105 protein-coding genes, 1 pseudogene and 1 riboswitch (1 of these 107 running past the window's edge) are annotated in these 115343 nt (G+C 71.4%); of the genes and pseudogenes, 31 read left to right on the top strand and 75 right to left on the bottom strand.

Annotated elements, in window-relative coordinates:
• On the top strand, positions 1-65 hold the final stretch of the coding sequence (locus tag IEY87_RS18790; RefSeq protein WP_189139989.1) for a hypothetical protein. The gene continues 139 nt to the left of window position 1, outside the view; only the last 65 of its 204 coding nucleotides appear in the window; its start codon lies off the left edge, out of view; it ends in the stop codon at positions 63-65.
• Between the two features lie 37 nt (positions 66-102).
• Positions 103-1125, top strand: coding sequence for a non-homologous end-joining DNA ligase (ligD, locus tag IEY87_RS18785; RefSeq protein ID WP_189140306.1), 1023 nt, complete (start codon positions 103-105; stop codon positions 1123-1125).
• A 100-nt stretch (positions 1126-1225) separates the two neighbouring features.
• Here ligD and IEY87_RS18780 read toward each other — a convergent pair whose 3' ends face one another.
• Positions 1226-2386 carry an MFS transporter gene (locus IEY87_RS18780; protein WP_225277470.1) on the bottom strand — a complete coding sequence of 387 codons (1161 nt, stop codon included), beginning with the start codon at positions 2384-2386 and terminating at the stop codon, positions 1226-1228.
• Positions 2387-2441: 55 nt separating this feature from the next.
• Here IEY87_RS18780 and IEY87_RS18775 point away from each other — a divergent pair, with 55 nt between their 5' ends.
• Entirely contained in the window at positions 2442-3176 is a 735-nt protein-coding gene (locus IEY87_RS18775) for an AraC family transcriptional regulator (RefSeq protein ID WP_189139987.1), read from the top strand.
• A 20-nt stretch (positions 3177-3196) separates the two neighbouring features.
• Positions 3197-3691, top strand: coding sequence for a Cys-tRNA(Pro) deacylase (gene ybaK / locus IEY87_RS18770; protein WP_189139986.1), 495 nt, complete (start codon positions 3197-3199; stop codon positions 3689-3691).
• Between the two features lie 51 nt (positions 3692-3742).
• Here ybaK and IEY87_RS18765 read toward each other — a convergent pair whose 3' ends face one another.
• Together IEY87_RS18765 and murA are read right to left on the bottom strand one after the other, a co-directional pair.
• Entirely contained in the window at positions 3743-6142 is a 2400-nt protein-coding gene (locus tag IEY87_RS18765; protein WP_225277469.1) for a transglycosylase domain-containing protein, read from the bottom strand.
• A gap of 52 nt (positions 6143-6194) precedes the next feature.
• A complete protein-coding gene (murA, locus tag IEY87_RS18760; RefSeq protein WP_225277468.1) occupies positions 6195-7505 on the bottom strand; it encodes a UDP-N-acetylglucosamine 1-carboxyvinyltransferase in 1311 nt (436 codons plus the stop codon).
• A 63-nt stretch (positions 7506-7568) separates the two neighbouring features.
• Between murA and IEY87_RS18755 the strand changes: the two genes are divergently transcribed.
• Positions 7569-8138: a hypothetical protein gene (locus tag IEY87_RS18755; RefSeq protein ID WP_189139985.1), complete on the top strand. Its 570-nt coding sequence runs from the start codon at positions 7569-7571 to the stop codon at positions 8136-8138.
• Positions 8139-8150: 12 nt separating this feature from the next.
• Here the strand turns inward: IEY87_RS18755 and IEY87_RS18750 are convergent, their stop codons facing one another.
• Both IEY87_RS18750 and dnaE read right to left on the bottom strand, forming a co-directional pair.
• Complete coding sequence (locus tag IEY87_RS18750; RefSeq protein ID WP_189139984.1) at positions 8151-9521, bottom strand: amidase; 1371 nt, start codon at positions 9519-9521, stop codon at positions 8151-8153.
• 160 nt (positions 9522-9681) lie between these two features.
• On the bottom strand, positions 9682-13209 hold the full coding sequence (dnaE, locus tag IEY87_RS18745; RefSeq protein ID WP_189139983.1) for a DNA polymerase III subunit alpha: 3528 nt from the start codon (positions 13207-13209) through the stop codon (positions 9682-9684).
• Between the two features lie 155 nt (positions 13210-13364).
• On the opposite strand from dnaE, the gene IEY87_RS18740 reads away from it, so the two are divergent.
• Positions 13365-14747: an amino acid permease gene (locus IEY87_RS18740; protein ID WP_225277467.1), complete on the top strand. Its 1383-nt coding sequence runs from the start codon at positions 13365-13367 to the stop codon at positions 14745-14747.
• Positions 14748-14924: 177 nt separating this feature from the next.
• Here IEY87_RS18740 and IEY87_RS46990 read toward each other — a convergent pair whose 3' ends face one another.
• Positions 14925-15761 carry a chorismate mutase gene (locus tag IEY87_RS46990; protein ID WP_189139982.1) on the bottom strand — a complete coding sequence of 279 codons (837 nt, stop codon included), beginning with the start codon at positions 15759-15761 and terminating at the stop codon, positions 14925-14927.
• 284 nt (positions 15762-16045) lie between these two features.
• On the opposite strand from IEY87_RS46990, the gene IEY87_RS18730 reads away from it, so the two are divergent.
• From IEY87_RS18730 to IEY87_RS18710, 6 genes are read left to right on the top strand one after another with little or no spacing between them, the layout of a single operon-like run.
• A complete protein-coding gene (locus IEY87_RS18730; RefSeq protein ID WP_225277466.1) occupies positions 16046-17803 on the top strand; it encodes a serine/threonine-protein kinase in 1758 nt (585 codons plus the stop codon).
• A 6-nt stretch (positions 17804-17809) separates the two neighbouring features.
• On the top strand, positions 17810-19348 hold the full coding sequence (locus tag IEY87_RS45825; protein WP_225277465.1) for a serine/threonine-protein kinase: 1539 nt from the start codon (positions 17810-17812) through the stop codon (positions 19346-19348).
• Positions 19345-20175 (top strand): AraC family transcriptional regulator, encoded by an 831-nt coding sequence (locus tag IEY87_RS18725; RefSeq protein ID WP_225277464.1) that lies wholly within the window; start codon positions 19345-19347, stop codon positions 20173-20175. Before IEY87_RS45825 ends, IEY87_RS18725 begins: the two co-directional genes overlap by 4 nt.
• 28 nt (positions 20176-20203) lie before the next feature.
• Positions 20204-20866 (top strand): AzlC family ABC transporter permease, encoded by a 663-nt coding sequence (locus tag IEY87_RS18720; protein ID WP_189139979.1) that lies wholly within the window; start codon positions 20204-20206, stop codon positions 20864-20866.
• On the top strand, positions 20863-21174 hold the full coding sequence (locus IEY87_RS18715; RefSeq protein WP_189139978.1) for an AzlD domain-containing protein: 312 nt from the start codon (positions 20863-20865) through the stop codon (positions 21172-21174). Before IEY87_RS18720 ends, IEY87_RS18715 begins: the two co-directional genes overlap by 4 nt.
• A gap of 51 nt (positions 21175-21225) precedes the next feature.
• A complete protein-coding gene (locus IEY87_RS18710; protein ID WP_229699363.1) occupies positions 21226-22620 on the top strand; it encodes a serine/threonine protein kinase in 1395 nt (464 codons plus the stop codon).
• A gap of 3 nt (positions 22621-22623) precedes the next feature.
• Here the strand turns inward: IEY87_RS18710 and IEY87_RS18705 are convergent, their stop codons facing one another.
• Genes IEY87_RS18705 through IEY87_RS18695 form a run of 3 tightly spaced genes read right to left on the bottom strand, consistent with a single transcriptional unit; the run spans position 22624 to position 24477 of the window.
• The gene (locus tag IEY87_RS18705) at positions 22624-23553 is read right to left on the bottom strand and encodes an RluA family pseudouridine synthase (protein WP_189139976.1); all 930 of its coding nucleotides are present in this window, start codon (positions 23551-23553) and stop codon (positions 22624-22626) included.
• Positions 23537-24124, bottom strand: a complete 588-nt coding sequence (locus IEY87_RS18700; RefSeq protein WP_225277462.1) for a signal peptidase II — start codon at positions 24122-24124, stop codon at positions 23537-23539. Before IEY87_RS18700 ends, IEY87_RS18705 begins: the two co-directional genes overlap by 17 nt.
• Positions 24088-24477 carry a TraR/DksA family transcriptional regulator gene (locus IEY87_RS18695; RefSeq protein WP_189139975.1) on the bottom strand — a complete coding sequence of 130 codons (390 nt, stop codon included), beginning with the start codon at positions 24475-24477 and terminating at the stop codon, positions 24088-24090. The genes IEY87_RS18700 and IEY87_RS18695 overlap by 37 nt, the downstream gene beginning before the upstream one ends.
• A gap of 405 nt (positions 24478-24882) precedes the next feature.
• Between IEY87_RS18695 and ileS the strand changes: the two genes are divergently transcribed.
• The gene (gene ileS / locus IEY87_RS18690) at positions 24883-28029 is read left to right on the top strand and encodes an isoleucine--tRNA ligase (RefSeq protein ID WP_189139974.1); all 3147 of its coding nucleotides are present in this window, start codon (positions 24883-24885) and stop codon (positions 28027-28029) included.
• A 281-nt stretch (positions 28030-28310) separates the two neighbouring features.
• Here ileS and IEY87_RS18685 read toward each other — a convergent pair whose 3' ends face one another.
• The 19 genes from IEY87_RS18685 to mraZ all read right to left on the bottom strand — a co-directional run bounded on the left by IEY87_RS18685 (position 28311) and on the right by mraZ (position 51277).
• Positions 28311-28946, bottom strand: a complete 636-nt coding sequence (locus IEY87_RS18685; protein WP_189139973.1) for an MBL fold metallo-hydrolase — start codon at positions 28944-28946, stop codon at positions 28311-28313.
• Positions 28947-29163: 217 nt separating this feature from the next.
• Positions 29164-31305: a hypothetical protein gene (locus IEY87_RS18680; RefSeq protein WP_189139972.1), complete on the bottom strand. Its 2142-nt coding sequence runs from the start codon at positions 31303-31305 to the stop codon at positions 29164-29166.
• A 41-nt stretch (positions 31306-31346) separates the two neighbouring features.
• Positions 31347-32240, bottom strand: a complete 894-nt coding sequence (locus IEY87_RS18675; RefSeq protein WP_189139971.1) for a DivIVA domain-containing protein — start codon at positions 32238-32240, stop codon at positions 31347-31349.
• A 106-nt stretch (positions 32241-32346) separates the two neighbouring features.
• Complete coding sequence (locus IEY87_RS18670) at positions 32347-32640, bottom strand: YggT family protein (RefSeq protein ID WP_189139970.1); 294 nt, start codon at positions 32638-32640, stop codon at positions 32347-32349.
• Positions 32641-32720: 80 nt separating this feature from the next.
• Entirely contained in the window at positions 32721-33221 is a 501-nt protein-coding gene (locus IEY87_RS18665; protein WP_189139969.1) for a cell division protein SepF, read from the bottom strand.
• Between the two features lie 139 nt (positions 33222-33360).
• Positions 33361-34077, bottom strand: a complete 717-nt coding sequence (locus IEY87_RS18660) for a YggS family pyridoxal phosphate-dependent enzyme (protein WP_189139968.1) — start codon at positions 34075-34077, stop codon at positions 33361-33363.
• A gap of 220 nt (positions 34078-34297) precedes the next feature.
• Positions 34298-35779, bottom strand: coding sequence for a cell division protein FtsZ (gene ftsZ, locus IEY87_RS18655; protein ID WP_189139967.1), 1482 nt, complete (start codon positions 35777-35779; stop codon positions 34298-34300).
• Positions 35780-36208: 429 nt separating this feature from the next.
• Positions 36209-36847 carry a cell division protein FtsQ/DivIB gene (locus IEY87_RS18650; RefSeq protein ID WP_229699355.1) on the bottom strand — a complete coding sequence of 213 codons (639 nt, stop codon included), beginning with the start codon at positions 36845-36847 and terminating at the stop codon, positions 36209-36211.
• Between the two features lie 238 nt (positions 36848-37085).
• The gene (murC, locus tag IEY87_RS18645) at positions 37086-38495 is read right to left on the bottom strand and encodes a UDP-N-acetylmuramate--L-alanine ligase (protein WP_189139966.1); all 1410 of its coding nucleotides are present in this window, start codon (positions 38493-38495) and stop codon (positions 37086-37088) included.
• Positions 38492-39565, bottom strand: coding sequence for an undecaprenyldiphospho-muramoylpentapeptide beta-N-acetylglucosaminyltransferase (gene murG / locus IEY87_RS18640; protein WP_189139965.1), 1074 nt, complete (start codon positions 39563-39565; stop codon positions 38492-38494). The genes murC and murG overlap by 4 nt, the downstream gene beginning before the upstream one ends.
• A gap of 12 nt (positions 39566-39577) precedes the next feature.
• A complete protein-coding gene (gene ftsW / locus IEY87_RS18635; RefSeq protein ID WP_189139964.1) occupies positions 39578-40864 on the bottom strand; it encodes a putative lipid II flippase FtsW in 1287 nt (428 codons plus the stop codon).
• The gene (murD, locus tag IEY87_RS18630) at positions 40861-42225 is read right to left on the bottom strand and encodes a UDP-N-acetylmuramoyl-L-alanine--D-glutamate ligase (RefSeq protein ID WP_189139963.1); all 1365 of its coding nucleotides are present in this window, start codon (positions 42223-42225) and stop codon (positions 40861-40863) included. The genes ftsW and murD overlap by 4 nt, the downstream gene beginning before the upstream one ends.
• Positions 42222-43280, bottom strand: coding sequence for a phospho-N-acetylmuramoyl-pentapeptide-transferase (gene mraY / locus IEY87_RS18625; protein WP_189139962.1), 1059 nt, complete (start codon positions 43278-43280; stop codon positions 42222-42224). Before mraY ends, murD begins: the two co-directional genes overlap by 4 nt.
• Entirely contained in the window at positions 43277-44704 is a 1428-nt protein-coding gene (locus tag IEY87_RS18620) for a UDP-N-acetylmuramoyl-tripeptide--D-alanyl-D-alanine ligase (protein WP_189139961.1), read from the bottom strand. Before IEY87_RS18620 ends, mraY begins: the two co-directional genes overlap by 4 nt.
• On the bottom strand, positions 44701-46233 hold the full coding sequence (locus IEY87_RS18615) for a UDP-N-acetylmuramoyl-L-alanyl-D-glutamate--2,6-diaminopimelate ligase (protein ID WP_189139960.1): 1533 nt from the start codon (positions 46231-46233) through the stop codon (positions 44701-44703). The genes IEY87_RS18620 and IEY87_RS18615 overlap by 4 nt, the downstream gene beginning before the upstream one ends.
• A gap of 40 nt (positions 46234-46273) precedes the next feature.
• On the bottom strand, positions 46274-48004 hold the full coding sequence (locus tag IEY87_RS18610) for a penicillin-binding transpeptidase domain-containing protein (protein WP_504822938.1): 1731 nt from the start codon (positions 48002-48004) through the stop codon (positions 46274-46276).
• Between the two features lie 1142 nt (positions 48005-49146).
• Positions 49147-49674, bottom strand: coding sequence for a cell division protein FtsL (gene ftsL / locus IEY87_RS18605; protein WP_189139958.1), 528 nt, complete (start codon positions 49672-49674; stop codon positions 49147-49149).
• Positions 49658-50629 carry a 16S rRNA (cytosine(1402)-N(4))-methyltransferase RsmH gene (gene rsmH, locus IEY87_RS18600; protein ID WP_189139957.1) on the bottom strand — a complete coding sequence of 324 codons (972 nt, stop codon included), beginning with the start codon at positions 50627-50629 and terminating at the stop codon, positions 49658-49660. Before rsmH ends, ftsL begins: the two co-directional genes overlap by 17 nt.
• A 216-nt stretch (positions 50630-50845) precedes the next feature.
• Positions 50846-51277: a division/cell wall cluster transcriptional repressor MraZ gene (mraZ, locus tag IEY87_RS18595; protein ID WP_189139956.1), complete on the bottom strand. Its 432-nt coding sequence runs from the start codon at positions 51275-51277 to the stop codon at positions 50846-50848.
• Positions 51278-51696: 419 nt separating this feature from the next.
• On the opposite strand from mraZ, the gene IEY87_RS18590 reads away from it, so the two are divergent.
• From IEY87_RS18590 to IEY87_RS18580, 3 genes are read left to right on the top strand one after another with little or no spacing between them, the layout of a single operon-like run.
• Positions 51697-52719, top strand: coding sequence for an AAA family ATPase (locus IEY87_RS18590; protein WP_372462264.1), 1023 nt, complete (start codon positions 51697-51699; stop codon positions 52717-52719).
• A gap of 8 nt (positions 52720-52727) precedes the next feature.
• Positions 52728-53972, top strand: a complete 1245-nt coding sequence (locus IEY87_RS18585) for a DUF58 domain-containing protein (RefSeq protein WP_225277460.1) — start codon at positions 52728-52730, stop codon at positions 53970-53972.
• On the top strand, positions 53969-56386 hold the full coding sequence (locus IEY87_RS18580) for a transglutaminaseTgpA domain-containing protein (protein ID WP_189139953.1): 2418 nt from the start codon (positions 53969-53971) through the stop codon (positions 56384-56386). Before IEY87_RS18585 ends, IEY87_RS18580 begins: the two co-directional genes overlap by 4 nt.
• Before the next feature lie 75 nt (positions 56387-56461).
• Here the strand turns inward: IEY87_RS18580 and IEY87_RS18575 are convergent, their stop codons facing one another.
• The 4 genes from IEY87_RS18575 to IEY87_RS18560 all read right to left on the bottom strand — a co-directional run bounded on the left by IEY87_RS18575 (position 56462) and on the right by IEY87_RS18560 (position 60066).
• A complete protein-coding gene (locus IEY87_RS18575; RefSeq protein ID WP_189139952.1) occupies positions 56462-56860 on the bottom strand; it encodes an SCO2097 family morphological protein in 399 nt (132 codons plus the stop codon).
• Between the two features lie 202 nt (positions 56861-57062).
• The gene (gene dinB, locus IEY87_RS18570; protein ID WP_225277459.1) at positions 57063-58304 is read right to left on the bottom strand and encodes a DNA polymerase IV; all 1242 of its coding nucleotides are present in this window, start codon (positions 58302-58304) and stop codon (positions 57063-57065) included.
• 39 nt (positions 58305-58343) lie between these two features.
• The gene (locus tag IEY87_RS18565; protein WP_189139951.1) at positions 58344-59096 is read right to left on the bottom strand and encodes a methyltransferase domain-containing protein; all 753 of its coding nucleotides are present in this window, start codon (positions 59094-59096) and stop codon (positions 58344-58346) included.
• A gap of 211 nt (positions 59097-59307) precedes the next feature.
• The gene (locus IEY87_RS18560; RefSeq protein ID WP_225277458.1) at positions 59308-60066 is read right to left on the bottom strand and encodes an MBL fold metallo-hydrolase; all 759 of its coding nucleotides are present in this window, start codon (positions 60064-60066) and stop codon (positions 59308-59310) included.
• A gap of 79 nt (positions 60067-60145) precedes the next feature.
• Between IEY87_RS18560 and IEY87_RS18555 the strand changes: the two genes are divergently transcribed.
• Complete coding sequence (locus IEY87_RS18555) at positions 60146-60529, top strand: MerR family transcriptional regulator (protein ID WP_189139949.1); 384 nt, start codon at positions 60146-60148, stop codon at positions 60527-60529.
• A 39-nt stretch (positions 60530-60568) separates the two neighbouring features.
• Here the strand turns inward: IEY87_RS18555 and nusB are convergent, their stop codons facing one another.
• The 5 genes from nusB to IEY87_RS18530 form a co-directional block, all read right to left on the bottom strand.
• On the bottom strand, positions 60569-60979 hold the full coding sequence (gene nusB / locus IEY87_RS18550; RefSeq protein WP_189139948.1) for a transcription antitermination factor NusB: 411 nt from the start codon (positions 60977-60979) through the stop codon (positions 60569-60571).
• Between the two features lies 1 nt (position 60980).
• Positions 60981-61541 carry an elongation factor P gene (efp, locus tag IEY87_RS18545; RefSeq protein ID WP_189139947.1) on the bottom strand — a complete coding sequence of 187 codons (561 nt, stop codon included), beginning with the start codon at positions 61539-61541 and terminating at the stop codon, positions 60981-60983.
• 24 nt (positions 61542-61565) lie between these two features.
• Positions 61566-62603, bottom strand: a complete 1038-nt coding sequence (locus tag IEY87_RS18540; RefSeq protein WP_189139946.1) for a M24 family metallopeptidase — start codon at positions 62601-62603, stop codon at positions 61566-61568.
• 70 nt (positions 62604-62673) lie between these two features.
• Complete coding sequence (locus tag IEY87_RS46700; protein WP_189139945.1) at positions 62674-64095, bottom strand: serine/threonine-protein kinase; 1422 nt, start codon at positions 64093-64095, stop codon at positions 62674-62676.
• A 287-nt stretch (positions 64096-64382) separates the two neighbouring features.
• Positions 64383-65423: an LLM class F420-dependent oxidoreductase gene (locus IEY87_RS18530; protein WP_189139944.1), complete on the bottom strand. Its 1041-nt coding sequence runs from the start codon at positions 65421-65423 to the stop codon at positions 64383-64385.
• 93 nt (positions 65424-65516) lie between these two features.
• Here IEY87_RS18530 and IEY87_RS18525 point away from each other — a divergent pair, with 93 nt between their 5' ends.
• Positions 65517-66404 (top strand): endonuclease/exonuclease/phosphatase family protein, encoded by an 888-nt coding sequence (locus tag IEY87_RS18525; protein WP_189139943.1) that lies wholly within the window; start codon positions 65517-65519, stop codon positions 66402-66404.
• Here the strand turns inward: IEY87_RS18525 and IEY87_RS18520 are convergent.
• From IEY87_RS18520 to IEY87_RS18505, 4 genes are read right to left on the bottom strand one after another with little or no spacing between them, the layout of a single operon-like run.
• Positions 66390-66950, bottom strand: a complete 561-nt coding sequence (locus tag IEY87_RS18520) for a nucleotidyltransferase family protein (RefSeq protein ID WP_189139942.1) — start codon at positions 66948-66950, stop codon at positions 66390-66392. The two genes, IEY87_RS18525 and IEY87_RS18520, sit on opposite strands and share 15 nt — an antisense overlap.
• The gene (locus IEY87_RS18515; protein ID WP_189139941.1) at positions 66947-68038 is read right to left on the bottom strand and encodes an XdhC family protein; all 1092 of its coding nucleotides are present in this window, start codon (positions 68036-68038) and stop codon (positions 66947-66949) included. Before IEY87_RS18515 ends, IEY87_RS18520 begins: the two co-directional genes overlap by 4 nt.
• Positions 68031-69101: a vWA domain-containing protein gene (locus IEY87_RS18510; protein ID WP_225277457.1), complete on the bottom strand. Its 1071-nt coding sequence runs from the start codon at positions 69099-69101 to the stop codon at positions 68031-68033. Before IEY87_RS18510 ends, IEY87_RS18515 begins: the two co-directional genes overlap by 8 nt.
• Positions 69094-69960, bottom strand: coding sequence for an AAA family ATPase (locus tag IEY87_RS18505; RefSeq protein ID WP_189139939.1), 867 nt, complete (start codon positions 69958-69960; stop codon positions 69094-69096). The genes IEY87_RS18510 and IEY87_RS18505 overlap by 8 nt, the downstream gene beginning before the upstream one ends.
• Before the next feature lie 106 nt (positions 69961-70066).
• Here IEY87_RS18505 and IEY87_RS18500 point away from each other — a divergent pair, with 106 nt between their 5' ends.
• Both IEY87_RS18500 and IEY87_RS18495 read left to right on the top strand, forming a co-directional pair.
• Positions 70067-70291: a hypothetical protein gene (locus IEY87_RS18500; protein WP_189139938.1), complete on the top strand. Its 225-nt coding sequence runs from the start codon at positions 70067-70069 to the stop codon at positions 70289-70291.
• A 22-nt stretch (positions 70292-70313) separates the two neighbouring features.
• Positions 70314-70571 (top strand): hypothetical protein, encoded by a 258-nt coding sequence (locus IEY87_RS18495; RefSeq protein WP_189139937.1) that lies wholly within the window; start codon positions 70314-70316, stop codon positions 70569-70571.
• Between the two features lie 7 nt (positions 70572-70578).
• On the opposite strand, the gene IEY87_RS18490 is transcribed toward IEY87_RS18495, so the two are convergent.
• From IEY87_RS18490 to IEY87_RS18450, 9 genes are all read right to left on the bottom strand, one after another.
• Entirely contained in the window at positions 70579-71031 is a 453-nt protein-coding gene (locus tag IEY87_RS18490; RefSeq protein ID WP_189139936.1) for a PH domain-containing protein, read from the bottom strand.
• A gap of 20 nt (positions 71032-71051) precedes the next feature.
• Complete coding sequence (gene ribH, locus IEY87_RS18485) at positions 71052-71519, bottom strand: 6,7-dimethyl-8-ribityllumazine synthase (RefSeq protein WP_189139935.1); 468 nt, start codon at positions 71517-71519, stop codon at positions 71052-71054.
• Complete coding sequence (locus IEY87_RS18480; RefSeq protein WP_308112969.1) at positions 71516-72733, bottom strand: bifunctional 3,4-dihydroxy-2-butanone-4-phosphate synthase/GTP cyclohydrolase II; 1218 nt, start codon at positions 72731-72733, stop codon at positions 71516-71518. The genes ribH and IEY87_RS18480 overlap by 4 nt, the downstream gene beginning before the upstream one ends.
• Positions 72730-73395: a nicotinamide riboside transporter PnuC gene (gene pnuC / locus IEY87_RS18475; RefSeq protein WP_189139934.1), complete on the bottom strand. Its 666-nt coding sequence runs from the start codon at positions 73393-73395 to the stop codon at positions 72730-72732. The genes IEY87_RS18480 and pnuC overlap by 4 nt, the downstream gene beginning before the upstream one ends.
• Entirely contained in the window at positions 73392-73982 is a 591-nt protein-coding gene (locus IEY87_RS18470; RefSeq protein WP_189140299.1) for a riboflavin synthase, read from the bottom strand. The genes pnuC and IEY87_RS18470 overlap by 4 nt, the downstream gene beginning before the upstream one ends.
• A complete protein-coding gene (ribD, locus tag IEY87_RS18465; protein WP_225277456.1) occupies positions 73982-75130 on the bottom strand; it encodes a bifunctional diaminohydroxyphosphoribosylaminopyrimidine deaminase/5-amino-6-(5-phosphoribosylamino)uracil reductase RibD in 1149 nt (382 codons plus the stop codon). Before ribD ends, IEY87_RS18470 begins: the two co-directional genes overlap by 1 nt.
• A gap of 98 nt (positions 75131-75228) precedes the next feature.
• Positions 75229-75359: riboswitch (FMN riboswitch) on the bottom strand.
• 89 nt (positions 75360-75448) lie between these two features.
• Positions 75449-76258 (bottom strand): oxygenase MpaB family protein, encoded by an 810-nt coding sequence (locus IEY87_RS18460; RefSeq protein ID WP_189139933.1) that lies wholly within the window; start codon positions 76256-76258, stop codon positions 75449-75451.
• Between the two features lie 94 nt (positions 76259-76352).
• A complete protein-coding gene (rpe, locus tag IEY87_RS18455; RefSeq protein ID WP_189139932.1) occupies positions 76353-77012 on the bottom strand; it encodes a ribulose-phosphate 3-epimerase in 660 nt (219 codons plus the stop codon).
• 66 nt (positions 77013-77078) lie between these two features.
• On the bottom strand, positions 77079-77777 hold the full coding sequence (locus IEY87_RS18450; RefSeq protein WP_189139931.1) for a TetR/AcrR family transcriptional regulator: 699 nt from the start codon (positions 77775-77777) through the stop codon (positions 77079-77081).
• Between the two features lie 136 nt (positions 77778-77913).
• On the opposite strand from IEY87_RS18450, the gene IEY87_RS18445 reads away from it, so the two are divergent.
• Positions 77914-78435: a hypothetical protein gene (locus IEY87_RS18445; RefSeq protein WP_189139930.1), complete on the top strand. Its 522-nt coding sequence runs from the start codon at positions 77914-77916 to the stop codon at positions 78433-78435.
• Between the two features lie 26 nt (positions 78436-78461).
• Here IEY87_RS18445 and IEY87_RS18440 read toward each other — a convergent pair whose 3' ends face one another.
• The 20 genes from IEY87_RS18440 to pyrR form a co-directional block, all read right to left on the bottom strand.
• Complete coding sequence (locus IEY87_RS18440) at positions 78462-79970, bottom strand: RsmB/NOP family class I SAM-dependent RNA methyltransferase (protein WP_189139929.1); 1509 nt, start codon at positions 79968-79970, stop codon at positions 78462-78464.
• A 98-nt stretch (positions 79971-80068) separates the two neighbouring features.
• A complete protein-coding gene (fmt, locus tag IEY87_RS18435) occupies positions 80069-80998 on the bottom strand; it encodes a methionyl-tRNA formyltransferase (protein WP_189139928.1) in 930 nt (309 codons plus the stop codon).
• Between the two features lies 1 nt (position 80999).
• Positions 81000-81548 carry a peptide deformylase gene (gene def, locus IEY87_RS18430; protein ID WP_189139927.1) on the bottom strand — a complete coding sequence of 183 codons (549 nt, stop codon included), beginning with the start codon at positions 81546-81548 and terminating at the stop codon, positions 81000-81002.
• A 25-nt stretch (positions 81549-81573) separates the two neighbouring features.
• Positions 81574-82905 carry a hypothetical protein gene (locus tag IEY87_RS18425; RefSeq protein ID WP_189139926.1) on the bottom strand — a complete coding sequence of 444 codons (1332 nt, stop codon included), beginning with the start codon at positions 82903-82905 and terminating at the stop codon, positions 81574-81576.
• Positions 82906-82942: 37 nt separating this feature from the next.
• Positions 82943-84445 (bottom strand): hypothetical protein, encoded by a 1503-nt coding sequence (locus IEY87_RS18420; protein ID WP_189139925.1) that lies wholly within the window; start codon positions 84443-84445, stop codon positions 82943-82945.
• A 49-nt stretch (positions 84446-84494) separates the two neighbouring features.
• A complete protein-coding gene (locus IEY87_RS18415) occupies positions 84495-86978 on the bottom strand; it encodes a primosomal protein N' (RefSeq protein WP_189140296.1) in 2484 nt (827 codons plus the stop codon).
• 275 nt (positions 86979-87253) lie between these two features.
• Positions 87254-88441: a methionine adenosyltransferase gene (gene metK / locus IEY87_RS18410; RefSeq protein WP_189139924.1), complete on the bottom strand. Its 1188-nt coding sequence runs from the start codon at positions 88439-88441 to the stop codon at positions 87254-87256.
• A gap of 131 nt (positions 88442-88572) precedes the next feature.
• Positions 88573-88941, bottom strand: coding sequence for a hypothetical protein (locus IEY87_RS18405; protein WP_189139923.1), 369 nt, complete (start codon positions 88939-88941; stop codon positions 88573-88575).
• Positions 88942-89082: 141 nt separating this feature from the next.
• Positions 89083-90282: a bifunctional phosphopantothenoylcysteine decarboxylase/phosphopantothenate--cysteine ligase CoaBC gene (coaBC, locus tag IEY87_RS18400; RefSeq protein ID WP_189139922.1), complete on the bottom strand. Its 1200-nt coding sequence runs from the start codon at positions 90280-90282 to the stop codon at positions 89083-89085.
• Positions 90283-90290: 8 nt separating this feature from the next.
• Positions 90291-90560, bottom strand: a complete 270-nt coding sequence (gene rpoZ, locus IEY87_RS18395) for a DNA-directed RNA polymerase subunit omega (RefSeq protein WP_189139921.1) — start codon at positions 90558-90560, stop codon at positions 90291-90293.
• Between the two features lie 5 nt (positions 90561-90565).
• Positions 90566-91177 carry a guanylate kinase gene (gene gmk / locus IEY87_RS18390; RefSeq protein WP_189139920.1) on the bottom strand — a complete coding sequence of 204 codons (612 nt, stop codon included), beginning with the start codon at positions 91175-91177 and terminating at the stop codon, positions 90566-90568.
• Between the two features lie 100 nt (positions 91178-91277).
• A complete protein-coding gene (mihF, locus tag IEY87_RS18385; RefSeq protein WP_189139919.1) occupies positions 91278-91601 on the bottom strand; it encodes an integration host factor, actinobacterial type in 324 nt (107 codons plus the stop codon).
• A 686-nt stretch (positions 91602-92287) separates the two neighbouring features.
• Positions 92288-92983: an orotidine-5'-phosphate decarboxylase gene (pyrF, locus tag IEY87_RS18380; RefSeq protein WP_189139918.1), complete on the bottom strand. Its 696-nt coding sequence runs from the start codon at positions 92981-92983 to the stop codon at positions 92288-92290.
• Positions 92980-93957: a dihydroorotate dehydrogenase gene (locus IEY87_RS18375; protein WP_189139917.1), complete on the bottom strand. Its 978-nt coding sequence runs from the start codon at positions 93955-93957 to the stop codon at positions 92980-92982. Before IEY87_RS18375 ends, pyrF begins: the two co-directional genes overlap by 4 nt.
• Before the next feature lie 15 nt (positions 93958-93972).
• Positions 93973-94839, bottom strand: coding sequence for a dihydroorotate dehydrogenase electron transfer subunit (locus tag IEY87_RS18370; RefSeq protein ID WP_189140295.1), 867 nt, complete (start codon positions 94837-94839; stop codon positions 93973-93975).
• Positions 94840-94861: 22 nt separating this feature from the next.
• A complete protein-coding gene (gene carB, locus IEY87_RS18365) occupies positions 94862-98149 on the bottom strand; it encodes a carbamoyl-phosphate synthase large subunit (protein ID WP_189139916.1) in 3288 nt (1095 codons plus the stop codon).
• Entirely contained in the window at positions 98136-99242 is a 1107-nt protein-coding gene (gene carA / locus IEY87_RS18360) for a glutamine-hydrolyzing carbamoyl-phosphate synthase small subunit (protein WP_189139915.1), read from the bottom strand. Before carA ends, carB begins: the two co-directional genes overlap by 14 nt.
• Positions 99239-100528: a dihydroorotase gene (locus IEY87_RS18355; protein WP_189139914.1), complete on the bottom strand. Its 1290-nt coding sequence runs from the start codon at positions 100526-100528 to the stop codon at positions 99239-99241. The genes carA and IEY87_RS18355 overlap by 4 nt, the downstream gene beginning before the upstream one ends.
• Positions 100525-101442 carry an aspartate carbamoyltransferase catalytic subunit gene (locus IEY87_RS18350; RefSeq protein ID WP_189139913.1) on the bottom strand — a complete coding sequence of 306 codons (918 nt, stop codon included), beginning with the start codon at positions 101440-101442 and terminating at the stop codon, positions 100525-100527. Before IEY87_RS18350 ends, IEY87_RS18355 begins: the two co-directional genes overlap by 4 nt.
• Positions 101439-101984 carry a bifunctional pyr operon transcriptional regulator/uracil phosphoribosyltransferase PyrR gene (gene pyrR / locus IEY87_RS18345; RefSeq protein WP_189139912.1) on the bottom strand — a complete coding sequence of 182 codons (546 nt, stop codon included), beginning with the start codon at positions 101982-101984 and terminating at the stop codon, positions 101439-101441. The genes IEY87_RS18350 and pyrR overlap by 4 nt, the downstream gene beginning before the upstream one ends.
• 145 nt (positions 101985-102129) lie before the next feature.
• On the opposite strand from pyrR, the gene IEY87_RS18340 reads away from it, so the two are divergent.
• From IEY87_RS18340 to bldD, 5 genes are all read left to right on the top strand, one after another.
• The gene (locus IEY87_RS18340) at positions 102130-103374 is read left to right on the top strand and encodes an arginine deiminase (RefSeq protein ID WP_189139911.1); all 1245 of its coding nucleotides are present in this window, start codon (positions 102130-102132) and stop codon (positions 103372-103374) included.
• 14 nt (positions 103375-103388) lie between these two features.
• On the top strand, positions 103389-104324 hold the full coding sequence (gene arcC, locus IEY87_RS18335; protein ID WP_189139910.1) for a carbamate kinase: 936 nt from the start codon (positions 103389-103391) through the stop codon (positions 104322-104324).
• An 18-nt stretch (positions 104325-104342) separates the two neighbouring features.
• Entirely contained in the window at positions 104343-105767 is a 1425-nt protein-coding gene (locus IEY87_RS18330) for an amino acid permease (protein ID WP_189139909.1), read from the top strand.
• Entirely contained in the window at positions 105764-106630 is an 867-nt protein-coding gene (locus tag IEY87_RS18325) for a universal stress protein (protein WP_189139908.1), read from the top strand. The genes IEY87_RS18330 and IEY87_RS18325 overlap by 4 nt, the downstream gene beginning before the upstream one ends.
• 294 nt (positions 106631-106924) lie before the next feature.
• Positions 106925-107419: a transcriptional regulator BldD gene (gene bldD, locus IEY87_RS18320; RefSeq protein WP_189139907.1), complete on the top strand. Its 495-nt coding sequence runs from the start codon at positions 106925-106927 to the stop codon at positions 107417-107419.
• A gap of 526 nt (positions 107420-107945) precedes the next feature.
• Here bldD and IEY87_RS18315 read toward each other — a convergent pair.
• From IEY87_RS18315 to IEY87_RS18305, 3 genes are all read right to left on the bottom strand, one after another.
• On the bottom strand, positions 107946-108392 hold the full coding sequence (locus IEY87_RS18315) for an SAV_6107 family HEPN domain-containing protein (RefSeq protein WP_189139906.1): 447 nt from the start codon (positions 108390-108392) through the stop codon (positions 107946-107948).
• A 682-nt stretch (positions 108393-109074) separates the two neighbouring features.
• The gene (locus IEY87_RS18310; protein WP_189139905.1) at positions 109075-109266 is read right to left on the bottom strand and encodes a ferredoxin; all 192 of its coding nucleotides are present in this window, start codon (positions 109264-109266) and stop codon (positions 109075-109077) included.
• Positions 109267-109272: 6 nt separating this feature from the next.
• A complete protein-coding gene (locus IEY87_RS18305) occupies positions 109273-110472 on the bottom strand; it encodes a cytochrome P450 (protein WP_189139904.1) in 1200 nt (399 codons plus the stop codon).
• Positions 110473-110567: 95 nt separating this feature from the next.
• Between IEY87_RS18305 and IEY87_RS18300 the strand changes: the two genes are divergently transcribed.
• On the top strand, positions 110568-111218 hold the full coding sequence (locus tag IEY87_RS18300) for a TetR/AcrR family transcriptional regulator (protein WP_189139903.1): 651 nt from the start codon (positions 110568-110570) through the stop codon (positions 111216-111218).
• Positions 111219-111300: 82 nt separating this feature from the next.
• Here IEY87_RS18300 and IEY87_RS18295 read toward each other — a convergent pair whose 3' ends face one another.
• On the bottom strand, positions 111301-112143 hold the full coding sequence (locus IEY87_RS18295; RefSeq protein WP_225277454.1) for a peptidoglycan-binding protein: 843 nt from the start codon (positions 112141-112143) through the stop codon (positions 111301-111303).
• Positions 112144-112240: 97 nt separating this feature from the next.
• On the opposite strand from IEY87_RS18295, the gene IEY87_RS18290 reads away from it, so the two are divergent.
• A complete protein-coding gene (locus IEY87_RS18290; RefSeq protein WP_189139902.1) occupies positions 112241-112717 on the top strand; it encodes a YbaK/EbsC family protein in 477 nt (158 codons plus the stop codon).
• Positions 112718-112746: 29 nt separating this feature from the next.
• Positions 112747-113328, top strand: a complete 582-nt coding sequence (locus IEY87_RS18285) for a GNAT family N-acetyltransferase (RefSeq protein WP_225277453.1) — start codon at positions 112747-112749, stop codon at positions 113326-113328.
• 135 nt (positions 113329-113463) lie between these two features.
• Here IEY87_RS18285 and IEY87_RS46985 read toward each other — a convergent pair whose 3' ends face one another.
• Positions 113464-113706 (bottom strand): mycothiol-dependent nitroreductase Rv2466c family protein, encoded by a 243-nt coding sequence (locus IEY87_RS46985; RefSeq protein WP_189139901.1) that lies wholly within the window; start codon positions 113704-113706, stop codon positions 113464-113466.
• Between the two features lie 255 nt (positions 113707-113961).
• Here IEY87_RS46985 and IEY87_RS18275 point away from each other — a divergent pair, with 255 nt between their 5' ends.
• Positions 113962-114153 carry a hypothetical protein gene (locus tag IEY87_RS18275; RefSeq protein WP_189139900.1) on the top strand — a complete coding sequence of 64 codons (192 nt, stop codon included), beginning with the start codon at positions 113962-113964 and terminating at the stop codon, positions 114151-114153.
• A gap of 203 nt (positions 114154-114356) precedes the next feature.
• Positions 114357-115343 (top strand): annotated as a pseudogene (locus IEY87_RS18270) (zinc ribbon domain-containing protein); the annotation flags it as partial.

Below are 115343 nucleotides of genomic sequence, written 5' to 3'. Positions count from 1 at the left end.
GGCACGGCGTCGACCTGGCGCAACTCGTCGAACAGCCCGCCGGCGCCGAGCGCCTGACCGGCTAGGGAGTGTGCGCGCGCGGAGCGGGGTATGGCAGCGTGCATGGCGTCGCTGCCGACCTACGCGCCGATGCTGGCCCAGCTCGGTCCGCTGCCGTCCGCCGACCAGGACGCGTGGGCCGTCGAGATGAAATGGGACGGCATCCGGGCTCTCGCCTACCTCGCCGACGGCGCCGTACGCCTCCTGTCACGCAACGGCAAGGACATCACCGCCGCCTACCCGGAGCTGCGGCTCATGGCGGGCGCCACCGGCCGCCGGCCGGCCGTCATCGACGGCGAGATCGTGGCCTTCGACGAGGCCGGGCGGCCCAGCTTCGGCGCCCTCCAGCCGCGCATGCACCAGCGCAACCCCCTCAGCGTCGCCGAGCTGGCCAGGACCGTGCCGGTGACCTTCATGGCCTTCGACATCCTGCACCTCGACGCCGAGTCCGGCGGCGCCCCGGGAAGCACGATCGCCCTGCCCTACACCGAGCGGCGCGAGCTGCTGGAGACCACATTCGTGCCCGGGTTCCGGTGGCAGGTGCCCGTGTGGTTCCACGACCACGTCCAGGACGCCTTCGGCTTCTCCCGGCGGCTCGGGCTGGAAGGGATCGTCTGCAAGCGGCTGACCTCCCCCTACAGGCCGGGCAAGCGCACCGCCGAGTGGACCAAGGTGAAGAACGTCAAGGCCGTCGAGGTGGTCATCGGGGGCTGGCAGCCCGGCGCCGGGCGGCGCTCCGGCACCATCGGCTCGCTGCTGCTCGGCTCGTACGACGGCACCGGACGGCTGCTCTACGTGGGGCATGTCGGCACGGGATTCACCCAGGCGATGCTCCAGGACCTGCACCAGCGGCTGGCCCCGCTGCACCGCCCCGACCCGCCCTTCGACGAGCCGGTGCCGCGTGAGTTCGCCCGCGACGCGCACTGGGTGGAGCCGGTGATGGTGGGTGAGGTGCAGTTCGCCGAGGTGACCGGGGACAACAGGTTGCGCCACCCTTCCTGGCGCGGCCTCCGCCCCGACCGCCACCCCCGCGACGTACGCGCGGCCGGCGACGAGGGCCCAGGCGGCGCGTCAGCCGTCGGCTGAACGGAAGGGGCCAAGCGCTGGTCAGGCGTCGGCTGAGCGGCCGCCCGGCCGGCACCATCCCGGCCGGGCGGCCGGTGTCATCACGGGCGGGCGGCCGGTGTCATCCCGGGCGGCCCGCCGACGGCTCGACCGTGCCGGTGGGGTCCGCCTGGGCCGGCTCGGTGAGGGTGCGGGCGAGCAGCCAGGCCAGCACCGGGAACGGCACCAGGCACGCCAGCGCCGCCCGCAGCGACACCGCCTCCGCCACCGCCCCCACCAGCGGGCTGGCCAGCCCGCCCACGCTCACCGCCAGCCCCAGCGTGACGCCGCCCGCCGTGCCCACCCGCCGCGGCAGGAAGTCCTGCCCCAGCGTCACATGCAGCGAGAACGGCGCGTACAGGGTGATCGACGCCGCCGCGATGAAGACGTACGCCCCGAACCCCGGCGCCAGCACCACCCCCGCCACGGCGGGAACGGCGGCCGCGTACGCCAGGCGCATCGTGCGCACCCGGCCCCAGCGGGCGGCGAGCCTGCCGCCCAGCACCGTGCCCACGGCGCCTCCGGCGAACAGCACGAACAGCGCCACCGCCCCCGCCGCCCCACCCCCGAGGTACAGGGCCACGAACGTGCTCAGCCCGACGTACACCACCGACCGGAAGACGATCACGAGGGACAGGCGGACGAACGACGGCCAGTCGTCGCGGCCGGAGGGCGGCGCCGCGCGGCCCGCCTCGGCCGGCCCGGCCAGGGAGCGGATGACGGTGAGCGTCAGCAGCGCGCCCGCCACGGCGGGGATCACCAGGTACGGCGACGCGCCCAGCCCGCCGGCCGCCAGCAGCGGCGTGACGAGGATCGGCGCGGAGGCGAACCCCAGGGTCCCGCCGAGCGAGAACCAGCTCATCCGCACGTGACTGCCCTGGCTGGCGATCCTGGCCAGGCGGGCCGACTCCGGGTGGTAGGCGGCCACGCCGAGCCCGGACAGTGCCACGGCCAGCCAGGTCAGCGCGTACGAGCCCGCCACGCCGCTGAGCGCCACCCCGAGCCCCGCCGTGGTCATGCTGACCGGGATGAGCCAGGGCATCCGCCACCGGTCGGTCAGCACACCGAAGACGGGCTGGACGACCGACGACAGCAGCGTGGCGGCCAGCACGACGCCCGAGACCGCCACGTACCCGTAGCCGCGCCCGGCCACGAGGAACGGCACCAGCGCCGGCACCGCCCCCTGGTAGACGTCGACGCAGGCGTGCCCGGCCGCGAGGATCGTGATCCGGCTCGTCTTCACGTTCCTGATGGTGGCCCGCGCCCGCCCTGGCCCGCTTCCGATAAAATGCCAATTCATGCCGGAAATTCGCCATCTCCCGCAAGCACCCACCGGCCGGCGCCCGCTGGCGCCCGGCGGCGGCATCGACGCCCACCGGCACGACACCCACCAGATCGTGTACGCCTGCAGCGGCGTGCTGTCGGTCACCACCGACGCCGGGACGTGGGTGGCCCCGGCCAGCCGGGCGATCTGGATCCCGGCCGGCACCGTGCACGAGCACCGCGCCCACGGCAATACCGACCTGCGCCTGGTGGGCCTGACCGGCGACCCGCTCGGCCTGGCCAGGCCCGCGGTGCTCGCCGTCGAGCCGCTGCTGCGCGAGCTGATCATCGCCTACACGGCGGATCCCGGCGACGGCGCGGAGCGGGACCGGCTGCTCGGCGTCCTGCTCGACCGGCTGCGCCGCTCCCCCGAGCGGCCGTTCCACCTGCCGACCGCCCGGGATCCACGGCTGGTGGCGGTCTGCGCGATGCTGGACGACGATCCGGCCGACGGGCGCACCCTCGCCCAGCTCGCCGCCCGGGCCGGCACCAGCGACCGGACGCTCGCCCGGCTGTGCCGCGCCGAGCTCGGGATGACCTTCCCGCAGTGGCGCACGCAGCTGCGGCTCCAGCGCGCGCTGCTGCTGCTCGCCGACGGGGTGAGCGTGACGGCCGTCGCGCACCGCTGCGGCTGGGCCTCCGCCAGCGCTTTCATCGACGTGTTCCGGCGGGCGCTCGGGTACACCCCCGGCCGCGCCTTTACATTGTAGATTCGCTACACTGGGATTCTGTGAGCAAGAAGAGCAAGGGTGGCGGCACTCCCGCGACCGCGGCGCTGACCAGGGCCGCGGCGGAGTTCACCCTGCACCCCTACGAGCACGACCCCGCCGCGCAGGCCTATGGCGAGGAGGCCGCCGACGCGCTCGGCGTGCCGTACGAGCGGATCTTCAAGACGCTGGTGGCGGAGCTGGAGAGCGGGCTCGCGGTGGCCGTCGTGCCGGTGTCCGGCAAGCTCGACCTCAAGGCGCTCGCGGCGGCGCTCGGCGGCAAGCGGGCCGCCATGGCGGAGGCGGCCAAGGTGGAGCGGGTCACCGGCTACGTGGTGGGCGGGATCAGCCCGCTCGGGCAGCGTAAGCGGCTGCCGACCGTGGTGGACTCCTCGGCGCTGGAGTTCGGCACGATCTTCTTCTCGGCGGGCAAGCGCGGCCTGCAGATCGAGACCGCGCCCGCCGACCTCATCCGCCTCACCGAAGCCGTGACCGCCCCCATCGGCAAGCCCTCCTGACCGCACGCCCCACCGCCACCTTCGGCAAGCCCTCCTGACCGCACGCCTCGGTCATCGGTGGTGGCGGTCGCGTCGCACGCGGTCCGGTCTGTGCTCCCGTCGTGGGCGTGGGTGCTGATGCCTGATGTGCGGCCGCTGGCGTCGTACCCGTGGATGGTCGCGAGAGGCCCGTGGGTGGTCGGGGCGGGCCCGGCGTGGGGGCGCGCCGCGCGACTGCCCGGCGTCCGGGTGCTCGCGGCGCGCCCGCGCTTGGCCGCGACCCCGGTCCGGCCGCCCCAGCAGCCACTCGAACAGCCCGCCGGGCCGCCGGGAGTGCGCCCGGTGTCCCCCGCGGCGACCGCCCCGCGCCTCACGCTCCTCGCGTTCCTCGGCCTCTTCCAGCCCCGGCGTGTGCCCGCCGCCGAAGCGGGACATGTCCGGTCCGGGAAAACCCTTCGCCTCGGTGTCGCGCAGCGCGGCGCTCATGGAGTCCACCCAGATCGGCCCCGGCAGCGAGGCCCCCTGCACGGAGCCGTAGTACTCGTCGCCGATCTGCACCCCCGTCAGCGGATGCTTGTAGGAGCCGCGGATGTCGCCGACGCTGACCGCCGCCGCCAGGTTCGGGGTGTAACCGGCGAACCAGGCCGAGGTGTAGCCGTTGTTGGTGCCGGTCTTGCCCGCCGCCGGCCGGCCGATCCCCTGCCCCCGCATCGTCCCCTTGTCGAAGACGCCCTCCAGCACGTGGTTGACCGCGTCTGCCACCTCCCGCTCGATCACCCGGTGGCAGGCCGGTGACACGCGGGTACGCCGGCCGTCCCTGTCGGCGATCTCCAGGATCGCGAGCGGCCGGCAGTATCTGCCCCGGGCCGCGAACGTCGCGAAGGACGCCGCCACCGTCAGCGGGTCCATCTCGTTCACACCCAGCGTGAACGTGGGCACCTCGCGCAGCGGCGTGCCGTCGGCCCGCCTGATGCCGAGCGCACGGGCCGTCTTGACCACGTTGCACAGGCCGACCTTGCGCTCCAGCATCATGTAGAAGATGTTGACCGACTTCCAGGTACCGGTCTCGATGCTGTGCGGGCCGCCCTCGCCCTCGCCGCTGGCGTTGTGGATGGTCGTCCCCGGCGCGTTGACGGGCCGGCCCTTGCAGTCGCGGTAGCCGTCGCCGGGCACCAGCGCCCCCGGCGTGTCGAAGCCGTCACCGAACTTCCAGCCCTGCTTCAGCGCCGTGGCCAGGGTGAACACCTTGAACGTGGACCCGGCCTGCAGACCCTGGCCGCCGCCGTGCCGTACGTCGGCGGCGAGGTTGAAGGTCGTCCTGGGCCCGTTCTTGCTGTCGCCCGGGTTGCGGCCGAACTCCTTGCTCGCCGCCATCGCCCTGATCCAGCCCGTGCCCGGCTCCACCATCGCCTCGGCGGCCACCTCGGTGTCCATCGGCGCCACCCGGCGGCGGATCGCCCGCTCCGCCGCCTTCTGCGCCACCGGGTCCAGGCTGGTCCTGATCACCAGCCCGCCGCTGGCCAGCCGCGCCCGCCGGATCGCCGGCGTGCCGCCGAACACCTGGTTCGTCATCAGCTCGCGGTGCACGTACAGGCAGAAGTACGGATGCTCGCTCTGCGCGCAGCCGCCGGGCTCGGGGCGCAGCTTGATGGCGAGCCGGCTCCGCTTGGCGCGCGCGGCCTGCTCCTGGGTGATCAGGCTCAGCCCGGCCATCCGGTCGAGCACGAGGTCACGCCGCGTCTTCAGCTTCGCCCGGTGGGCGTCGCCGAGCGAGGGATCGGTCGAGTACGGAGTCCGTACGGCGCCCGCGAGCGTGGCCGCCTGGGTGAGCGTGAGGCCGGCGGCCGTGGTGGAGAAGAAGCGCCTGGCCGCCGCCTCGATGCCGTGCGCACCGGCACCGAAGTAGGCGATGTTCAGATATTTCTCCAGAATCTCGTCCTTGCGGTACTTCTTCTCCAGGGCCAGCGCGAGACGGAGTTCGCTGATCTTGCGGGCCATGTTGGGCGCGCGGGCGCGGTCCCGCTCGGCGTCGGTGCGCGAACTCTCCACCAGGATGTTCTTCACCAGCTGCTGGGTGAGCGAGGAGCCGCCCTGCCTGATGCCGCCCGCCTGGGTGTTGGTGAGCAGTGCCCGGAGCGTGCCGATCACGTCGAGCCCGCCGTGCTCGTAGAAGCGGGCGTCCTCGATGGCCACGATCGCCTGGCGCATCACCGGCGCCACCTTGGCCAGCGGCACCGCCGTCCGGTTCGCCTCGTAGAACTGGGCGAACGTCCGGCCGTGGATGTCGACCAGCCTGGTCACCTGTGAGAGAGGCTCCTCGCGGGGCGCCGGTGGCAGGTCGAGGAAGGTGGTCGCGACGTTCTTCGTAGCGAGTCCTGCCCCGCTGACCACGGGAGCGGCCATCGCCGCCACCAGCACCCCGCTGAGCGCCCCCGCCACCCCGAGCCAGGTGATGGATTTCAGCACAGTCACGCAGATGATCTGCTTCAAGAAGATCAGCGGGAAACGCCCGGCTGTTGATTCTTTACTGTCCTCGGCGGATGTTCAGACCGAGCGACTCGAACTGCTCGAACGGCTGGTGGTAGCCGCGCTCGATGTGGTGCACGCCGCGCAGCGTGGACGGCCCGTCGGCCACCGCGGCGGCCAGCACGGCGGAGAAGCCCGCCCTGATGTCGGGCAGCGTCACGTCGGCGCCCTTGAGCTGCGAGACGCCCCGCACCACCGCCGAATGCCGGGCGTTGGTGTCGTGGTAGCGGCAGGCCGGGCCGCCGAGGCACTGGTCGAAGACCTCGATCTCGCAGCCCATGCTCTTCAGCGCCGGAACGTACACCAGGCGGTTCTCGAAGACGGTCTCGTGCAGCACCGACATGCCCTGGCTCTGCGTGAACAGCACCATGAGCGGCGTCTGCCAGTCGGTCATGAACCCGGGGTGGGTGTCGGTCTGCACGGCCGCGGCGCGCAGGCCCTCGGGCGGGGCGGTCGCGCACAGGTATTCGTCGTTGATGGCGAACTGGGCGCCCATCCTGGCCAGTGTGGTGATCGCGGTGACCAGGCGGTCCTGCGGGCAGCCGTGCACCCGCACCTCACCACCGGTGATCAGGCCCGCGACCAGGTAGGAGAACGCCTCGATGCGGTCGCCGGCCAGCCAGGTGGAGGCGCCGCGCAGCCGCTCGACGCCCTCGATCACGATCCTGCGGTCGGGCGACAGCTCGATCCTGGCGCCCATCCGCTGCAGGAACAGCGCGAGCTCCACGACCTCGGGCTCCATCGCGGCGTTCTTCACCACGGTCTTGCCCTCGGCCAGCACGGCCGACATCAGGATCGTCTCGGTCGCGCCCACGCTCGGGTACGGCAGCTCCAGCCGGGTGCCGTTGAGCCGCTTGGCCTTGGCGAAGATGCCGGTGTCGCCGACCTCCACCTCCGCGCCCATCGCCCGCAGCGCCTCGACGTGGAAGTTGACCGGGCGCCGCCCGATCGGGTCGCCGCCCACCAGCGGCACGAACGCCTCCCCGGCCAGGTGCAGCAGGGGGCCCAGCATGAGGATCGGGATGCGGTTCAGCCCGGTGAACGCGTCGGGCACCCGCGGCCTGATCTCCGGGCCCGGTTCGATGCGGATCTCCGTACGACCGATCTCCACGTTGATGCCCAGGGCGGTGAGCATGTCAGCGGTGATGCCCACCTCGCCCACTTCGGGGGCGTTGTGGATCGTGCTTTCGCCGCTGCCCAGCATGGCGGCCACCATGTGCTTGGACACGCCGTTCTTGGAGCCGCGCACGACGACGTCGCCTCGCAGCGGGCCAGAGGGTTCGATGTGCCAGAGCTTTTCTTCAATCACGAAGTGAGCCTAACCGGGAGATACCATCGATCTGGTTCGGACACAGATCTGAAGGGGAGTCGCGTGGCGAGGCAATTGCGTGCTTTCGCGGTCACCGTCCTCGCACTCGCCGCCCTGGGCGTCCCCGCCGGGCTGGTCTGGTCCGCTCTGTCGCCCCGCCCGCCCTACCGGATCACCGAGGGCACCGCCTCGGTGCTCGCCGATCCCGGGACGCAGACGCTGATCGCCGCCGACGGCTGGTTCGCCACCGTCACCGGCGGGCTGGGGCTGGCCTGCGGCGCGCTGGCCTGGTTTTTGAGCCGCCGTCAGCAGCTCGCCGTGCTGCTCGGCCTGTGCGGCGGCAGCGTGCTCGCCTCGTTCGTGACGCTCTGGACAGGGACCACGTTCACCCTCGGCGTGATCGCGGTGGAGGCCTCGGCCGAACCCGGCGTCACCTTCGTCGCCGGGCCGCTCGCGCTGACGGCCGACGGCGTCCTGGTGTCCTGGCCGCTGCTCGCCGTCGGCCTGTTCGGCCTGCTCGAAGGCATGCACGGCTATCGCGAGTCGCCGCTGCGCACGCCGTACGGGATCGGCTCGCACCCGCCGGCGGCGGACCCGTACCGGATCGGCGAGCCGCCCCCGCGCGGCGACTAGGGCGGCGGGCGGCTAAAGCGGCGGGCGGCGGCCGGCGAACCCGGTGGCCCGCTCGAACGCGCGCGCCACGCGCAGCACGCGGGCGTCGGCGAAGGGACGTCCGACGATCTGCACGCCGACGGGCAGTCCCGACCGCGTGAACCCGGCCGGGACGGACGCCGCCGGCGCGTGCAGGACGCTGATCCAGTAGGCCGAGCGCATCCACGTCAGGTAGTCGGGGAGCGGAACGCCGTTGATCTCGCGGACGTACGGGTCCTCGGCGGGGAACGGCGGCACCTGGCTGACCGGCGCGATGAGCACGTCGTAGCGGTCGAAGAAGGCGGCCATCCGCTGGTAGAGGCGGCTGCGCGCGCGCTCGGCCCGGGCCAGGTCGGCGCCGGTGACCTGGCGGCCCTGCTCGACGTTCCAGGCGGTGTTGGCGCCCAGCCCGGTCAGCTCGCCGTAGGACAGCGCGTAGAACCAGGCGCGGTAGGTGCGGAAGGCGTCCTCGGCGTCCGACAGGTCGAGCTCGACCTGCTCGACGTGCGCGCCGAGCCGCTCGAACACGCCGGGCGCGGTCGCGGTGACCGCCGCGGTCGCGGCGTCCACCGGCAGCCCGCCCAGGTCGGGACTCCACGCCACGCGCAGCCCCGCCACACCCTCCTCGGGCTCGGCGGCGAAAACCTCCTTGATCGAGTACGGGGATCGCGGGTCGAAGCCGGATATCACCGACATCATCAGCGTGACATCCTCGACCGTCCTGGCCATCGGGCCCTGCACCGACAGGGTGTACCAGGCGGCGGTCTCCGACGGGCTCGGCACCCGCCCCGGCGTCGGCCGCAGACCTACCACGTTGCAGAACGAGGCCGGGTTGCGCAGCGACCCGCCCATGTCCGAGCCGCTGGCCAGCGGCACCATCCCACAGGCCAGCGCCGCCGCCGCGCCCCCGCTGCTGCCCCCGGCGGACTTCGACAGGTCGTAGGGGTTGCGGGTCACCCCGAACACCTCGTTGACCGTGTGCGACCCGGTGCCGAACTCGGGCGTGTTGGTCTTGCCCACGTTGATCGCCCCGGCCTCCGTGAGCCGCTGGACGATCAGATCATCCTTTTCCGGGATATTTCCGGAAAAGAGCGGAGATCCGTAGGTGGTACGGATGCCGGCCGTGTCCAGCAGGTCCTTGTGCGCCACCGGCACCCCGTGCAGCGGCCCCCGCGGCTCCTCCGCGTCGGCGGCCTTGGCCGCGTCCATCGCCTGCTCGGCCGCCAGCGTCACGATCGCGTTCACCCGGGGATTGACCCGCTCGACCCGGTCGAGGTGCGCCTGGAGCACCTCGACCGCGCTCACCTGCCGGGCCCTGATCAGGCGCGCCAACTCGGCGGCGGTCAGGTAGTGCAACTCGCTCATGCTGCGATCCTGCCCCACCCGCTCTGCCGCCACGACGGCGAGGTCTGCCCACGCGCGCGCCCCCGCCTGGCGAGATCCGACGGCGGGCCAGGCCGTCCTGCTCAGCCCTGCCGGGGTCAGGCGCCCGAGCGGGCCCGAGCAGGCCCGGCGGTCTGTCAGGTCAGGCGCCCAGGCAGGCGGGGCCGAGCAGTTGCTTGAGATCTCCCATCAGCGCAGGGGAAGGCGACACCCGGAGCCGGTCGTCCACCCGCATCACCGTCGTCCGCGGCCCGTTGTGCACCTGCAGGTGCACCTCGTACGTGCCCGGATGGTGGCTGAGGATCTCCTTGAGCCGCCCCACGACCGGCGGTGTGCACCTGGCCAGCGGGAGGCTCACGAGTAACGGGCCACCCGCCTCCTGGCTCAGGTCCGGAGCCGTCACCTCCATCGCGACGATCTTGGCCACGTCCTCGCGCTTGTCGATGCGCCCCTTGACGAAGACGATCGCGTCCTCGGCCAGGATCGTCGAGCAGAGCTGGTAGGCCGACGGGAAGATCATCACCTCGATGGCGCCTTCGAGGTCCTCCAGCTGGGTCAGCACCCAGGTGTCGCCCTTCTTGGTGACCTTGCGCTGGACACCGCTCAGGATGCCGCCGACCGTGACCACCTGACCGTCGGGGCGGCTCTCGTCCTGGACCGCCGCGATGGAGCAGTCCGCGCCGGAGGCCAGGATGTGCTCGACGCCGAACAGCGGATGGTCCGACACGTACAGGCCGAGCATCTCCCGTTCGAACTGCAGCAGGACGCTCTTGTCCCACTCCCCCGGCGGGATCTGCACGTCGAAGGTCTGGTCCTCGCCGCCCTCGATCGCCCCGAACAGCGAGTCCTGGCCGATGGCCTCGTTCTTCTTGATGTCGATGACGGCGTCGACCGCCTGCTCGTGCACCATGACCAGGCCCTTGCGCAGATGCCCTAGCGAGTCGAACGCGCCCGCCTTGACCAGGGACTCGATGACGCGCTTGTTGCACACGACGGCGGGCACCTTGCGCAGGAAGTCCTTGAAGTCGGTGAACCGGCCCTTCTCCCTGCGGGCGGAGATGATGCCGTCCACCACGTTGCCGCCCACGTTGCGCACCGCCGCCAGACCGAAGCGGATGTCGGTGCCGCGCGGGGTGAAGTCGAAGTCGGAGTCGTTGACGTCCGGCGGGAACACCTTGATGCCCATCCGGCGGCACTCGTTGAGATAGAGGGCCGACTTGTCCTTGTCGTCCTTGACGCTGGACAGCAGCGCGGCCATGTAGGCGGCCGGATGGTTGGCCTTGAGGTAGGCCGTCCAGTAGGAGATCAGGCCGTAGGCGGCCGAGTGGGCCTTGTTGAAGGCGTAGTCGGAGAACGGCAGCAGGATGTCCCACAGCGTCTCGACGGCGGCGTCGGAGTAGCCGTTGGCCTTCATGCCGGCCTCGAACGACTCGAACTGCTTGTCCAGCTCCGCTTTCTTCTTCTTGCCCATCGCGCGGCGCAGCAGGTCGGCCTTGCCGAGCGAGAAGCCGGCGACCTTCTGCGCGATGGCCATGACCTGCTCCTGGTAGACGATCAGGCCGTGCGTCGTGCCGAGGATCTCGGCGAGCGACTCCTCGAACTCGGGATGGATCGCCTTGATCTCCTGCAGGCCGTTCTTGCGCAGCGCGTAGTTGGTGTGCGAGTCGGCGCCCATCGGGCCCGGCCGGTAGAGGGCGCCGACGGCGGAGATGTCCTCGAAGGTGTCCGGCTTCATCAGCCGCAGCAGCGAGCGCATGCCGCCGCCGTCGAGCTGGAAGACGCCCAGCGTGTCGCCCCGGCCGAGCAGCTCGTAGGTCTTGCGATCGTCCAGGGGCAGGTCGAGCAGGTCGATGTGCTCACCCGTGGTCGACTCGATCATCTTGAGGCAGTCGTCCATGATGGTGAGGTTGCGCAGGCCCAGGAAGTCCATCTTCAGCAGGCCGAGCGCCTCGCAGGTCGGATAGTCGAACTGCGTGATGATCGCGCCGTCGGCGTCGCGGCGCATGATCGGGATGTAGTCGGTGATCACCTCGGCCGACATGATCACGCCGGCGGCGTGCACCCCGGTCTGCCGGATCAGGCCCTCCAGGCCCTTGCCGAGGTCCATCGTCGCCTTGACGTCGACGTCCTCCTCGTAGAGCCTGCGCAGCTCGCCCGCCTCGTCGTAGCGCGGGTGGCCGGGGTCGAAGATGCCCGCCAGCGGGATGTCCTTGCCCATCACCGCGGGCGGGAACGCCTTGGACACCCTGTCGCCGAGAGCGTAGGGGTAGCCGAGGACGCGGCCCGCGTCCTTGATGGCGGCCTTCGCCTTGATGGTGCCGAACGTGGCGATCATCGCGACCTTGTCGGCGCCCCACTTCTCGGTCACGTAGCGGATCACATCGGCCCGCCTGCGGTCGTCGAAGTCGATGTCGACGTCGGGCATGGAGACGCGGTCCGGGTTGAGGAACCGCTCGAAGATCAGGCCGTGCGGCAGCGGGTCGAGGTCGGTGATGCCCATCGCGTAGGCCACCAGCGAGCCCGCCGCGGAGCCTCGGCCCGGACCGACCCGGATGCCGCTCGCCTTGGCCCACATGATGAAGTCGGCGACCACGAGGAAGTAGCTCGGGAAGCCCATCTGCTCGATGATGCCGATCTCGTACTCGACCTGCCTGCGGTGCTCCTCGTCGAAGCCCTCCGGCCAGCGGCGGTCCATGCCCTCCCAGACCGTCCTGCGGAAGAACTCGGTCTCCGTCATCCCCTCGGGGACGGGGTAGGTCGGCATCAGGTTCTTGAACGCGAAGAACCCGGTCGGATCGACCTTCTCGGCCACCAGCAGCGTGTTGCGGCAGCCCTCGGCCCACAGCTCGGAGGAGTCGATCGCGCGCATCTCGTCGGCGGTCTTGATGTAGTAGCCGCTGCCGTCGAAGCGGAAGCGGTCCGGGTCGGACAGCTGCTTGCCGGTCTGGACGCACAGCAGGGCGTCGTGCGAGGCGGCGTCGGACTCGTAGGTGTAGTGGGAGTCGTTGGTGACCAGCGGCGGGATCGACAGCTCCTTGCTGATCCTGCTCAGCCCGTCCCGGACGCGGCGCTCGATGTCGAGCCCGTGGTCCATGATCTCCAGGAAGAAGTCGTCCTTGCCGAAGATCTCCTGGTATTTCGCCGCGGCCTTGACCGCCTCGTCGTACTGCCCCAGCCGGAGCCTGGTCTGCACCTCACCCGACGGGCATCCGGTGGTGGCCATCAGGCCCTCGGCGTGCTCGGCGAGCAGGTCCGCGTCCATCCGCGCCCACTTGCGCACGAACCCCTCGGTGTAGGCGCGCGAGCTGAGCTTCATCAGGTTGTGCAGGCCCTTCTTGTCACGGGCCCAGATCGTCATGTGGGTGTAGTAGCCGCCCGCGGAGACGTCGTCCCGCCTCTGGTGCGGCTCGCCCCACAGCACCGGCTTCTTGTTGTGGCGCAGCTCCGGCGCGACGTAGGCCTCGATGCCGATCACCGGCTTGATGCCCGCGCCGGTCGCCTGCCGGAAGAAGTCGTAGGCGCCGTGCATGTTGCCGTGGTCGGTGAGGGCGATCGCCGGCATGCCCAGATCGCCGACCTGCTTGAACAGCTGCTTGAGCCGAGCGGCACCGTCGAGCATGGAGTATTCGGTGTGCACATGCAGGTGGACGAACGAGTCACTGGACGACATGGAGTGGCGCCTCCGGTCTGAACGTGTGCTGTGCGCTCCGACTTTAGTGGCCCCCACCGACACTTCGGGCGGCGTCGACGACGGCGTGCCGGACCGGTTCCCAGGGCTCCCCCGGATATCGTCGAATTCACGCAACGTGACGAAGGAGACACCCGGTGCGCACGGAGACGGACGAGGGCTACCGGAAGGATCTGGGCAACCGGCAGGTCCAGATGATCGCCATCGGCGGGGCGATCGGGGTGGGCCTGTTCCTCGGCGCCGGCGGCCGGCTCGCCGCCACCGGCCCGGCCCTCGTGCTGTCGTACGCCGCCGCCGGCATCGCCGCGTTCTTCGTCATGCGGGCCCTCGGCGAGCTGGTCCTCTACCGTCCCGCCTCGGGCTCCTTCGTCGAGTACGCGGGCGAGTTCGTCGGGCCGTGGGCGGCGTTCGCCAGCGGCTGGATGTACTGGATCAACTGGGCCTTCACCGGCATCGCCGAACTGACCGCGATCGCCCTGTACGTCCACTACTGGGCGCCCGCCTTCCCCCAATGGGTGACGGCGCTGATCGCCCTGAGCTTCGTCCTGGTGGTGAACCTGCTGTCGGTGAAGCTCTTCGGCGAGCTGGAGTTCTGGTTCGCCATGCTCAAGGTGCTGGCCATCGTGACGTTCCTGGTGGTCGGGCTGGTGCTGGTCGTCCTGTCGGTGGGCCAGGCGGGGCCGCACAACCTCGTCTCGCACGGCGGGTTCTTCCCCACCGGGTTCCCGCTGGTGCTGATGAGCCTGCAGTCGGTGGTGTTCGCCTACGCCTCCATCGAGCTGGTCGGGATCACCGCCGGCGAGACCGCCAGGCCGCGCGAGATCATGCCCAAGGCCGTCAACGGCGTGGTGTGGCGGATCGCGGTCTTCTACGTGGGCTCGGTGGTGCTGCTGGCGATGGTGCTGCCGTGGACCGCGTACGAGGCCGGCACCTCGCCGTTCGTCACCGTCTTCGCCGGCCTGGGCGTGCCGTGGGCGGCCGACGCGATGAACCTCGTGGTGATCACCGCCGCGCTGTCCTCGTGCAACTCGGGCCTGTACGCCACCGGGCGGATCCTGCGGTCGATGGCCCGTAACGGCGAGGCGCCGCGCTTCACCGGGACGCTCAGCGCCCGGCACGTCCCGATCGGCGGGATCGTGTTCACCGCCGCCATGTTCCTCGGCGGGGTGGCGCTGTTCTACTTCCTGCCGCTGCGAGCCTTCAACATCGCCACCGCCGTCGCCTCGCTCGGCGTGGTCACCACCTGGGGCACGCTGGTCTACTGCCAGCTGCGGCTGCGCCGATCCGGGCACCGCTCGTCGTTCCCGATGCCGGGCACACCGTACACCAACTGGCTGACGCTGGCCTTCCTGGCGCTGGTGGTGCTGCTGATGCCGTTCGCGGACGCCGACCAGCGGGTCGCCTTCTTCCTGGTCCCCGTCCTGATCGCGGGGATCGCACTCGGCTGGACGGTGCTCGGCCGCAAGCGGGCCGCCACACCGGCGCAACCGGCGCAACCGGCGGCCGACCCCGCCGAGTGAGCCACGCGAGCGACTTCACGCAGGTGACCCCACGCAGGTGACCCCACGCGGGTGGGTCACGCAGGTGGCTTCACGCAGGTGACCCCACGCGGGTGGGTCACGCAGGTGACCCCACGCGGGTGGACCACGCAGGTGGCTTCACGCAGGTGATCACGTGGCCGGAGCTCGGGCCCGCCGTCAGCGGGTGGTGCGCTCCTCGGCCAGGTGCAGGCCCGCCTCGATGACCGCGTTCATGATCGGGGCCAGCCGCTCCTCGCCCAGCTCGGGCGCGCGCTGGGCCATCGTGGCCACCAGCTCGCGCTCGCGGGCGTGGTCGCGCCCCGCGAAGCCGCCCACCGGCTTGAGCCGCTGCACGATGCCGGCCAGCTCGGCCCGGCGCTCCAGCAGGGTCGCCAGGGTGGCGTCGACGCGGTCGATGGCCCGTCTGCACTCGGGCAGCGTGGCGGGGGCCTCCGGGCGGAGCAGGGCGCCGACGAGGGTCACAGCCTCCTCTGCCGCCCTGCGGTCCGCCGGGGTGCCGACCACGATGAGCCCGTCCGCCCCAGCCGCCACCGCAGCCGTACAAAGACCGATATTTCCGGACACGTCGGCGAGGGCGGGGCGGCCGGACGCGGCCCGCGCGGCTCGCAGCAGTCCCAGGTCAGAACGCTCGCAGAGGATCACCTGATCGTTGCCCTCCGCGACGCAGTAGTCCACCACGCCGAGCCACTCCGCCAGCGCGGCGCCGTGGCGGCGCTCCACCACCACCGGCAACCCCAGCGCGGCCACCGCGCGCACCAGCGGGATGTCCCGCGTCCAGGCCGCCCCGATCACCACGCCGCGCGCCCGCGCCGCGATCACGGGCAGGTCGTCCATGCCGGCCGGCTCAGCCAGCGCCACTCCCTCACGCAGGATCGCACGGGCGTCGCCGCGCTGCGCGCGCAGGCTCACCCGATCGCCGATCACCACGGCGGGCCCGTCGCCCACGCGCTGCGCGCCCAGCGTGACCACATGCCGTTCCAAGGTCGATGACATCTCGGCTCCCCACTCGGCCGGCTCTCCCTGAGCCGGCGGAAAAACCAAAAAGGCAGAGACGCGGCGTCTCTGCCTTTGCCGACTCCAGGTGGTCGCTAGTGGACGACCGGCCCTCCCGGAGCCGGCTCGATAAACACGTAGCGACAAGTCATGTCTGCACCTTACACCCGCCCTCCACGTGCTGGACACGCTTCCCGAATGATGGACTGTCCTTGCGGCGAGTCGCCGTTGATCCCTCGCTATGGGAGTATTTCTTGGCCTAGAGGGAGGGTTTGAGGCCGTTGATGTCGGATCGCAAGCCGGACGGACGCCGCATCGCCGGTCGTTACCAGCTGCAGGAACCCATTGGCAAGGGTGGCATGGGCATTGTTTGGCGCGCCCATGACGAGCTCCTTGATCGCACTGTCGCGGTCAAGGAAGTCCGCTATGCCGCCGCTCTGGGTGACGAAGTGCAGCTGCTGAATCGGCGCACGATGCGTGAGGCGAGGGCGGCGGCCAGGTTCGAGCACCCCAACGTGATCGTCGTACACGACGTGATCGAAGAGGACGACCGTCCCTGGATCGTCATGCAGCTCGTCGAGTCACGTTCCCTGGGAACGGTGATCAAGCAGGATGGGCCACTACCGCCACGAAAGGTGGCCAAGATCGGGCTGGCCGTGCTCGACGCGTTGCAGCGCGCGCACGAGTCGGGCGTGCTGCACCGCGATGTCAAACCTGAGAACGTGCTGCTGGCCGACGACGGCCGGGTGGTGCTGACCGACTTCGGCATCGCCACCCTGGAGACCGAGACGCAGCTGACGGTGACCGGCCTGGCGGGCACTCCGGCGTTCATCGCGCCGGAGCGGCTCAAGGGGCTGCCCGCACGCCGCGAGTCGGACCTGTGGTCGCTGGGCGCCACGCTCTACACGGCCGTCGAGGGCCGCTCCCCGCACGAGCGCGGGATGGCCCTGGCGACCATGCACGCCGTGCTGACGGACGAGCCGGACCCCGCCACCCACGCGGGACCGCTGGCCTCGGTGATCGCCGGCCTGCTGGCCAAGGAGCCGGTCCAGCGCCTGTCGTACGAGGAGACGGCGCAGGCCCTGCGCCGGGTCATCTCCTACTCCGCCGACCGGGCACCGCTCCTCCAGGAGTCCCGGGCGCCGGCGACCATGGTGCAGCCGGCGGTCGAGGACGACATGCCGACGGACCCCGACCTAGCGCCCGTCCCGAGCGCCCTGCCCGTCTCCCCCTTGCCGGAGACGGGAGCCAGACTCCAGCCCGCGACCCAGGAGCCACCGCTCCCAGGGGACTACCAGGAGACCGAGCTGAGCGGCTCCGGCCGGCGGCAGGCGGTGCCGGTCATCGCCGCGGTCGCCGCGGTGGTGCTGGTGGCCGCCGTCGGCGGCTATCTCGGGCTGCGCGCGGCCCCGGGCGACGATCCCACCGCCGACCCGCGCTCGCTGGCGGTCAGTACAGGCACGTCGCAGCCCTCGTCCGGCGCCTCGGCGCCGCCGCCATCGTCGGCGACGCCCAGCGCCGAGCCCACCCCGTCACCGACCGCGACGCCCACCGACACCCTGACTCCCACGGAGCCGAAGGCGACGGAGGCCGCCCTGCCGGCCGGCTGGAAGCTCTACAAGGACAAGAAGCTCGACTTCACCATCGGGCTGCCGAAGGGCTGGGACGAGTACAAACGCGAGGGCAGCCAGGTCTTCTTCCGTGGGCCCGGCGCGGGCTCCAACGCGTTCATGGCGGTCGACCGGGCGTCGAACCCCGGCTCCGACCCGCTAGCGGACTGGAAGAAGCAGGAGAAGTCCGCCAAGTACGGCTTCGGCGGCTACCAGTTGCTCGACATCAAGAAGGTCGACTTCCAGAAGGCCGCCGCCGACTGGGACTTCACCTGGAACACCAACACGGGCCCGACCAGGGTCCGCAACCGGGGGTTCATCACGGACAACGGCCGCGGATACTCCATCTACTGGCACAACCTCAACAGCAGGTGGAAGAAGGACTACCACTTCTTCGAGACCTTCTGCGCGACCTTCAAGCCCGACCGGTAGGCGCGCGTGGACAGACAGGTCGCGGGCCGCTACCGCCTCATCGAGCCACTCGGTGAAGGCGGTATGGGCGTGGTCTGGCGTGCCCACGACGAGCTGCTCGACCGGCTGGTGGCGGTCAAGGAGGTCCGCTACACCGGGGTGGGCGACAAGCAGCGGGCCGAGCTCAACAGCAGGACCATCAGGGAGGCGCGGGCCGCGGGCCGCCTCGACCACCCCTCGGTGATCGTCATCCACGACGTCGTCGAGGAGGACGGGCGCCCGTGGATCGTCATGCAGCTCGTCCGCTCCCGGTCGCTGGCCGAGGTGATCCGCGACGGCGGGCCGCTGGCGGTGCCGCAGGTGGCGGCGATCGGCGCGCGGGTGCTCGACGCGCTGCGGGCCGCGCACGCCACCGGGGTGCTGCACCGCGACGTCAAGCCCGAGAACGTGCTGCTGGCCGACGACGGCCGGGTGGTGCTGACCGACTTCGGCATCGCCTCGCTGGAGGCCGAGGCCGGCCTGACGGCGACCGGCGGCCTGGTGGGCACCCCCGCCTACATGCCGCCCGAGCGGCTGAACGGCGAGCCGGCCAGGCCCGAGGCGGACCTGTGGTCGCTGGGCGCGACGCTCTACGCGGCGGCCGAGGGCGCGCCGCCGTTCCGCAGGGACTCCTGGGCGGCCACGGTGGCGGCGGTGCTGCGCGACCCGCTGGAGCCGCCGCGCAGGGCGGGGAGCCTCTCGCCGGTGATCGTCGGGCTGCTGCGGCGCGACCCGGCCACCCGGATGCCCGCCGCGCAGGCGGCCGAGCTGCTGGCCAGGGCCGCCGCCCCGCAGGACGGCACGATGCCCATCCCCGTGTCGCGCCCGCCCGGCCGGCGCCGCGTCATGATGGTCGCGGCCGCCGTGGTCGTGGCGGTGCTGGGCGCGGGCGGCGCGCTGGTCGCCACCTGGGCGCTGTCCCCGCCGCAGACGGAGATCGCCGGCCCGGCCACGACGACCCCCGCGCCGTCCACGACAGAGCCGACCGAAACTCCCACCAAAGCTCCCATCGAAACTCCCACCAAGACCCCCGCCAAGACCCAGGAGCCCGCTCAGGAGCCGCCGGACGGCTGGCGCTCGTACCGGAACACCGACGGCGGCTTCACCACCGCCCTGCCGCCCGGCTGGCGCGCCACCAAGCACGCCACCAGGGACAGCGTCACCCTGTCAGGCCCCGGCACCACCGGCCTGATGATCATCGAATGGACCGTCCCGGACCAGCCGTGGACCAGTGCCGTGCGGCACTGGGAGGCGCTGGAGCAGGAGATCATCCGCGACGGCGGGTTCAAGGGCTACCTCCGGATCGGCATCCGCCCGGTCCGCTATCTCGGCCGGCCCGCGGCCGACTGGGAGTTCACCAGGGTGCGCGAGGGCGAGACCATCCATGTGATCAACCGGGGCCTGCGCACCGCCGACGGCCGCCCCTTCGCCCTCTACTGGGAGACGACCCAGTCCCGCTGGAAACAGGACCGGCACTACTTCGACAGCTTCGTCGCCGCCTTCCGTCCGGGGGCCGGGACGCCGTGAGCGAGGCGGAGCGGGCCCGCTTCTGGCGGCACCCGGCGGTGCCGGAGGTCGACCTGCTCAAAGCCCGCTACGTCACCCACCGCTTCTCCCGGCACGTGCACGACGGCTACGCCATCGGCGTCATCATCGCCGGTGTGGAGGAGTTCGACTACCGCGGCAGCACACACCGGGCGGGCGCGGGCGAGGTGGTGCTGGTCAACCCCGACGCGGCGCACACCGGCCAGGCGGGCACCGCGGGCGGCTGGGCGTACCGCATGCTCTATCCGTCCGTGGCGGCGATCGGTGAGATCGCGACCGAGCTCGGCCTGACCTACGGCACCCCGCACTTCCCCGAGCAGGTGGTGCGCGACCCGGCGGTGGCGGCGCTGATGGACCGCGCGCACCAGGCGACCGAGCGCGGCGACGACCTGACCGCCTCCACGATGACGCGGACGCTGTTCGCGCGGCTGCTGACCCGCCACGCCACGCCGCGGCCCGCCGTGGGGCTCGCCCCCGAGGGCGCGCGAGCGGTGCGCGCGGCGCTGGACGTGCTGCACGAGCGCCTGGTGGACCCGCCGACGCTGGAGGATCTGGCGCGGGTCGTCGGGGCCAGGCCGTTCCCGCTGCTGCGCGCGTTCAAGGAGGCGACCGGCCTGCCGCCGCACGCCTACCTGAACTCGCTGCGGGTGCGGCGGGCCCGCCACCTCCTGCGGTCGGGGGTACGGCCGGCGCGGGTGGCCGCCGAGGTGGGCTTCACCGATCAGGCGCACCTGAGCCGCCACTTCAAGCGCGTCGTCGGCGTCCCTCCGGCCGCCTACCAACGAGCCGCAGAAACGTACAAGAAATAGTCCTGACCTGCACATATCCTCGGTTTCCATGGACCAGACGACACATCGTTCCGCCGCCATCAGGGACGGCCTGGGCGTGGGGCTGGCCGTGGGGCTGTCCGGGGTCGCCTTCGGCGCCGCGGCCGTCACCGCGGGACTGAGCGTGCCGCAGGCGTGCGTGCTGAGCCTGCTGGCCTTCACCGGCGCCTCGCAGTTCGCGCTCACCGGCGCGGTCGGCGCGGGCGGCGACCTGCTCTCCGCCGCCTCCGGCGCGCTGCTGCTCGGCGGCCGCAACACGCTGTACGGCCTGCGGATGGCCGATGTGCTGCGGGTGCGCGGGCCGCGCAGGCTGGTGGCCGCGCACGGCGTGATCGACGAGACCACCGCCGTGGCGCTCGCCCAGCCGACCCCGGCGGCGGCGCGGGCCGGGTTCACGACCACGTTCGCCACCATCTACATCACCTGGAACCTCACCACGCTCGCCGGCGCGCTGGGCACCTCCGCGCTCGGTGACCCCGCCATGCTGGGGCTGGACGTGGTGGGGCCCGCGACGTTCCTGGCCATCCTGTGGCCGCGGCTGGCGGCCAGCGCCGAGCTGCGCCGGCTGGCCGTGGGCGGCATGGCCATCGCGCTGCTGGCCACCCCGTTCTTCCCGCCGGGGGTGCCCGTGCTGCTGTCGGCCCTGGCCGTGCTGGTGGTGCTGGTCCGATGACGCTCTGGTGGGCCATCGCGGCGGTCTGCGCCGGCTGTTACGCGCTCAAACTGGCCGGGCTCGCCGCCCCTCGCCAGGTGCTCGACCATCCCGTGGTGCGGCGCTTCGCCGAGCTGGTGCCGGTGACGCTCCTGGCGGCGCTCATCGCCGTCCAGATGTTCACCCATCAGGGCGCGCTCGCCTTCGACCCGGCCCGTGCCGGCGGTCTGGCCGCCGCCGTGATCGCGTTGCTGCTGCGCGCTCCGTTCCTGGTCGTCCTGGCCGCGGCCGCGGCCACGACCGCGCTTGTCCGAGTTCTTTTGGGGTAGTCGCCCCGCATGTCCGATTCTGTGGGGATTGTTGGAGGCCGATACCGCTTGGTGAAGACGATCGGCCGGGGCGGCATGGGCACCGTGTGGCAGGCGTACGACGAGGTGCTCGGCCGCGACGTGGCGCTCAAGGAGGTCCTCCCGCCTCCCGATCTCACCGGCCCGGAACGCGACATCTTCACCGTGCGGACCTTCCGCGAGGCCAGGGCGGCCGGCCGGGTCGCCCACCCCTGCGTCGCCGCCGTGTACGACGTGCTGGAGGAGCACGGCCACCCGTGGATCGTCATGCAGCTCATCCGCTCCCGCACGCTCGGCGAGCTGGTGCGCGACGACGGGCCGATGGCCCCCGTGGAGGTCGCGCACGTCGGGCTGCAGCTGCTGGAGGCGCTGCGCGCGGCCCACACGGCGGGGGTCCTGCACCGGGACGTCAAGCCCGACAACGTGCTGCTGGGCGAGGACGGCCGGGCGGTGCTCACCGACTTCGGCATCGCCACCACCGAGGACGAGGCCCCCGTCACCAGGACGGGGATACTCCTCGGCACACCGGCCTACATGGCGCCGGAGCGGGCGGCGGGCGGGCAGGCCCAGCCCGCCTCGGACCTGTGGGCGCTGGGCGTGACGCTCTACGTGGCCGTCGAGGGCCACTCCCCCTTCCACCGCGAGAACGCGCTGGCCACGCTGGGCGCGGTCATGCACGCCGAACCGGCCCCGCTGGCCCGCGCGGGCGTCCTCGGTCCCATCCTGCTCGGCCTGCTGCGCAAGGACCCCGCCGAGCGGATGTCGCTGGACGAGGCGCGGCGGCGGCTGTCCGCGATCATCACCGGCAGCGCACCCGAGCCGACCGGACCGGTGCCGATCCCGGTCGCGACCCAGGCCCGGCCCGCGCTCGTGCCGGGCCGGCGCAGGCCGCCGCTGCTCGCGCTGGGCGCGGGCACGGTCATGGTGGCGCTGGTCACCGGCGGCGCGGCCTGGTGGTCGCACCGGCCTGCGGAGACCAGCGCGCCGCCGCACGTACCGGCGGTGGTGCGATCGTCCAGCTCCCCCAGCGCGGCCCCCGAGACGAGCCATCCGCCACCGTCGCGCACCGGCGCCCGGCAGGACACCCCACCCCCGACCGCGTACGACTCACCCCGCACGATGTACGACTCACCCCGCCCCGACGAACCGGGCACCACCACCAAGCCGTCCACGAAGCAGACCCGGCCCCAGCCCACCAAGTCCGCCCGCAAGACGCCCGGCGACCCGACACCCACCAAGCCCGAACGGGCCACCCCTCGTGGCACCCCGGAGAACGAGTCCAGCGGGAAGACCCCCGGCCAGGTGGACCCGGCCGACGGCGACGCCCGAGGGCAGGGCCAGGGACGGGGTCAGGGACGGGGTCATGGCCAGGAAGCCCGTGACAACGCCGGCCAGAAGCCGAAGAAGGCCGGCAAGCACAAGGCCTGAGGGTCAGGACTCCGCGCGTACGGTGTCCAGGGCCTTCTGCAGGTCCTCCGGGTAGTCGGTGCCGAACGAGATCCACTCGCCGGTGGAGGGATGCTCGAAGCCGAGCGAGACCGCGTGCAGCCACTGCCTGGTGACGCCCAGCCGGGCGGCGATCGTCGGGTCCGCGCCGTACATCATGTCGCCCACGCACGGGTGGCGCAGCGCGGACATGTGCACCCGGATCTGGTGGGTGCGGCCGGTCTCCAGCTTGATGTCGAGCAGCGAGGCCGCCCGGAACGCCTCGATCGTGTCGTAGTGGGTGATCGACGCCTTGCCGCCCGCGACCACCGCCCACCTGCCGTCACCCGACGGGTGCCGGTCGATCGGCGCGTCCACCGTGCCCCGGAACGGGTCGGGATGCCCCTGGACCAGCGCGTGGTAGCGCTTGTCGACGGTGCGCTCCTTGAAGGCGCGCTTGAGGTGGGAGTAGGCGTGCTCGCTCTTGGCCACCGCCATCGCGCCGGTGGTGTTGGCGTCCAGCCGGTGCACGATGCCCTGACGCTCGGCCGCGCCGCTGGTCGCGATCGTGTGCCCGGCGCCGAGCAGGCCGCCCAGCACGGTCGGGCCCGTCCAGCCGACGGTCGGGTGGGCGGCCACGCCGATCGGCTTGTTGACCACCACGATGTCGTCGTCCTCGTAGACGATGCTCATGCCCGGCACCGGCTCGGCCACCGGCATGGGGGTGCTCACCGGAGGCGGGAGCGTCACGTCGAGCCAGGCGCCCGCGTGCACCCGGTCGGACTTGGCCGGCTGCCTGCCGTCGACCAGCACCTCACCGGCGCCGATCAGCTCGGCCGCGCGGGTGCGCGAGAACCCGAACAGTCTGGACAGCGCGGCGTCGACCCGCTCGCCCTCCAGCCCGTCGGGGACGGGGAGACTACGCTGCTCGGCCACTCTTGCCCTCCCTCGTCCCGTCAAGCTGATAACCGCGCCAGGCCAGGATGACCGCGAGGATGCCGCCGCACACGATCGCCGAGTCGGCGATGTTGAAGATCGGGAAGTAGTCGATCACCGGGAAGTTGCCGGGCAGCACCTCGATGAAGTCGACCACATGCCCCTGGAGCTGTGTGGACCTGCCGAAGCCGGACGGGTAGCGCAGCAGCCTGTCGGTCAGGTTGCCGAGCGCGCCGCCCAGCAGCATGCCCAGGGTGATCGCCCACGGCAGGCTCCCCAGCTTACGCGCCGCCCGGATGATGGCGACCACCACGCAGGCGGCGATGAGGGTGAGGATGAAGGTCATCCCGGTGCCGATGCTGAACGCGGCCCCCGAGTTGAAGATCAGCCTGAACTGCAGCACCCCGGGGATCAGCACCAGCGGCGGCTCGCCCTCCAGCGTCCGCAGCGCCACCGTCTTGGTGATCACGTCGGACGCGTAGAGAACGGCCGCCAGCGAGGCGAGAACGGCCAGGAGACGGCCTCGCCGCCCGCCTACCGGCGCTCCTCCTTCTGCTTGCAGGCCACGCACAGCGTCGCCCTCGGGAACGCCTGAAGGCGCTCCTTGCCGATCGGCTTGTGGCACGATTCGCACACTCCATAAGTCCCTGCGTCGATCCTGGCGATCGCACGTTCGTTCTGCGCGACCAGGTCGCGTGCATTCAGGGTAAGGGCGATCTCACGTTCGCGCTCATAGGTCTTGGCGCCGGCGTCCGCCTGGTCGTCACCGGCCCCCTGAGTAACGTCTCCCGAAGCGATTTCGGACTCGTGACGGAGAATGTCCGCGTTGAGCTCCTCGACCTCGCTCTGCAGCGTGCCGCGTACCTCGGCCAGCTCCTGCTTCGACCACATCGACGGTGTAGCGGTCTGCGTGACTGCCACCATGGCTGCCTCCATGCTGATCAAGGCCCTTGAATCGTGCGGGCAGCCTAGGTCTCCGATAACGGAATGGCAAACGACCCGCCGGACGAATTACCCCTCCTGTACTATCCCGCCTCGCCCTGCTAACTCCTCCTCACCGGACTCCATTCCCGCGTTCGTGGAAGCTCTCGGGGCCGCTCTGCGTTATGGTGTGAAGCTGCAAGGCGTTGATGGGGCCCTCCGACGAGGGGCATCACCCCGGAGCCGCCGGAAGAACGGCTCGCATCGAGCTCACTAGACCCGGCCGCACCTCTAATGGAGAGGGCCTCACCCGAGGCCAAGAAGGGTGGTACCGCGGAGCCCCACCGGCTTCGTCCCTTCGCGCAAAGCCCGTCTATCGGCCTGTGACGCGTGGAGGTCCCGCCCGACATGTCTTCGCCATCTTTCCGCTCTCTTCCCGCGCAGGTCGACCTGCCCGCGCTCGAGCGCGAGGTCCTGGACCGCTGGCGGGACGGGAAGATCTTCGAACGCTCCATCGAGCAGAACGAGGGCAACCCGTCCTGGGTCTTCTACGAGGGCCCGCCCACCGCCAACGGCCTGCCCGGCGTCCACCACGTCGAGGCCCGCGTCTTCAAGGACCTGTTCCCGCGCTACAAGTCGATGCGCGGCTTCAGCGTGCCCCGCAAGGCCGGCTGGGACTGCCACGGCCTGCCCGTCGAGGTCGGCGTCGAGAAGGAGCTGGGCCTCACCGGCAAGCGCGACATCGAGGACTACGGCATCGCCGAGTTCAACGCCAAGTGCCGCTCGTCGGTGCTGCGGCACGTCGACGCCTTCGAGCAGCTCACCGAGCGGATGGGCTACTGGATCGACCTGTCGACGGCGTACCGGACCATGGACCCGGCCTACATCGAGGCCGTCTGGTGGTCGCTCAAGGTCGTCTTCGACAAGGGCCTGCTGTTCCGCGACTTCCGCATCACGCCCTACTGCCCGCGCTGCGGCACCGGCCTGTCGGACCACGAGCTGGGCCAGCCCGGCGGCTACGAGACCGTGTCCAGCCCGTCGGTGTACGTCCGCATGCCGGTGACCTCCGGTCCGCTGGCCGAGCTGGACGCCTCCCTGCTGATCTGGACGACCACCCCCTGGACGCTGGTCTCCAACACCGCCGTCGCCGTGCACCCCGACGTCACCTACGTCGCCGCGCGCACCGCCGGCGGCGAGGTGCTGGTGGTGGCCGAGCCGCTGCTGTCGGTACTCGGCGAGGACGTCACCGAGGTGGCTCGCCTCACCGGCCGTGAGCTGGAGCGCACCACCTACCGGCGGCCCTTCGACCTGGTCGACATCCCCGACGCCCACTACGTGGTGCTCGGCGAGTACGTCACCGTCGAGGACGGCACCGGCCTGGTCCACCAGGCGCCCGCGTTCGGCGCCGACGACCTGGCCGTCATCAGGCGCTACGACATGCCGGTGATCAACCCGATCGGCCCCGACGGGCGCTTCCTCGACGACGTGCCCATGGTGGGCGGGCAGTTCTTCAAGGACGCCGACGAGGCGCTCACCGAGGACCTGCGCGGCCGCGGCCTGCTGTTCCGCGGTGGCCACTTCGACCACAGCTACCCGCACTGCTGGCGCTGCCACACGCCGCTGCTCTACTACGCGCTCCCCTCCTGGTACATCAGGACCACCGAGGTCAAGGAGCAGATGCTGGCGGAGAACGCCACGACCAACTGGTACCCCGACACGATCAAGTGGGGCCGCTTCGGCGAGTGGCTGCGCAACAACGTCGACTGGTCGCTGTCGCGCTCGCGCTACTGGGGCACGCCGCTGCCGCTGTGGGTGTGCTCGGCCGACGAGTCCCACGTGACGTGCGTGGGCTCCTTGGCGGAGCTGGGCGCCCTGGCCGGTGAGGACCTGTCGGCGCTCGACCCGCACCGCCCGTTCGTGGACGACGTGGCCTTCCCCTGCCCGACCTGCTCGGCCGAGGCCCGCCGGGTGCCCGACGTCATCGACGCGTGGTACGACTCCGGCTCCATGCCGTTCGCCCAGTGGGGGCAGCCGGGCAAGCCCGAGGGCCTCTACCCGGCGCAGTTCATCTGCGAGGCGACCGACCAGACCCGCGGCTGGTTCTACTCGCTGATGGCCGTCGGCACGCTGGTGTTCGGCCAGTCCTCCTACGAGAACGTGCTCTGCCTCGGGCTCATCCTGGCCGAGGACGGCCGCAAGATGAGCAAGCACCTGGGCAACATCCTGGAGCCGATGCCGCTGATGGACGAGCACGGCGCCGACGCGCTGCGCTGGTTCATGGCCTGCGGCGGCTCGCCCTGGTCGGCCCGCCGGGTCGGCCACGGCGCGCTGGAGGAGATCGTCCGCAAGGTCCTGCTGACCTACTGGAACACCGCCTCCTTCTTCACTCTCTACGCGGGCGCCGAGTCGTGGTCGCCCGCCCGGCTGGCCGACGCGCCCCCGGCCGCGCAGCGCCCGCTGCTCGACCGGTGGGCACTGGCCGAGCTGCACCGCACGGTCGCCGACGTCACCGCCTCACTGGACGAGTACGACACCCAGCGGGCCGGACGCAGGCTGGCCGAGTTCCTCGACGACCTGTCCAACTGGTACGTACGCCGCTCGCGCCGCCGGTTCTGGCAGGGGTCGCCGGAGGCGTTCGCCACCCTGTACGAGTGCCTGGAGACGGTGACGCGGCTCATGGCGCCCTTCACGCCGTTCGTCACCGACTACCTGTGGGACGTGCTGCGCGGCTCCGACGCCCCCACCTCGGTGCACCTGGCGTCCTGGCCCGCCGTGCGCGATGATCTGCTCGACCCGGCGCTGTCGCAGCAGATGGCGCTGGTGCGGCGGCTGGTGGAGCTGGGCCGCTCGGCCCGCGCCTCCTCCGGCGTCAAGACCCGCCAGCCGCTCGGCCGCGCCCTGGTCGGCGCGCACGACTGGCCGGCGTTGCCCGGCGAGCTGCGCGACCTCATCGCCGACGAGCTGAACGTCCAGGTCCTGGAGGACATGTCGGGCTTCAGTGCCGACCTGGTCTCCTACACCGTCAAGCCCAATTTCCGGGCGCTCGGCAAGCGGTTCGGCTCGCAGACCAAGCTGGTGGCCGCCGCCGTGGGCGCCGCCGACGCCACCACGCTGGCCCGCGCCCTGCGCTCCGGCGAGTCCGTCACCGTGGAGGCGGGCGAACTCGGCCCGGTCACGCTCGGCTCCGACGATGTGATCGTCACCGAGCAGCCGCGTTCCGGCTGGGCGGTGGAGACGGGCGCGATCGACACGGGCACCGGCGAGACGGTGGCGCTCGACCTGGAGCTCACCGACGAGCTGCGCCGGGCGGGCCTGCTGCGCGAGGTCATCCGCCTGGTGCAGGACGCCCGCAAGTCTTCGGGCCTGGCCATCACCGACCGCATCGACCTGTGGTGGACCGCCACCGGTCCCGACCTGGCGCAGGCCCTGCGCACGGGCGGCGAGCTGGTCGGGGACGAGGTGCTGGCATCGTCACTGACGGAGGGCGACCAGCCCGGCCTCCCGACACACACGGACCCCGACCTGGGCCTCACCTTCCAGCTCCGCCGCGCCTGACCCCCGGGAGACGCCCGACCCCCGGGAGACGCCCGACCCCCGGGAGACGCCCGACCCCCGGGAGACGCCCGACCCCCGGGAGACGCCCGACCCCCGGGAGACGCCCGACCCCCGGGAGACGCCTGACCCCCGGGGGCCGGCCGCCGCCTGACGGCCGACCTCGGGGATCCCCCGATCCACCGCCGCTTCCGCCGGTATCCGGCGGCGCGTACCTGCCTGAGAGCCGCAGACGCCGGATACCGGCCTCTCGACCGCGTCGCGCCCAGCGGCGTCAGGCGGGCTCAGAGCTCGACGCTCTCGCCCGGCAACAGCCGCCGGATGTCGGCGTCGAGCGGCCCGGCCTCGCTCGCCAGCACGCTGTCGAGCACTTTCAAGCCCCACTCGTTGAGCAGACCGTCATGGATCGCGTACGCCCGGCGCGGCCCCATCTCGCGCAGGTAGCCGATCAGATCGGGCACCGTCAGCCACGGCGCCTGGCCCGGCACCAGCAGGGTCGGCACGTCGACCAGCGGCAGCGCGTCGCCGGGATGGAACACCTCACCGTCGAGGAGGAACCCGACGTTGTCCACGGGCTCGGCGTCGGGATGGCTGAGGTGATGCTTCTCCCCGACGCCCACCACCTCGAACCCGGCGACCGTCAAGACGTCCCCGTCGGCCACCACCCGTACCCGGTCCCGAATCCCCTCCAGCCGCCGGGCCACCCCGGAGCAGGTGTAAACGGCGAGCTCGGCGTCGGCGGCCACAGCCGCGTACAGCCGCTCGGCCTCGAAGTGGTCGACGTGCTCATGGGTGATCAGAACCGCCTCGACACCGGCCAGCGCCTCCGGCTCCGGCGTCATCACCCCGGGGTCGATGACGATCGCCCTGGAATCCTTCTCCACCCGCACGCACGCATGCCCGTACTTGGTCAGTCTCACGGCCCTATCCTGTCCCGCCGGCCGCTTGCGCCCCCTGGAGATCTCCGACAGCGAAAACCACCCCAAGCAGGCTAAAAATATGCCTCGATGCTTGAAACCCGGGCTAAGTGCGTAAATCGCCACCCAGGACTCCCGGATCAGCGATCAAGCGATGCCACGAAAGCAGCGGACGCCGACAAGGGGATTACGGCCACCCTCGACCGGCGACCGCAACGGATCAACCCACCGTTTCCCGCTCGTTCTGACAGACGGAACAACTCGTCAGACCCGCCGCCTCAGCCCTGGCCAGCGTCATACTCTCCACCCCGGACTCCCCAGCACCCTGAATCAGCGGACAGGCGGTGCCGTGGTAGCGACGGGTGCCGATGATGACCTTCACCATGCCGCCGCCGGCCTTCTTCCCCCCAGCAGGGGCAGGCTCGCCGGACGCCGCGCCACGGTCTTTTGAGGCACCGGCGGTGGAGGCACCGGAGGTAGAGCCGCCAGCGGTGGAGGCACCGGAAGTAGAGCCGCTGGAGGTAGAGCCGCCGGACCGCCCATGAGCGGCGGTATCGGCCGAACCCTCGCCACCGGACTTCGCCCCGGCGGACTGCTGCTCGCCACCCGCCTTGGAGCCGGTAGGCCGCTCACCACCCGCCTTGGAGCCGGTAGGCCGCTCGCCGCCCGGCTTGGGACCGGTGGGCCGCTCGCCGCCCGGAGCCTTCGACGGGCTCCCCGAGCCGGCACCGGGCCTCCCCCCGGTCGCCCTGTCAGGCGCTCCGGTGGGCGTCGGCAGGGTCCGGGACTTGGCGGACTCGGCCGACGACGCCGGTCGCTCCGGCGTCACGGCACCACTCGAAGCCGGGCCCCGGTCAGAGCCGCCCTGCGGCGACTTCGCCTCAGCCTCGTCGGCCCCGGCGGAACTCCCCTGAGACTTGCCCTCACCCGACCGCGATCGCAGCGACGAAGGGGCGTCACCCGATCCGGAACGGGTCTGCCCGGCGGGGCCGCCCGATGCCGGACGACGCGACTCCGCCGACGGCTTGGCGTCCTGGGACACCGGTTCGCCGGAGGCCGTGACGCGAGGCTGGGGACGGGTGTCGGGGTCGGTGGAGTCGCTGTCAGGCTCAGCCATCACCGCCTGCTCACCAACGGGCTTCTCACCCCGCGCACTACCGCCGCCACCCGGCTTCTTGCCCTGAGCGCCGCTGCCGACCGCCTGCTCAGCTCTGCCGGCGGGGCGTTCGGCTTGCGCACCGTGGCCGGAGGAGTCGCCGCGCTCAGCTCCGCCAGAGGGTCGCCCGCCCTTCGGCTCTGACCCGGTGCCCGGCCGCTGGGGCCGGTCCGGCCTGGGGGTGCGGTGGCCGTCGGGGAGGGGCAGGGAGAGCTTGGTCTCCGCCTCCGCCTCTTCGCGCCCGGCGGACCCGTAGGGGGGCCGCGCGCCCTTGCCACCGGCCCCGGATGGCGTGCCGCCCCCGGGACGGGTGGGCGCAGCGGCCGGAGAGGCGGCCGGCCGGCCGAACCAGCCGGTCGGGCCCTCGGCGGTCGCGGAGGAGGCGGCCGAGGAAGAAGCCGATGCCGGGGAAGGGGTCGCGGATGAAGAAGGGGCCGCGGAAGAAGCTGAGGCCGGGGAAGGGGCCTCGGATGAAGAAGGGGCCGAGGCAGGAGTAGAGGCCGTAGAAGGGGCCGGGGAGGGGGGCGAGGTGGGGGTGACAGCCTTGGGTTCGGGCCTTGGCGGCATGACCGGCGACTGCGGGTCCCGCGTCGGCTCGGCCTGGTGCGCGGTGGCGACGGCCGGCTCGGGGTCCGGGGCAGGTGGTAGCTGCCGACCGCCGAGTGCGGCGTCAGGCAGGCACGCGGTGCAGGGCGTGAAGCCCTCCTCGCGCGCCTCTTCGTACGTCAGTTCTTCTTGACCCCGCCCGATCAGCTGCCGGCAGCCCTGAACGTGGTAGCGCTTGCGCCCTGGGATCACCAGCACGATCGCGTCCGGGGAGATCCCGCTCGCCGTCAGCGGGCGCTGCGGCCCGGACGCCGGTGCGGGAGACGGCCCCCGCGTGGGCACGGGTGAGTGCCCGGGTGAAGGCAGGGTCGCCGTCCGCTGGAACGGTTGCGGCGACGCTTGCGCCCCCATCGGGCCGGTCTGGTTGTACGGCACGCCGGGTGGCACGAGCCCCGCTGGAGGAGGGGTGGCCGGCACTGCGGCCTGCCCACCACCGGGAAACAACTCGTGACGCCGCAGCAGTGCCCCGATCACCAGGAAAAGCGCGGACAGCACGCTGACCACGATGGACCACATGATCAGGAACGGCTTGGCCAGTACGAAGCCCGCGATCAACAGAATGACCGCCGTGAGCACCAAACCAGCACTGATAAGGATCACAAAGGGCTCTTTCGAGTGACGGGTCTATCTGACCCGCTACCTTACCGGCGGTCGTTGTGGGGACCGTCACTGCCGGGGAAAACACCCTGCGGAGCCTCGCCGCCGAACGGGTTGGGACCACCGGGCAGAGGCTGCTGGCCACCCTGGGGGACGGCGTGCTGCATACCGGGGCCCGCGGCACTGGGCGCACCCGACGACATGACGGGGAACCCGCCGCTGCCTTCCGCGGAGACGTTCAGCTCGGCGAGCTGGTTCTCCAGGTAGAGCTTGAGGCGGCTGCGGTATTCGCGCTCGAAGCTGCGCAGCTCCTCGACCTTGCGCTCGAGCTCGTCACGGGTCTGGACGAGGGAACCCATGGCCTGACGGTGGCGCTCCTGCGCGTCGCGCTCGAGCGTCTCCGCGCGGGCGCGGGCGTCGCCGATGACCTGCTCGGCCTGACGGCGAGCCTTGGTCAGGATCTCGTCGGCCTCGCGGCGGGCTCGGGTCACGGTCTCGTCCGCCTCCCGGCGGGCGTCGGAGATCGCCTGGTCGGCGGTCTGCTGCGCGAGCGCGAGCACGCGCGCGGCGGTGTCCATGTTGTCCTCGGCGGGAGGCATGTTCATGGCCATCGGAACCGGCTGCGGCTGCTGCTGCGGCTCGGGCGCCCGCATGGGCTCCGGCTGCTGCTGCTGTTGCTGGGGCGGCGGCCCCATCATCTCAGGCTTGGGCTGCTCCTGGACGGGCGCGGACGCCATGGGCATGTTCATGCCACCAGGCACCTTGCCGCGCAGGCACTCGGCCAGCTTCGCGCGGAGCTCTTCGTTCTCTTGGATCAGGCGGTCAAGCTCAGCCTCGACTTCGTCGAGGAAGGCATCGACCTCTTCCTCGTCGTAGCCCGGCCTGAGCCGGGTCGTACTGAATTGCTTGTTCCGCACATCAGCGGGCGTCAGCGGCATCTTTTGGTCTCCTTGGCGCGCTTTGGAGTCTGTCCGGAGGGACGGTCAACCCGATCACTTCAGCGCGGACACGAGTTGGATCATGACCGGTGCTCTGTGGCCCCCATCACCTACCGCCGAGCATTCCTGCGATGTTGATCAAGAGCAGAACGATGATGAAGAGGACTGTGAAGCTTAGGTCAAAGGCCACCGTACCCAACCGGAGCGGGGGAATGAAACGGCGGAGGAACTTCAGGGGAGGGTCGGTTGCGGTGTATGTGGCTTCGGCGAGCACCAGCACGACCCCGGAGGGTCGCCACTGCCGTGCGAACGCCTGGACGGTCTCGAAGATCATCCTGCCGATGAGCAGCACCAGGTAGAGCGACAGGACAACGACCAAGATCTGGCTTACGATCCCCACGGTCTGGCCGCGCCTCCACTTCTGATGTGCCCGTCCGGTCTCGGCGAGACCTGGTTGGGTCCGGTAGTCATACAGAGACTCTAACTCTGGTTGAAGAACCCGCGTTCCGCGATTCGTGCCTTGTCCTCAGCGGTCACCTCGACATTGGCAGGGGACAACAGGAACACCTTGTTCGTAACACGTTCAATGCTGCCATGTAGGCCAAAGACCAGACCTGCCGCGAAATCGACCAGCCGCTTCGCGTCGCTGTCGACCATCTCGGTCAGATTCATGATGACGGGGGTGCCGTCACGGAAGTGCTCGCCGATCGTCCGGGCCTCGTTGTAGGTCCGGGGGTGCAGGGTGGTGATGCGCGCCAGATCGGTCGTACGGCGCTCCAGGACGGTCGTGGCGGGCCTGGGCGCGGGCACTCCCGTATCGGCCTCTTCCTCGCGGTCCTGGACCGCTATGGACCGCTCCTCGCCGGTGCGCTGCACATCGTCGTCGTAGGCGTACTCATCCGTGTAGGTCTCGTACCTCTCGTAGCGGTCGTCCTCCACGAGCCCGAGGTAGACCGCCATCTTGCGCATCGCGCCGGCCATTGCTACGTCGTCCTCCTGCTCATGGTCGCACTCGTTCGGACTCGTCAGCCGGGTCCGAGGCGGTAGCCGTACCCCCCTGGAGCTCACCGCTGATCGACCTCTACCAGACCGTGGACCTGAAGACCCACTTGAGGGGACATTACCTGACGAAGAGCTTTCGACGGCCGAGCAACGCCGTACCGACACGCACATGTGTGGCGCCGTGCGCGACGGCTTCGGCCAGATCCACGCTCATCCCCGCGGAAATCATCGTGGCACGTGGGTGGCCTTCCTGTACGCCCAGCGCCACATCGCGCAGCCGCGCGAACGCCTTGCCCGGGTCCTCCCCCAGCGGCGCCACCGCCATCACCCCGCCCAGCCACAGACCGGGAGCGGCGTCGATCGCCTCGGCCACCGCCGGCACGTCCGCCGGCCTGACGCCGCCCCTGCCCGGGTCGTCGTCCAGCGCCACCTGCACCAGGCACCCGATCTCCCTGCTCTGCCTGACGGCCTCCCGGCTGATCGCCTCCACCAGCCGGCCCCGGTCGACGGAGTGGATCAGATCGGCGTAACCGACCACGGAACGCACCTTGTTGGTCTGCAGTTGCCCCACGAAGTGCCAGGTCAGCGGGAGGTCCGCGCACGCGGCCGCCTTGGGCGCGGCCTCCTGGTCGCGGTTCTCGCCCACGTCACGCACGCCGAGCCCGGCCAGCAGTCGCACGTCGGCGGCCGGATAGGTCTTGGTCACGGCGATCAGGGTCACCTCACCCCGGTCGCGGCCCGCCGCCAGGCACGCCTCACCGATCCGCTTCTCGACCCCGGCCAGGCCGGAGGCGATCTCATCCGTTCGCACGCCTGTCCCTCCTGTGCACACCATTGTCCTGTACGCCTCCCGCCGCCGGCCACCGCCCGCCCCCGCGGACCGGGCGCGGGTGGAACGCTCCCGGCCCGGGCGCGGCGAGCGAACCGGCCGCACGGCCCTCGCGATGCCGTACGCGCACCGCCCCTCGCGATGCCGTACGCGCACCGCATCGCCCCGGTGACACAGCGGCGCCGCTCCCCATGTGTGCTGGAAGGAGCGGCGGGGGCCGGTCGGGCTACTTGAGGAAGTCGGGGACGTCCAATTCCTCCTCCTGCTCCTCGAAGACCACCGGGCGACGTTTGGCGGGCTCCGACATGCGGGAGGTGATGGGCGTGGGCGGATTGGTGGGCTCGGGCGTGGGCCGCGGGATCGAGACGGGGGCCGAGGGCTCCTCGTGCTCGTCCCCGGCCGCCGACTCGCGCTCCGTCCGCTCCGGCGGACGCACCGGCTCAGGTCGCGGCTCGGGACGCGGCTCGGGACGGGCCTCGATCCTGGCCTCGGGACGCGGCTCGGGCCTGAACTCGGAGCGCGGCTCCGGCCGGAACTCCGGACGCGGCTCGGGCCTGAACTCCGGACGAGGCTCCTGGCGGGGCTCGGGCCTGAACTCGACGCGCGGCTCAGGACGGGGGTCGAGGCGCGGCTCGGGACGGGAGGCGGGCTCGGGCCGGACACCCGCCGAGGGCGCGCCGGCCCGGGGCGGGGCCGCCAGCGGCGGCGCCTGGGCCGCGGTGGGACGGCTCTGCGGGCGCGGCAGCGCCTTGTCCGGGGGCGCGATGTCGTCGAAGCCGGCGGCGATCACGGTGACCCGCACCTCGTCGCCGAGCGCGTCGTCGATGACCGTGCCGAAGATGATGTTGGCGTCGGGCGCCGCCGCCATCGACACCAGCTGGGCGGCCTCGTTGATCTCGAACAGGCCGAGGTCGGAGCCGCCGGCGATCGACAGCAGCACGCCGTGCGCGCCGTCGATGCTGGCCTCCAGCAGCGGGCTGGAGACAGCCATCTCCGCCGCGGCCACCGAACGGTCGTCGCCGCGCGCGTGGCCGATGCCCATCAGCGCCGAACCGGCGCCGGACATGACCGACTTGACGTCGGCGAAGTCCAGGTTGATCAGACCCGGCGTGGTGATCAGATCGGTGATGCCCTGCACACCGGAGAGCAGCACCTGGTCGGCGGCCTTGAACGCGTCGAGCACGCTCACCTGCCGGTCGGAGATCGACAGCAGCCGGTCGTTGGGGATCACGATGAGGGTGTCGACCTCGTCGCGCAGCGTCTCGATGCCCGCGTCGGCCTGCGAGGCCCTGCGGCGGCCCTCGAAGCTGAACGGCCGGGTGACGACTCCTATCGTGAGCGCCCCCAGGGAGCGAGCGATGTTGGCCACCACGGGCGCGCCGCCCGTGCCGGTGCCACCACCCTCGCCCGCCGTGACGAAGACCATGTCGGCCCCCTTGAGGACCTCCTCGATCTCCTCACGGTGGTCCTCGGCCGCCTTGCGCCCCACATCGGGGTTGGCGCCCGCTCCAAGTCCACGCGTGAGCTCGCGGCCCACGTCCAGTTTGACGTCGGCGTCACTCATCAGCAGCGCCTGGGCGTCGGTGTTTATCGCGATGAACTCGACGCCCTTGAGTCCCTCCTCGATCATCCGGTTGACGGCGTTCACTCCGCCGCCGCCGATGCCGACGACCTTGATGACCGCGAGGTAGTTCTGCGGTGCTGCCACGACGAGGGGCCTTTCCGCTCGTTGACTTGCCATTTCGGTGCGGATCGTCTCCGCGTCTTTTCAGTTCGGGTAACTCTCAACCTCAAGTTGAGATTTAGATTTATGTCAACCTGAGGATTGATACGGACAGTAGGAGTTACGCTCCGCGCGGGTCAACTAACCGCGCCGCAAGCACGTCCGGCGTGTCGCGGGCTGTCCGATTCGCTCAGCCGTCACGCCTGGTCGGGGCACTCCCGTGCCGTAAACCCGATCTACAGGTTCTCACGCCGGGACGCACGCCTCGGCCAGGCGCGAGCCTGTTCCCGGTCTGGAGTTGCCGCGCCGGAGGCCAAAGATCTATGTTTCGCGGCCCGCATATCCCCGGCGCCGCGCCACTTCCCCCGGACGGCCCCACCGGAATAGTGATCATGGCCGGGTACGTGAAATAGATCACTTGAGTGTGATCACGTCCGGCGAGCTCACGTCGTAGACCTCGGCCTTGCGCCGCAGCATGCTCGTCAGGATCCGCGCCTTGTCCTCGGGCCGGTCCACGCCGCCCCAGACGATGGTCCTGCCGTCCGACAGCGTCAGCGTCACGTCCTCGGCCGTCGTGGCGCTCACCTGCCGCACCCGCCCGCCGATCTCGCCGGGCAGCGACCCGATCACCCGCAGAGCCGCCATCGTCGCCGGGTCCCCCGCCCCCGGCCGGGCCACCTTGAGCACCGGCACCAGAGGCGGCGCCACATCCACCACCTCGATCGCGACGCCGAGCTTGTCGAGCAGCGCCGCCCGGCCGCCGGCGGCCACCTGCGCCACGGGCTCGCGCTCGACGATCTCGATCTTCAGCGTCCCCGGCCACACCCGGTCGACCTTCACGCTGGCCACCTGCCGGATCGACTGGACCCTGGCCTGAACATCGGTCAGGTCGACGGTCGCCAGCGGATGCAGCTCCGGGACCCCGGCGGTCTCTCTGATCTTCTCAGCGGGCAATGTGACATTTCCCACGATCTCCACAGATCGCACGCCCAGCACCGGCGAGAAGAACACCAGCCACGCCGCCGTCCCCACGACGCCCGCGGTCAGCAGCACCAGGAAAACCGTCCGAGCCCTCATCATCCTCCAGCATCGCCGTGCCCACAGAACCTACGCCGCCGCCCGCACGTACACCTCACGCCACGCCACGGGCCGCCCTTCCCGGTCACCAGGGCCACCCCCGGCCGCCGTACGGAGCCGAAGCCGTACAGGGAGACAGCCGACGGCCGGTCGGTGGCCGAGCGCCGTCACGGCGCTCGGCCGCCCCGTGCCAGGGCCGCCGGCGGCGAGCGGGTCAGGGGGACAGCCGGGCCACGATCTGCGGGCCCAGCTCGGTCACGTCGCCCGCGCCCATGGTGAGCACGATGTCGCCCGCGCGGGCCCGGGAGGCCACCAGCTCCGGCACCGTGGCCCGGTCCGGCGCGTAGGCCACCTGCTCGTCGGGCAGCGGCACCCGGGAGGCCACCAGCGCACCCGAGACGCCCGGCTCCGGATCCTCGCGCGCGCCGTAGACGTCCAGCACGATCGCCTCGTCCGCCAGCCCCAGCGCGGTGCCGAACTCGTCGGCGAAGAACCGGGTGCGCGAGTAGAGGTGCGGCTGGAAGACCGCGATGACCCGGCCGTGACCGGAGTAGGAGGCGACCACGTCACGCGCGGCCCTGAGGTCGGCGGCCAGCTCGGTCGGGTGGTGGGCGTAGCTGTCGAACACGGCCACGCCGCCCGCCTCGCCCTTGGCCTCGAAGCGCCGCTTGGCGCCGGTGAAGGCCGACAGCCCGTCCCTGATCTCCTCGAACGGCAGCCCGAGCTCGTCGGCCACGGCGATGACCGAGGTGGCGTTGAGCGCGTTGTGCGCCCCGGGAACGGACAGCCGCACCTCCCCCGAGCAGGCGCCGGGGCCTTCGACGGTGAAGACGGTGCCGAACCCGTCGGGCCGGACGCCGCTGATCCGGTAGTCGCCCTCGGTGCCGTACGTCATGACTCTCAGCCCGCGCTCGCGCGCCACGGCGGCCAGCTCGGCCGAGCCCGGGTCGTCGGAGCAGGCGATGAGCAGCGAGCCGACCCGCTCGGCGAAGCGGGCGAAGCTGTCGTGCACGGCTCGCGGGTCGCCGTAGTTGTCCAGGTGGTCGGCCTCGACGTTGGTCACCACGGCGATGTCGGGCGCCAGCATCAGGAACGAGCCGTCGCTCTCGTCGGCCTCGGCCACGAACACCCGGCCGGAGCCCTCGTCAGCGCCGAGCCCGGTGGTGACGAGCTGGCCGCCCACGCAGTAGGAGGGGTCGGACCCGCACTTCTGCAGGGCGACGGTCAGCATCGAGGTGACGGTGGTCTTGCCGTGGGTGCCGGCGATGGCGACGGCGGTGCGCCCGGCCATGACGGAGGCGAGCGCGGCGGCCCTCGGGATGACCCGCAGCTGCTGCTTGAGCGCCTCGCCCAGCTCGGGGTTGGAGTCGCGGATGGCGGTGGAGACCACCACGGTGTCGACGTCCCTGATGTGGGAGGCGGCGTGCCCGATGTGCACGGTGGCGCCCAGCTCGCGCAGCTCGCCCACCAGGTCGCTGCTGCGGGCGTCGCTGCCGGACACGCGGACGCCGCGCTTGAGCAGGATGCGCGCGATGCCCGACATCCCCGCACCGCCGATGCCGATGAAGTGCACCCGCCCCAGCTCTTCGGCGGCGACGGGATCGACCAGCTTGACGAGGCTCATCGGGCTATCTCCAACACTTTCCTGGCGAGTATGAGGTCCGCGTCCTTCCTCCCCAGTCTGGAGGCCGCCTCCGACATCGCGGCGACTCTCTCCGGGTCATGGAGGATGGGCAGCACGTTGTGGATGATCCAATCAGATGACAGCTGCGCGTCGTCGACCAGGAGGCCGCCGTGGCCCGCGGCCACGCGCTCGGCGTTGACGCGCTGCTCGCCGTTGCCGTGCGGGAGCGGCACGTAGGCGGCGGGCAGGCCGACGGCGGTGAGCTCGGCGCAGGTGAGCGCGCCGCTGCGGCACAGCGCCAGGTCGGCGGCGGCGTAGGCGAGATCCATGCGATCCACGTACGGCAGCAGGACGTACTGCGGGTCGCCGGGCGGCGGCTCGCGCTCGACGGTGTTCTTGGGGCCGATCACGTGCAGCACCTGGACGCCGGCGGCGCGCAGCGCGGGGGCGGCGGCGAGGGCCGCCTCGTTGATCGATCTGGCCCCCTGGGAGCCGCCGAACACCAGCAGCGTGGGCCGGTCGGTCTGCAGCCCGAACCAGGAGCGGGCCTTGTCGCCCATGGACAGCCGGGCGAGGTCGACGATCTCGCGGCGCAACGGGGTGCCGATGTATTCGGCCTTGCCCGTGGGGTCGGGGAAACCGGTGAAGACGTGCTCGGTGAGCCTGGAGCCCAGCCGGTTGGCCAGGCCGGGGCGGGGATTGGCCTCGTGCACGACGATCGGCAGGCCGCGCCGCTTGGCCGCGAGGTAGGCGGGGGTGGCGACGTAGCCGCCGAAGCCGACGAGGATGTCGGCCTGCACCCGGTCGAAGACCGCCGCCATGGCGTTGACCGCCCCGGCCAGCCGGCCGGGCACGGTCAGCAGCTGCGGGGTGATCGCCCTGGGCAGCGGCACCGCCGGGACCAGCTCCAGCTCATAACCCCTGGCGGGGACGAGACGTGTCTCCAGGCCGCGCTCGGTGCCCACGCAGGTGATGCCGATGCGTGGGTCGAGGCGGCGCAGCGCGTCGGCCAGGGCGAGAGCGGGCTCGATATGCCCGGCCGTCCCGCCACCGGCGAGGACCACCCTCATGTCGGTCACTCCCTAACGTCTGTCTCGGCCTCTGGTCGTGCCCCCCAGGCCAAGCCAGCTTAGAGCCCGGACGGCGGGTCCGGGGCCACGGGCGGCCAGAGCCTCGCGCGCACCCGGCTCACGTTTGGCGAACGACAGCAGCATGCCCAGTGCGGCGAGTGTCGGCAGCAGCGCCGACCCGCCGTAGGAGACCAGCGGCAGCGGGATCCCGGTGATCGGCAGCACGCCCAGCACCGCGCCCATGTTGACGACGCCCTGACCGGCGATCCAGGCCACGATCGCGGCCGACACCAGCCGGATGAACGCGTCGTTGACCCGCGAGGCCACCCGCAACCCGGCATAGCCGAGCAGGCCGAACAGCGCCACCACCATCAGCGTGCCCATCAGCCCCAGCTCCTCGCCGAGGATGGCGAAGATGAAGTCGCTCTCACCGTGCGGCAGCCAGTCCCACTTCTGCCTGCTGCTGCCGAGCCCGAGTCCGAACCAGCCGCCTGAGCCCATCGCGATCTGCCCCTGCACGGCCTGGTAGCCGGCGCCCTGGGCGTCGGCCCACGGGTCGAGGAAGGCGCCGACCCGGGCCATCCGGTACGGCTCCACCCGGATCATGATGATGGCGGCGAGCACGGCCAGCGACAGGATGCCGCCGAACAACTTGACCGGCGCCCCCACCACCCATAGCAGCGCCAGGAAGATCATGAGCAGCACCATGGTGGTGCCCAGGTCGCGGCCGAGCATGACCATGACGGCCAGGATCACGGTGCCGGGCATCAGCGGGATGAGCATGTGCCGCCACTCGATCCGCCCGGCGCGGGCCCGGCGGGCCAGCAGGTCCGCCCCCCACAGGGCCAGGCCCAGCTTGGCCGGCTCCGACGGCTGGAAGGTGAACGGCCCGATGTAGATCCACCGCTGCGCGCCCAGCTCCGACGAGCCGACGAACAGCACCAGGACCAGCGCGATGATCGACAACGCCATGAGCGGGTAGCCGGCCCAGCGGAAGAACTTGTACGGCAGCCGCGTGCACAACCACATGATCGGCAGGCTGACCGCCGCCGACAGCGACTGCTTGATGAACCAGTAGAACGGGTTGCCGGTCTCCTGCATCGCCTCGATGCTGGAGGCCGACAGCACCATCATGAGCCCGAGCGCCAGCAGCAGCGCACTGCAGCCGATGATCAGGTAGTAGGTGGTCAGCGGCTTGTCGAGCAGTTCCTTCAGCGTGGCGAGCCGCTCGCGGGCCCAGCTCGACGGCGCTTCGGCCGCGGTCGGCCGGGCGCGCGGCTCCTCGGTCGTCGCGCTCACGTCGCCGCCTTGAGAGCGTGGACGGCACGCGCGAAGGCCTCCCCTCGCGCGGGGTAGTTGGCGAACATGTCCAGCGACGCGCCGGCCGGAGAGAGCAGCACGGTGTCTCCAGGGGAAGCGAGCCGGGAGGCTTCGGTGACGACACGGTCCATCACCCCAGTGTCTTGCCCACTGATGTCCACGACGGGGACATTCGGCGCGTGTCGCGCCAGAGCTTCGGCGATCCGGCCGCGATCCACGCCGAGCAGCACCGCCCCGCGCAGCCGGCCGGCCGCCATCCTGACGACCTCGTCCACGTCCGCGCCCTTGAGCTGTCCGCCGGCCACCCACACGATCGACGGGTAGGACGACAGCGCGGCCGCGGCGGCGTGCGGGTTGGTGGCCTTGGAGTCGTCGACGTAGTCGACCTCGCCCACCCGGTCCACGTGCGCCATCCGGTGCGGGTCCGGCACGAAGTCCCGCAGGCCCTGGCGTACGGCCTCGGCGGGGACGTCGAGCGAGCGGGCCAGCGCGGCGGCGGCGAGCGCGTTGGCGACGTTGTGCGGCGCGAGCGGGCGCACGTCGGCCAGCGTGGCGAGCTCCTCGGCGGTCTCGGCGGGATCGGCCACGAAGGCCCGGTCGACGAGCAGGTCCTCCACCACGCCCACCTGCCCGGCCCTGGGCGAGCGCAGCGTGAAGCCCACCGCGCGCGGGTAGGGCGCCGCCAGGCGGACGGCCTCGGGGTCGTCGGCGTTGTGGATGACGGTCCCGGCACGCTCGAAGATGCGGCCCTTGGCCGCGGCGTACTCCGCCATCGACCCGTGCCAGTCGAGATGGTCCGGCGCCACGTTGAGGACCGCCGCGGCGTGCGGGGCCAGCGTGCTGGACCAGTGGAGCTGGAAGCTCGACAACTCGACGGCGAGCACGTCGTACGGCTCCCGCACGGCCTCGATGACGGGCACGCCCACGTTGCCGACGGCCACCGCCTTACGCCCGGCGGCCAGCAGGATGGCGGTGAGCATGCGCACCACGGTCGTCTTGCCGTTGGTGCCGGTCAGGGCGAGCCAGGGGGCCGCCTGGGCGGGCCGCAGCCGCCAGGCCAGCTCGACCTCGCCCATCACCTCCACGCCCGCCGCGCCGGCGGCGGCGATCAGCGGGTGGTGCGGAGCCCAGCCGGTGCTGACCAGCCGGGTAGCGCCGTCGGGCAGCTCCAGCGGCCCGAAGCGGACCTCGACGCCGCGCCCGGACAGCTCGGCGGCCGCGGCGAGCTGGCGTTCGCCCGGCGTCGACTCCACGACCACGACCCGCTCGCCCCGCTCGGCCAGCACCCTGGCCACCGCCCGGCCGGAGACACCGAGCCCGGCGACGCAGGTGAGGGTCATGGCCGCGGCATCCATTCGACGTAGAACAGGCCGAGCCCGAGCGCCGCGCAGAGCATCGCGATGAGCCAGAAGCGGACCACGATCGTGGTCTCCGCCCAGCCCTTGAGCTCGAAGTGGTGCTGCAGCGGCGCCATCCTGAACACCCGTTTGCCGGTCATCTTGAAGGACCCGACCTGGATGATCACCGACAGCGTGATGATCACGCACAGGCCGGCCAGGATGATGAGCAGCAGCTGGGTGCGGGTGGTGAAGGCCAGGCCGGCCAGCACGCCGCCGAGGGCGAGCGACCCGGTGTCACCCATGAAGATCTTGGCGGGGGGCGCGTTCCACCACAGGAAGCCGATCAGCGCGCCGAGCACGGCTGCGGCCACCACGGCCAGGTCGAGCGGGTCGCGCACCCAGTAGCAGTTGGGGCCGAGCTGGTCGATGCAGTTGTTGCGCAGCTGCCAGTTGCCGATCAGCACGTAGGCGCCGAGCACCACGCCGGTGGCGCCGCTGGCCAGGCCGTCGAGGCCGTCGGTGAGGTTCACCGCGTTGGAGAAGCCGACGATCATGATGAGCACCCAGATGGTGAACCCCACCAGGCCGATCGACGGGCCGAAGTCGCGCAGGAAGGACAGGCGGGTCTCGGCGGGCGTGATGTCGTAGATGTTCGGCTGCTGGGTCACCAGCACGGCGAAGATCGCGCCCACGATGAGCTGGCCGAGCGCCTTGGCGCCGCTGCGCAGGCCGAGGCTGCGCTGCTTGTAGATCTTGATGAAGTCGTCGAGGAAACCGACGGCGCCGAGCCCGGTCATCAGGAACAGCACCAGCAGCCCGGAGACGGTCGGCGCCTCCAGCGAGGCCAGGTGGGAGGCGCCGTAGGCCAGCAGCGAGGCCAGCACGATCACGGTGCCGCCCATGGTGGGCGTGCCCCGCTTGCCGTGGTGGCCCGACGGGCCCTCCTCCCGGATCTCCTGGCCGTAGCCACGCCGGGAGAACAGCCGGATGGCCAGCGGGGTCCCCAGCATCGACAGGATCAACCCCACCGCGCCGGCGATGATGATGTTGGTCACTGGGCGACACCTCCGAGCAGCAGCTCGGCCGTCCGCTCCAGGCCCATGGCCCGCGGTCCCTTGATCAGCACGACGTCGCCCGGCCGCAGCCACGGGGCCATCTCGGCGGCGGCCGTCTGGGCGTCGGGCAGGTGCACGATGTGCGTGGCGGGCGAGGGATGGCCGGGCTGCGCGGCCTGCTGGGCGGCCTGCCGGGCCGCCGCGTGGGCGCCTTCGAGCATCGGGCCGGCGTCGGGGCCGGTGACGATCAGGCCCGCCAGGCCGCTGCCGCCCGCCAGGCGGCCGACCTCGGCGTTGAGCGCGGGGCTCTCCTCGCCGAGCTCGCGCAGCGCCGCGATCACCGCGAAGCGGCGGCGGCCCCGGCCGAGCATGCCGAGCGCGTCGAACGCCGCCCGCATCGAGTCGGGGTTGGCGTTGTAGGCGTCGTTGATGATCGTGACGCCGTCGGGGCGGTCGGTGACCTCCATCCGCCATCGGCTGCGCGGCTCGGCCTGCGACAGCTCGGCGGCAATGGTGGCGACCGGGAGGCCGAGCTCGTACCCCGCGGCGGCGGCGGCCAGCGCGTTGTCCACCGCGTGCGCGCCGTACAGCTTGAGTCGCACGGGGGCGGCGCCCGACGGGGTGCGCAGCGTGAACGAGGCGCGCCCGCGCTCGTCCATGGTGAGCTCCTCGGCGCGGATGGCGGCCTCCTCGGTGCGGCCGAAGTAGGTGACGCGGGCGTCGGTGCGCGAGGCCATCGCGCGCACCTGCGGGTCGTCGTGGTTGAGCACGGCGACGCCGGTCCGCGGCAGCGCCTCGACGAGCTCGCCCTTGGCCTTGGCGATGGCCTCCTTGCCGCCGAACACGCCGAGGTGCGCGGTGCCGACGTTGAGCACCACGCCGATCTCGGGCGGCGCGATGCGGGCCAGCGCGGCGATGTTGCCGATGGTCCGGGCGCTCAGCTCCAGCACCAGATAGCGGGTGTCGGCGTCGGCCTTGAGCACCGTCAGCGGGTGGCCGATCTCGTTGTTGTAGTTGCCCGCGGGGGCGATGGTCGGCCCGATCCTGGCGGTCAGCAGCGCCAGCAGGTCTTTGGTGGTCGTCTTGCCCGCCGAGCCCGTCACACCAATCACGGTCGCCTTCGGCAGCGCGGCGGCCTGCGAGGTCGCCAGCTCGGCCAGCGCGGCCGTGGTGTCCGGCACGATGATGGTGGGCACCTCGACCGGCCTGCTGGCCAGCACCGCGACGGCACCCGCCCGGACGGCCTGGGCCGCGAAGTCGTGCCCGTCGGACCGCGCGCCCTTGAAGGCGACGAACAGCGATCCCGGTTCGGCGTCCCGCGAGTCGATCACGACGGGGCCCCGCACCACCGCGCGGGGGTCTGCCATGCCCGACAGGGCGCCCGAGGTTATCTCGGCGATCCTGGCCAGAGGCAACGGGATCATTCGTGCTTCCTGCTTTCCTTGCGTGCGTCGATCGCGGCGGCGACCACCTCCCTGTCGTCGAAGGGGATCACCTCGCCTGAAACGTACTGGCCCTGCTCGTGGCCCTTGCCTGCCACGACTATCACGTCACCGCGCCCGGCCCGGCCGACCGCCAGGTCGATGGCCGCCGCGCGGTCGGGCTCAATGATCACATGAGCGCGGGAGTGCCGGGGAACGCGAAGGGCCCCTTCCATCATCGCGGCCAGGATGCCCAGCGGATCCTCCGAGCGAGGATTGTCGCTCGTGAAGATCGCGACGTCCGCCAGGCCGGCCGCGGCCTCGCCCATCAGCGGCCGCTTGCCCTTGTCACGGTCGCCGCCGCAGCCGAGCACCACGGTGAGCGTGCCCGTGGTGACCTGGCGCAGCGAGCGCAGCACCGACTCCACGGCGGCGGGCTTGTGAGAGTAGTCGACGACGGCCTGGAAGTCGTCGCCCGCGCCGGTCACCCGCTCCATCCGGCCCGGCACCCCGATGAGCGTGCCGACGCCGTGCACGGCGCTCTGCAGCGGCACCCCGGCCTCGACCAGCGTGACGATCGCGCCGAGCGCGTTGGCGACGTTGAACGGGCCGGGCAGCGAGATCTGCGCGTCCGCCTCGACCCCGCCGGGGCCCACCACCCTGAAGGCGCTGCCGTCGGCGCCCAGCCGGACGTCGAGCGCGCGCCACTCCGCCTCCGGCGAGCCGAGCGCGGAGAAGGTGGTCATCGGCACCTTGGCCAGGCGGAGCAGCTCCCGGCCGTAGGGATCGTCGAGGTTGGTCACGCCCACGCGGCTCAGCTCCGGCTGGAACAGCCTCGCCTTCGTCGTGAAGTAGTCGTCGAGGTCCCGGTGGAAGTCGAGATGGTCCTGCGACAGGTTGGTGAACAGCGCCACGTCGTAGCAGATGCCGTCCACCCGGCCCATCGCGAGTGCGTGGCTGGAGACCTCCATGGCCGCCGCGGTGACGCCGCGCTCGCGCATGAGGGCGTACAGGCCGTGCAGCTCCGGCGCCTCGGGGGTGGTGAGCCTGGGCTCGAAGCACAGGTCGGCGGCGCGCAGCTCGACGCCGCCGACCAGCCCGGTCGTGTGACCGCCGGCCCGCAGCCCGGCCTCCAGCAGGTAGGTGGTGGTGGACTTGCCGCTGGTGCCCGTGACACCGATGATCATGATGTCGGCGGTCGGCCGGCCGTACACCCAGGAGGCGACCTGGCCGAGCACAGCGCGCGGATCGGACACGATGAGCACCGGCAGCCCGGTGGCGGCGGCCGCCTCCCGGCCGGCCGGGTCGGTCAGCACCGCCACGGCACCGCCCGCCATGGCCTCGGCCGAGAAGTCCGCGCCGTGGGCGCTGGCGCCGCGCACGGCGACGTAGAGGTCTCCGCGCCGCACCTGGCGGGAGTCGATGGCGACCCCGGTCAGCGCGGCATGGGGCGAGCGCGCGGTGCCGGAGTCGGCATCGAGCATGCTCGCCAGCCCGGTCAGCGGGCGGGGCGGATTGGTCGTTGGACGCATAGACGACGGGGGACGCACGGCGGCAGCGTACCCTCCCTGGTCACTGTCCCGCGCGCGTCCGCACCGCGGACACCGGCGAGCCTGTGGGAGGAATCTTCCTGCTCTTGATGGCGAACGTCATCACATCCTTGAACACCGGGGCGGCGAGCTGCCCCCCGAAGTGGCCGTTCTTGGGGTTCTGCAGCACCGACAGCACGACCAACCGGGGCGCTTCCGCGGGCGTGAAGCCCACGAACGAGGCGGTGTAGCCGTCGTAGCGGCCGAGTTCGGCATCGTAGCGGTTCGCGGTGCCGGTCTTACCGGCCACACGATAGCCGGGGATGGCCGCCAGCTCGCCGGTGCCCTCCTCGCCGACCGCCTCCTCCAGCATCGCGGTGATCTCCTTGGCCGTCTTGTCGCTGATCACCCGGGTCTGGACGCCGGGCTTGGCGGGGACGAACCGGCCGGAGTCGTCGGTGCTGCCCGCCACGATCTGCGGCTCGATCTTCACGCCGCCGTTGGCGATCGTCTGGTAGACGCTGGCCATCTGCAGCGCGGTGACCGACACGCCCTGACCGTAGGCGACCGTGCAGCTCTGGCTGCCCGACCATTTCTTGTAGTCGGGCAGCAGGCCGGCCTCCGCGCCCGGCACGCCGCCTCCCGGTCTGGCGCCGAAGCCGAATTTCTTCAGCATCTCGTAAAGACCCTGGCTGCCGACCTTGCGCGCGGCCATGACGGTGGCGACGTTGCTGGACTGGGCCACCGCCTGGCGGAAGGTCAGGTCCTCCGGCGGGTGCGGATGGGCGTCACGCAGCACCCGGTCGGCGCACTGGATGTTGTCCTTCACGTGGAACACCGAGTCCGGCCCGACCACCCCGGCCTCCAGTGCGGCGGCGGCGGTGATCACCTTGTTGGTGCTGCCCGGCTCGAAGACGTCGGCGGCCGCCCGGTTGACGTAGTGGGACTCGGGGGCCTTGCGCCAGTTGTTCAGGTCGAGCTCGGGGGCGTTGGCCATCGCGATGACCTGCGCCGTGCGCACGTCCATGACGATGACGGTGCCGCTGCTCGCCCCTGACTTGCGCGTCTGCTCGGCGATCACGCGCTGGGCGGCCCACTGGATGTCGCGATCGATCGTCAGCCGTACGTCGCGGCCGTCGACCGGCGGGGTGCGCTGGGTGGCGGTCATCGGGATACGCTGCCCGTCGCGGCCCGTCTCCATGCGCAGCTCGCCGTCCTGCCCGGCCAGCACGGAGTTCCGGACCAGCTCCATGCCGGCCAGGCCGTTCTTCTCGTCGCCGACGAACCCGATCAGGCTGCCCGCCAGGTCACCCGCCGGATAGGCGCGGCGGTAGGTCCTGGTCTCGGTGAGCGAGGGGATGGGCTCCTTGAGCAGGGTGTCCGCCACGGTCGGCGCCACCCCTCCGGCCAGAAGCTGGTAGCGGGTGTCGACGCGGGCCAGCTTGGCCGCCATCTCCTGCTCGGGCCTGCCCAGATGGCGGGCCAGCAGCGCCGCCACCTTGGCCCGGGCGGCCTCCGGGACCTTGGTCGGGTCGATGGCGATGTCGCGCGCCTCGACGGTGACGGCCAGCGCGTGGCCGTCGACGTCGGTGATGGCGCCGCGCTTGGCGGGCACCTTCTCCGTGTGCTGGCGCTGGTCGACGGCCGCGGCCTCGTAGACCTTGGAGTCCAGGCCCTGCATCTGGATCAGCCGGCCGGCGAAGATCGACAGGATGAAGGTCATGCCGATGAGGCCGAGGTTGATCCGCCTGCGCGGGTTGCCCAGCCTCAGGATCAGCGGCGGCCTCGGTGGCGCCGGCGGCCTGCGGGGCCTCCTCGGTGGCGGCCCGTCCCCGCCGCCTGGCGGGCGCGCCCGTCCTGCCGCGTCCGGACGTGCCGAAGGGGTACGGCGAAGCGGCCCGTCGTCCTCCCGGCCACGGCCGCGCGGCCCTTCGGCCCTGTCACGAGCACCTGCCCCGGCACCCGCCCGAGCACTCGGGCGAGCACCCGGACGCGCCCCACCGGAACCGTCCGGGCGAGCACCGCTGGGGCTTCGGCCCCGGATGCCGTCGCCAACGGGGCCGTCCGAGCGGGCACCGCCGGAACTTCGACCACGGATGCCATCGCCAACGGGGCCGTCCGAGCGGGCACCGCCGGAACTTCGACCACGGATGCCATCGCCGACAGGGCCGTCCGAGCGGGCGCCGCCGGAACTTCGGCCCCGGGTGGCGTCGGTGGCGGAGCGTCCGCCGGTGGCCGGGCGCCGGGGGGTGCCGCCCCGGACGCTCGGCCGGTCATCGTCCTGCGGCCCCCGTCCACGCGAGCGCCCCGCGTCATCCCCGGCACGGCCACGTGACCCGTCCCCGCCGTCCTGCCGGAACCGCGCCCGGGAACGGTCCTCGTCGCGCCCGGCCTCGCGGCCCCGGCCGGACCGGCCACGGGGGGCGTCGTCCGCCGCCGGGCCCACGCCACCGCGCGGCGCCTTCCCGCTCTTGCGTGGAGCGTCGCCCTCGTCCGGCCCTGACCTGCCACGGGAGGGCTCGTCGTCCCGGCCGCGCGCGGACTCCCCGCCCTTGCCGGACCGTCCGCGCGCGGAATCGGCGTCACCGCCGGCGCGGTCCCTTCGGGCCCGGCCGCGCGGGCCTTCGGAAGAGTCCTGCGAGGGACGGCCACGGGGGCTGTCGGAAGGGTCCTGCGGGGGACGGCCACGGGGGCCGTCGTCACGTCCGAAGGGCAGGTCGAAGGGGTCCGGCTCCTTGCGCGGCTCGTCCGGCGGGCCGTCCGGCGCCGCCGGTCGGCCCGCCCCCTCCGAACGGGCGGAGCCGCCCTGGCGACCGGCCCGTCCCGGGCCACCCGGCGTACGACGAGCGGCGCCAGGCCCTCCCTGAGAGCCGGCGCCGCCACGACCGGGACCTTGACCCCTGCCGCTCGAATTGCTCACCGCCCCTGGACCGCCTGGCCGGTCTCGGTGGAACCGGTGGTGTAGGGGTTGACGCTGTCCAGGGACTGCTTCATGCCGAGATCCTCGGCCTGCTCGGCGATCACGTCGGGCTGCTTGCGCTGCTCGATCTCACGCTGAAGCTGCTCGTTCTGCTGACGCGCGGTGGAGATCTCGTCCACCAGCCGGGAGGCGGCGATGGAGTCCCTGGCCAGCACGGTGTTGAGCAGCAGCAGGCTCACCAGGCCACCGCACAGCAGCCCCACGACCAGCAGCACGAACGGGGCACGCTGCCGCCGCGCCGGGCGCCGCTGGACGGCGGGGCGCGGACCCTGGGCCGCCGGCCGGCCGCGCGACGGGCCGGACTCGGGCCGCGGCCGCCGCCGGTCGGTCTCGGGGCGGGGCTGGGGCACGGGCTTGGCCGGGTGCGGTGCTTCGGGCCTGCGCTGGCCGGTCTTGGGCACGATGCCGCGCGCGGGCGCCTTCGGCGGCGCCTGCCTGCTCTCCTGCTCAGTCCTGGTCGTCAACACGGATCCTCTCTGCGGCCCTCATCCGGGCCGAAGCCGCCCGCGGGTTGCGGGCCAGCTCTTCTTCACTCGGGAGCTCCGCTCCCCTCGTCAGGAGGCGGAACCGCGGCTGATGAGCCGGCAGGGGGACGGGCAGCCCGGGCGGGCTGGTGTCCTTGGTTCGCGCCGTGAGGATCTGCTTGGTCAGCCGATCCTCCAGGGAGTGGTAGGAGAGCACGACGGCTCGCCCACCGAGCGCCAGCGCGTCGAGTGCCGCGGGCAGCGCCGCCTCCAGGGCGGACAGCTCGGCGTTCACTTCGATGCGCAGCGCCTGAAACGTACGTTTGGCTGGGTTTCCCCCGGTGCGCCGGGTCGCGGCTGGAATCGCCTGCCTGACGATGTCAGCAAGCCGCTTAGTCGACGTTATGGGGTCCTTCGCCCGTTCCTTGATGATCAGGCTCGCGACACGCGGGGCGAACCGCTCCTCGCCGTAGTCGCGCAGGATGCGCACCAGTTGGGCGGCGGAGTAGGTGTTGACCACCACCTCGGCGGTCAGCTCCTGGTCGGTGTCCATCCGCATGTCGAGCGGCGCGTCGTAGGAGTAGGCGAATCCCCGCTCACCCTCGTCGAGCTGGGGCGAGGAGACGCCGAGGTCGAACAGCGCCCCGTCGATCGTCTCGCGGCCCGCGCGGGCGAGCACCTCCTCCAGCTCGTCGGAGGAGGCATGGACCAGCGTGGTCCGCTCGGCGTAGGGCGCGAGCCGGCGCGTGGAGAACTCGATCGCGAAAGGGTCGCGGTCGATGCCGATCAGGTGCAGTGCCGGATGCGCGGCCAGCAGGGCCTCCGAGTGGCCGCCGAGGCCGAGGTTGGCGTCCACGACGACCGGGGCGTCCCCGGCCAGCGCCGGTGCCAGCAGCTCCAGAACGCGCTCGAGCATGACCGGAACGTGACCGCTCTTACCAGCGTCGTCGTCCATCTCCAACCCCCTCTCGCGTCCTGGCTCGCGGTTGACGCGGCCGGTCGACCCGTCGGTCCTGCTGGGTCCCCACCCGGTGCCGTCCGGCCAGGTCCCCATCCGCACCCTCTTCGTGGATGCCCGTCATCTGACACCGGGGAAGGTGCATCAGTTGACCGGCAGTGGTTGCGGGTGGAGACCTCGCCGAACGACGACTCCGACGGCTCGACCGTGGCTTCACAGAATCCCTGGCAGCACCTCCTCCGACAGGTCGGCGAAAGCCTGCTCCTGTGCGCTGAGATAGGTGTCCCAGGCTTGCGCGTCCCAGATCTCCAGCCGGGTGTTGGCCCCTATGACGACGCAGTCACGCTGCAGTCCCGCATAATGCCGCAGGCCCTGCGGGATCGTGATGCGCCCCTGCTTGTCCGGTTTTTCGTCGGATGCGCTGGCGAAGAAGACACGGCTGTAGTCGCGCACCGCCTTGGCGGTGACCGGGGCGGTGCTGAGAGCCTCGGTAATGCGCTGGAACTCCTCCACTGGAAAGACGTAGAGGCATCGCTCCTGGCCTTTGGTGATCACAAGACCCTCCGCCAGCTCCTCACGGTACTTAGCCGGCAGGAACAGCCGTCCCTTGTCGTCCAGACGCGGTTGATGGGTGCCGAGGAACATCGGCCCCACCTCCCGTGCCTCGTGAAGCGCTCAGCGCTGGCGCACCGGGCCCTCCACTGCGCACCACCATACTCCACTTCTCCCCACCGTCAACTGATTCTAACATTCTTGATCACCGTTTCGGCGCGCGTTATCGCAGGTCAGGGCGCTGAGGCCGGAGGGGGTGCGGTGGAGCCGCCCACCCGGTCACGGGCGTGTCGAAGGCCGCGATCCTCCCCGGATCAAGGGGGCGGCAGGGTCCCGGTGGAGGAAAGTGGGGCGGGCTCACAGCGGGAGTGTCACGGGATTCGTACCTGTATGCGACAAGAACGGGAACTGCACCGGGCTTCTGTGGATTATCCGCAAAAGTCGCTGTAGAACGCCCAGAGTCGTAGGGTCATGCAGATAATGGAAAACAATGGCTTGGCACCCGCAAAGGCATGCTTGCGTCGCGGGTCGGCCGAAGCACTTCTCATGGAGGCCTGGTGGCAGTAACCCATGACGTCCCTCCCCAACTCGGCGAGCTCGTCTCCACGGCCCACCGGATCCAGCAGGCCATCGAGTCGGTGATCGAAGGGAAGAGCGACGCGGTCCGCCTCACGGTCACCGTGCTGCTCGCCGAGGGCCACTTGCTGATCGAGGACGTCCCCGGGGTTGGCAAGACCATGCTGGCCAAGGCCCTGGCGCGGTCCATCGACTGTCCCGTGCGCCGGGTGCAGTTCACCCCCGACCTGTTGCCGAGTGACATCACCGGAGTGAGCGCCTACAACCAGCAGACCCGCGAGTTCGAGTTCAAAGCGGGACCGGTGTTCGCCAACATCGTGGTGGGCGACGAGATCAACCGTGCCTCCCCCAAGACACAGTCGGCGTTGCTGGAATGCATGGAGGAGCGCCAGGTCACCGTCGACGGCATGACGTACCAGCTGGACTCGCCGTTCATGGTGATCGCGACGCAGAACCCGATCGAGATGGAGGGCACCTATCCCCTGCCGGAGGCGCAGCGGGACCGGTTCACCGCCAGGATCGCGATGGGCTACCCCGAGCCGACCGCCGAGCTGGAGATGCTCGACGTGCACGGCGGCACCTCCCCGCTGGACAAACTGGAGCCGGTGGCGACGACGGCGCAGGTGCGGGCACTGATCGACGCCGTGCGCGGCGTGTACGTCTCACAGCCGGTCAAGAAGTACGCCATCGACCTGGCCGTGGCCACCCGCCACTCCCCCGACCTCCGCCTGGGCGCCTCCCCGCGCTCGACGCTGCAGCTCGTCCGGGCGGCCAGGGCGCACGCGGCGCTGGCGGGCCGGGACTACGTCATCCCGGACGACCTCCAGGAGCTCGCGCTCCCCGTGCTCGCGCACCGGCTGCTGCCGAGCATCGAGGCCCAGGGGCAGCGACGCCTGCCCGAGCAGGTGGTGACAGAGCTGGTCAGGCGCGTACCTGTGCCGGAGACCCGGGCGTCGTGAGAGCCGGAATGCGAGCGCTCACCTCCAGGGGGCGCTCGTTCCTCGCCTCCGGGCTGGCCGCGCTGCTGATGGCCGTCCTGCTGGGCGAGAACGACCTGTTCAGGATCGGGGTGCTGGTGACGGCCCTGCCGTTGCTGGCCGCGATGGTGGTGGCACGCACCCGATACCGGCTCAGCTGTGCCCGGCGCCTGGACCCGGCCAGGGCCGAGGTCGGCGGCGAGGCGACCGTGACCCTGCGCCTGGAGAACGTGACCAGGCTGCCGACCGGGCTGCTGCTGATCGAGGACACCGTCCCGTACGCGCTGGGCGTGCGGCCCAGGTTCGTGCTGGACAGGGTGGAGGCGCGCGGCGTCCGGGAGATCGACTACCGGGTCCGCTCCGACCTGCGCGGGCGCTACACGATCGGCCCGCTGTCGGTGCGCATCGCCGACCCGTTCGGCCTGGTGGAGCTGGCCCGGGCGTTCACGATCAGCGACACCCTCGTGGTGACCCCGCAGGTGGTGGCGCTGCCGCACGTACGGCTGTCCGGCGAGTGGACCGGCGGCGGCGACAGCCGTACGAGGAGCGTGGCGGCCGCGGGCGACGACGACGTGGCGCCGCGCGAGTACCGGCAGGGCGACGACCTGCGCCGGGTGCACTGGCGCTCCACCGCGCGCCACGGCGAGCTGATGGTACGGCGCGAGGAGCAGCAGTGGCAGAGCCGCGGCGCGCTCCTGCTCGACACCCGCAGGTACGCCCACCGCGGCGACGGCCCGCGCTCCTCCTTCGAGGTGGCGGTCTCGGCCGCGGCCTCGATCGGCGTGCACCTCTCGCGTGAGGGCCTGGGCCTGCGGCTGGTGACCGACCAGGGCGCCGAGCATCTGACGGACTCCGGACTGAGCTGGTCGCTGCTCGACACGCTCTCCATGGTGCGCAGCAGCTCGGCCCGCTCGCTGGAGATGGGCGTGTCCGCGCTTCGGCAGGGCGGCGGTGACGGCCTGATCGTGGCCGTGGTCGGCGCGCTCGACCCGGAGGAGGCGCGGGAACTGGCCCGGCTCAGGCACAGCGGCATCACCGGTGTGGCGGTGCTGCTCGACGTGGACACCTGGGACGGCGAGGCCCCCGGCTCGGCGGAGAACCTCCGGGCCGTGGAGACCGTCCTGGCCGGCTACGGGTGGCGGATCGTCCGCCTGCCCGCCGGCGTCTCGATCGCCTCGGTCTGGCCGGACGCCGCCAGCCGGGGCAGGTATTCCCTCACCGGAGGTTCGGCATGAGGCTCTCGATAGCGGCCGCGGTGGCGACGTTCACCTCGGCCATCCTGCTCTATCCGCTCTTCGAGGGCGGCCGGTGGTTCTGGAGCTCACTGGGCGTGGTGCTGGCCGTACTGGCCGCCAGCGTGCTGAGCACCCGGCTGTCGCTGCCCGCGTGGGCCGCGCCGCTGGTCAGCGTGGCAGCGCTGTGGATCTTCCTGACGGCGTCCTTCACCGCCGAGGAGGCCTGGGCGTGGGTCGTGCCGACCAAGGAGTCGGTCCTGGAGCTGGCCGGCCTGCTGAGCACCGGCTGGGACGACATCCAGCGGTTCGCCGCGCCGGTGCCCGCCAACGAGGGCATCTCGCTGCTGACCGCCGGCGGCGTCGGCCTGATCGCGATCATCGTCGACCTGCTGGCGGCCCGGCTGCGGCGGGCCGCGCTGGCCGGGCTGCCGCTGCTCGCGCTGGCCACGGTGCCGGCCACGATCCTGATCGATCCGATCAGCTGGCCCGCATTCATCATCGCGGCGCTCGGCTTCGTCAGCATGCTGGCCGCCGACGGGCGTGAGCGGGTCGGGCACTGGGGCAGGGCGGTGCTGGTGCGCCGCACCCGGGCCGCCCGGGCCGATTTGCCCGCCCACACGGCCGACACGCGCGCGCTGCGTCTGTCGGGCAAGCGGATCGGCTTCGCCGCCATCGCGCTGGCCGTGCTGGTGCCCGCGGCGCTGCCGGCGATGGAGCCGGTCTCGTTCTTCAGCTTCGGCGTGGGCGGCAACGGCTCCGGCCTGGGCAACTCGATCAGCATCCCCAACCCGATCGCGAACCTGAAGGGGCAGCTGGAGCTGCCGGAGAAGCGCACCGTCCTCACCTATGTCAACAACGACAACCAGCCGCGCTATCTGAGGATCTACGCGCTCGACACCTTCGACGGCGACCAGTTCGGGATGACGCAGCCGGAGGGCGCGCCGGAGAACCGGACGGAGAACGGCCCGCTGCCGCCGCCGCCCGGCCTGAGCCGGCGCGTGAAGGTCGACAACGTCCGGTCCACCATCACCGTCAGCGACGAGATCGCCAAGTTGTCGTTCCTGCCGCTGCCGTATCCCGCCAGGGAGATCCGGATCGACGGTGACTGGCGCGCGGACGTCAGCACGCTGATGGTCTTCTCCACCCGCGACGAGGCGGCGGGGGTGGAGTACCAGGTCGCCACGAGCGAGCCGGTGCCGACGGCCGACCTGCTGGACTCGCTCCCCGAAGGCACCCAGGGCGCCGACCCTCGCTATCTGGAAGTGCCCGACGACCTGCCGCCGGGGATCACGGATCTGGCGGCGCAGGAGACGCAGGGCGCGTCGACCCCCTATCAGGCCGCGGTCAAGCTGCAGGAGTTCTTCACCCGTACCGGCGGTTTCGTCTACAGCCTGGAGACGCAGGGGCACAGCAACTCCGCGCTGCAGGACTTCCTGCTGCGCAGCAGGGCGGGCTACTGCGAGCAGTTCGCCGCGTCGATGGCGCTGCTGGCGAGGATCGCCGGCATCCCCTCGCGGGTGGCGATCGGCTACACGGGCGGCACGCAGATCGGCGGCCGGTGGACGGTCGGCACCAACGACTCCCACTCCTGGCCCGAGCTGTACTTCGAGGGCGTGGGCTGGCTGCCGTTCGAGCCGACCCCCGCGGGCTCGCTGGGCCAGGGCAGCGCCCGGGTGCCGACCTACACCCAGCCGCGGCCGAGCGCCACGGCTTCCAGCGCGGCCCCGACCCCCGGAGCCACCGACTCCTCCGCGGACGAGCCGCAGGACCCGGGGACCCGGCAGAACCCGCGCGAGCTCGACCGTGAGGCGCTCATCGCCGCCGGCGGGCTGCCGCCGGACGAGTCCATGCCGCTGATCGCCAAGATCGGCATCGGCGCGGGCGTGTTCCTGCTGATCCTGCTCATCCCGGCCGCGATCAGGCTGGTGACGAGGAGCAGGCGGGTCCGCACGCTCGGCTGGAAGGTGTCGCGGCCGGCGGACGGGGTGACGGCCAGGGTCGTGTCGGTGAACTATCCATCGGTCGCGGCGGCCTGGGCGGAGCTCGACGACGCGTTGTGCGACTACGGGCTGACGCGCCAGGCCAGCGAGACGCCGCGCGCGCTGGCGCGGCGGCTGACCGAGCAGTACGAGTTCGACGCCGAGTCGGGCGCGGCCGTCATGACGATCGCGACGACGGTGGAGCGGGTGCTGTTCGCCAGGGATCCCGGCGAGATCGGCCCGCTGAACAAGGACCTGCGCAGGGTGCGGCAGGCGCTGGCGGGGACGGTGTCGCGGGCGAGGCGGGTGCGGGCGGTGCTGATGCCGCCGTCGACGCTACGGCGGCTGCGGCTCATGGGCGAGGGTCTGCTGGACGGCTTCGACCGGCTGGAGAACATCAGGTGGCGGCGGACGGCAGCGCAGAAGGGCGCATGACGATCTGACCGAACGTGCGTGCGGTCGCTCCCCCGGAGGGGAACGGCCGCACGTTCGTCTTATGGGTGCTGAAGCTCAGTGCTCGTCGTGACGACGGCGCCAGCGCTCTTCCATACGCTCCATGAAACTCCCCCGGTTCCCTCCCCGGCGGACCTGCTTGCCTGGGGCGCTGGCTCCTGATGCCGAAGCGGAGTCACCGAACCCATTCATACGTTTCCAGCTGGACAGACCCCACAGACACGCGGCGAGCATGACCACGAAACCGCCGACGCCGAGCGGGATCAGGTTGATCACTACGCCGACCATCAGCAGGACGACACCGAGGACAAAGCCTATGGAGGCTTTGACCAGGCGACGCTTGTAATGGCTGCGCGGGTCACTGATCCTTACGGTGTTGGCCCACTTCGGGTCCTCGGCGTAGAGGGCCTGCTCGATCTGGTCGAGCAAGCGCTGCTCGTGCTCAGAGAGCGGCACGGCGCCTCCCAAGGACGGCCCCAGGACGGGGAATACGGCAACGGACGACACGGGGTGTCCGAACCTCGCGGTCGGTTATCCCCAGAATACGAGGCTGTAGACGTAGGCGAAAGCAAACGTCCAACGCAGACCAAACCGGAGGTGACGTCATGGCTTCATTCTGGGCCATAATTCTCCCCTCCCCCGAAGTCGTGACATCGCCTCACGCCTCCATTTCATCAAGTCTGCCCCGAACTAGCGATGCCGGGAGCACCGCATCGGGACCGAATCTCCGCACAGCCCGGTCCATGGCCTGCTCGGCCTCGCGCCAGCCGGTCTCCCGCTCACCCAGGCTGAGCTGGCGGGACGCCGAATCGGCAGGGCGCAGACCTTCCATCCGGACCCCCACCAGGCGCAACCGCACGCGGTCGAGATCCGCCGCCTGGAACAGCTCACAGGCTGTGGCGTAAATCTCCTGAGCGACGTCGGTGGGCTCTTTGAGGGTCCTGGACCGACTGATCGTGGAGAAGTCGGCGCGGCGCAGCTTCACGCTTACAGTCCTGCCCACGTGTCCGGCCTTACGCATCCGAGCGGCCACGCGTTCGGACAGGCGCAGCAGCTCGCGCCTGATCACCTCGGGATCGTCGACGTCGACGGCGAAGGTCTCCTCGTTGCCGATGCTCTTGTCGGGGACGTGCGCGGTCACCGCCCGCTCGTCCCGCCCCCAGGCCAGCGCCGCCAGATGACCGCCCACCGCCTGCCCCAGCTCGCGCTGGAGCGTGCCGGGAGGCACCCTGGCCAGGTCGCCGACGGTGCGGATGCCCAGACGCACCAGGGACTGCTCGGTGCGCTCACCGACGCCCCACAGCGCCGACACGGGCAGCGGATGCAGGAAGGCCACCACCTCGTCGGCGGGCACCACCAGCATGCCGTCGGGCTTGCACTGCTTCGAGGCGAGCTTGGCGATGAATTTACTGCTCGCGATGCCCACGGAGCAGGTGATCCCGAAGCGCTCCAGCACCTCGGCCCTGATCATCGCGGCGATCACGCTGGGTGAGCCCAGCCTGCGTCCGGCGCCGGCCACGTCCAGGAACGCCTCGTCGGAGGCGATGGGCTCGACCAACGGGGTGACCGCGTGGAAGATCTCCATGACGCCCCGGGAGACCTCGGTGTACTTGCCGTGGCTGGGCGGGATGATCGTCGCCCGCGGGCACAGCCTGCGCGCCCTGCTCATGGGCATCGCCGAGTGCACCCCCTGGGCCCTGGCCTCGTAGGTGGCGCTGAGCACCACCCCGCGCCCGGCGGGCGAGCCCACGATCACCGGACGTCCCCGGAGCTCGGGACGCTCCAGCAGCTCGACGCTGGCGAAGAAGGCGTCCATGTCGACATGCAGGATGGGACAGCCGCTGTCATCGACCCCGGTCCGCGGAGCGGGGCCCATGCCTGTGATCTGCTTACGAGACACGCCGCCTATTCTATCCGAACACGTGTTCAACGCCGGTGGTCACCGTCGATGGCCCAGCACATGGAGTTGGGTCGCGATGTCGCGCAGCACCGGATGCGCCGAGGCGGCCTGCTCCAGGGCCACCAGCGCGTCGGCGGCGCCCGGCTCTCCGTCGAGCAGGCGGCTCGGCACCAGGTCGGCGAAGACCCGCACGCCGTGCACCGCGCCCGGCGCGAACCCCGCCGTGGTCAGCAGCCCGGTGAGGGCGTCGGCGTCGAAGCGCCGGGGCGTGGGGTCGCGGTCGCCCCAGCTCCCGGCCGGGTCGGTCAGCACGGACCTGGCCTCGTCGAACTGCCCGGCCAGCGCGCGATGGATGGCGCTGGCCACCGGGTTGGCGGCCAGCACGCTCACCGCGCCGCCGGCGCGGACGAGCTGGGCGATGGCGGTCAGCGCGCCGAGCGGATCCTCGACGTACTCCAGCACGCTGTGACACAGGACCAGGTCGGCGCTGTCGCCGCTGAGCAGGTCTCCCAGGTCGGCCGCGTCGCCCTGGAGCCCGCGCACCTCCACGCCCTTCTCCTTGGCCCTGCGCTCCAGCGCGGCCAGCGAGTCGGGGCTAGGGTCGACCACGGTCACCGAATGACCCAGCACGGCGAGCGGCACGGCGAATCCACCGGTGCCGCCGCCGGCGTCGACGATGTCGAGCACGTCACGCCCGGTGGTGGCGGCCAGCTCGGCCAGCACCCCGCGCAGCGCGTCCCAGACGACGGCGGTGCGGACCGCCGGGGTCCTCGTGGCGCCTTCAGCTCGCAACGTCGGCTCGCCTCCCTCTCCTCCACGGACGCGCCCAGCCTACGCCGTGCACACGGTCGTCGCTCCCTCGCATCGAGGGCAAATTCACACCCCGGAGAACCGAGGGACCCAACGAGCCTGAAGGAGAGGGCGACCAGGGGAACCTACGAGCCCGAGGACCCGCCAGGACACGAGGGCCTACAGGCCCGAGGACCGCCGGCGGGGCGGGCGGTCAGAGGTAGCGGGCCAGTTCCCACGGGTCGTGGGCGGAGATGACCGTCACGTCCTGCGGCAGCTCCCGAAGCCGTGCCTGGTTGGCGATCCGGAGCTCGGCGTCCACCTGGGAGTCGAGCTGCACGATGTCGAGCAGCGGATGCGGCCGCGGGTCGGTGCGGGAGAGCTCCCGGTGGTAGAAGTACGCGTCGCCCGCGTGCAGCAGCCACCCGTCGCCCTGCTTGACGGCCACCCCGGCGTGCCCTCGGGTGTGCCCGCCGAGCGGGATCAGCAGGATCTCCGGCTGCACCCCCTCCACCTGGAGCGCCCCCTCGAACCCGTACCACTCGCTCCCCGCACCGGCCGGGTAGGTGACCCACGAGGGGCCGTGCGCCCAGTGACCGGGCCGGTAGCGGCGACTCGGGCCCTCTTCCAGCGCGGCCTTCAGCTCGGCCTCCATGACGTGCACACTGGCGTGCGGGAAGTCGGGCAGCCCGCCGCTGTGGTCGACGTCCAGGTGCGTGAGCACGATGTGCCGTACGTCAGCGGGGTCGTGACCGAGCGCGGCGACCTGCTCGACGGCGGTCTCGGCGGGTACGAGCGCCGGCTCGACCAGCGCCACCCACTCCGGGTCGAGCAGCTCGCCGGGCCGCGCCACGTCGTCCGCGCCGAGCCCGCTCTCCACGAGCACCAGCCCGGAGCCGGGGGTCTCGATGAGCAGGGCGTGGCAGACGGCGGGCGCGGGAGCGAACTCACGGGTCGATTCGAGCTCACGCATCGAACCGAGATTCAGGTGATGGATTCTCATGGGCACTAGACTGCGACTTGAAGCGCGGTTCAAGTCAAGGAGTGCGAACATGTTGCTCGACATCGCCGAGGTGTCCCAGCGGTCCGGCCTGGCGCCTTCGGCCCTGCGCTTCTACGAGCGCAAGGGCCTCATCACCCCCGACGGCCGCAACGGCCTGCGCCGCGCCTACCAGGCGGAGACGCTGAGCCGGCTCACCCTGATCACCTGCGCCCGCGACGCCGGCTTCACCCTGGCGGAGATCGCCGCCTTCCTGCGCGCGGGCCCGTCGGACACGGTCCTGCGCGAGCGGATGGCGGCCAAGGAGCGCGAGGTCAGCGAGCGCGTCGACCAGCTCACCCGGCTGCGTGACAGCCTGCGTCACGCAGCCGTCTGCGAGCACGACCCGCTGGTGGAATGTCCCGAGTTCAAGCAGGCGATCCGGCGCGCGCGGTGAGGGGCCGCGCGCCCGTCGCCATCAGAGCGGCCAGAGCCGTCAGAGCGTCAGACTGGGCTTGAGCTGCTTGAAGCGGGCCAGCAGACCGTTGACGAACTGCGGCGACTCATCCGTCGACAGCTCCGCGGCCAGGTGCACCCACTCGCTGATGACCACGCCCTCGGGCACGTCGGGCATCCACAGCAGCTCGTACGTGCCGCCGCGCAGCAGATTACGGTCGACGGCGGGCATCCGGTCGAGCGTCCACCCCTCGGAGTAGGTGGTGATCAGCTCGTCGATGCGGGCGGCATGCCTGGCGACGCCCTCGACGATGGCCGAGGTGTACTCGTTCACCGGAGGATCCTTGCGCTCCACCCGCTCGCCGAGGATCTTGATCGGGTCCTCGGTGCGCGCCTCGGCTTCGAAGAGGATGTCGAGCGCTCGCCTGCGTGCTTTGCCGCGTGCCGACACCTCAGGCCCGGCCGAGGTATTCGCCGCTGCGGGTGTCGACCTTGACCCGCTCGCCGGGGGTGATGAAGAGCGGCACCTTGATCTCGGCGCCGGTCTCCAGGGTGGCGGGCTTGGTGCCGCCGGTGGAGCGGTCGCCCTGCAGGCCGGGCTCGGTGTTCTCGATGGTCAGCTCGACCGCGGCGGGCAGGTCCACGTAGAGTGCGGAGCCCTCGTTGAAGGCGATCGTGGCGAGGGTGTTCTCGAGCATGTAGTTGGCGGCGTCACCGACCGTGAGGGCGGGCACGTTGACCATGTCGTAGGTCTCGGTGTCCATGAACACGAAGTCGTCGCCGTCCTTGTACGAATACTGCATCTCGCGCTTGTCGACGTTGGCCACGTCGACTTTCACTCCGGCGTTGAAGGTCTTGTCGACGACCTTGCCGGAGAGCACGTTCTTGAGCTTGGTGCGCACGAACGCGCCGCCCTTGCCCGGCTTGACGTGCTGGAACTCCACGACGGCCCAGAGCTCACCACCGTCGAGCTTCAGCACCATGCCGTTCTTGAGGTCGTTGGTCGTCGCCACTCGTTCTCTCCCGCGTGTGGCCGCTCAAAGAACGAGCAGCTCCTTGGTCGTCTTGGTGAAAAGTTCCGCCCCGCTCCCACGTGTCACGAGAGTGTCCTCGATGCGAACGCCGCCCCGGCCCGGAAGATAGACCCCCGGCTCGACGGTGATCGGAACTCGGTCCTCAAGTCTACCTGTACGGGACGGGCCCAGGAACGGGTCCTCGTGGATCTCCAGGCCCACTCCGTGGCCGAGCCCGTGCCGGAAACGGTCGCCGTGACCGGCCGCCATGATGATGGAGCGCGAGGCCAGGTCCACCTGCTGGGCCGGTACGCCCGGCAGGACCGCCTGGCAGCCCGCCCGCTGCGCCTCGGCGACCAGGTCGTAGATCTCCCGCTGCCAGTCCGCGGGCCGGCCCAGGCAGACGGTGCGCGTCATGTCGGCGTGATAGCCCTGGTAGAGGGCGCCGAAGTCCATGGTGACCAGATCGCCGGAGCGCAGCTCCCTGTCGGTGGGGGCGTGGTGCGGGATGGCGCCGTTCTCGCCGGCGGCGACGATGGTCTCGAAGCCGGGCTTGTCGGCGCCGAGCTCGATCATCCGGGCGTCGAGGAGGCGGGCGAGGTCCCGCTCCGTGACACCTGGCCGGATATTTCGCGAAATATCGGCGAATGCCTGGTCAGTGATCGCGCAGGCCGTGCGGACCAGCTCCAGCTCGTCGTCGTCCTTCACCATCCTGAGCCGCTCCACCAGGGGCTCCAGCGGCACCAGCCCCCCGCCCAGCCGGTTGAAGGTGGCCACGCTCATGCTCGCCGCCTCGATGCCGACGCCGGGCACGGCCAGCCGGCTCGCCACGTCGGACGCCTCCACGGCCTCGACGTCCAGCCCGCGCGTCTTGTCGATGTAGCGGTTGTCGGTCACGAGCAGCGCCGACCCGTCCGCCCCGACCAGGACGGCGGCGTTGGAGCTGGCCAGCCCGGTGAGATAGCGCACGTTGACGCCCGAGGTGACCAGCATCGCGTCGACCTCGTACGCGGGCAGCATGGCCGCGAGGCGCGCCCGCCGTTCCTGGTAATTGACCGTCATTTCGCCAATGTACGTGTATCGCCAACCCTGTCACTATGTGCGACCCACGCCACGTCCGAAGTGTGATCTTCTAGTTGAGCGGCCATTCGCGCAGCCACTCGGCCAGCGGGCCCTCCTCGGCCACCTGTCTCCTGTCCTGCGCCCTGATCAGGTCGCGCGTGATGCTCCTGAGCTGGTCGCGTCCCGCCTCTTCCTTGCCCTCGGCGAACTTCCGCTCGGCCTTCCTGATCTTGTCCTGCGCCTTGCGCGCCACGCGCGGATCGATCCCGTTCAAGGTCATCTGATGCCTGATGGTCTCGTCGAGATTGCGCATCCATCCACCCCACCCGCCCGGCGGCGGCTGGCCGACGCCCACGACGCCCTTGCGATTGACCTCGCCCGTCTCCCGGAGGCCGGTGGGCTCGGCGGTCGGCAGGGGCGAGAACGACGGTTCCGGCGTCAGCGTGGGGGTCGGGGTCGGGGTCGGCGTCGGTTCGGCGGGGGTCTCGCTGGGCGTGCTCGACGCGAGCGGGGTGGAGTCGGCGACGGGTTCCTCCGGCTGCCCCGACCCGCCCCACACCACCATCGCGACGGTGACGGCCACGATCGCCGCCAGCGCCGCCCCGAACTGGATGAACAGCCGCCTGTTGGAGGTGTCCCGGGCGGGCGGCGGCTGGAGCTCGGCCGCGGCGAAGACCGCGGTGTCCCCGGCGCGTGGCGCGGGCTCCTGGAACGCGGGGGCGGGACCGCCCACCACCTTGGCCCGCGGCCTGGCGATGCCGGCCAGCGTCCGCCGCAGCGACTCCCCGCTGCCGGGCCGCTGGGCGGGGTCCTCGGCCAGCAGGGCGATGACCAGACGGTCCAGCTCCTCGGGCACGTCGGGACGGACCGAGCGCGGGCCCTGCCCGGCGGGCGGCTGCCCGGTGAGCAGCTCGTACATGATCACGCCGAGCGCGTAGAGATCGGCCGGCGCCTGTCCGCCACGCCCGTCGAGCTGCTCGGGGGCCCGGTAGCGGCGATCGTCCGGTGCGGGCTCCTGCTCGGCCAGCCCGAATCCGGCGACCTTCAGCACGCCGCTGCCGGCCAGCCGGAGGCTGCCGGGCTTCAGCTGCCCGTGCACCACCCCGGCCCGGTGCGCCGCGTCCAGGCCCGCCGCGGCCTGCCCGACCAGATCGCACACCTCGACGATCTTCATCGGCCCGCGCGCGGCCAGCTCCTCGGCCAGGCTGGGCCCGGTGAGAAACTCCATCACCAGGAACGGGGAGCCCTCGTCCTCACCGACGTCGAGCACCATGGCCACGTTCGGATGGATCACCCGGGCGACGGCCTGGGCGTGCTGCCGCAGGATCTGCCGGGTGCCGCCCCCTACCGCCTTGGCGCCCAGCACGCGCACGGCCACGGTCCAGTCGGCGCGGGTGTCGTACCCTCGCCAGACTTCTCCCATCGGCGAGCTGCCGATGAGCTCATCGAGCCGATACCGGCCGGCCACCAGTGACGGGGTCTCGTCGGACATATCTCCGCCAATACGTAAACAATCATCAGGTTTCGACCCACCATAGAGCCACCGGCCCTCGCACCGCCCCTGAGACCGGGGCACCGGAACGCCGAAACGCCCGCCCTCCCGGAGGAGAGCGGGCGTTTCGACGTGTGCGTGCCGGTGCGCAGGTCGCCTAACGGCGAAAGGCACAACGCGGCTCCAGCCGGACGGTATTCCGCGAAGGCGATAGGTGAGGCCCTGGGACACTGGTCGCACCGGTCACAGGTGAGATAACCAAGGCACGCGGCCGAACATTCCCGCGGTCAGCCGGCGATCTCCCTGATGGTCTCGATCAGCCGCACCCGCTCCTCGTGCGTCGTGCCGAGCGGGCTCACGTTGAGCGTGGTGACGCCCGACTCCTTCAGCGCCGCCACCCGGTCGCGCACGAACCCCTCGCTGCCGATCAGCGCCATCGACTCCAGCAGCTCGGTCGGCACGAGCGCCGCCGCCTCCTCCTTCTTCCCGTCGAGGTAGAGCTCCTGGATCCGCTCGGCCTCCTTCTCATAGCCGTAGCGCCTGGCCAGGTCGTTGTAGAAGTTCTTGCCCTTGGCGCCCATGCCGCCGATGTAGAGCGCCGCCATCGGCCTGCCGAACTCCAGCAGCCCGCGCACGTCGTCACCGATCGCCAGGCCGGCCTGCGCGATCACGTCCAGCTCGCCCAGCTCCGGGTCCCGCCTGGCCTTGCCCGCGGCCAGCGACGCCCCCCACACGTCGGCGGCCTTCTCCGGCATGTAGAAGATCGGCTCCCAGCCTTCGGCCAGCTCCGCGGTCTGCTCGACGTTCTTGGGGCCGATGGCCGCGACCACGATCGGGATGCGGGACCGTACCGGGTGGTTGATCAGTTTGAGCGGCTTGCCGAGGCCGGTGCCCTGCCCCTGGGGCAGCGGCAGCGTGTAGTGCTTGCCCTCGTACTGCACGCGCTCGCGCCGCCATACCTGCCGGCAGATCTCGATGACCTCTCTGGTACGGCCCAGCGGCGCGGTGTACGGAACGCCGTGGAAGCCCTCGATCACCTGCGGGCCCGATGCGCCCAGACCCAGCGTGAACCGCCCGTCGGAGACGTAGTCCAGGCCGGCGGCGGTCATCGCCAGCAGGGTCGGCGTGCGCGAGTAGATCGGCAGGATGCCGGAGGCGATCTGCAGGCGCTCGGTCCTGGCCGCGATGTAGCCCATCTGGCTGACGGCGTCGAAGCTGTACGCCTCGGCCACGAACACGATGTCCAGGCCGGCCTTCTCGTAGTCGGCCAGTTCGGTGACCGTCTCCTTGAATCCGCCCGCGTAGTTGAGTGTCATACCGATGCGCATACTGGACTCCCGCTGAACCGAATGTTGTTCCGTTGCGATGCCAGAAAGGTTAGCGTGTCGGCTGTTCGGCCAGTGAGCCACTAGCTTGGTCACGTGCTGAGAGGGATCGTCGTCGTGGTGTCCGCCGTGGTGGCCGTGGTGCTGGCGGGCCACCGGCTCATCCCGGTCCTGGGGGGCTTCACCGCGATCGTGGAGAGCGTGCTGCCGTGGCTCGGCTGGATCGTTCCGCTCCTGCTGGTCGCCGCCGCCCTGGCCCGTTCGGCGGTGGCCACGGCCGCCGCGCTGGTGCCGGGGGTGGTGTGGGCGGTGATGTTCGGCTCCACGCTGGTCCAGTCGCCGCCCGGCGGGCCCAGCGACCTGGCGGTCGGCACCGTGAACGTGGGCGTGCGCAACAACGCCTCCGGCGAGGCGGTGCGGGCCATCGCCGACGACCTGGACCTGCTGGCCGCCCAGGAGCTCACCCCCGGCGGCCCGGCGGCCAAGCAGCTCAACCGGACGTTCAAGCACCGCTACGCCGTCAGCACGGTCGGGCTGTGGAGCCGCTATCCGATCTCCAAGCGCAAGCCGCTGGACGTCGGCATGGGCTGGGTGCGGGCGCTGCGGGCGGTGGTGACCACGCCGAAGGGCGAGGTGACCGTCTACGTGATGCACCTGGCCTCGGCGCGCCCCGGGCACACCGACTCCCGGGACACCTCGCTGGCCCAGGCGCGCAAGCTCATCGACGCGGACACCAGCGAGCGTGTCCTGCTGCTCGGCGACCTCAACACCGCCACCACCGACCGCGGCATGCGCGGGCTGACGCCGCCGCTGACCGACGCGCAGGCGGCGGCCGGCGACGGGTTCGGCTTCACCTGGCCGGCCGAGTTCCCCATCACCAGGCCCGACCACATCCTGTTCCGCGGGATGACGGCGACCGAGGCGGGAGTGGCTCCGGCGACGGGCAGCGACCACCGGGCCGCCGTCGCCTCACTCCGCTTCTAGCAGGCGGAGGTCCTCCAGCGTGTCGATGTCGGTCGGGTCGCCGGGGCACGCCACCTCGGTGACCAGCTCAGGACGGGAGGCGAGGAACGGCCGCGCCCCCACGTCGCCGCGCGCCAGAGCCGCCACCTCGGCGAAGTGGCGGCGATCGATGAGCACCGGGTTCCTGCGCCTGCCGTCGTAGGTCGCGACCGCCACCTCGGCGCCGGAGTCGATCAGCGCGCGGACCCCCTCCGGCCGCACGAACGGCTGGTCCACCAGCGCGATCACCACCGCCTCCGCCTCGGCGGGCACCGCCGCCAGGCCGACTCGCAGGGACGACCCCATCCCGGACGCCCAGTCAGGATTCTGTACGGTCACCGCGCGGCGCACCTGCGGCGTGGCGGCGCCCAGCACGACCACCACGGGATGGCAGCCGCCCTCCTCCAGCAGTCGCACGCCGCGATCGACCAGCCGCTCCCCCTGGTGCTCCAGCAGCGCCTTGGGCCTGCCGAGCCGGGCGCCCTGGCCGGCCGCGAGCAGCAGTCCGGCGACCCGTGAGCGTCTCATGGCGCCTCGTGATGGATGCGGCCCTCGGTGTCGGTCAGCGGCCGTCCCGAGCCGCCCCAGCGGATCTGGATCAGCTCGGCGGCGATCGCCACGGCCGTCTCCTCCGGGGTGCGGGCGCCGAGGTCGAGGCCGATGGGCGAGTGCAGCCGGGCCAGCTCCTCCTCCGTCAGCCCCGCCTCGCGCAGCCGCGCCAGCCGGTCCTCGTGGGTGCGGCGCGAGCCCATCGCGCCCACATAGCCGGCGTCGGTACGCAGCGCCACCTCCAGCAGCGGCACGTCGAACTTCGGGTCATGGGTCAGCACGCAGATCACCGTACGCTCGTCCACCTCCTGCGTGGCCAAATAGTCGTGCGGCCACTTCACCACCACCTCGTCGGCCTCGGGGAAGCGCTTGCGGGTGGCGAAGACGGGCCGGGCGTCGCAGACGGTGACGTAGTAGCCGAGGAACTTGCCCACCCTGGCCACGGCGGCGGCGAAGTCGATCGCGCCGAACACCAGCATCCGGGGCGGCGGCGCGAGGGACTGCACGAACACCGACAGGTCGTCCAGCCGCCGCTCGCCCTCCGCGCCGTAGCGCCGGATGCCGGTCAGGCCCTGGGCCAGCATGCCGCGCACGTCGTCGTCCACGGCGTCGTCCAGCCGCTGCGGGCCGAGCGTGCCGGAGGCCCGGTCGGGCCAGATGACCCGGCGGGCGCCCACCCGGCCGGGCCCGGACAGCACGGTGGCGACGGCGACCGGCTCTCGCGAGTCCACCGACGCCGCGATCTCCCTCAGCTCGGGGAAGGTCTCCTGGGAGATCGGCGCCACGAAGATGTCGATGATGCCGCCGCAGGTGAGCCCGACGGCGAACGCGTCGTCGTCGCTGACCCCGTACCTCTGCAGGACGGGCGTGTCGATCGCGGTGGCGAGCTCGAACACCGCGCCCTCCACGCACCCGCCGGACACGCTGCCGACCACCTCGTCGCCGTGCACCGCCATGGCCGCGCCCGGCTGACGGGGCGCGCTGCTGAACGTGCTCACCACCGTCGCGAGCCCGAACGGCACCCCCGCCCTCCACCAGCGCATGATCTCTGGCAGTACGTCACGCATGTGCGAGCCTTTCGCTGAGTTCCTCATAGGCGGCCAGGCTGTGCCCGGCGACCAGATCGTCGAGATGCGGCAGTGCGGCCCGCATGCCGCCGGTGAGCGGCTGGTAGTCCTCGTAACCCTTGTGCGGGTTGGCCCAGATCACCCGGTGCGCCTGCCTGGCCAGTCTGGCCAGTTGGGTGCCGAGCAGCTCCGGGTCCCCGCGTTCCCAGCCGTCGGAGGCGATCACCACGATCGCCCCGCGCGCGCTGTGCCGGACGAGGAACTCCCTGAGCTCCTCCCCCAGCCTGGTGCCGCCGCTCCAGTCCGGGATCGCCCGCGAGACCTCGGTGAGCGCGGTGCCGGGGTCGCGGTGGCGCAACTCGCCGGTGATCGAGGTGAGCCTGGTGCCGATCGAGTAGACCTCGGTGGCCCGCGGCTCGCTCCTGACCAGGGCGTGCGCGAAACGCAGCAACGTCTCGGCGTACGCCGCCATCGAGCCGCTGACGTCCACGAACAGCACCACCCGGCGCGGCCTGGTGGTGTGCCGGCGGTGCAGCAGCCTGGCCACCTCGCCCTTCCTGAGCGCCTCGCGGACGGTGCGCGACGGGTCCAGCGGCCCCCGGTGCGCGCGCCGGTGGCGTCGTGACCGCCTGGTGGCGCGGCCGCCGCTGAGCATCGACAGCATCCGGTGCACCTCGGCCCGCTCGGCCTCGGTCAGCCGGGCCACGTCCCGATGGCGCAGGACCTCGGTCCGGCTGGCGGTGGCGGGCGCCACCTCCCCCTCCTCGTGCCGCTCGCCGTCCGCGGCTGCGACGGTGTGCCGGGTCACGGACGTCGTCGCGGTACGGCGCAGCGCCGCCTTCGCACCGCTGAAGTAGGCGGCGAAGCACCGGTCGTAGCGGGGCAGGTCGTCGGGGCCCGCGCAGAGGGTCAGCCGGCCGGCCCAGTAGACCTCGTCCGGCACGGTCACATCGAGGTGGTCGAGCGCCAGCAGGAGGTTCTGCGCCCTGGCATGGTCGGCGGCCACCCCTGCGGCCCGCAGCGTCCTGACGAACCCGGTGACGGTGGCGGCCAGCTCATCCACGGTGCAGCAGCCCACCGGCCAGGACGCGCTCGACGTCCTCGCGGTACTTCAGCGCGGCGCCCAGGCAGGCCGCCGCCAGATCCGGGTCCAGCTCCTTGGCGCCGAGCGTGAGCAGCGCCTCGGTCCAGTCGAGCGTCTCGGCCACGCCGGGCGGCTTCACCAGATCGGCCTGGCGCAGCCGCTCGGCCGCCCGGGCCACCTGCGCGGCCAGCGTCTCGGTGCACTCGGGCAGGCGGCGCAGCAGGATCGCCACCTCCCGGTCGAAGCCCGGGTGCTCCAGCCAGTGGTAGAGGCAGCGCCGCTTGAGCGCGTCGTGCACCTCCCGCGTCCGGTTGGACGTCACCACGACCACCGGCGGTGTGGCGGCCTTGATCGTCCCCAGCTCGGGGATGGAGATGCTGAAGTCGGACAGCACCTCCAGCAGGAACGCCTCGAACTCGTCGTCGGCCCGGTCGATCTCGTCCACGAGCAGCACGCTCGGCTGCGTCTCCAAGGCCTTCAGCAGCGGCCGCGCGATCAGGAACCGGCGCCCGTAGATCTCCCCTTCGAGCCGGGCGAGGTCGGCGACCCCCGCCGCCTCGGCCGCCTTCAGGTGCAGCAGCTGCCGGGCGAAGTCCCAGTCGTAGAGCGCCTGGGCGGCGTCGAGCCCCTCATAGCACTGCAACCGGATCAGCGGCGCCCCGAGCATCGCGGCCAGCGTCTTGGCCAGCTCGGTCTTACCGACCCCCGCCTCCCCTTCGAGAAACAGCGGCCGCCGCATCCGCAGCGCCAGGAACGCGGCCGTGGCCAGTCCTTCGTCAGCCAGATAGGCATGCCGGTCGAGCAACTCGATGAGCTTGTCCGGCGACTCGATGTCCATTGCCCTGATTGTCCGCCGCCACACGCTTCCAGGCAACGCACCATCAGGCCTCACCCGTCTGTCACTCATAGTAACGTGACGATCACTCAAACCCAAAGGAGGGGTCATGCCCCCGAGCCTGCTGCACGAGATGCCCCTCGAGATGATCTCCCGCCGCCCCGGCTTCGCACTGGAACTGCTCGCCTGGGGTCTGCGCGGACATGCCGACGACTACCACGACGCCTGTTTGGAATCGGTCGACCTGAACGAACGCCTCCCCACCGAATACCGGGCCGACTCGGTCATCTCGGTGAAGGGCCCCGATGGCCGTGAACGTTTCGTGATCGACTGAAAGCTCGCTGATCATCTGCCCCGTGGTCGTCGGCCCCAACGAGCTTCCCATCCTGCGGGAAGCACAGGATGTCCTGGCCTCGCCAGAGATCGCCACCCTCAGCGCGATCACCCGACCCCACGACGTCGAAACGGTCGTCGCGGTGGCCACCACTCTGGCCACTTTCGACGACGAGCGGGGCCTCATTCACATCGAATCCTGCGCCGACACCGGCAAGCTGCTGGGCTGGACGAAGAAGGCCGCCACCGCCTCCAGCGTCGAGGAGATCTTCGCCGACTGACCTTCGGTCACTGGTCGCGAGCCTCGCCGCGGTCACGGATCAGTGCCGACAGCTCGGCCGTGGCGCGGCCGGCCAGGGCCTTCTCCGATCCCTGGATGCCCATGGCGCCGATCGTGCGCCCGTCGGAAAAGTCGATCTTGGGCCACGGATCTCCGACGAGCAGGGTGACGTCGATCACCTCGGGCCAGGTGTAGTGGTAGGTGCGTACGGCGTTGACGACCGTGATGCCCTCGTCGTCGGCCTCCACCCGGACCCGGCCGAGCAGGTGGAGGACGTACGCCACCGCGCAGCCGAAGCCCACGATCGCCAGCCGGTCGGCGAGCTTGAAGGGGGCGGCGATGAGGATGGCCATCACCACCGACCCGAGCACGATCAGCACGGCGAATCCGTAGGCGACGATCCGCCCCCGGCGGGGGCGCCAGACGACGGGCAGGGGCGGAGGCTGAACGGGCTCAGGCACGGACCGAAATTTACCGCAGGTCAGTGGAGGGTCCGCAGGAGGATGGCGGTCTCCAGTGCGGCGATCGCCGACTCGTACCCCTTGTCCTCCTTGCTTCCCGGCACCCCGGAGCGCTCGATCGCCTGGTCGAGCGTCTCGCAGGTGAGCACGCCGTTGCCGACGGGGGTCCGCTCGTCGAGCGAGATCCGGGTCAGCCCGGCCGTGACCGAGTCGCAGACATAGTCGAAGTGGGCCGTGTCACCGCGGATGACCGCGCCGAGCGCCACCACCGCGTCGCAGCGGCGGGCCAGCGCCTGCGCGACCACCGGGATCTCCAGTGAGCCGGGCACCCGGACGACGGTGGCGGTGGCGCCCGCGTCGTCACACGCCTGGACCGCCCGTGCCACGAGCTGGTCGGTGATGTCGGCGTGCCAGCTGGCCGCCACCACGCCGACCGTCAGCCCCTTCGCGTCCGGCGCGACCGCGCCCGGTCGTCCCTCGCCGCTCATGATGCCTCCGAGATGTCGTGGCCGAGGCGGTCGCGCTTGGCCTCCAGGTAGCGCTCGTTGTAGGGGTTCATGGCGACCGGCATGGGCTCGCGGCCGAGGACCTTGATGCCGTAGCCGTCCATGCCCTTGAGCTTGGCCGGGTTGTTGGTGAGCAGCCGCACCGACTTGACGCCGAGGTCGGCGAGGATCTGCCCGGCGTTGGAGAACTCCCGGGCGTCGATCGGCAGCCCCAGCTCGACGTTGGCGTCGACGGTGTCGATGCCGCCGTCCTGCAGGCCGTACGCCCGCAGCTTGGCGAGCAGGCCGATGCCCCGGCCCTCGTGCCCGCGCAGGTAGACGATCACGCCGCGGCCCTCCTCGGCGATGACCGACATGGCGTGCTCGAGTTGCACGCCGCAGTCGCAGCGCAGCGAGCCGAACACGTCGCCGGTCAGGCACTCGGAGTGGGCGCGGACCAGCACGTTCTCGCCGTTGTCGAGGTCGCCGTAGACGAGCGCGAGGTGCTCGCCGCCGTCGAGCGCGCTGGCGTAGCCGTACGCCCGCCACATGCCGTGCACGTTGGGCAGGATGGTCTCGGCGACCCTGGTGACCATGCTCTCGGTCCTGCGCCGGTGGTCGACGAGCTGCTCGATGGAGACGAGCGCCAGGTCGTGCTCGTCGGCGAAGGCGCGCAGCTCCGGGAGCCTGGCCATGGTGCCGTCGTCGTTGACGACCTCGGCGAGCACGCCGGCGGGGGTCAGGCCGGCGAGCCTGGCCAGGTCCACCGCCGCCTCGGTGTGGCCGCGCCGGGCCAGCACGCCGCCGACGTGGTAGCGCAGCGGGAAGATGTGGCCGGGCCGGACGAGCTCGTTCGGCTCGGTGGCGGAGTCGGTCAGCGCGCGGATGGTCCGCGCGCGGTCCGCGGCGGAGATGCCGGTGGTGACGCCGTCGCGGGCGTCCACACTGATCGTGTACGCGGTCCGCAGCCGCTCCTTGTTGTGGAAGACCATCAGGGGCAGGCCGAGCCGGTCCAGCTCCGGGCCCTCCATCGGCACGCAGATCACGCCGCTGGTGTGCCTGATCGTGAACGCCAGCAGCTCGGGCGTGGCCTTGGAGGCGGCGAAGATGATGTCGCCCTCGTTCTCCCGGTTCTCGTCGTCGACGACCACGACGGCCTTGCCCGCGCGGATGTCGTCGATGGCCCGCTCGATCGGGTCGAGGATGATGTCGCTCACGATGCCACCGCCACGTGCCCCTGACCGGCCGCGCCCTGGTATTCGCGCAGCCATTTGACGAACCCGACCAGGACGAGCACGAAGAACAACCCGTAGACGGCGCCGGAGACGACCAGCCCGGAGCTGAACGCGAGCGGCACCCCGACGAGGTCGACGGCCACCCAGACGATCCAGAAGTCGACCAGTGCCTTGCCCTGCGCCCAGGTGGCGACGGCGCTGCCGACGAAGATGTAGGCGTCGGCGGCCACCAGGAACGCGCCCTTGGGCAGCGGCTCGTGCGCCCCCCACGACAGGCCGGTGGCGTAGAAGAACAGCCCGACCAGGACCGTTCCGACGAGCATGACCGAGACCAGCAGCAGCCGCTCCCGCCCGGTGGCGGGCCTGACGGCGAGCTCCTTGCCACCCTGCGTGCCGCGACGCCAGGCCCAGAAGCCGTAGATGGCCAGGCCCGCGAAGAGCACCTGCTTGAGCGCGTTGCCGGTGATGCCGGCGTTGACCGAGGCGATGAACAGCAGCACCGAGGCCGTGAACTGCACCGGCCAGGTCCACATCGACTTGCGCATGGCGAACAGGACCGTGGCCAGGGCGGCGATGTTGCCGACCAGGTCCGTCCAGAGCACGTGTGTGCCGAACACCTCGAATCCGGCGTTGGCCCAGTTCACTGCCCGACCACCAGCCTTTCCACATACTTCGCGATCACGTCGACCTCGATGTTCACCAGGTCGTCCACCTGGCGCTCGCCCATGGTGGTCAGTTTCAGCGTGGTGGGGATGAGGCTCACGCCGAAGCTGCCATCGTCAACAGTCGTCACGGTGAGGCTGATTCCGTCGATGGCGATCGAACCCTTGCCGGCCACGTAACGGCTCAGCTCCGCCGGCAGGGAGAAGCGCAGGTTGTCCCAGTTGTCGCCGGGTTCCCTGGACAGCAGCACGGCGGTGCCGTCCACGTGGCCCTGAACGATGTGGCCGCCGAGGCGCTGGTCCGCCCGTACGGCACGTTCCAGGTTGACGGCGGAGCCCTCGGTCAGGGCGCCGAGTGAGCTGCGGTCGAGCGACTCCTTGATCACGTCGACGGTGAACACGTCGCCGTGCACCTCCACGACCGTGAGGCAGACGCCGTTGACGGCGATCGAGTCGCCGTGCCGCGCGTCCGAGGTGACGATCGGGCCGCGCACGGACAGCCTGGCCGAGTCGCCGGCCGGCTCGACGGCCACGACCTCGCCCTTCTCCTCGATGATTCCGGTGAACATCATTTCTCCCTGCTGTGTGGTGGGGGCACGGGCCGTGCGGTGAGCCGCACATCCGGCCCGATGAGGGAAACCTCGTCGAAGATCAGTCGGTGCGCCTGGCCGATGCCGCGTACCCCGGCCTCGCCCAGCGCGGCGGGCCCGGCGCCGAGGAGGGCGGGCGCGACGTAGGCGATGACGCGGTCGACGAGCCCGTCCCGGACGAAGGCGCCCGCGAGCGTGGGGCCTCCCTCCAGGAACACGCTGACGACCTCGCGCGCGGCCAGCTCCTTGAGCAGGGCGTGCAGGTCCAGGCCGCCGCCGTCGTGGCGGGGCAGCCGCACATGGTCGGCGTCCAGGCCGGTGGCGGTGGCGTCCTCGGCGATGGCGACCAGCGTGGGGGCCGCGCCGTCCAGGACCTTGGCGTACGGCGGGATCCTGGCATCGGTGTCGACCACCACCCGGAGCGGCCGGGCGGGGCGGACGGTCGGGCGGGGATCGTCGGCCGGCACGGGGCCGGCGGTCAGGCTAGGGTCGTCGGCCGGCGCGGGGCGGGCGGTCAGGTGGGGGTCGTCGGCCAGCACGGTGCCGATCCCGGCCACGATGGCGTCGCAGCGGGCGCGCAGGCGGTGGACGTCGGCCCTGGCCTCGGCGGAAGTGATCCACCGGCTGGTGCCGTCGGCGGCGGCGGACCTGCCGTCGATGGTGGCGGCGAGCTTCCAGGTGACGTGCGGCCGGCCGAGGCGGGCGTAGGTGAGCCATTCGGCGTTGACCCGCTCGGCCTGCTCGGCGAGCGGTCCGGACGTCACGGTCACGCCGCCCGCGCGCAGCCGCGCGGCTCCCCCGGCCGCCTTGGGCGTGGGGTCGGGCACCGCGATCACCACCCGGGTGACGCCCGCGTCGAGCAGCGCCCGGCTGCAGGGGCCGGTCCTGCCGGTGTGGTCGCAGGGCTCCAGGGTCACGTACGCGGTCCCGCCGCGGGCACGCTCGCCGGCTTCGCGCAGGGCGACGATCTCGGCGTGCGGGCCGCCCGCGTAGGCGTGGAAGCCCTCGCCCACGACCTCGCCACCGGCGTCGAGCAGCACGCAGCCGACGACCGGATTGGGGCTGGTGCCGCCGTGTCCGCGCGCGGCCAGTTCGATGGCGCGCGCCATGTGCGCGGTGTCCTGCACCCCGGGCCTCCTACGCCTGTAGCTCTCAGCCACGGCGGGCCCCGGGGGGATGTGGTGCGCGAACGCATCACAGTGGCGCCCGGCTTGATGCCGGACACCCGCGCGCTTCCTCCCATCCGGACTTTAACCGTCGGTCCCGGAATTTCACCGAGTCAACCGGCCGATGGCATCGGCCGGGTCGCGGACTGTCACCGCCGGTTCGGACTTTCACCGACCCCGGAGCACGCTAGCTCTTTCGTTCTCACAGTGTGCCATGCGCATGCAAACGCATGCGACCGCCCTCACTTTATCAACCAAGCGTCCGATAAGACCAGCCGCTCAGGCCGCCATGAGCCGCCGGGCCCGGCGGGCGTCCGGGGCGTAGCGCACGCCCGCGGGAACGAAGTGGAGGCCGGTGTGCAGGGCGCGCAGCGTGGCCGTCGCCCACAGGTCCCCGACCGGTGTGGCGGGCAGGCCGTACATCCTTCTGGCCCAGCGCGGCAGCGTGGCGAAGGCCAGCAGGGTGACGGCGGGGAGCGCCGGCTTGAGCGGGGTGAGCATGAGCGGCAGCGGCGCCTTGAGCGACAGCAGCAGCGGATGAGCCGCCTCCGGCACGAACCCGAGCCCGGGACGCTCTCCCTCGATGTAGTCGCGCATCTCGGCGACCGTGCCGGGCACGTCGGCCGGGTCCAGGCCCACCACCTCGGCGGCCCGCCGCCACTCGCCGACGAACGTGTCCGCGTCGTCGTCACTGAGCCGGACGCCCGCCCTGCGGGCCACCGACAGGTAGGAGTCCACCTCGCCCACGTGCACCCAGCGCAGGCCGTCGGGATCGTCCAGCCGGTAGCGCTCGCCGGTGTCGGGGTCGAGCCCGGTCAGCTTGGCGTGGATCCTGCGGACCCGGCGTCCCGCCTTCTCCACCTCAGGCCGCGTGCCGTACGTACGCACCCGGACGAACTCGGTGGTCCGCAGGAATCGGGACCAGGCCTCGGCGGGGTCCATGAGGGCGGAGTTCTGCAGGACGCCGCGCATCGTGCGCGGGTGCAGGCCCTGCATGAGCAGCGCCCGGAACCCACCGACCAGCAGGATCGGCTCCCCCATCACCCGCCACGTGACAGAGTCGGGGCCGAACAGCCCAAGGTCCTCCATAAGTAGATGGTTACCCAGGAATGCGGGGCTCTATGTCACGGTTCGCCGGAGTCAGGCGTGAGCCGTGCAGAGCCGACGGCCCCGTGGTGTCGGCTCAGGCCGCGCCCTCGGCCAGTGAGCGCAACGAAGCGACGGCCGCCTCGCGGTCGTCCGCGCCGTAGACCGCGCTGCCCGCCACGAACACGTCGGCGCCCGCCTCCGCGCAGCGCTCGATGGTGTCGGCGGACACGCCGCCGTCCACCTGCAGCCACACCTCGCCGCCGTGCCGTTCGATGAGCCCGCGGGCCCGGCGGATCTTGGGCAGCACCATGTCCAGGAACTTCTGCCCGCCGAACCCCGGCTCCACCGTCATCAGCAGCAGCATGTCGATCTCACCGATCAGATCGTCGTACGGCTCCACGGCGGTCGCCGGGTTGAGTGCGAGCCCGGCCCTGGCGCCGAGCGAGCGGATCTCGCGCAGCGTGCGCACCGGCGCGGAGGACGCCTCGGCGTGGATGGTCACGCTGCCCGCGCCCACCTCGGCGTAGGCGGGGGCCCAGCGGTCGGGGTCGGTGATCATGAGGTGGCAGTCGATCGGCAGCGCGGCCGCCTTGAGCAGCGCCTCGACGATGGGCAGCCCCAGGGTCAGGTTGGGCACGAAGTGGTTGTCCATGACATCCACGTGCAGCCAGTCGGCGTTGGGCACCGCGGCGACCTCGTCGGCGAGCCGGGCGAAGTCGGCGGACAGGATGCTGGGCGAGATCTGTACGGCCATGATGCCCCGAGTCTAGTGAACGACCTCACCCTCTCCACACCGGACCCGCCTGCGCGCAGGGAGCGCTCAGCGCGCGTCCCGACCCACCCGGCGGGCGGCGAGCCGGGCTTCGAGGCCGTCGAGGATGGCGCGCAGACCGAACGCGAAGCTGTTGTCGGGCGCCGCCCCGTAGTCCGCGACTGGTGCCGCCTCGATCCTGGCGCGCAGCCGGGGGAACCGCATCGCGACCTCGGTCGCCCGCGCCATGGTGTCGCGGATCACCCCCTCCGCGTCGCCGCCGTCCCGGCTCAGCCGCCTGGTCAACGCGGCCGTGGCCGACTCCCCCAGGGCGTTGCCGAGCACGAACATGAAGACGGTCGCCGCCGCCTGGTCCGCCTCCGCACCGGCGAATCCGGCCGTCTCATAGACCGCGAGGCTGTGGTCGTCGTGGCGGGCCTTGGCAGGACCGTGGAACAGATGGGAGGCCAGCGCCTGCACCAGCCAGGGATGCCTGGTCAGCATCGCGTACAGGTCGGTGGCCATCGACGTGGCCGCGGCCCGCCAGCCGACCGCGGCGGGATCGGGCAGCTCGATCTCGTCCCACACCTGGTCACCGGCGAGCACGACGAGGTTGTCCTTGCTCTTGACGTGCCAGTAGACGGCCGTCGCCGCGGAGTCGAGCCGTTTGCCCAGGCTGCGCATGTTGAGACCTTCCAGCCCGTCCGCGTCCAGCAGCTCGATGGCGGTCTGGACGATCTGGTCGCGGGTCAGCGTGTCGCGCGGCATGCCCCCACGATAGGGCACCCGTGGCTGTGTTGCACAAAGTTCAAGTCGCTACTTGCACAATGTTCAAGTCAAGGCGTACGGTCCACTTGAACAAAGTGCAAGTTCTTGGAGACCGACCCACACCGAGGAGAACCCCATGCTCGTTCTGGCCGCAGTCCTGCAAGTGCTCATCGCCCTGGCCTTCGTCAGCATCCCGCTGGTGCGCCACCGCTACGGAAGCGACGCGAAGCGGAACGCGGAGGCGGAGCTCACCCGCCAGGGCGTGCCCGTCACCGTCCTGGCGGAGAACAAGCTGAGCTTCGACGCCGGCGGCCACGAGACGGCGGCCCCCGTCACGGTCGCGGTCGTCATGACGATCCTGGCCGCGCTCAATCTGCTCGGCGAGCCGTGGGGTCAGGTCCTGACCTGGATCTTCCAGCCCATCGTGCTGCTCGGCAACGCGCTCATCCTCTACAGCCAGCTGACCGCCGTGCGGTCGGTCGAGTCGGCCTTCGCCCGCAAGGGCGACCCGACGCTCCAGCGCATCGATGTGACAGCTCTGCTCAAGGCCGCCGAGAGCGGCTTCCCCCGGTGGGTGCTGCCCACACTGCAGAACATCCGGCACACCGTGGTGTTCGCCGGCTCGGCCCTCGCCCTGACGGCGGCGATCATCGCCTGACGGCCCCCTGCGCTGTCGGACGGCGCCTACGCGGCGCCGTCACGCTTGCGCAGCAGCGCCAGGAACATCGCGTCGGTGCCGTGCCGGTGCGGCCAGAACTGAACGTACGGCCCCTCCCCCAGCCCGTCCACCTCGGGCAGATAGCGACGCGCGTCGAGCTGCTCCACATCGTCCCTGCGCCCGGCCACATCACCCACCACGACCCGAGTCTCGGCCAGATGCGGCGAACAGGTGACGTACGCGACCACCCCACCGGGACGCACGGCGTCGAGCGCCCCGTCGAGCAGCCGGCGCTGCAGCCTGCCCAGCTCCGCGATGCTCGACGGATCCCGCCGCCAACGCGCCTCGGGCCGCCGGCGCAGCGCCCCCAGCCCGGTGCAGGGCGCGTCGAGCATCACCCGGTCGAACACCCCCGGCCGCCACGCGGGCTCCGTGCCGTCGGCGGCGATCACGGCGGCCTCTCTGGTGGTCTGCCAGACCAGCCGCGCCCGGTGATACTGGACATCGCCGGCCAGCAGCCGGGCGCCACCCGGGAACGCCTCAGGGCCCGCCTCGCGCCGCTGCCCGGCCCGCGCCTCGACGTCGTCCGGCGTCCCGGACCCGGCGAGCCCTTCGAGGTCGCCGTAGGCGGCGATGGCGTCCAGCAGCCCCGCCTTGCCGCCCGGCCCCGCGCACAGGTCCAGCCAGAGCTCGTCCTGCCCGTCGAGCGGCACGAGCGGCACCCTGGTCAGCGCGAGCGCCACGAGCTGGCTGGCCTCGTCCTGCACGGCGGCGCGCGTCTCGGCGATGGCCCGGATCTGCCCCGGGTCCCCCTCCTGCAGATAGGCGGCGTACGGCGAGTAGCGGCCCGGCTCCGCGCCGCTCTCCGCGAGCTCCTCGACCGAGCTGCGCCCCGGCCGCGCCACCAGCGTCACCAGGGGCCGCTCGTTGTCCGCCGCCAGCAGGTCGGCCGTCTCACCGGCGGCGCCACCGAGCGCGTCACGGAAGGCGCTGACGATCCACCGGGGATGGCTGTGCGTCACCGCCAGATGCCCCGCGGGGTCGTGGGCGGCGTCGGGCGCCACGATCGGCAGCCACTCGTCGATCGTCCTGGAAGCGATCTTGCGCAGGACGGCGTTGACGAACTTGGCCGCTCCCGCCCCGATGCGCAGCCGTACCAGATCCACGGTGGTGCCGACCGCCGCGTGCGGCGGGACGCGCATCTGGAGCAGCTGATGGGCGCCCAGCCGCAGCGCGTCGCGCACGGCGGGATCGGGCGCGCGGTCGCTGCACATCTCGATGATCGCGTCATAGGTGCCGAGCCCGCGCAGCGTCCCGTAGGCCAGCTCCGTCGCGAGCGCCGCGTCCCGCCCCTTGATGCCGCGCTCACGCAGGAGGCGAGGCATGAGCAGGTTGGCGTAGGCGTCACGCTCGTCGACGGCGCGCATGACGTCGAAGGCCGCGTTCCGCGGCTGGTCGCGCGCGGGCCGGCGCGGCCTTCCCGGACGACTCGCGCCCCCGCCTCCGGACGACGTCCGATCCCCCCGTGCCTTCATTACCTCCGACTTTCTACGCTTCGGCTTGCTCTACGTGCACGGGCACATCTCTGCCCCGCGCCCGCTTCCGTGAGCTTCGGCTCGATCCGCGGCGCCGCTCACGTGAACTTCTCTTCGCTCCCGGCGCGCATGCCCCGGGCCCACTCGACGGCGTTCATCAACCGCTTGCCCTGCGGCTGGACCTCGCCCAGCTCCACCGGCTCGGTGGCGGTGCCGACCAGCACGCCGTGCTTGCCCGCGGCGATCTCGCCGGGGGCGAGCCGCTGCGGCGAGGCCGCGATCCGCACCGGCCCGAGCTTCACCCGTTGCCCCCGGAACTCACTCCAGGCGCCCGGAGTGGGCGTGCACGCGCGGATGAGCCGGTCGACGCGCATGGCGGGACTGCTCCAGTCGACGCGGGCGTCCGTGACGTTGATCTTGGGTGCGAGGCTCACCCCGTCGGCCGGCTGCGGCCGGGCCTGCAGGGTGCCGTCCTCGACGCCGTCGAGCGTGGCGGCGAGGAGCCCGGCGCCGGAGATCGACAGCCGGTCGAGGAGCGAGCCGCTGGTGTCGCCGGACCGGACCTCCTCGGTGACCACGCCGTAGACGGGCCCCGCGTCGAGCTCCTTGACGATCTGGAACGTGCTGGCGCCGGTGATCTCGTCCCCGTGCAGGACGGCGTGCTGCACGGGGGCGGCGCCGCGCCAGGCGGGCAGGATCGAGAAGTGCAGGTTGATCCACCCGTGGCGGGGCACGTCGAGCGCCGACTGGGGCAGCAGCGCGCCGTAGGCGACGACGGGGCAGCAGTCGGGCTCCAGAGCGCGCAGCCGCTCCAGGAACGCCGGATCACCGGCCTTGGCCGGGCGGAGCACCTCGATGCCCGTCTCCTCGGCCAGCTCCGCCACCGGTGAGGGGTGCACCTTGCGCCCCCGGCCGGACTGGGCGTCGGGCCGGGTGACGACCGCGACGACCTCGTGGCGCGGCGAGTCGATCAGGGTGCGGAGCGACGGCAGTGCCGTCTCGGGCGTGCCCGCGAAGACCAGGCGCATCTCACAGTGCCTTTCCGCCGGTGCTGTGCGGGGAGAACCTGACCTGGGGAGCGTCCATGCCGCTCCACTCGGCCTCCCGGATGGCCTTCATCGCGAGCTTGCGCTGCTTGATGTCCATCCGGTCGATGAACAGGATGCCGTCGAGATGGTCGGTCTCATGCTGGAAGCAGCGCGCCATCAGGTCGGTGCCCTCCAGCGTGACCGGCTCGCCGTGCACGTTGAGGCCCTTGGCGACGGCGCGGATGGCGCGCGGGGTCGGGAACGACAGCCCGGGGAACGACAGGCAGCCCTCCTCGCCCTCTTCGTCGAGCTCCTCGGACAGGTCGAGATCGGGGTTGATGAGATGGCCGAGCTGGTCGTCGACGTAGTAGGTGAACACGCGCAGGCCGACCCCGATCTGCGGGGCCGCCAGGCCGGCGCCGGGGGCGTCCATCATCGTGTCGGTGAGGTCTTTGACCAGCTTGCGGAGCTCCTTGTCGAAGTCGACCACCGGAGCCGCCGGGGTGCGCAGCACCGGGTCTCCGAACAGTCGGATCGCCTGGATCGCCAAGGGGGTCACTCCGTTCGTAGGTGGATCAATCCAGTTTAGTGTGCGCAAGGGAGCGAACCTTCATCGCCGCTTTGCGGGCGGCCTTCACGACGGCCTGGTCGTCGTGGGCGCCGGCGATCATGTCGAGCACGGCGATCGTGTCGGGGTGGCCGACCGCCGGCATCTCGGCGATGAGCTTGATGAGCTCCTCGCCGGGCTCGGGAGTGTCGAGCCGGCCCGCGGCGTGCCCCGACAGGTGCATCAGCGCCGCGAGCGAGTCGACGGCGATCCAGGTGTGGTCCCGCGGGCTGAGCGTGGGGGCCTCGAGGTCGCGGATGTGCAGCCAGGAGGCGGCGTAGCGGCGCATGAGCGGCCGGTCCAGCGCCTCGCGCACGGGCACCTCGGCCTCTGGGCCGAGCTCCTCCAGGATCGCGCCCACGGCGCCGCGCCGGCCCGCCGTGCCGTCGGCGGCGATGGCGATCAGGTCCCTGGCGGCCTCTTCCGGCGGACGGCGCTCCAGCCATCCGGCGACCGCGCTCTGCGTGGCGGAGCCTTTCACCAGGGCCTCGACGAGCTCGGTCGCGGACAAATCGGCGAAGACCTCGACCTCGGCGGTGGTGGGCGCGTCGTGGCCCTCGCGCAGCAGGTCCCGCCTGATGGCCCAGACGCCGAGCGGGGTGAGCGCGGTGCGGCCGGCGGCGGTCTGCTCGACCAGGCCGCAGTAGGCCAGCAGCGCCAGCGCCTCCAGCAGCTCGGCGGGCAGTGCCGCGGCGAGTCTGCGCATCTCCACCTGCCCGGGAGCGCAGGCCACCTCGTGGGACTGCAGGATGCCCCGGGCCAGGTTGGCGATCGCGACGCCGGACCGTACGGAATAGATCGTCGCGAGCATCTCGGCCAGGTGCCCGTCGACCACGACCGAGCCGGTCAGCCCCTCGTCGGCGCGGTCGAGCACATCCATGACCACGCCGTCCCAGAACTCCAGGGTGGCCTCGACCGTGAGCCGGGCGGGCAGCGGTCCTTTGGTGGCCTGGCCGCGGAGGATCTGGAGCATGCCGGTGTTGACGGCCACGATCCACAGCAGGCGCAGCCGCGAGGCGTCCAGGCCGAGCTCGCTCACCGCGGCTCGCGCGGCGGCCTCCGGGAGCATTCCCTCGGCGGTCACCTGGCGGGTGCCGGTCCAGGCGGCGAGCCGGACGGCGTCGGCGACCAGCGGCACCGCGGGGATCGTCCGGGCCAGCTCGGCGTCCTCGGCGAGGGCGACGGGCGGGAAGGTGAGCGCCTCCTGCTCGACCGGGGTCTCCTCAGGCCGGGGAGGCACGACGGCCTGCTCATCGATCAGCTTGCGCAGCTCGGCGAGGTCGAAGACATTGTTTGCCACCTACGAAACTTACTGCACAGCCGTCACAGAGGCGTACTCATCGGATGCCTCGGGAGCGTGCTTTGAAGGCCGCCTTGCGGGCCGCCTTGGCCGCCGTGCCGTCGGGCAGCGAGCGTCCGAGCAGCTCCAGGACCTCGACGAGGTCGGGGTGGTCCACCCGCCACATCTCCTCGATCAGATGGGCGGGCGGGCCGGAGGCGGACATGTTCTCGGCGAACACGTCGGGGTCGTCCTCGGCCGCCGGCATCGCCAGCGCGAGCATGTCGACGCTGACCCACATCAGCTCCTTCTCGCTGAGCGGCGGGGCGGACAGGCCTCTGGCGGCGAGCCAGTGAATGGCGTGCGGGCGCAGCTCCTCGTCGTCCAGGCAGGCCCGCACCTCGGGCTCGGCCTCGGCGCCCAGCCGGTCGACGATGGTGACGGCGATGCCGCGCGCGACGGCGGGCGCGCCCGAGGCCGCGGCCAGCAGCTCCGCTGCGGCCTCCCCGGCGGTCCTGACGGCGAGCCAGCGGCTGATGTCGTCCTCGGCCAGCTCGGTCGGGACACCGTCGAGCAGCCCTTCGATGAGCCCGCGCGCGTCGGTCTCGGCCAGGTCGGCGGCCTGGGGCGCGTCGAGGCCGAGCGCGAGGTAGTGCTCGCGCAGCGCCCAGACGGCCACCGGGGTCAGGCCGGCCGTGTCGCCGGTGACCCGGACCAGGCCGCACCAGGCCAGCCGGTCGAGCACGTCCTCCACGTCGATGCCGCCGTCGTCCACGAGCTGGGCCAGGTAGTCGCCGATCACCCCGATCGGCACCGGCACCTGGAGGCGGTAGAGCATGTCGAACAGGTCGTAGAGCTCGTCGTCCACCTCGGCCGAGCCGGTGACCTGGCCGCCGGTGTCACGGTCCACCAGATGCGCGACGATCGCCGCCCACCGGCGCAGTGGCTCACCGCCGCCGAGCAGCCGCAGCTCGCTGAGGAACGGCAGGCCGCCACGGTCCAGCTCGGCCAGGAGGGGCACGTCCCCCAGCCCCGCGACCAGCTCCTGCGGCGCGGCCAGCCGCACGGCGGGGCGCGGCGTGCAGCCGGGGCAGTCGCAGGGCGCGTCCTCCAGATCGGGCACCTCGCCGGAGGGGATCGCGATCGACTGCTCCAGCGACTCCGGCCCGATCGAGCTGAACAGGCTCTTGGCCATGCCGAAGTTGGCGGTGTCGGCCAGCGCCTCGGGCATCCTGGTCGCGATGTCGGCGAGCCTGTCGCGCATCCGCGAGGCCGTGCCCAGGGCGACCGTGCCGGAGTCCTGCAGATAGTCGACCAGCGTGTGCGCCGCGGCCACCGTCTCGGTGGCGCTCTCCGGGGGCGCGATGACCTTGCGGGGGTAGAGCGAGAGCAGCAACTCGTCGAAGGTGGCGGGGGTGAAGTCGCCGAGTTCGTTGACGTTCAGGTAGTCGCTGGCGTAGTCACAGAGCAGGCGGACCTCGTCGGCGTCCACCGAGACGTCCCGCGCGCGCCCCCAGGCGCGCAGGTCGTCGATGACCAGGTTGACCCATTCGATCGACACAGGGGCACGCTAACGGCTCCCTTACCGTTGAGCGAATCGGGGATAAGGTCTAAATCAGGTCGAGTGGGTCGACACACACCTTGACCACTTCTGGCGACTTTCTGGCCGCACGGACCCCGCTCGCCCCTTTGAGCGCGGCCGCCAATGCCGCCCCACCTCCGCGCGGCGTCCGGATCATGGCACGCTCCTGCCCCGCGTCGTCGACCGGCACCGGCCCGAGAACCTGCGCCTCCGCCGGCAGCCGCGTCTCCCCCAGCATCTGCCGAACCGCCGCCGCCGTCCCGGTCAGCGTGGCCATCCGCACCGCGGGCGGGAACCCCAGCTCCGCCCGATCGGCCAGCTCACGCTCGGCGTGCGTGACGGGATCCCACCGCAGCAGAGCCTGTACGGCGGGCAGCCCGGCATCGGCGAGCACCACCAACTCGCCTCCCGGCCTGACCAGGGCGGCGGCGTTCATCCAGCGGCGCACCGCCTCCTCACCGGACCTGAGGTCGGCCCGCCCGAGCAGCGCCCAGCCGTCGAGCAGCACCGCCGCCGCGTAACCGCCCTCGGCCACCGGCTCGGCCCCGGGCGTGGCGACGACGAGCGCCCTGCCCGCGGGCACGGTGGCCAGCACCCCGTCCCGCCCCGAGGTCCGTACCGGCACGGAGGGGAAGGCCCTGCCGAGCTCCTCGGCGGTACGGCGGGCCCCCACGACCACGGCCCGCAACCGGGGGCTGCCGCAGTGCCTGCACTTCCAGGCGGCGTCCACCCGGCCGCACCACCGGCAGTAGGGGGCGGCGTGACCGCCCCGGAGCGCGAGCGGACCATGACACAGCAGCTCCGGCCGGTGCTCGGCCGCCACCTGACGCACGTCCTCGTACGGCGCACCACTCCCACCGTGGGCCGCGCCGTGGGAAGGCCCACCCGCGCGGTAGCCCCCTCCCCCGCCGTTGGACCCGGTGCCGTCAGGCGGGGTGTCGTGGGACGGGATCCCGTTGGCCACCCCGGCGGTGCCGCTGGACGCGCCGCCCGTGTCGTCGGCGCCGTAGGACAGCTCGCCCTCCCGAGGGGGGTCCGCCGTGACCGGGCTCGTGCGGGTGGGGGGCTGCGCGCAGCGGGCGGGGGTACGGCAGTGCTGGCAGGCCAGCGCGGGCAGGTAACCCCGGCGGGGCACCTGGACCAGCACCGGGCCGTCGCCCAGCCCCTGACGCAGCGCCCGCCACGCCACGCTGGGCAGCCTGGCCGCACGCGCCGCCTGGTCCTTGGCCAGCTCGGCGTCCTCACCCGCCGGCCGTACGCGCGGCGCACGGCTCCTGATCGTCTGACGGGCCGCCACGATGGGCCTGGCCCAGCGGGAGGCGATGAGCTGGGTGGCCTCCGCGGTGCGCGCGTACCCGCCGATCAGCATGGCCGCGCCGGCCCGATGGGCTCTGATGCCGAGCACTTCGCGGGCGTGCGGGTAGGGGGCCAGCCGCTCGGCGTGCAGGTCGTCCCCGTCGTCCCAGATCGCCACCAGGCCGAGCTCGGCCACGGGCGCGAACATCGCGGCCCGCGTACCGGCGACGGCCCGCACCTGGCCTCTCAGGACGCTCAGCCACCGCCGGTAGCGCTCGGCCGGGCCGAGGTTCGCGGTGAGCGCGACGTGCCTCCCGCTGCCCAGCACCCGGGTCAGCTCCGCGTCGAGCAGCGCCACGTCCTTCCCGTCGGGCACGACGACCAGCGCCCCCCTGCCGCCGTCGAGCGTCGCCCGCACCGCCGCCGCCAGCGCCACCGCCCACCCCGTGCCGCCAGGCAGCGCCGACCACACCGCCCTGGGCGTCCTGCCGTTGCGCAACGCGTCAAGAAACGAAGCCCCCATCGGATAGTCCGCCCAAGCCGCGTCGTCCCCGCTCAATGGCCGCGCACCGGCCTCCTCGGCCGAGCTCCCCCGCCCGCCCCGCACCACACCTTGAGCTGTCAACGGCTCCGCGGCGACCTCCGCCGCCTTCCCGAGCGCGGCTTCGCGCCTGAGGCCCTCAGGCTCCCGCGCCGCGTCCGCCGGCGCGGGTGGCGGGCCTGAGGTCTCATCAAGGCCCTGTACGGCGGGCCGCCCCGCATCATCGGCGCCCTGCGGCTTCGCCGCCGGCGTAGGAACCCGTACCGGCGGTGAGTCGGTCGTCGGGCGGGGGGCCGACTCGGTTCTGGCGTGACGTGGCGGGACGGCCAGGCGCAGCACGTCGGCGAGGGTGCCCGCGTAGCGGTCCGCCACCGCCCTGGCCAGCTCGGCCACCTCGGGGGTGAGCACCCGCTCGGGCGACACGACCCGTTCGAGCGGGGTCAGCTTGCCGGTGTGGTCGCTGTGCGCCACCCGCTCCAGCACGAACCCGTCGACCAGCTTGCCCGCGAACCGCACCCGGACCCGGACCCCCGGCCCGGCGCTGTCCTGCATGGCAGCGGGCACGAGGTAGTCGAAGGGGCGGTCGAGGTGCGGCAGCGGGTTGTCCACCGCCACCCTGGCCACCGGCAGGTCGGCGGCCGGAACCACGGCCCCCTTGGTGTTCTTCGACGACATCGGGGGCCGCACCGCGTCAAGCGGCAGGAGTGCGTCGTCGGAGTGGGTCACGCATTACGTCTACCAGACCCGGAACCCGGAAACGCCCGCCCTGCCTGCCCGAACTCCGCCACCCGCCCCCACCGGCGCACGCCGACACGACCTCATCAGGCCAGCCGGTGAAGCCACAGACCCGGACGGGACGGTGCGGACGGCCCTGGCCCGGCCGCATATTCAGATCCGCATACTCAGATGCCGCATCCCCCGGGCGGAGATGCGGCATCTGTCAACTCATGTCACAGACCGGCGGCGGACCTCAGGGCCTCGGCGCGGTCCGTGGACTCCCAGGAGAAGCCCTCGCGGCCGAAGTGGCCGTAGGCGGCCGTCTCGGAGTAGATGGGCCGCAGCAGGTCAAGGTCGCGGATGATCGCGGCCGGGCGCAGGTCGAAGACCTGGAGGACGGCGGCCTGGATCTTCTCCACCGTCACCTTCTCGGTGCTGAAGCACTCGACGAACAGCCCGACCGGCTGCGCCTTGCCGATGGCGTAGGCGACCTGGACCTCGCAGCGGTCGGCGAGACCGGCCGCCACGACGTTCTTGGCCACCCAGCGCATGGCGTAGGCCGCCGAGCGGTCGACCTTGGACGGGTCCTTGCCGGAGAAGGCGCCGCCACCGTGGCGGGCCATGCCGCCGTAGGTGTCAATGATGATCTTGCGGCCGGTGAGGCCGGCGTCGCCCATCGGGCCGCCGATCTCGAAGCGACCGGTCGGGTTGACCAGCAGGCGGTAGCCCTCGGTCGCGATGTCGAGGCCCGCGAGCACGGGGTCGACCACGTGCTCCTTGATGTCGGGCGTCAGCATCTCCTTGAGGTCGATCTCCGCCGCGTGCTGCGTGGAGACGACCACGGTGTCGAGGCGGACCGGGCGGTCACCGTCGTACTCGATGGTGACCTGGGTCTTGCCGTCGGGCCGCAGGTAGGGGACCGTGCCGGACTTGCGCACCTCGGACAGGCGCTGGGCCAGCCGGTGCGCGAGCATGATCGGCAGCGGCATCAGCTCGGGCGTCTCGCGGCACGCGTAGCCGAACATCAGGCCCTGGTCGCCGGCGCCCTGGCGGTCGAGCTCGTCGACGTCGCCGCCGACCCGGTGCTCGTAAGCGTCGTCGACGCCCTGGGCGATGTCGGGCGACTGCGCCCCGATGGACACCGACACGCCGCACGAGGCGCCGTCGAAGCCCTTGTGGGAGGCGTCGTAACCGATCTCCAGGATCTTCTCCCGGATAACGCCGGGGAGGTCGACGTAGGTCTCGGTCGTGACCTCGCCTGCGACATGGACCTGGCCGGTAGTGATCATCGTCTCGACGGCGACCCGGCTCGTGGGGTCGTCCTTGAGCATGGCGTCGAGAATCGCGTCACTGATCTGGTCGGCGATCTTGTCCGGGTGGCCCTCTGTGACCGACTCGGAGGTGAACAGGCGACGTGACAACTCAGTGGCTCCTCATGCAGCGGCTGCTGACGGATTTAGGGCTCACGGCGAACAGAAGGCACGCCAGAGCCTCGCCGAAGTCTAGCCCTACCAGGTGCCACGGCGCGAAACCGGCCGCGATTCGACACGCGTCACAGGTGAGGCAGCGGATCGAGAGGCAGCGTCTCCGGCGCGAACACCTCCGCGTCGGCGGCGGCCACCACGGCGGCGTACTCGTCGTCGAACTCGAACACCATGCTCCCCAGCTCGATGACCGGCCCGGGGGCCTGCATGATGGGCCCGAGCCTGGTCTGCCGCGGGAAGCTCGCGTGCACCGACACCGGCCGGTCGCTCCTGAGCATTCTGGTGGCGAGCACCGAGACGGCCGTGTCCGTGACCACGATCAGGAAGTTGGCGGCCCCCGGCGGCCCGATGGACAGCACGGGGAAGACATAGCGGATCGCTCCCTGATGGCCGAGCACCGTCCTGCACCGGTCCCGGACAGCAGCGCTCACTGGCATCCCGCACCCCTTTGCCCCAAGTATCCGTAGGCGTAGGGATATGCCGCAACAGCTGATCCGGTAATCCGACTCCCTGGTTACGCTCCTGTACACCCACCAACAATCCGGGCATACATCGCGGTGTACGGCCGGGCGGGCGCCTCAGCTCAGGCGGGCGGCGACCGCGTCCCAGACGGCGTCGGCCACGTCCTCCTTGGGCCCCCGGGGCACCTCGATCGGCTCGCCGCCCGCGACGAGCACGGTGGCGGCGTTGTCCGGGGTGCCGAAGGCGAGGTGCTCGCCGACCTCGTTGACCACGAGCAGGTCGCATCCCTTGCGGGCGAGCTTGGCTTGGCCGTTGGCGAGCACGTCGTGGGTCTCGGCCGCGAATCCGACGATCACCTTCGGGGACGTGCCCGGCACGGCGGCCCTGCGCCGCTCCCCCAGCTCCGCCAGGATGTCGGGGTTCTTCGTCAGGTGGATGGGCTCGGGCTCGCCGTCCGTCTTCTTGATCTTCGCGTCGTGCCGGGCGGCGGGCCGGAAGTCGGCCACGGCGGCGGCCATGACCACCACGTCGGCGTGGCCGGAGGCGGCGAGCACCGCCTCCCGCAGCTCGGCCGTGGATTCGACGCGGACCACGGTGGCGCCCGCGGGATCGGGCAGTGCGACGTTGGCGGCGATCAGCGTCACCTCGGCGCCGCGGGCGGCGGCCGTGCGGGCCAGCGCGTAGCCCTGCAGGCCGGAGGAGCGGTTGCCGATGAAGCGGACCGGGTCGAGGGCCTCGCGGGTGCCGCCGGCGGAGACGACGACCTTCTGGCCGGCCAGGTCGAGGGACCGGCCGCGCAGCACGCGCAGGCAGATGCGGAAGATCTCGGTGGGGTCGGGCAGCCGCCCCGGTCCCGTGTCGGCCCCGGTGAGCCGGCCGACGGCCGGGTCGATCACCAGGGAGCCGCGCTCGCGCAGCGTCGCGACATTGGCGCGGGTGGCGGGGTGCTGCCACATCTCGGTGTGCATCGCGGGCGCGAACACCACCGGGCAGCGCGCGGTCAGCAGCGTGTTGGTGAGCAGGTCTCCGGCGAGCCCGTGGGCCGCCTTGGCCAGCAGGTCGGCCGTGGCCGGAGCCACCACGACGAGGTCGGCCGTCTGGCCGATCCGCACGTGCGGGACCTCGTGCACGTCGTCCCACACATCGGTCGCCACCGGGTTGCCCGACAGGGCGGCCCAGGTGGGCTCGCCCACGAAACGCAGGGCCTCACGGGTCGGCACGACCCGCACCTGGTGGCCCGACTCGGTGAACAGGCGCAGCAGCTCACACGCCTTGTAGGCGGCGATACCGCCGCTGACACCCAGGACGACCTTCATCGACGAGGTCAGACCGCGCCTTCGATGGGCTCGGCGTTGAGCAGGCCCTCGGCGACCTCGCGCAGCGCGATGGACAGGGGCTTCTCCTGGGCGTGCGTCTCGACCAGCGGCCCGACATATTCCAGCAGGCCCTCGCCGAGCTGGGAGTAGTAGGCGTTGATCTGGCGGGCCCGCTTGGCACCCATGATCACCAAGGAGTATTTGCTGTCGACGATGTCGAGCAGCGCGTCGATCGGCGGGTTGGTGATCCCCTCAGCGGCCGGGGCGATTCCTGCCACGATTGTCAGACCTCTCGGTTGGTGGATGTCGTGACCCCCTGAGGGTCAGTCATCAAGGCTATCAGCCGGCGGCACACGTCTTTGACATCCGTGTTCACCAGCGTGAGGTCGAACTCATGCTCGGCCGCCATCTCGACCCGCCCGGCCGCCAGCCGCCTGGCGATGACGTCCTCCGGCTCGGTCCCCCGGCCGCGCAGCCGTTTCTCCAGCTCTTCCCAGCTGGGCGGAGCCAGGAACACCAGCAGCGCCTCCGGCATGCTGCGCCGGACCTGCCTGGCGCCCTCGAGATCGATCTCCAGCAGGGTCGGCACGCCGGCCGCGAGCTTGTCGAGCACGGCCTGCCGGGGTGTGCCGTAGCGGTTGCCCGCGAACTCGGCCCACTCGAGCAGCTCGCCCCGCTCCACGAGCCGGTCGAACCCCTCGCCGTCGACGAAGAAGTAGTGCACCCCGTGCACCTCACCGGGCCGGGGCCTTCTGGTGGTCACCGAGACCGACAGCCACACCGCGGGGTGTGCCCGCCGGAGCTCGGCGACGACCGTGGACTTGCCGACGCCTGACGGCCCTGAGAGGACCGTCAGCCGCCTGTCACTCGAGGGGAGGAAGCCGCCGACTCGCATGCCCACTCCGACTGCCTCATGGGCCCTGACACTGCCGGACCGGGACCTGTCGGTCACTTCCTACCCCCCGTTGAACCCGCGTTTTCCTGTGGAACCGAGATTAGCTCTCGTTGCCACCGAACTCACGCTCGAGGGAGGCCCTCTGGTTCGTGCCGAGACCCCGCACGCGGCGGGACTCGGCGATGGCAAGACGCTCCATGAGTTGCTTGGCGCGAACCTTGCCCACGCCAGGGAGCGATTCCAACAGAGCCGACACCTTCATCTTGCCGATGACGTCGTCGGTCTGCCCATCCTTGAGCACCTCAGCCAGAGAAACCGCGCCATGCTTGAGCCGGTTCTTGACCTCGGCACGCTCTTTACGGGCCTTGGCAGCCTTCTCCAGGGCTGCGGCGCGCTGCTCAGGGGTCAAAGGAGGAAGAGCCACGCCGGGTCACCTCGAATTTCTGTCGATGTACTCGGACGGGAAGGGAAACTAGCTGGTCATCGGCACCTAAGCAACGTCAAGAGCAGTTTCTCTCACCACAAAGTCCACTTCATCGCTCTCCGTGACTGTAAAATCACTTTCAGCTGATCAAATCGCCCTCACTTCCCGCTTCTCGGGTGTGCGCGGCGCACCGCCGGAGGGCGCTACGATGATCATGTGAGGGCACGCGCCGCATGTCCGAAAGCAGGGCTGACCTGTGTCCGTAACCCGTCACGCCGCCACTGCGGCCGGGTTCGACACGTCCCGATAAACCCCCAAATGGGCGAATCGAGCACGCCCCAGCACCACCCCTTCGCGAACGGATCCGCCCCCTCCGGAGGCACCTGCCCGCGTACGGACCCAGCACCCCCGCAAGCACCCGCCGACGAACCCCACCCGACCCAAGACTTCTCAGGCGAACACCCTGACGGCACGACGGCGCCGGCCCCACGAACCGCCGCACGTCCGCGAACCACCGTAAAAACCGAAGCGCCGTAGAAACCGAACCACCGTAAAAACCGAAGCGCCGTAGAAACCGAACCACCGCCGTGAGATCACGTTTGCGACCTCACGGGTCAAGACCTCGATGGCCCGTACGACACATCACCCGCGCGGCCGAGAACCACCGCCGAGCGGCCCAGGAGCTGTCAGGGCTGGTTGCGGCGTAGTGAGGCCGCGATGGCCGCCGCGGCCGCGCCCGGGTCCGGAGAGCCCGTGATGGGCCGTCCGATCACCAGCAGGTCGGCCCCGTCGGCCAGCGCCTGCTCCGGGGTGGCCACCCGCGCCTGATCCTGGCTGTCGGCGCCGATGGGCCGTACGCCCGGGGTGATGAGCGTGATGCCCGTCCCCACCTCGGCCCGTACGGCGGACACCTCGTGCGGGGAGCAGACCAGGGCGGTGGCGCCGGCCTCGACGGACATGGCGGCCAGGCGGCGGACCGCCTCGCCGGCGGGCCCGGCCAGGCCGATGCGCCCGAGGTCCTCCTCGGCCAGGGACGTCAGCACGGTGACGGCGGCGATCTGGGTGTGCGGCGCGGCCTCCACGGCCGCCCTGATCATCGCCGGGCCGCCGGCGGCGTGCACGGTGAGGATGGCGGGCCGCAGGCGTGCGACGGCCTTGGCGGCGCCGGAGACGGTGTTGGGGATGTCGTGCAGCTTGAGGTCGAGGAAGACCTGGACGCCGCTGGCGCCGCGGACGGAGGCGATCACGTCCGGCCCGTAGCGCAGGTAGAGCTCCAGGCCCACCTTCACCGTGCTGACGTGCGGTGTCACCAGCCCGGCCCACCTGGCGGCGGTCTCCAGGTCGGGGGCGTCGAGGGCGACGGCGATGGGTGCGGGCGTCACGGGGTGCTCTCCTCGGTGTCGACGAGCAGGTGCCGAGGGGCGCTGCCCGGCGGGCGGTGGGCCAGGCCGACGGCGTCGGCGAGGCGGTGGAAGCCGCGGGCCTGCAGCAGGTCTTCGAGCTCTCGCTCGATGCGCAGGCACGCGTACGGGTCGTGGAACAGCGCGGTGCCGACGCCGACGGCGCAGGCGCCCGCCAGGATGAGCTGGAAGGCGTCCCTGCCGCTCATCACGCCGCCGATGCCGATGAGCGGCACGCCGGGCAGCGCGGCGTGCACCTGCCACACGCAGCGGACGGCGAGCGGCAGGATGGCGGGCCCGGACAGCCCGCCGGTCACGGCGGCGAGTGAGGGCCGCAGGGCCTCGGTGTCGATGGCCATGCCCAGCGGATTGTTGATCATGGACAGCGCGTCGGCCCCGGCGTCGACGCAGGCTCGGGCGACGGAGACGATGTCGGCCACGTCGGGGGCGAGCTTGGCGACGACGGGCACGTCGTAGCGCATGATGGAGCGTACGGAGGCGATCACCTCGGCGCCGGTGCTGCCCTCGCGGGCGAAGACCCGGCCCCGGTCCTCCATGTTGGGGCAGGACAGGTTCACCTCAAGGGCGGTGACGCCGGGCGCGTCGGCGAGCCGGCGGGCCAGCTCCGAGTATTCGGCGACGGTGCCGCCGCCGATGGACACGATGGTCTTGATGCCCCGCTGGGCGAGCCAGGGCAGCTCGCGTTCCAGGAAGGCGTCGATGCCGGGCCCTTGCAGGCCGACGGCGTTGAGCAGGCCGGAGGGCGTCTCGGCCATGCGGGGCGTGGGCCGTCCGGCGCGCGGCGCCATGGTGATGGACCGGGTGGTCAGCGCGCCCAGCCGGTGCAGGTCGAAGAACTGGGCCAGCTCACGCCCCGAGGCGGCGCATCCGGCGGCCGTGGTGACGGGGTTGGCCAGCTCCACATGCGCCAGGAATGTACGCATATCAACCGACATGGCCCTCACCACCGCTCAACTGGCATGGCGGGCACCGCCTCCCGGCGCGCCGAGGGCGTCGAACGGGATCGTTCCCACGTCCTCGAAGCGCACGCGCTCCCCCCGGAACACCGGCCCCTCGGCGCACGCCCTGACCATCCGGGTCGCGCCGTCGTCCCCGATGATCGGCAGCACACAGGTCATGCAGACCCCGATGCCGCAGGCCATCGACTCCTCCACCGCCACCTGCACCGGGATGTCGAACTCCATCGCCACCGCCGTGACCGAGCGCAGCGCCTCCATCGGGCCGCAGGCGTAGACGGCGTCGGCGCGGGTGTCGGCGATCACCGACGGCAGCGCGTCGGTGACCTTCCCCCGGACGCCGAGCGAGCCGTCCTCGGTGGTGAGCGTGGTGGTCTCGGCCATGCGGCGGGCCCGCATCGCGCCGAACACCCGGTCGGCGCTGGCCCCGCCGAGCACGAAGTCAACCCGGCAGCCGCGCTCCAGCAGCGCGTCGGCCAGCGGGAACAGCACCGCGGAGCCGTACTCGGAGCCGACGAGCACGCAGTGGACCGGGTCGCGCGGCAGCGGGAACGGCCGGCCGAGCGGCCCGACCAGGTCGAGCGTGTCGCGGGCACGACGCTCGGCGAGCCAGGCGGTGCCGGAGCCGCGCACGGTGAAGACGAGCTCCACCGTGCCGCCGTAGTCCGACTTGACGTCGTGGATCGACAGGGCGCGCCTGGTCACCATGGACGTCCGCGCGCCCCCGACCGCGACGGAGACGAAGTGGCCGGGACGGTAGCGCTCGGTGATGCCGGGCGCCACCACGGTCAGCGCATGGTACGCGTCGACCCGGCGCGTCGTCAGCACCGTGCCCGTCACCTGCACCGGAGTGCCGGCCAGTCTGCTTCACCTCCTGGGGGAGCTAGCCCCGTAGTGCCTGCGCGTGCTCCTGGAGGGACCGTACGCCGACATCGCCCCGTACGATCGCCTGGATGCCCGCCGCGGCGGCGGCGAGCCCCGCGACGGTGGTGATGCACGGGATGCCGCGCAGGACCGCGGCGGTGCGGATGTCGTAGCCGTCGAGCCGCGGCCCCGACTGGCCGGGGCTGCCGAACGGCGTGTTGACGATCAGGTCGATCTCGCCGTTGAGAATGCACTGCACACTCGTGGGCTCACCTCCGGGACCTGTCCCCTCACTCTGCTTTCGCACGATCTTGGCACGGACGCCGTTGCGGCGCAGCACCTCTGCCGTGCCCTCGGTGGCGAGGATCTCGAATCCGAGATCGGCGAGCGCCTTCACCGGGAAGATCATCGCACGCTTGTCCCGGTTGGCCACGGATACGAACGCGCGTCCCTTGGTGGGAAGTTCACCGTAGGCGGCGGCCTGCGACTTGGCGAAGGCGATGCCGAAGGACTCGTCGATGCCCATGACCTCGCCGGTCGAGCGCATCTCGGGGCCCAGCACGATGTCGACGCCGCGGAAGCGGTTGAACGGCAGCACCGCCTCCTTGACCGCGATCGAGGCCTCCATCGGCAGCGTGCCGCCGTCGCCGGTGGCGGGCAGCATGCCCTCGGCGCGCAGCTCGGCGAGGCTCGCACCGAGCATCACCCGGGCCGCCGCCTTCGCCAGCGGCACCGCGGTCGCCTTGGACACGAACGGCACCGTACGGCTCGCCCGGGGGTTGGCCTCCAGGACGTAGAGGACGCCGGCCGACATCGCGTACTGGACGTTCAGCAGGCCGCGCACGCCGACCCCGTCGGCGATGGCCTCGGTGGCGGCGCGGATGCGCTTGATGTCGAGGCTGCCGAGCGTGATGGGCGGCAGCGTGCACGCCGAGTCGCCGGAGTGGATGCCGGCCTCCTCGATGTGCTCCATGACGCCGCCGAGGTAGAGCTCGGTCCCGTCGTAGAGGGCGTCCACGTCGATCTCGACGGCCTCGTCGAGGAACTTGTCGATGAGCACCGGATGGCCGCCCTCCTCGGCCGCCATGTAGGTGGTGAGGGTCTCCTCGTCGTAGACGATGGCCATGCCGGCCCCGCCCAGCACGTAGGAGGGGCGGACCAGCACCGGGTAGCCGACGTCCTCGGCCACGGCCAGCGCCTCGGCGACCGTGGTGGCGGTGCCGTGCTTGGGCGCGGGCAGGCCGGCCTCGGCCAGCACCTGGCCGAACGCGCCGCGCTCCTCCGCCAGGTGGATGGACTCGGGCGAGGTGCCGACGACGGGCACCCCGGCGTCCTTCAGCGCCTGCGCGAGGCCGAGCGGCGTCTGGCCGCCGAGCTGCACGATGACGCCCGCCACCGGGCCGGTCTCCTGCTCGGCGTGCACGACCTCCAGGACGTCCTCCAGGGTGAGCGGCTCGAAGTAGAGCCGGTCGGAGGTGTCGTAGTCGGTCGAGACGGTCTCCGGGTTGCAGTTGACCATGACGGTCTCGTAGCCGGCCCTGGACAGCTCGAAGGAGGCGTGCACGCACGCGTAGTCGAACTCGATGCCCTGCCCGATGCGGTTGGGCCCGGAGCCGAGGATGATGACCTTCCGCCGGGTGCCGTACGGGACCTCGCTCTCCTCGTCGTAGGCCGAGTAGAGGTAGGGGGTCTTGGCGGCGAACTCGGCGGCGCAGGTGTCCACGGTGTTGTAGACGGGCCGCAGGCCGAGGGCGTGCCGCAGGTCGCGCACCCGGGCCTCGTCGATGCCGCGGATCTCGCCGATCTGCACGTCGCTGAAGCCGTGCCCCTTGACCCGCCGCAGCACCTCGACGGTCAGCTCCGGCGCGTCGGCCAGCGCCTGCGCCTCCTCCTGCAGCAGGAAGAGCTGGTCGAGGAACCACGGGTCGACGCTGGTGGCCTCGTAGAGCTCCTCGGCGGTGGCGCCCGCCCTGATGGCCTGCTGCATGGTGACCAGCCGGCCGTCATGGGGAGTGCGGCACGCGGCCAGCAGCTCCGCCTTGCCGGCGAGCTCGCCTGCCCAGGTGAACGACGAGCCCTTCTTCTCCAGCGAGCGCAGCGCCTTCTGCAGCGCCTCGGCGAAGGAGCGGCCGATGGCCATGGCCTCGCCCACGGACTTCATGTGCGTGGTGAGCGTGGGGTCGGCGCCCTTGAACTTCTCGAAGGCGAAGCGGGGCACCTTGACCACGATGTAGTCGAGGGTCGGCTCGAAGGAGGCCGGGGTCTCGCGGGTGATGTCGTTGGGGATCTCGTCGAGGGTGTAGCCGATGGCCAGCTTGGCGGCGATCTTGGCGATCGGGAAGCCGGTGGCCTTCGAGGCCAGCGCCGACGAACGGGACACCCGCGGGTTCATCTCGATGACGATCATGCGGCCGGTGCGCGGCTCCACCGCGAACTGGATGTTGCAGCCACCGGTGTCGACGCCGACCTCGCGGATGACCGCGATGGCGACGTCGCGCATGTTCTGGTATTCGCGGTCGGTCAGGGTCAGCGCCGGGGCGACGGTGACGCTGTCGCCGGTGTGCACGCCCATCGGGTCGATGTTCTCGATGGAGCAGACGATGACCACGTTGTCGCGCCGGTCGCGCATGACCTCGAGTTCGTACTCCTTCCAGCCGAGGATGGACTCCTCCAGGAGCACCTCGGTGGTCGGCGAGGCGTCGAGTCCGGCGCCGGCGATGCGCCGCAGGTCGGACTCGTCGTAGGCGAACCCGGACCCGACTCCGCCCATGGTGAACGACGGCCGCACCACCAGCGGGTAGCCCAGCTCGCCGACGGCGGCCAGGCAGTCGTCCATGGTGTGGCAGACGACCGAGCGGGCCGACTCGGCGTTCAGGCCGTGGTCACGGGCGACCTTGGCCACGATGCCCTTGAACAGCTCGCGGTTCTCGCCCGCCTGGATGGCGTCGAAGTCGGCGCCGATGAGCTCCACGTCGTACGCCTCGAGCACGCCGGCCTCGTGCAGCGCGACCGCGGTGTTGAGTGCGGTCTGGCCGCCGAGCGTCGGCAGCAGCGCGTCGGGCCGCTCCTTGGCGATGATCTTCTCGACGAACTCGGGAGTGATGGGCTCGACGTAGGTGGCGTCGGCGAACTCGGGGTCGGTCATGATCGTCGCCGGGTTGCTGTTGACGAGGATCACGCGGAACCCCTCGTCGCGCAGCACGCGGCAGGCCTGGGTGCCGGAGTAGTCGAACTCGCACGCCTGCCCGATCACGATCGGCCCTGAGCCGATCACCAGCACGGACCTGATGTCCTCACGCTTGGGCACGGGTCATGACCTCACAGAACTCGTCGAACAGGTAGGCGGCGTCGTGCGGGCCCGCGGCCGCCTCGGGATGGTACTGAACGCTGAAGGCGCGCCCGTCGAGCAGGCGCAGCCCTTCGACGCACCGGTCGTTGAGGTTGACGTGGCTGACCTCGGCCTGCCCGAAGGGGGTGTCGAACGGCCCGTCGAGCGGCGCCTCGACGGCGAAGCCGTGGTTGTGCGCGGAGATCTCCACCTTGCCGGTGCGCACGTCCTGGACCGGCTGGTTGACGCCGCGGTGGCCGTAGCGCAGCTTGTAGGTGGACAGGCCGAGCGCGCGGCCGAAGAGCTGGTTGCCGAAGCAGATGCCGAAGAACGGCACCCTGGCCGCCAGCACGGCGCGCAGCGCGGAGACGTCCGCGGTCGCCGGGTCGCCGGGGCCGTTGGAGAAGAACACGCCGTCCGGGCGCACCGCCATGATCTGCTCGAACGTGGCGGTGGCGGGCAGCACGTGCACCTCGCAGCCGCGTTCGGCCATCCGGTGCGGCGTCATGCCCTTGATCCCGAGGTCGACGGCGGCGACGGTGTAGCGCCTGTCGCCGATCGCGGGGACGACGTAGGGCTCGGCGGTGGCCACCTCGGCGGCCAGGTCGGCGCCCGCCATGCCGGGAGCCTGTCGTACGCGCTCGACGAGCTCCGCCACCGGCGCGGCCGGGGCGGTGAAGATGCCGGCCCGCATGGCGCCGCGCTCGCGCAGGTGCCGGGTGAGGGCGCGGGTGCCGGGGATGGCGATGCCGACGACGCCCTGCTCCTTGAGGTAGTCGTCGAGCGAGCGGTTCGCCCGCCAGTTCGACACCACCCGGGACGGCTCGCGGACCACGTATCCGGCGACCCAGACGCGGCCGGACTCGGGGTCCTCGTCGTTCACGCCGGTGTTGCCGATGTGCGGGGCGGTCATCGCGACGATCTGGCGATGGTAGGAGGGGTCGGTGAGGGTCTCCTGGTAGCCGGTCATGCCGGTGTTGAAGACCATCTCGCCGAAGGTCTCGCCTTCGGCTCCGTACGGGGTTCCGTGGAAGACACGTCCGTCTTCCAGGACGAGCACCGCGTTTGTCACACCAGCTTCCCTTCAAGAACGGTGGGCTTGCCGCGCAGGAATGTCGCCACTACCCGGCCGGGCAAGGTCATGCCGGCGTACGGGGTGTTGCGGCTCTTGGACGCGAAGGCGGAGGGGTCCACCTCGGTGCGGGGCGCCGGGTCGTACAGGGTGAGGTTGGCGGGCGCGCCGGCCTCCAGCGGCCGGCCGTGGCCGGACAGGCGGCCGATCCGCGCGGGCGCGGCCGACATCCGGTCGGCGACGGCCGCCCAGTCGAGCAGCCCGGTATCGACCATGGCCTCCTGCACCACGCTGAGCGCGGTCTCCAGGCCGATCATGCCCATGGCCGCGGCCGACCACTCGGTCTCCTTGTCCTCGACCGGGTGGGGGGCATGGTCGGTGGCGACGACGTCGATGGTGCCGTCGGCGAGCGCGGCGCGCAGCGCCGCCACGTCGGCCCGGGTGCGCAGCGGCGGGTTGACCTTGTAGATGGGGTTGTAGGCGCCGGCCGGCGACTCCTCGACGAGGTCGTCGGTGAGCAGCAGGTGGTGCGGGGTCACCTCGGCGGTGATGTTCCAGCCGTGGGACTTGGCCCAGCGCAGGATCTCCACCGAGCCGGCCGTGGAGACGTGGCAGACGTGCAGCCGGGAGCCGACGTGCGCGGCCAGCAGGCAGTCGCGGGCGATGATCGCCTCTTCGGCGACGGCCGGCCAGCCGGTCAGGCCGAGCCTGCCGGAGATCACGCCCTCGTTCATCTGCGCGCCCTCGGTGAGCCTGGGCTCCTGGGCGTGCTGGGCGATGACGCCGTCGAAGGCCTTGACGTACTCCAGGGCGCGGCGCATCAGCACCGCGTCGGAGACGCACTTGCCGTCGTCGGAGAAGACGCGGACCCCGGCGGCGGAGTCGGCCATCGCGCCGAGCTCGGCGAGCTGCCTGCCGTCCAGGCCGACGGTGACGGCGCCGACGGGCTGCACGTCGCAGTGGGCGAACTCGCGGCCGAGCCGCCACACCTGCTCGACCACGCCCGCGGTGTCGGCCACGGGCGAGGTGTTGGCCATGGCGTGCACGGCGGTGTAGCCGCCGCGGGCGGCCGACTGGGTGCCGGTCCGCACGGTCTCGGCGTCCTCGCGGCCGGGCTCGCGCAGGTGGGTGTGCAGGTCCACGAGGCCGGGCAGGGCGATGACGCCGCCTCCGTCGACGACGTCGCCGTCACCCTGGAGCGCGGGGCCGATCTCGGCGATGAGCCCGTCCTGGATGCGGATGTCGGCCGGCTCGCCCCCAAGAATCCGGACATTTCTGATTATCACGCGGTCTCTCCCCCGAGCAGCAGGTACAGCACGGCCATGCGGATGGTCACCCCGTTGGCGACCTGCTCGACGATCGTCGAGCGGGACGAGTCGGCCACCTCGGCCGCGATCTCCATGCCCCGGTTCATCGGCCCGGGGTGCATCACGATGGCGTCGTCGGGCATCTTGGCGAAACGGGCCCGGTCGAGGCCGTAGCGGCGGGAGTATTCACGCTCGCTGGGGAAGTAGGCGGCGTTCATCCGCTCCTTCTGCACCCGCAGCATCATCACCACGTCCGACTTGGCCAGCACCGTGTCCAGGTCGTAGGAGACCTCACACGGCCAGGTGTGCACGGAGACCGGCAGCAACGTGGGCGGCGCGACGAGGGTCACCTCGGCGCCGAGCGTGTGCAGCAGCAGCACGTTGGAGCGGGCCACCCGGCTGTGCAGCACGTCGCCGACGATCGTGACCTTGCGCCCGTCGAGCGCGCCCAGCCGGCGGCGCATCGAGAAGGCGTCCAGCAGCGCCTGCGTGGGGTGCTCGTGGGTGCCGTCGCCGGCGTTGACCACGCTGCCGTGCACCCAGTTGGCCAGGCGGTGCGGGGCGCCGGAGGAGCCGTGCCGGATGACGACGGCGTCGGCGCCCATCGCCTCCAGGGTCAGCGCGGTGTCCTTGAGCGACTCGCCCTTGGAGACGCTGGAGCCCTTGGCGGAGAAGTTGATCACATCGGCCGACAGCCGCTTGGCGGCGGCCTCGAAGGAGATGCGGGTGCGGGTGGAGTCCTCGAAGAACAGGTTGACCACCGTGCGGCCGCGCAGCGTGGGCAGCTTCTTGATGGACCGTTCCGAGACTCTGGCCAGCTCCTCGGCGGTGTCGAGGATGAGCAGGGCGTCGTCCTTGGACAGGTCGCCCGCGGAGATCAGGTGCCGGTTCACTCGGCGCCCCCCTTCATGAGGATCACGGCGTCGCGCCCGTCGGTCTCCCGCAGGAAGACCCTGACCTTCTCGCTCTTGGCGGTGGGCAGGTTCTTGCCCACGTAGTCGGCGCGGATGGGCAGCTCCCGGTGGCCGCGGTCGACGAGGGTGGCGAGCTGGACGGCGGTGGGACGGCCGAGATCGTTGAGCGCGTCGAGGGCGGCGCGGACCGTACGGCCGGAGTAGAGGACGTCGTCGACGAGCACGACGATCTTGCCGTCGATGCCGTCGGCCGGCAGCTCGGTACGGCCGAGCGGGCGGGCCGGCTTCAGCCTCAGGTCGTCGCGGTACATCGTGATGTCGATCGAGCCGACGGGGATCTTGACCCCTTCGAACTCCTCGATGCGGTCGCCGAGCCTGCGGGCCAGAGGCGCGCCACGGGTGGGGATGCCAAGGAGGACGACTTCGTCGGCGCCCTTGGTCCGCTCGAGGATCTCGTGCGCGATCCGGGTCAGCGCCCGATGGATGTCCGGGCCTTCGAGGACGGCCCTGGATTCGGACATGAGGAATGCACCACCTTTCCCGCCTCACGGGACGGGTCTTAAAGGGCGTTGGTCGGGACACACAGTACCAGGCGCTACCAGCCACAACGCGGAGGGTCTCCCCCTGAGGGAGCGTGACGCCCGGGGTTACGGGGATAGAGCAAGGATGAGGTTTCATGTCGATTCAGAGGTGGGCAGGCTCCACCAGGTCCTGCTGCACAAGCCGGAGCTGGCGCTCAAACGGCTCACTCCTGCCAACAAGGACGCCTTCCTCTTCGACGACGTGCTGTGGGTGCAGCGCGCGATGGAGGAGCACGAGGAGTTCCAGCAGGTGCTCCGCGACCGCGGCGTCCAGATCCACCTGCTCTCGGACCTGCTGCGGGAGACCGTCGACATCCCGGAGGCGCGCAAGCACATCCTGGACGCCGTCATCGACGAGCGCTGGCACGGCCCGATCGCCGTCGACGACATCCGCAACGCCCTCGACGTCATGGACGCCGACACCCTGAGCACCTACCTGACCGGGGGCATCACCAAGGGCGAGCTGGCGGCGCTGGGCTGCGCCCCCCAGTCGGTGCTGCTGCACACGATGCGCGAGGAGGACTTCATCCTGCCGCCGCTGCCCAACCACCTGTTCACCCGCGACACCTCCTGCTGGGTCTACGACGGCGTGTCCGTCAACGCCATGAAGAAGAAGGCACGGATGCGCGAGACGGTGAACATGGAGGCGATCTACCGCTTCCACCCGTCCTTCGCCGCCGGGTACGACAGGCCGGAGCAGGGCGGCTACCACGTCTGGATGCCCGGCCAGGCGGTGGCGCCCGCCACCTTGGAGGGCGGTGACGTGCTGGTCATCGGCCGGGGCGCCGTACTGGTCGGGATGAGCGAGCGCACCCAGCCGCAGACCGTCGAGATGTTCGCGCGCAGCCTGTTCAGGGCCGGCTCGGCCACCAGGATCGTGGCGCTCAACATGCCGAAGGCCCGCGCCTTCATGCACCTCGACACCGTCATGACCATGCTGGACGTGGGCGTCTTCACGCAATATGCCGGACTCGGCATGCTGCCCGCCTACACCATCGAGCCGGGCCGTACCGACAAGGAGCTCAAGGTCACCGACCACCCGCCGCAGGACATGCACCAAGCCATCGCCCGCGCGCTGGACCTGCCCGACATCACGGTGCTCACCCCCACCCAGGACGTCTACGCCGCCGCGCGCGAGCAGTGGGACGACGGCTGCAACGGGCTGGCCATCGAGCCCGGCGTGGTCGTCGCCTACGAGCGCAACACCACGACCAACAACTTCCTGCGCGACAACGGCATCGAGGTCATCACCATCCGCGGCAGCGAGCTCGGCAGGGGACGCGGCGGGCCGCGCTGCATGAGCTGCCCACTCGTCCGCGACGGCATCTGACGGAGGCTGACGGAATGCGGGTCATCGTCGCGCTCGGCGGCAACGCGCTGCTGCGCAGGGGCCAGAGCATGGACGCGCACACCCAGACGGTCAACGTGCGCGGCGTCGTCAAGACGCTCGCCGACCTCGCCAGGAAGCACGAGCTCATCATCACCCACGGCAACGGCCCGCAGGTCGGCATGCTGGCCCTGGAGAGCGCCTCGGACCCGAGCCTGGACCGCCCCTACCCCTTCGACACGCTCGGCGCGCAAACCCAGGGCATGATCGGCTACTGGATGCTCCAGGCGCTGCAGAACGCGCTGCCGGGCAGGCAGGTGCTGGCCATGGTCACGCAGACCCTGGTGTCGGCCGTGGACCCGGCCTTCGACGACCCGACCAAGTTCGTCGGCCAGGTGTACGAGCGCGAGAAGGCCGAGAAGCTGGCCGCCGAGTACGGCTGGACCGTCAAGCCCGACGGGCCCCACTGGCGGCGCGTCGTCCCCTCCCCCGCGCCGCAGCGGGTGGTGGAGACGCGGCTGATCCGCCGGATGGTCCGCGAGGGGGTCGTGGTCATCTGCGCGGGCGGCGGCGGCATCCCGGTCGTCCGGGACGAGCAGGGCCGCCTGGCGGGCGTGGAGGCGGTCATCGACAAGGACCTCACCGCGTCCATGCTGGCCGAGGCGCTCGACTGCGACGCGTTCCTGATCCTCACCGACGTGCCGCGGGTCATGCGGGACTTCGGCACGCCGCGGCAGAGTGAGATCGCTCATACCACCCCGTACGAACTGCGCGCCATGAGTTTCCCGGCCGGCTCGATGGGCCCGAAGGTGGACGCCGTCTGCCGGTTCGTCGAGACCACCGGCGACATGGCCGCCATCGGCAGGCTCGACCAGGCCGAACGCATACTCGGCGGCGACGCGGGAACGATCGTGACACCGAACGCCAGATGGCCGCTGACCAGCACGCTCTAGGCGTCGAGGAGGTCCAAGGTGTCCCTGGCGAGGCAGCTGTTGCGTACCAAGCCGACCGAGCGCATCGTCGCCGAGGGCGGCCACGGCGTGGGCGGCGATCTGCGCCGCACCATGTCGCTGTGGCAGCTCACGCTGTTCAGCGTCGGCGCCACGCTCGGCACCGGCATCTTCGTCATCCTCGGCCAGGCCGTGCCCAAGGCCGGCCCGGCGGTGGTGCTGGCGTTCGTGCTGGCCGCCATCACGGCGCTGTTCTCCGCCCTGTCCTACGCGGAGCTGGCCGGGACCATCCCGGTGTCCGGCTCGTCCTACTCCTACGCCTACGCGACCATGGGCGAGCTCGTCGCCTGGATCTGCGGCTGGTGCCTCATGCTGGAGTACGCCGTCTCGGTGGCGGCCGTCTCGGTGGGCTGGGGCGAATATCTCAACGCCTTCCTGCAGAGCCTGTTCGGCTGGCACCTGCCCGACGCGATCACCCGCTCCCCTGGTCAGGACGGCGGGGTGGTGAACCTCACCGCGATCCTGATCGTGCTGCTGGCCACCTGGCTGCTGCTGCGCGGGGCGTCGGAGAGCGCCACGGCCAACGCCGTGTTCGTGCTCATCAAGATCGCCGTGCTGCTGTTCTTCTGCCTGGTGGCGTTCACCGGCTTCACCGCCGGGAACTTCACCCCGTTCGCGCCGATGGGCATCGCGGGCGTGACGGCCGCCGCGTCCCAGGTGTTCTTCTCCTACATCGGCTTCGACGCCGCCTCCACCGCCGGTGAGGAGGCCAAGAACCCCGCACGCGACCTGCCCCGGGCCATCGTCCTGTCGCTGGCCATCGTGACGGTCATCTACGTGCTGGTCGCGGTGGCCGCCGTCGGCGCCATGCCGTGGACCGAGTTCGACCCCGAGCACACCGAGGCGAGCCTGTCGCTCATCGCCGACCTCGCCACCGGCTCCACCTGGGCGGGCCTGATCGTGTCGTTCGGCGCGGTGATCGCCATCGCCAGCGTGGTCCTCACGGTCATGTACGGCCAGACCCGCATCCTGTTCGCCATGTCCCGCGACGGGCTGGTCCCGCGCATCTTCCAGCGGGTGAACCCGCGCCGCCAGGTGCCGGTCGCTAACACCCTCATCGTCACCGCGTTCATCGCGGTGCTGGCCGGGCTGATCCCGCTCGGCCAGCTCGCCGAGGCCACCAGCATCGGCACGCTGTTCGCCTTCGCGATCGTGAACGCCGGCGTCCTCATCCTGCGCTACCGCCGCCCCGACCTGCCGCGCAGCTTCCGCACCCCGCTGTTCCCGGCCACGCCGGTGCTCGGGGTCATCTTCTGCTTCCTGGTCATGGCCGGCCTGGCCGGCGTCACCTGGGTGGCGTTCGGGCTGTGGATGCTCGCGGGTCTGATCTGCTACTTCCTGTACGGCTACCGCCACTCACGGCTGAACGCCGAGGTGCCCTCATGAAGTTCGACAACGTGCTGACCGGTTTCCTCCCGCTGCCCCAGGGCCGCGACGGGCTGGCGCTGGCCGTGCTCCTGGCCAGGCAGGCCGGCGCGCGGCTGACGGTGGCGACCGTGCAGCCGCCCGCGTGGGGCGCGCCGGGGCCGGCCAGGGCCGACGCGAGCGCGTGGGCCGCCTACCTGGAGGAGCAGGCCGTCGACACGCTCGCGCAGGCGCACGAGCTGGCGGGCGAGGACGCCGACTTCATCACCCACACGCACAAGGGCAGCGGGCGGGGGCTGGTGGAGCTGGCGCGCAAGCGCGGCTCGGACGCGGTCGTGATCGGCTCCGCGCCGGGCGCGCGCGTCGGCCGCATCGCCGTCGGCAGCACCGCCGACCAGCTCCTGCACGCCTCGCCGGTGCCGGTGGTGCTCGCCCCGCGCGGCTACGCCGACAATCCGCCCGCGACGCTCGACCGCCTCACCGTCGCCTACCGGCGCGGCCCGTGCGCCGACGCGGCGGTCAAGCGGGCGGCCGAGCTCGCCGGCCGCATGGACCTGCCGCTGCGGCTGGTCACGCTCCTGCTGAGCAGCGCCCGGCCGGTCAAGGTGGAGCTGGACATGCTGGCGCGGCTTCGCGACCAGGCGGCCGCCGACCTCAACGCCGCGGCGCGCGGGCACCGGCGGCGCACCGGCGTCGAGGTGGAGCTCCTGGAGGGCAGGAGCGTCGCCGCCGCCCTGGCGAGCGGCCAGTGGCTCGCGGGGGATTTCATCATCTGCGCCTCCAGCGACTCGGGGCCACTCAGGCGCGTGTTCCTCGGCGACACCAGCATCAAGATCGTAAGGGCTGCGACCTGCCCTGTCATGATCCTGACGCGTACTCCCTGAGCCGGCGCGAACTGCGCTGAGAATACCGTTACCAGCAGGGACAACAGGGATCTTTGAGGCTTTCTATGTCGGATCGGATTCGACATCTTTTTTCCAATCAGCTTGACCTCAGGCGTCCACCCCTTTACCGTCACTGTGCGTAACCAAAACCGCGCGGCGTTCCAGGGCAAACCTGAGGCCATGGCTACCGATTGGTGCCGAACCCGGCACCGGACCCCCGGTGGCTCAGGCATTCGCCGCAAGGGAGCACAATCTACTGAGAGCTACACATACGAGAGCCGGGGGGCCACACAAATGCCGTCTGAGTACGCAAAGTCGCTGGGTGCACGACTCCGCGCCATCCGCACCCAGCAGGGCCTGTCCCTGCACGGAGTCGAGGAGAAGTCGCGCGGGCGCTGGAAAGCCGTCGTCGTGGGCTCGTACGAGCGTGGCGACCGCGCGGTCACGGTGCAGAAGCTTGCCGAGCTTGCCGACTTCTACGGGGTGCCCGTCTCCGAGCTGCTGCCCGGCGGTGCCGCGCCCAGCCCGCTCGGGCCGACACCGAAGCTTGTCATCGACCTGGAGCGTCTTGCCTCGCTGCCGAAGGAGAAGGCGGGCGCCCTGGCCCGCTACGCCGCCACGATCCAGAGCCAGCGTGGTGACTACAACGGCAAGGTCTTGTCCATCCGCCAGGAGGACCTGCGCTCCCTGGCTGTGATTTATGACAAGTCGCCCAGCGAGCTGACCGAGGAGCTCATCAGCTGGGGCGTCCTCGACGCCGAGGCCCGCCGAGCCGTCGAAGCGTTCTGACCCATACCGGCAGTCGTGCCCTCACGGGCAGCCGGGCCCTTACGGGCAGTCGGGGCGCGCCCTCCCAAGGCGCGCCCCTTCACGCCCCACCTCGCACACCCGCCTCCCACCAAAGCGCCCGAATCCAAATATTTAACCCAAATCCCCGCAATTTCCACACATTGCCATCGGGATAAGGGTCCGGCATTCAGGGCGCACGACAGAGACCTTCGCCTTGCCTTGCGAATCACCGACAAGCGCAAAGAACTCCGTGAGAGACACCGGCCCGCACGCCCCCGCACGAGAGATGCCCGCCCCTCAGGCCCTCGCGTGAGAGACACCGGCCAGGCCCCCGCGCAAGCGACACCGGCACGCACGCTCGCGCACGAGAGACGCCCGCCCGCAGGTCCCCACTGAGAGAGACACCAGCCAGGCCCCCGCGTAAGGGATACCGGCACGCAGGTCCCCGCGCTCAGGTCCTCGCACGCACGACCGCTCAGCGCCGATCTGCCGGAGAGCGTCGGTCTGCCGCGGGCGGAGGTGGCCGTCAACCCGCCAGGGGCACGTTCGCGGGGAGTTGTGGCTGGGCGGGGACGCCGAGGAGGTCCTCGACGGTGGAGACAAAGGTGTCGGCCTCGGCCAGGAGCTCGTCCGCGTCCGCGGCGCTGATGCCCCGGACCACGCCGGCCTCCGCGGCGGCGCGCTTGCCGGCGCTCACCGCGAAAAAGGCCGCCCACTCGGCGAGCTGGGGCTCGGCCTCGGGGAGCAGGTCCCACGCGCTGCGCAGGCGGCGCCTGCGGCCTTCCATGGGACGTGGGCGAGCGGCCAGGACCGCCGCTGCCGCGCGCAGCGCCGCCAGGTGTGCCGCCACATAGCGAGAGGCCGGGGTGCGAGCCGCAGCCGCCTCAGCCAGGCAGGAACGAGAATCGGTCAAGTGTGCCCGAACCGCAGGCGACAGCCGGGGCCCGGGCGTATCTCTGAGCCGTGGTGCCATCTTGCTCGCCTCCTTCGAGTCGTTGGCGACTCCCGACGTTGCCACCGGTGAGGTCAGAATCGCAGACCCCACCGACAATTTCGCCGGGCCGGCCGGACGAGGAGCTTCCCCTCTCCCCGTCCGGCCAGGACACGCCCACTCGTCTCCGCCGACGACGAGGACGCACCCTTCGCCCGTGGAGCCTGGTCGCGGGCCTCGCTTGGGGGAAGCGATGGCCCACGACCAGGTCCATAGACGTGAGCCGCGAGCCTCACGTCACTAGGTCGAACATAATTTCGATCACGCGCGCTGTCAACCGGTTCCACGAACACAGGTTCGATGACCATGATGTGTATACCCGCTGCGGAGCCATACCAGACCCACTAGCACCCCGTACGCGAACAATCACCGCAAAACGGGTCCGTACAGGAAGCCGGCGCACCGAGGCCACCCCGAGACCAACATCGAGCAGACCGAGAGCAGGGCCGCACCCCAGAGCCGCCCCAGAGCCGCCCCAGAGCCGCCCCAGAGCCGATCCGCGGCCCGAACTGCGCGCGGGACGCCAGGAGCGGGGCTCCAGGGGGCAGGGGGCAGGCCGAGTGGACTGGATGGCGGCAGGGGCGTAGAGCGGGGAGAAGGATGGGATGGCGACGGCCGCCGTCGCCGCGCGGGTGGCGGGGCGAGGGCGGCCGGCGGGGGTGGCTCAGTCGACCGAGATGGCTCCCGATGGGCAGAGGTTGACGGCGCGGCGCACCGCCTCCTCCAGGTCCGCGGACGGGTTCGGCTCCAGGAGGACGACCAGCCCTTCATCATCGCTCTGGTCGAACACCTGCGGAACCGTGAGCGCGCACATGCCCGCTCCGATGCACAGCTGGGTGTTGGCCTTGATCTCCATGCGTTCCTACCAGGTGACAGGGAGGCGGTGGACTCCGTAAATGCTCATGTCCGAGCGCATGGGCACCTCCTCAGGTGGTACGGCCAAGCCTAGGCCAGGTAGCCGGCGCAACAGCGCACTGTAGGCGATGCGCATCTCGATGCGGGCGAGTTGCTGGCCGAGGCACTGGTGGATGCCGTGCCCGAAGGCCAGGTGACCGGTGGCCTCGCGGGTGACGTCGAGGCGGTCTCCGCCCGGGAAGCGGGCGGGGTCGCGGTTGACGATCGGCAGGTGCAGGGTGACGGAGTCGCCCTTCTTGACGAGGCGGCCTTCGAGCTCGACGTCTTCCAGAGCGGTCCTGATGGGACCGAGGTGGATGATGGTGAGGTAGCGGAGCAGCTCTTCGACCCCGTTGTTCACCTGGGCCGGGTCGTCGCGCATGGCGGCGAGCTGGCCGGGGTTGGTGAGCAGGGCGTAGGTGCCGAGCGCGATCATGTTGGCGGTGGTCTCGTGCCCCGCGACCAGCAGCAGGACCGCGACTCCGGTCAGCTCCTCGTCGTTCAGCTCGCCGCTCGCCACCAGGCCGCTGATGAGGTCGTCCCCGGGGGCGGCGCGCTTGCGCTGGATGAGCCCGTACAAGAAGGCGGAGATCCTGGTGAGCGCGTCCATCGCGTCCTGGCCCTTGGCGTCCAGGTCGACCAGGATCTTGGTGTCCTCCTGGAACTGCGCCCTGTCCTCGTACGGCACGCCGAGCAGCTCGCAGATCACCAGCGACGGGATGGGCATCGCGAAGGCGCTCACCAGGTCCACCGGCGGCCCCGCGGCCTCCATGGCGTCCAGGCAGGACTCGGTGATCTCGTGGATCCTCGGCTCGAGCTGCTTCATCCGCCGGACGGTGAACTGGCCGGTCAGCAGTTTGCGGTAGCGGGTGTGCTCGGGAGCGTCCATGCGCAGGAAGAAGCCGGGCGGCACCTTGAGCTCCTGCTCGCGCAACTGCTGGGCGAACTCCATCCGGCTGGGGAGCGGCGGGTGCGTCAGCTCGGGGCGGTTGCTGAAGCGCGGGTCGGCGAGCACCGCGCGGGCCACGGCGTAGCCGGTGACCAGCCAGCCTAGGTGGCCGTCGCTGTAGGTCATGCGGTGTACGGCGTCCTGTTGCCGGATGCGGGTGTACATCTCGGGCGGGTCGAGGGGATGTGCACGCTCGAAGGTGAGGGTCAGGTCGGTCATCTGGATCTCCTCTCGCGGTCTGCCCCCAGAAAACAACATCAAGTGCAAAATTACAACAAGTGAAATAGATAAGTCGATGCAGTACAGTTCGTCCCATGGTGGGCCTACGGGAGCGCAAGAAGCAGCGCACACGCCAGGCGTTGGTACGAGCAGCGCTCCGGCTTTTCCAGGACAAGGGATACGAGGAGACGACGATCGCGGAGATCGCCGCCGAGGCCGACGTCTCCACGCGGACGTTCTTCAGCTACTTCGCGAGCAAGGAGGACGTGGTCCTGCACGACGCGCCGGAGCGCATGCGCGAGGTCCTTGCCCGGGTCCGGGACAGACGGCCGGGAGAGCCGGTGGCCGACCTGCTGATCCGGGTCGCCGGCGGCAGCCTGGACTCGGCCACGGCCGAGGAGGGCTTCGACGGCGTGGAGGAGGCGCAGGCGAGACTCGGTCTGATCATGACCGTGCCCGCGCTTCAGGCCCGCGCGCTGCAGACGCTGTTCGGCAACCAGCTGCGGCTCGCACGGGCCCTCCAGGAGGCCTACCCCGGCGAGCTGGACCTCGTGCAGTGCGCCGCGGCGGTCGGCTCCCTGATCGGCGCGGTCAAGCTGACCGCCATGGCCACCCTCACCAGGGGCGACTCGCGCGAGCAGGTGTGGGAGGCGCTGCACCGGGCCATCGACGTCAGCGTCCGCGGCCTGCGCGACCTGGAAGCGGCCGAAAGGCCCGAGCCCCCGTTGACCGCCCCCGCCCGCTGACGCTCGTGGGCGCCCGCGAGCGTCAGCGGGCTCAGCGGGCTCAGGGCTCAGGGCTCAGGGCTCAGGGCTCAGGGCTCAGGGCTCAGCGGCGGAACTTACCCCGTACGTGCACCGGGACGCCCGTGCCGACCAGGCCGGGGACTTCCCCGGCCACGTTCATCGGCATGCGGACGCAGCCGTGGGAGGCCGGGTAGAGCGGCACCGACAGCGCGCCGTGGAAGGCGATGCCGCCGTTGAAGAAGATCGGGTTGTACAGCTGCCCGAGATAGGACCGGTGCCAGCCGTCCCGGCGCCAGGTGGTGCGGAAATCGCCGGTCGGGGTGCTGGCCGAGCCGCAGAAGCGCTGCGGCCTGCCCTGCCAGTCGGCGGTCTCGCAGTAGGGGATGTTGCTGCCCGAGGAGACGTGGGTGATCAGCTCCACCTTGCCGCGCACGTACAGGACCATGAGCTGCTGGGTGAGGTTGACCTCGGCGCGGGTCGCCTTGCCGTTCCTGACCAGGACCTTGGGCGACTTGGGGGTCTCCAGGGCCGACCAGGTGGCGCGGCCGATGGTGCTGGTCGGCCGGATGCCGTTGACCTTCTGGAACGCCCACACCGCGGCCAGCGTGGTGCCGCCGTAGCGGCCGTCGGCCTTGCCGGGGCGGTAGCCCAGCTCCCTCAGGCGGCGCTGCAGCCAGGAGACCTCTTTGCCCTTCGCACCCAGCTTGAGCTTTTTGTCCGGCGCGATGACCGGAGCGACCGACCCCGCCTGGCCCCCGGCGCTCGTCGCGCTCACCGGGCTCGTCGCGCTCACCGGGCTCGTCGCGCTCACCGGGCTCGGCGTGCTCGCCGCGGCCGGCGATGACGCCTGGGTGCCGCAGCCGGCGAGGGCGACGACTCCCGCCGCGAGGAGAGCGGTCAGTCCTGGCAGCCGATGAACTCGCACCAGTACCACCTCTCAAACCATTACCAACCGAATCAAAAGACCCTACACACCAGCGCCAAGAACGTAAACCGCCGGTCAATGTGTTTAGAGTGTCCGCATGCCCGAGAAGTTGCCCGCTAACGCGATACGTGTGGAAACTGCGCTCCGGAGTCTGGGGGCCGCAGGTGAGATCGTGGTGCTGCCCGAGAAGGCGCCCACGGCGGCCGCCGCCGCGGCCCAGGTCGGCTGCGAGGTCGGCGCCATCGCCAACAGCCTGATCTTCGAAGCCGACGGCGCGCCACTGCTGGTGCTCACCAGCGGCGCGCACCGCGTGGACGTGGAGCTGATCGCCCGCACGGCGGGCGTCCAGAAGGTACGGCGAGCGACGCCGGAGTTCGTCAGGGAGGCCACCGGGCAGCCGATCGGCGGCGTGGCTCCCGTCGGCCATCCGGCCCCGGTGCGCACGCTGGTGGACAACTGGCTGAGCAAGCACCAGGAGGTGTGGGCCGCCGGAGGCCACCCGCACACCGTCTTCCCGACCACCTTCGACGAGCTCGTCCGCATCACCGGCGGCACACCCGTCGAGGTCGAGTGACGCGCGGCGGGCGGGAGTAGGGTTCGACCGTGATCGAGTTTCGCGGCGCGGGACCCATCGAGTTCGGCGAACGCCTGGACACGGTGATCGACATCTACAGCGCCGCCATGCGTCCGCCCGCGGACCAGCTCCCCGGCCGCAAGGCCATCATGCGAAATCATGGGATATATCCCTATTTCCAGTGCTATTTCGCGGAATGGCGTGATGCGCCGTTCGGTGTCCGGGGGACGGCGGAGCCCCGGATCGTGGGGTTCGCCTACGGGTTCCGCGGCGCGCCGGGGCAGTGGTGGCACGATGTCGTCCACCGGGAGCTGACGGACCGCGCCGGCCGCGAGGTGGCCGACGCCTGGCTGGGGCACGCCTTCGAGCTGGCCGAGATCCACGTCCACCCCGACTACCAGGGCAAGGGCATCGGCCGGGCCATGATCAGGACGCTGTGCGCCGGTCGCCGCGAGCGCTCCGCCGTCCTGTCCACCCACGATCGCCCCACGGCCGCCCGCCACCTCTACGCCAGCCTGGGCTTCACCGACCTGCTGAGCAGGTACGTCTTCCCGGGCGGCTACGAGGAGTACGCCATCGTCGGCAGACCGCTCCCCCTGACCCGCTCGTGACCCGATGAGGATTGCACCCGCACTCCGGCGGGCATCCTCTATGACAGAGAGCGACGTACTCTTTACTCTCTGTCCATCTTCCCCGAACGCCACCCGCCCGGTCCCCCTGCGGGCGGGTGGCGACCCTCGGACCCGTCACGGCAGCCGCGGCTCCTCGTGCGCGTGGCCCTTGAGCTCGTGGAAGTGCGGAGTGCCCGCCACCAGCAGCGTGCCGTCCCACAGGCGTCCGGCCTGCTCGCCGGTGGGCAGTTGGGAGATCACGGGGCCGAAGAAGACGTCCTGCCCGCCACCGCGGCCGCTCCACAGCTCGGCGTAGAAGCGCCCGAGCGCCTCATGCCCGAAGCGGTGCCGCACGGGGGCGGCGATGCGGACGGGCACCAACAGATATCCCTCGGGATCGTTCTCGGGATCTCGGGATCGTCGTCGCGGCCCTCGTTGAGGACCGACAGGTACATCACGTGCCAGCGGATCTCGACCGTACGGACACGAAGGGTAGGAACTGATGCTTGATTCGGGTAGCCAATGAGCTACTTAGCGTTATGATCTCTGTGTGGCTCCGGCGGCGAAGCGTCTGGCGGTGCATCCGGTGACGTTGCGCAATGGGTGATCGAGGGGTGTGTTCGGTTTCGGGTGGTGGGCGATCAGTGGCCGGAGCGCCGGTTCGAGGAGCGGGACCTGGACGCGTTCGCCGGCGTGTTGCCGTCGGAGCGGGATCGGGTCGAGGTCGCGTACGTGCGGGTGCCGGGGTCATCGGGACACGAATCGTCGCTGACGGCCCAAACCAAGAAACTTACGCGGACCAGCACGTCGGGGATGTTGATGTGAATGCGGGCAAGACCGGTGGGTTGCCGGGGGTGGGGAGGAGCTCTTCACGGATTTCAGGTCGCTGGTGGTGACGTTCGCGGGACGGATGTACGGGATCCGATCGAAACAAGCGCGGCGGCAACTGCTGGAGGCTGCGTCGGCGAACACCACCGGGGACGAGGGCACCACCGGGGGTGGCGGTGGGGAGACCGGTGGGGGTGTTGGTGGGTAAGCAGACCGCGACGGCGACGTGTACCGCCTACCGGGCGATCGTGGAGAAGACCGGCGTGAGCGTGCCCACAGAGGCGTTGGCGGCGCGGGTGGGCTGGCTGACCACGCTCACCCAGACACTGGCCTCAGCCGTGATCGCGGAACGCTGGACGGAGGAGGCGCTTGATGAGCTCGCGGGTGGGGTGGGCCCGGATGGGCGGGATCTTCCGGTCAAGGGTTATAAGGCGTTGCGCCGGTTGGGCTGGGGCAGTGTCAGTGAGGCGGGTGTGTACGTTTCGGATCGGGTGAGGTGCTGCGCGGATGAGGAGGCGGCCCGCGCGTTGCGGGTCGCTTTGCGCCGCCGGACGATCATCGAGGCGATCCAGGAAACCTGGCCGGCCAACTCCCGCAAACGCACCGACGCCGAATGGACAGCACTGCGTGGGGCACTCCCGGCCGATGTGCCGGTGGCGGAGATCCGCAACCGGACCCGGCAGATCCAGGCGATCCTCGACGGCGGAGGCGCATTCCCGGCGGGGATCGTCGAGACAGAAGACGTGCCGTTCAACGCGCCGCAGATCATACTCGCCGCCGCTGACAAGCAGTTGGTGACGGTGGCGCAGACAGGCGAGCGCACGGCCGAGTTGCGGGTCCAGCTTCCCCTCCACGAACGCCCGACCTCGACGAAAGACTGGGCCTGGCACGTCCTGCCGGTCAACCTGCCTCGCAACGTGCCCGACGACGCACTGAAGATCTGTGTCCCCACACTGCGGGTGAAGGACGGCCGGGTGCGGGTGGACCTGCCGTTCGAGACCGAGGTCCCGTTCACTCCCGCGTCCGGGCATGTCATCGCCGCCGGGTTCGACTGGGGCCTCAACACGCTCCTCTCCGCCACGATCGGACGGCTCACCCCGCACGGGCGAGTGGAGAGCGACGGTCGGCCACTGTCCTACGACGCGAGCGTGGTCTCGGCGAAACTGCACCGCCTGCGTGGCCACCGA

Origin of the sequence: Nonomuraea glycinis (assembly GCF_014646515.1) — a bacterium.
GTDB classification, from domain to species: Bacteria; Actinomycetota; Actinomycetes; order Streptosporangiales; family Streptosporangiaceae; genus Nonomuraea; species Nonomuraea glycinis.
Note: the sequence above shows the minus strand (reverse complement) of the source record. Positions and strands in the feature narration are given on the sequence as shown.

Coding starts and splice junctions, on each gene's coding strand:
- bldD (WP_189139907.1), top strand. CDS start 106,925: ATGCCGTCTGAGTACGCAAAGTCGCTGGGTGCACGACTCCGCGCCATC.
- IEY87_RS18340 (WP_189139911.1), top strand. CDS start 102,130: ATGAGGTTTCATGTCGATTCAGAGGTGGGCAGGCTCCACCAGGTCCTG.
- rsmH (WP_189139957.1), bottom strand. CDS start 50,629: ATGGACGACGACGCTGGTAAGAGCGGTCACGTTCCGGTCATGCTCGAG.
- IEY87_RS18440 (WP_189139929.1), bottom strand. CDS start 79,970: ATGAAGGCACGGGGGGATCGGACGTCGTCCGGAGGCGGGGGCGCGAGT.
- gmk (WP_189139920.1), bottom strand. CDS start 91,177: ATGCGAGTCGGCGGCTTCCTCCCCTCGAGTGACAGGCGGCTGACGGTC.
- IEY87_RS18470 (WP_189140299.1), bottom strand. CDS start 73,982: ATGTTCACCGGAATCATCGAGGAGAAGGGCGAGGTCGTGGCCGTCGAG.
- IEY87_RS18405 (WP_189139923.1), bottom strand. CDS start 88,941: ATGCCAGTGAGCGCTGCTGTCCGGGACCGGTGCAGGACGGTGCTCGGC.
- IEY87_RS18615 (WP_189139960.1), bottom strand. CDS start 46,233: ATGCGTCCAACGACCAATCCGCCCCGCCCGCTGACCGGGCTGGCGAGC.
- coaBC (WP_189139922.1), bottom strand. CDS start 90,282: ATGAAGGTCGTCCTGGGTGTCAGCGGCGGTATCGCCGCCTACAAGGCG.
- murC (WP_189139966.1), bottom strand. CDS start 38,495: ATGAGCCTCGTCAAGCTGGTCGATCCCGTCGCCGCCGAAGAGCTGGGG.
- IEY87_RS18665 (WP_189139969.1), bottom strand. CDS start 33,221: ATGGCCGGCGCGATGCGCAAGATGGCGGTCTACCTCGGGCTCGTGGAG.
- IEY87_RS18305 (WP_189139904.1), bottom strand. CDS start 110,472: ATGACCGACCTGACCCTCACCTTCGAGCGTGCACATCCCCTCGACCCG.
- IEY87_RS18505 (WP_189139939.1), bottom strand. CDS start 69,960: ATGGACATCGAGTCGCCGGACAAGCTCATCGAGTTGCTCGACCGGCAT.
- dnaE (WP_189139983.1), bottom strand. CDS start 13,209: ATGTCGTCCAGTGACTCGTTCGTCCACCTGCATGTGCACACCGAATAC.
- IEY87_RS18375 (WP_189139917.1), bottom strand. CDS start 93,957: ATGTCGGTTGATATGCGTACATTCCTGGCGCATGTGGAGCTGGCCAAC.
- IEY87_RS18715 (WP_189139978.1), top strand. CDS start 20,863: ATGACGCTCTGGTGGGCCATCGCGGCGGTCTGCGCCGGCTGTTACGCG.
- IEY87_RS18720 (WP_189139979.1), top strand. CDS start 20,204: ATGGACCAGACGACACATCGTTCCGCCGCCATCAGGGACGGCCTGGGC.
- mraZ (WP_189139956.1), bottom strand. CDS start 51,277: ATGTTCCTCGGCACCCATCAACCGCGTCTGGACGACAAGGGACGGCTG.
- IEY87_RS18560 (WP_225277458.1), bottom strand. CDS start 60,066: ATGCGTGAGCTCGAATCGACCCGTGAGTTCGCTCCCGCGCCCGCCGTC.
- IEY87_RS18590 (WP_372462264.1), top strand. CDS start 51,697: ATGCTTGCGTCGCGGGTCGGCCGAAGCACTTCTCATGGAGGCCTGGTG.
- IEY87_RS18585 (WP_225277460.1), top strand. CDS start 52,728: ATGCGAGCGCTCACCTCCAGGGGGCGCTCGTTCCTCGCCTCCGGGCTG.
- IEY87_RS18450 (WP_189139931.1), bottom strand. CDS start 77,777: ATGCCGCGCGACACGCTGACCCGCGACCAGATCGTCCAGACCGCCATC.
- arcC (WP_189139910.1), top strand. CDS start 103,389: ATGCGGGTCATCGTCGCGCTCGGCGGCAACGCGCTGCTGCGCAGGGGC.
- IEY87_RS18730 (WP_225277466.1), top strand. CDS start 16,046: ATGTCGGATCGCAAGCCGGACGGACGCCGCATCGCCGGTCGTTACCAG.
- IEY87_RS18460 (WP_189139933.1), bottom strand. CDS start 76,258: ATGGAGGACCTTGGGCTGTTCGGCCCCGACTCTGTCACGTGGCGGGTG.
- IEY87_RS18515 (WP_189139941.1), bottom strand. CDS start 68,038: ATGCGTGACGTACTGCCAGAGATCATGCGCTGGTGGAGGGCGGGGGTG.
- IEY87_RS18775 (WP_189139987.1), top strand. CDS start 2,442: ATGCCGGAAATTCGCCATCTCCCGCAAGCACCCACCGGCCGGCGCCCG.
- murG (WP_189139965.1), bottom strand. CDS start 39,565: ATGAGGGTGGTCCTCGCCGGTGGCGGGACGGCCGGGCATATCGAGCCC.
- IEY87_RS18325 (WP_189139908.1), top strand. CDS start 105,764: ATGAAGTTCGACAACGTGCTGACCGGTTTCCTCCCGCTGCCCCAGGGC.
- IEY87_RS18315 (WP_189139906.1), bottom strand. CDS start 108,392: ATGGCACCACGGCTCAGAGATACGCCCGGGCCCCGGCTGTCGCCTGCG.
- IEY87_RS46700 (WP_189139945.1), bottom strand. CDS start 64,095: ATGTCCGACGAGACCCCGTCACTGGTGGCCGGCCGGTATCGGCTCGAT.
- pyrR (WP_189139912.1), bottom strand. CDS start 101,984: ATGTCCGAATCCAGGGCCGTCCTCGAAGGCCCGGACATCCATCGGGCG.
- IEY87_RS18620 (WP_189139961.1), bottom strand. CDS start 44,704: ATGATCCCGTTGCCTCTGGCCAGGATCGCCGAGATAACCTCGGGCGCC.
- rpe (WP_189139932.1), bottom strand. CDS start 77,012: ATGGCCGTACAGATCTCGCCCAGCATCCTGTCCGCCGACTTCGCCCGG.
- IEY87_RS18555 (WP_189139949.1), top strand. CDS start 60,146: ATGTTGCTCGACATCGCCGAGGTGTCCCAGCGGTCCGGCCTGGCGCCT.
- ribH (WP_189139935.1), bottom strand. CDS start 71,519: ATGAGCGGCGAGGGACGACCGGGCGCGGTCGCGCCGGACGCGAAGGGG.
- ileS (WP_189139974.1), top strand. CDS start 24,883: ATGTCTTCGCCATCTTTCCGCTCTCTTCCCGCGCAGGTCGACCTGCCC.
- IEY87_RS18675 (WP_189139971.1), bottom strand. CDS start 32,240: ATGCCGCTGACGCCCGCTGATGTGCGGAACAAGCAATTCAGTACGACC.
- IEY87_RS18580 (WP_189139953.1), top strand. CDS start 53,969: ATGAGGCTCTCGATAGCGGCCGCGGTGGCGACGTTCACCTCGGCCATC.
- IEY87_RS18520 (WP_189139942.1), bottom strand. CDS start 66,950: ATGAGACGCTCACGGGTCGCCGGACTGCTGCTCGCGGCCGGCCAGGGC.
- IEY87_RS18540 (WP_189139946.1), bottom strand. CDS start 62,603: ATGACGGTCAATTACCAGGAACGGCGGGCGCGCCTCGCGGCCATGCTG.
- IEY87_RS18500 (WP_189139938.1), top strand. CDS start 70,067: ATGCCCCCGAGCCTGCTGCACGAGATGCCCCTCGAGATGATCTCCCGC.
- IEY87_RS18660 (WP_189139968.1), bottom strand. CDS start 34,077: ATGGTGTGCACAGGAGGGACAGGCGTGCGAACGGATGAGATCGCCTCC.
- IEY87_RS18290 (WP_189139902.1), top strand. CDS start 112,241: ATGCCCGAGAAGTTGCCCGCTAACGCGATACGTGTGGAAACTGCGCTC.
- IEY87_RS18310 (WP_189139905.1), bottom strand. CDS start 109,266: ATGGAGATCAAGGCCAACACCCAGCTGTGCATCGGAGCGGGCATGTGC.
- IEY87_RS18445 (WP_189139930.1), top strand. CDS start 77,914: ATGCTCGTTCTGGCCGCAGTCCTGCAAGTGCTCATCGCCCTGGCCTTC.
- IEY87_RS18300 (WP_189139903.1), top strand. CDS start 110,568: ATGGTGGGCCTACGGGAGCGCAAGAAGCAGCGCACACGCCAGGCGTTG.
- ligD (WP_189140306.1), top strand. CDS start 103: ATGGCGTCGCTGCCGACCTACGCGCCGATGCTGGCCCAGCTCGGTCCG.
- IEY87_RS18695 (WP_189139975.1), bottom strand. CDS start 24,477: ATGGTGGCAGTCACGCAGACCGCTACACCGTCGATGTGGTCGAAGCAG.
- IEY87_RS18415 (WP_189140296.1), bottom strand. CDS start 86,978: ATGTCGTCGAAGAACACCAAGGGGGCCGTGGTTCCGGCCGCCGACCTG.
- IEY87_RS46990 (WP_189139982.1), bottom strand. CDS start 15,761: ATGTCATCGACCTTGGAACGGCATGTGGTCACGCTGGGCGCGCAGCGC.
- IEY87_RS18530 (WP_189139944.1), bottom strand. CDS start 65,423: ATGCGCATCGGTATGACACTCAACTACGCGGGCGGATTCAAGGAGACG.
- murD (WP_189139963.1), bottom strand. CDS start 42,225: ATGACCCTCACCTGCGTCGCCGGGCTCGGTGTCTCCGGCCGGGCGGTG.
- IEY87_RS18750 (WP_189139984.1), bottom strand. CDS start 9,521: ATGAGCGAGTTGCACTACCTGACCGCCGCCGAGTTGGCGCGCCTGATC.
- fmt (WP_189139928.1), bottom strand. CDS start 80,998: ATGCGCCTGGTCTTCGCGGGCACGCCCGAGACGGCACTGCCGTCGCTC.